Genomic DNA, 115,343 nt, shown 5'->3' with positions numbered 1-115,343 from the left:
TTGAGGGTGAAATTGTCATTGGTAAAACAATTTCCACGGGTTTATGGCTTCAGCGCTTAGGTTCACTTGAAGTGCTGACCCTATAAGTGAACAATCAGGCAAATAGACTAAAATCGAGAATACCTCTAAAAATTGGCCGCCAATTTAGTGCAAAAGGGCACTGAGATTGGCGGGTTTTTTTAGGAAAAGTAATGAGTAAGTTATATTTTACTTACTAATATGATATACTAAACTATCTACCTATAGGGGGTAGAGGTAACTGCATTGTCAAGAGGTGACTTATTTTGATAGAGTTTAAAGACCAAACAACTGTTGCAGGGGAACCGATTAAACATTCTGAAGGTTGCCTGATTTGTGGCAAGGAACTTATCTATGCTGAAACTGGTACCCTGCAAAAATGTACGTACTGCGGTAAAGAGCAACATAGCAGTATCATCTGCCCGGACGGTCATTTTATTTGTGATGAATGCCATCGAGCTGACGCCTCACAAATGATCGAAATTGTCGTAGAGAAAACCACTCAGACTAACCCAATTGAATTGGCTAGGGAAATTATGGGGACACCGGCTTTTCATATGCACGGTCCTGAACACCATCAATTAATACCGGCCACCCTTCTGGCAACCCTGCGCAATTTAGGGATAGCCATCGAACCTGCCCAAATTCAGGATGCCATCGTTCGTTCCAGGCAATTACCGGGCGGCATCTGCGGCAGTTGGGGTAGCTGCGGGGTGGCTATCGGAGCAGGTATAGGGCTAAGTGTCTTGCGGCGGTTAACAGCACTCACTAAAGAAGGTTGGGGTGAAACCAATCGAGATACTGCAGATATTCTACAACGGGTCGGAGCTTACGGAGGTCCGCGTTGTTGTAAACGAAGCACCTATTCGGCACTTCTTGCAGCCATTGATATTTTGGAACGCGAAGAGGTTGCCATATTCCCCCAAGAGGCTCATGCCACTCCGATATGTAAAGATTTTTGGCGTAATCAACAATGTCTTAAAGCGGAGTGCCCTTATTATCCCCAAAAGAAGCTATAATTTTAGATTAGACATCCTCTAGCCTTGTCGCAACGAAGTTATGCCCTACATCCTGAATAAAAAAAGACCCTGAGGATAGAATGTAAAAATTGGCAAGGGGGGAGTTTAGTGGAAAGCGTCTCAGTTTTATTTGCTTTTACGGCAGGGATTTTATCGTTTTTGTCACCGTGTATCTTTCCGTTAATTCCTGCTTATGTTGCCAATCTTACTGGTTCAACACCTGGAACCAATAGGATAGAGGTTTCCAAACGTTTGTTGCTGGCTCGTTCTCTCAGCTTTATTATGGGTTTTAGCATAATCTTTGGGATTTCTATCCTTAATTAACGGCTGGATTCTGATTGGAATGGGTCTATTGTTATTTACAGGTCATTTGCAGAAGATTAGCGCCTGGTTAGCTTCTTTTACTTTTTAGCCATTAGAAAGGAAGATGAAAATGAAAAAGTATTTCGCGCTTGCTGTTCTAATCGGACTGGTGATTTGGGGGATATATGATGTGAGTTCGAAGTCTGATTCAGTCGGGCTGCCAACGACGATGGAGCAAGGCCAGAAGTCGATTATCGGTCTGGAAAAAGGGAATTTGGCACCGGATTTCGAATTGAAGAGCTTCGATGGGAAAACTATGAAACTTTCCAATCTGAGAGGAAAAAAGGTGATAGTCAACCTGTGGGCAACCTGGTGTCCACCCTGTCGCCAAGAGATGCCAGAAATGGAAAAGTATTATACTGACAATAAAAACCAAGGGATTGAAATCCTAGCCGTTAATCTGACCACAGCGGAAAAGAGTCGAGAGGATCTTCCGACCTTTATGAAAACGTTTGGCATTACCTTTCCTGTGCTGATGGATGAAAACGGTGATATAGCCCGGTTGTACAATGTATCATCGATTCCTGCCAGTTTCATTATTGATACCCAAGGTGTGATCCGAGAAAAAATCGTGGGACCTATGACTTATGCTTCAATGGGAAAAATGCTGGGCGCTATAAAATAGAGAGAGCTTTACCAACAATCAAGGGGCACCGCAAGCATGCGGTGTCCCTTGATTGAGTGATTTATTCGTAGTTCACGTTACCGTCTTTGTCAATTGTAAGCATATTATCGGGTAGTTAAAACACGGTGGAACCTTCATACGTGCGGTCACTTGTTGTCGGTACCTTCTTATCATTCAAAGTTATTGGGTTATCTGGTTAATTGGATCTTTCGTAGTCTCGATGCTATTGGGCGGAACCATTTTCCGTAATTATGAAATGGCTAAATGACTTTAGCAGAGTAAGGAAGATCAACATGAATACAGCTCAGCCAATATCAAGAAAGGGTCAGATTTTATTAACAGCTCACAGAAGCCTATGGCTTACAATCCACAACCAGAGACTGCCACTACCACAAAGCGACGTTAGGCGGTAGCCTGAAGAAAGCCAGGTTCCGTATCGAGTTGGTAGAGGACTTCTTGGTAAAAGATCCGAGGGCTCATCCGGGATTCGGATAAATAAACAAAGCGGTAACGACTTGGGTCCATAGAGCTTGCCAAAGTACGAATCGCGGTCGATTTACCCGAACCAATATCTCCGGTCACCAGAGAAAATAAGACGACGAAGAAATGGAGAGGTACTAAAGCCTTAATGCCTAAATTGCCAAGCGAAAAGACGAACGACTTTTTACGCTGAAAAGAAAGGGGTAAGCAATGGACAATGTATCGAGGCTTGATTGGGAGGCCAGGCGAAATGTTGATATACGTACGGTTGATCCGGCTACGCTGGTGGATATCTGCGCTGTGAAAATAGACAAAAATCTGCCCCAGTCCGAAAGGATCAGGGACTTTATCCGCCAAATTAAAAATCCTTACTGTTACAAATGCGGCAAAGCGATTGTCAAGGTAAGCTTTTCGGATACCACCGACGTTGGAAGACCGACTGGAGCATTATTTAAAATCATTGTAGGAGCCTGAAAAATTTACAATTTGATGGCACTTTTCAACTCTAAAATGGACCATGACAGGATGGTTGCTCTATCTTTTGCTGCCAGTCGCAGTCCTTTGCCTAACCTTGTTTGGATCTGTGTCTTTAAAAGCAGTGTCCAATGGAATCTTAATGATCTTCATTTGCATTCTTGGTAATGTTGGTGGAATGGTCGAGATGATTGGGCAGTACGTGAATAACAACTCAGTCATTGGTACTGGAATTTTTATTAGCTTGGTTTCCCCTTTCCAAACGATTTATAGCACGATGGAACGCGTCATGGTTCCAAATTCTGAGCTGGCAGCAAGTGCAATGTCTGCCGCCAGTTTATCAGGCAGTGGCAAACCAGCAAGTCTATGGATGTTTGTCTATATTGCCATCTACATGCTCGGGTTTGTAGCGCTGGCGATACGAAAATTTTCTAGTAAAGATATCACTTAAAACAGGTTTTTAAAAAATTGAACAATAGGAAGCCAGATAGAAGAGCTAATTATCTCTTTAAGTCTGCTAAAATCTAACTCTTTGCTTTATTGATAAAAGCAAAGAGTTAGATTACTATTAGGTGTAAAACAGAACGATAGAAGGGATAATTATGTTCACAAAACAGTTTTTAGTCATTGCATCAATTGTTGTGTCGTTGTTAATGGTTGTTGTCGTCAATTTGGTACGATTGAGAAACACAAAAAAACCGGCAGTAGCGAAAAAAATTATTTTACCGCCACTTTTCATGGCAACTGGTGCGAGTATGTTTATCCTACCCATGTTTAGACCAACGTTACCTGAACTCTTAAGTTCCATTGTGATGGGAATGCTTTTCTCGATCATCTTAATAAAAACTTCTAAATTTGAAATTCGGGACAACCAAATCTATCTCCAAAGATCAAAGTTGTTTTTAGTAGCCTTGATAGGCTTAGTCGCTTTGCGTATGATCGGGAAAATTATCCTTGCTGAGGCCATTCAAATCGATCCTGCCCAAATGAGCGGCATTTTCTTCATCTTGGCCTTTAGCATGATCCTACCATGGCGAATTAGTATGTATATTGGGTTCGGAAAATTAAAAAGACAACTCGACAACGCATGATTCTCAATGAACTTACTCAAAGTGAAAGAGTAGTACTCTTTTCAGTAGGCGTACAACAATCAAGCGCAGTTGTTCTAAATCAAATGGCTTAGGTAATAAGTAATCTTTTCCGCATTCTATTTCGGTAATCTCTTGATTATCTGTATACGCAGATATAAAAATGAATCGGATATTTTTGTCTAAAAGTAGTAATTTGTCCCGAAGTACTAAGCCATTCATACCCGGCATTTTAATGTCAGTCAGAACTAGATCAGGTAGCTTCTTTTGAGCTGATGTTATTGCTTCAAGTCCCGAAGCAGCCGTAACTACAGTGTAACCTTTAGCGGAAAAAAACTCTTCCAAAAGTCTTCGAATTCCAAATTGTCATCAACAACTAGCAAAGAACCTCTTTTCAAACAAATCAATCTCCCTTTCGCTTAAGAATCCTCATCATTCATGTATCAGGTCGTCAAGATTAAAGCTTCATATGTTCGGTTTCAGGAATAGAGTTCTTGCTCTTGGAGTATATATTTGTCATTATTTTCCTTTTCTTTAGACTCCTGATATTGATGAATGTCATCATCAATATGTACCAAAACCATTAGACTATCTTATAACTATATACGTAAAGCAGTTGTTTTTATGGGGGTAGTGCGTAAGCAATTGTATAAAGACCAGTCAAGTTTATATGCCAAATGAACTGCACCACACAGACATTCGTTGCTGCAGTCAATGCGAGTGAAGGAAACTTAAGGCTGTATGGGTTCGATATTCAATCGGCTCATGCTTGTTTATACATATAAACGCATAACTATAGAAATCGATGTGTTGATGAGATTGGGTTCAGAAAGTTCATCACTGATATCTGGCCCAATGAAAAAGCCTAGGATTTAACCTAGGCAAACCATTAAGCTGTTACTGGTGCAACGATTCTTGTTAAGAACCATGGAGAAATCAATAGCCATAATGCAACTAAAAAAGCTAATAATCCTAATAGCCCAACAAGCATCATGTTCACCTCCTCATTTAGAATCCCATAAGACTGAGAAGGTTCTTGATTATACTATTCATCATGTTCATTGAATGCTGTAGATAATGCCTCACATTGTCGCTCAGCGTGGAGTTTTCACTGTGTTCCCCCATGATAAGGAGATTCAATTGCAGAATCTCTTCCCGGACGCATCAAACTATCTCATCGAGATTTGTGTCGCTGCAGCAAGCATTCCCTTAATTTCAGAACAGTTAAAACGCTACGGAGTTACACGGTTTACACTCTACCCCGATATTACCGAAGTTAGAAATCAAATTACACTTAAGGGTCAAGAGGAAGGTCAGCTGCCTACTGCTATCCCCAGTTCCATTCAGAAAATCTCAAAGCAAGATGTTAAAATTTGAACAGGAAAGACCCTGCCTCAATGAAGTGCATTCAGTGAGGCAGGGTCTTTAGCTTCCCAGTATCCATAAATTGAAATAGTATTGAGACTGAATTTTTAAATGGAACGCTAGATACATTCCCGCTTTTAGTGTTGAGCTTCGTCTCTTTTTTCCGCTATGAAATAGTCAATACTTTCTTTGCGTCGATCATTTTTAGCTTCAATAGCCTGCTTCTCATCAGCTTTAATCTCATCTGCATGCTCATCAAGGTAATCCTCAGCATCATGCAATTTATCTAGAGTGTGGTTAATATGTTCTTGCAGGTGCACCTCATTATCCGCCCGATTATCCGGTTTAGCCAATGTAATCCCTCCTATTCAAATACGACTGCCTTTGTATGATGACCTAATTCGCATGATGCTATGCAAGTGGATATCCTGTTGAGATTAATGTAGACAAGACCAACTTCTATAATTTTATAATTTACGCTAATTACTTGTAACCTTTTAATCACTTTTATACTCTATATATCAGACAGTAGTAAGGGGAAATTAATTGGATTTATCCACCTTCTTTGGGCTGATTTGGTGTATTATAAGAGTATCCCCCACACAGAATCAACCAAAGGATGGAGTAGGGCTGAAGAAGTTAAGTGATTTTTTGGGGGAACACTTGAAATACTTAGAACGGACACTGTGCCACGTTCAGCAATCATTATAGCTACAGCTGTAGAATTTACATAAACAAGGGAGGAGGTAGCTTGATTATTGATACCATGACGAGCCTATTCAATGTATGTTTACTAACGGGGTTTGTTGTACCTATACTAAGTCTGTTAACAGGTGTATTTGGGTCAATATTCGATGTGGATTTTGACTTGGATACAGACCATGATTTTCATGGTCTCGTGCCATTCAATTTAATGTGTACATGTTTTGCATTGATTGTTTTTGGGTCGCTTGGAAGATTGTTTGCGCCATACATGATGAATACGCTATTCACAGTAGTAATTATTGCGTTGTTAGTGTTAGTATCATTCGTAGCTTATTTGATGTTATACAAATATGTAATAGTTAAGTTAAAACGTAATAATCCTTTAGCAATAACGAGTGCTGAGATAGTGGGGTCTGTAGGGAAATTAACGTTGAGGGTGACACAGGATAGTGATGGTATTGTATCAGTGTTGGATAGTACTGGGGCAGCCATATCCTACAGGGCTAGAGTATGTGAGTTCTATAAACTTGACGATACTGGTAGGATAGACCAAGGGACAGAAGTTCTAATCACAGGGGTTGATACTGCTGCAAATATTTATTATGTGCACCCGTTATACGAGTAGACAAATGAAGTGGAGGTAGATTTAATGTTTAGTTCGGTCTTTGGGGTTGTAGGGATAATCTTGTTAGGTCTTATTGTGATCATCGGGGCGGTATTGAGTACTTGGAAAAAAATACCGTCAGACAAAGCGGCTGTAATTGTAGGGTTAGGCAAGCCTAAGGTAGTAACTGGTGGTGGTACTATGGTAATCCCGATTATACAGAGAATGGATGTAATTACACTTGAGAACATTATGTTTCCTGTAGAAATCAGACAAACTAAGACGGCTTTAGGGGTACCACTTAATGCAGAGGGCATTGTTGTAATTAAGGTCAAGAATGATCAAAATAGCATTTTAGCAGCTGTGCAACAGTTTAACTCTGCACGAGAAGAGCAAACATTAACTACAATCAGAACCCAAGCATCTGAAATATGTAAAGGTAAGCTTCGTGAAATTGTATCATCCATGAGCGTCGAGGATATCTACAATGATAGGGAAAGTTTTTCAGCCAAAGTACAACAAGTAGCAGGGACCGAACTGGGTGAAATGGGTCTTGAGCTCAAATCATTCACGATCAATGACATCTCGGATGATGAAGGATACATTGAGGCTCTAGGTAAAGAACAAATCGCAAAGGTTAAATCATCTGCGGCTATTGCGGAAGCTGAAGCGGCTAAAGAACGTGAAATTCGTACTGCAGACGCTCTTAGAGAACAGCAAATTAAAACGGCAGAGGCTCGTAAACTTGGTAAACAGGCAGAGTTGGGGGCTGAGGCTCAAATTGCTGAGGCAGAAAAAGATAAAGAGTTAAAAATACTCGCGTACAAGAGAGACCAAGAAACACAGAAAGCCGTAGCGGATGCGGCCTATCAAATTCAGAAAAACATTACATCTAAAGAAGTTAAGAATACTGAAATGGATGCACTTGTGCTTGAAAAACAACGTGATAAGGAAGTAGCTGAAGCGCAAGTACAGGTTCTAATCATCACTGAAGAGAAGAACATCGAGCTTGCTAAGAAGAGGGCTGAAAGAAAAGAAGCTGAGCTATCAGAGACAGTTGTGAAACCTGCTGAAGCGGCAAGACAAAAACAACTATTAGAGGCAGAAGGAAGAAAGTTTGAGCAAGTTAAAGCGGCTGAAGCCGAGGCGGAAAAACTCCGCTTAGAGGGTGAGGCTCAGGCTAGTGTCATTGAGGCTGTGGGTAAAGCGGAAGCTGGCGCCATAAGGGCGAAGGGGTTAGCTGAGGCTGATGCACTTGCGGAGAAAGCTGAAGCACTTGCAAAAATGAACGAGGCTGGTAAACTCCAGATGGTTATTGAGAAACTTCCTGAAATCGCTAGAGCAGTTGCTGAGCCTCTATCTCGAATTGATAAAATCACAATCATTGGTGGCGGCGGTTCGGAGGGAACATCTGAAGTAGCGAGATACACAGTGGGGGGACTTAAGGCAGTAACGGAGGCACTAAAGGAAACGATTGGGTTTGACCTTATGGATGTAATGAAGGCAAACACATTCGACGCCAAGACAACCAAGAACATCAACATTGACGTAAAGGGTCTGCCAGAGGGTCAAGGATTAAGCAACGAGACGATAAGTGCTGCTGTAGATTCAGTATTGGACGATACTAAGAAAAAAACTAAAGCTTAACAAAAAGTATTAAAAAGTAGTGCGCCTAGAGTTCTTAGGCGCACTACTTTTATTAATGCTGTATGCCATAATTCGTTATACACTGAAAAAATACTGCTATGATAATGGTGGAGGCGCATTTTTCATTCCGTACTTATTTGCACTTTTAACTGCCGGTATTCCACTTCTTATTCTGGAATTTACAATGGGTCATAAATATCGTGGTTCTGCACCGTTATCTTACGCACGCATGCATAAGAAAACAGAGTGGATTGGTTGGTGGCAAGTAGCCATTGCCTTTGTAATTTCTACGTACTATTCAGTTATTATCGCTTGGATAAAACGAATGGTGAACTTGAACAAAAAATATTGAAGAGAACAGCTCGACTTGAAGTGACTAATGCTAAATTAGAAGAAAGGAATGCAAAGTTTGCAGAAGAACTTGAAGAACGTAAAAGAATTGAAGATGAAATTAATAAGTTTAATAATAAACTTGAAAATAAGGTGATGGAGCGCACAATACGGACGATCATCTCTGGCCGGAAATGCCAGGTATAATGCTCGTTCGCGGATTGGCCAGGGTGGGCGGCAACCAGAAACTTTATAAGAAGCTTCTCCTCCAATTTCGCGCTAGTAATGTCGACACTCTGGATAACATTAACACTGCTTTATCAAAAGGCGATTACACGACGGCGGGCAGACTGGCACACACTGTAAAAGGGGTGGCTGCCAATATTGGGGCAGATCAGTTGGCAGCTGTCAGTTCCGAATTAGAGACGGCGCTGAAACAAGGAAGTATTGCTGGTAATAATGTTCTGCTCGCAAAATTTAGAGCGTACCTTACCATTGTAACTGACAGGATAAGAGCATTTGAAGAAGCGTTTGCTTCCGTACCGAAGACAAAAGTGCAGGAAAAAATGATTACGGGTGTCGATGCTGCTATTGTACGGCCGCTCTTGATTAATCTGGCACAAATGCTCATGGCTCTATCGCGCTATTGAAGCATAGGGGAATTGTCACTACTTTCTAAACAATAAGTCATAAAAGCAGGATTTTCGAATTAAAAAATAGAAAGTATTTCTTAAATCAAACGTTAAAAATGGGGTGATGTTTATGACTATAAGCTCAGAAGTTATCGTTGCCTCGACAGCTAGTTGTTGAGGCAGTGAAAGTGATGCTGGTCAGCATCAAAAAGAGAGCAATACGGAGAACTGCCAAGTATGTGGTAGTAAATTAGAATATTTCAATGAGAGTAAGGAACTCACATGTTCCCGTTGTTGTAAAATTGAGCTTGCTAACATTTCATGTACTAATGGTCATTATATTTGTGATGACTGTCATGGCAAAGATGTCTTTGAGACTATCAAAAACTATGTTTTAACCACAAAATCCGAGAACCCATTAGAAATTGCAGAAACGCTGATGTCTCTCAAAGACCAAGCACCTATGCTAGGTTGCGAAAATGCTTGGATTGCTTGCGGTGCTTTGATGGCATCCTTAAAGAATGAAGGTACAATTGAAATTTCTAACAAACACATTATTGAAGCACTCCACAGAACCAAAAAACAGGCAATAGGGGGATACTGTGGTCTAACTGGTGTTTGTGGCGTTGCGCCCGCAATCGGGGCGTGTTTTAGTATTATTATGGGTGCATCATGTCCCAAAGACCAAGAAACAGCAGTAACAATGAAGGTTGTAGGCAAGATAGTTAATGCTATCGCTGACCAAACTGGTCCATGCTGTTGTAAGAATTTTGTCTGGACTGCACTTAGCCAGGGCATTAAATCAGCTAAAGAGTATCTTAGTGTATCCTTGTCTTCGCCTAGTGAAGCAATTATTTGTACTCACAGTTCACGTCACCCTCATGGATGCAGAGAGTCTAAATGCCCCTACTTCAAAATGAACGAGACACCTCAGAGATAAATATGTGTTGTTGCTATTTAGGCGCTAAGAAAAAGCCCTAAACCCTAGACTGATGAGTTATGAAGTTGAATTGTCCTTAGGTAAGATCTTTATCTTGTCCCCTGTCAGTCCACCAGCGCTGCTCTTTTCATAAGCCACTGAGATTATTGCCAGATCGTATTGTGCGGTCTGGTTTTCTATTTCTCAAGGATTACTTGTGTATATGGAAGGAAAAGAAGAAAACATGGCGAATATTGTATACTTAGTATAGAATCTGTAGGTATAGCTCGAATTATCAGTCATTGGGTTTTACAGATTAACTCAAGCTGACATTGTTTTAAATTATTTTTAATGAAGAGGCAGGAGAGTTCTGCCTACGATTGATAAAAGGGAGATAGATGCATGAACAAGGAAGATATTGCCGGCATCCGCAGAGAACTAAAAATAAACAACTCAAAATTGAAAATGCAAGAAATTTGCAGTTATTATATCAAACATGAAAGCAAGGACATCCTTTGTTCAGAGGAATTATACTTTGATATGATGGACGAGGAAAGAAAAGAATTGTATTTAAAAAACTTTAAAAAGGTATTGTCAGGGAAGATTGATTCTAAAATTTTTGAATTAGAGTTCAAAGACAATAAACTGGGGGAAAATATAACTCAAAAGCATATGTTTCATACTTTGCGTACAAAGAATTTTAGAGAAGCGACATTAACTATTGTGCATAAAATTATTGAAGAAACGTGTGAAATCTATGAGAAGGATTTTATGATCAGCTTTGTACGGGGAGAGACCTATAAACCAGTTGCGAATAAAAATAACGAACTTGAAGATGGTGCCGAAGCTTATACTATGGAATTTTTCATAGGTAGTATCTGTCCTATTATTATTCCTAAAAAGTTGCTTAAATTTGATTTTGAAGATAGAGAGTTCAAAACTAACCTTCCTATGAACGTTACTATTAATACAGAGGCTCCTATTGAGGGCTTTATGTTCCCTTCGTTTAGCGACAATGCAGCAGAAACTGATAAGGTTGTTTATTTTACCAAAAATGATAATAAGCCCAATCCGTTGTTTGTTGAAAACGTTCTAGATTGTGAATTTAAATCAACAGCGAAGGCTGACAAAGAGCGTTTTCTAGAAGTTGTTCGAGAGATTGTAGGAACGGAAATTGAACCTGAAGTTGTTTCGAGCATTTATGAGGAACTTGGTCGTCGGCTTGACGTAGAGGCTGAAAGTGGAGAAGTTGCTATGATAGGTTTGAAAGATATGGAGAGGATTTTAGAAAATAGCGGAATTAATACCGAAGATAAGTTTAGATCCTCGTTTCTGGGAATTATGGGTGGGGAGAACTACGAGTTTAAAGCATCGAGTATTACCCCAAATTATGCAACGAAGTCGATTAAAATTGACAATAACACAGCGGTGATTTCGATCGGTCCACAAGATCTAAAAAACGTCAAGCAAGTAACCAAGGATGGTATACGATATTTGATGATTCGAATCGATGATACGGCCACGCTTGAAGGCTTTGATTTAGTAACTGAGAAATTGTAACGGCCAAGACAACTTTTTTCACCTATAAACGATCATAGTAGAGGCTCAGCTATAATTTGGCTGAGCCTAATTAAATACCCGGACATGGGCAAGTATTCCAAATACATATCACTGCAACGTTTTTTCCACTCCTAGTGGCCGCGTTCAATGATTGAAAGATTTTATTAGAATACAAGGCCCAAAGCAATAAGCATAAGAATAGCCACAACTACGATAGCAATACCACAACCAAATATTAACATCTGCACATCCTCCTTTTCCATTATATTGCATAATATTCTAGACCTTTCGGTCTGCCACAAATGGATATCTTAATTTTCGACCCATACTTCAATCGCGTAAGATTTAAGATACTCAATTAACTAAACAAATAGGAAACCAAATAAGAAACCAAATAAGAAACCAAATAAGAAACCAAGAAGGGTTACATATCCGGTTGTACCGGTTGTAACCCTTCCTCGACGGTCTGGTGCCTTTGCTTTTGATTATTTTTGCAACAGTGGGAGGATATGAGTTCGGAAACGGACAAAGTACAGGGGACCAAGTTTTTAACGTCACGGAAGTCAACATAAAGGAATCACTAGAAGAGAGATTCTGGAGGGCGTTCGGGGTTAGAGAACTTACATGTATGGAGGCATAAATGGAAAGAGTACCCGTCGGCCTGACATTAGCAGCAACGAGTACTCTTTTTTGGTGTTATTTACTACTTATTATAAGCTTGAGTAAGCATAGTTTCAAGACAAGTTTGCTGAATATACAGAATACTTAGCAAAATGCCATAATACGCAGCTCAGGGAGCCCAAGCTTGGCGTTTGTGTTTCGCCATGATGCTCTCCACTCGTATTAAAGATTGGAATACACACGTAATTTGTTGTATTCTGTATAGTAGAACGTTTTAAAAATCTTATGGGAGGGTAATTGGAATGAGAGTATTAGTCAGAGAACCGGTCAATCAGCCTTTACAGTTGAAGGAGATTGAAGGCACTCTTGAGGACTTACAAGAGTTAGTTGGAGAGTTTATTGAGATTGTACCGATAACAGATGATATAGTATGCATATGTAACGAAAAGGGTGTATCGCAAGGATTAGAAAACAATTTTTATGATGATCGAACAGGTTGGATTGTGGGGACCTGTGTATTCACATCAACTAAAAACACTGAGTTTACTTCACTGTCAGATAAGCAAATAGGATACATATCAGAGTATATAGGATTCCCAGTTGTCTTAGGTAAGTAACCCGATATAGATTCTATTCGATGGAACTGTCGTTCCGCGTGCCTAATCTGTTTAATTTATAATGTAAACGAGTTTCGTTAAGGAGGTAGCATGGATAAGCAGGACATCATCAATATGGCTACATATTTTATGGAAAACTCCCTGTATAATCTTATACCTCAGGAAATTGCGCTTTCAGAGACGGTTGTTGGTATGGAAATCTTTGAGGCTCCAATTGTTGCTTTTGGTAGGGCAGATGATAAGTATTTCGAATTATTGAAAGAACCATCGGCTATAGGAAAACACTTTTTGGTTCCCTGAGAATAGTTACCTCAGCCTAAAACCGTTATCTCCTTTTTTTACCGTTTACCAAGGCAGAAAAAAAGGGCAACAGAAGGGATATGTCATGGCCTTCAGAAGAATGGTTGCATGGACGAATTGAAGGTCAAGCTTTGGTAATAAAGCTTTGCCAATATTTGAGTTCTGAAATGAGACATTGTTATATGTTGAGAAGACAATTAATTTAAGGTTCGCCGTGATAGGTTTACAGGGGGAAGCTATATGAACGAGGATGTTGCTATTATTGAGGGAGTCTACGACTGCGTTTTACCTGAAGTGCCAGCATCTCTCCACAGATTGGGAAGAAAGGTCTGGCTTAGAGATATTGAAATTGGGGCTAAGGGGAAACTATTATTTTATGAAGATGGAGTTTGCAAAATTACTAACCTTAGTCGAATTACTAATATCATTCAAACTTCAAGCCGTTTAGAAATATATACTCAAATGAGTATCTATAAACTCAGGCTTTTGCCTAGAGAACCCTAAATCGATGGAAAGATTTATTGAAGTAATAGTTGTCCCATACGTTTGCGTTATAATAAGAAGCTTGATGAGAGAGAACACTAGACTGTGTATAATTAAACTTTACTATTAGGAATGGGTGTAGTGTAGAATGTATCATATTCTAGAAGAATGTATTCTCGATTTGGAAAAAGCCGGTCAATTGGTGCGGATACGTGAAGAAGTCGACCCTAATCTTGAGATGGCAGCTATACACATGAGAGTCAATGCCGCTGGTGGCCCTACACTGTTATTCGAAAATGTAAAAGGTTCGAATTTTCGTGCGGTATCTAATTTATTCGGTAACCTAGAGAGAAGTAAGTTTATTTTTCGTAATACATTAGGGGCGACACAGGACGTGATTGCATTACGCAATGATCCGATGAACGCATTGAAAAATCCGTTTAAACATTTTAGTACAGGATTGGCTGCCTCAAAGGCCCTGCCTTGGAAAAAAGCAAATAAGAATTTGACAGGTTTCAAGGAAATACAAATTTCTGACCTTCCACTTATTCACCATTGGCCAGATGATGGAGGGGCGTTTATAACTTTGCCTCAAGTTTATACAGAAGACCCCGAAAAGCCTGGGATTATGAACAGCAATTTGGGCATGTACCGTGTTCAGCTTAGCGGTAACGAGTATGAAATAAATAAAGAAATTGGTTTGCATTATCAAATTCACCGTGGGATTGGAATTCACCAAGAGAAGGCAAAAAAGCTTGGTGTTCCGTTAAAGGTGAGTATATTTATTGGAGGTCCCCCTGCTCATACCCTGGCAGCGATCATGCCATTACCAGAGGGTCTAAGTGAAATGACGTTTGCTGGTTTGATTGCTGGACGTCGTTTTCGTTATAGCTATGTTGACGGTTATTGCATTAGTCTTGATGCTGATTTTGTGATTACTGGCGAAGTGCATCCAGGTGAAACAAAGCCAGAGGGTCCTTTTGGTGATCACCTAGGCTACTATAGTCTTATTCATCCTTTTCCTTTGATGAAGGTCCATAAAGTATTTGCCAAGCCCAACGGGATCTGGCCGTTTACAGTTGTTGGTCGTCCCCCTCAAGAAGATACTGCTTTCGGCGATCTCATCCATGAGTTAACAGGTGATGCGATAAAACAGGAAATTCCTGGTGTGAAAGAAGTCCATGCTCTAGATGTTGCGGGTGTTCACCCCTTGCTATTCGCGATCGGAAGCGAACGCTACACGCCGTATCAAAACGTCAAACAACCGGCCGAGCTTCTCACCATCGCTAACCGCATCTTAGGAACAGGACATGTAAGTCTCGCTAAATATTTATTTATCACGGCCGAAGAGAATCAACCATTAGATACCCATCGAGAAGTAGAATTCTTAACCTATATACTCGAACGAATCGATCTTCATCGTGACATTCATTTTCAAACGAATACAACCATCGATACCCTGGATTATTCGGGAACGGGGTTAAATACAGGTAGCAAAGTGGTTATTGCCGCCTACGGTGACCAAAAAAGAGACTTATGTAGAGCAGTCCCAGACCCGTTGAAGGATTTAAGAGCCTTTAAAAATCCGCGTTTAGTGATGCCTGGGATTGTCGCGATCGAGGGACCTGAATTTTCAAGTTATCAGCAAGCACAAAAGGAATTAGACGAGTTAAGCTCGACTATTCAGACAAAAGGGGATATGCCTACTTGTCCAATGCTAATCCTTTGTGATGACAGTTCGTTTATAAGTGGTTCTCTTCATAACTTTTTATGGGCGACGTTTACGCGAAGTAATCCTTCACATGATATTTATGGGGTTAATAGTTATTATGAAAACAAGCACTGGGCCTGTGACAATATGATGATCGATGCCCGAACCAAACCGCACCATGCACCGCCACTAATTCCTGATCCGTCAATTGAAAAGAACATCGAGCGTTTATTTGCAAAGGGAGCGAGCTTAGGTGAAGTAAAAGTAGACTAACAAGACACTCGCACGCTCGACCTTCACTACCCCTCAAGTGAGGGGATTTTTTACATTTCCCCAACTCAAGGGTGGGAAGGCTATGTTATGCGAGAATTCGAGCTAGGTCAAGGCGGTTATACTCCTCGCCACACTCACCCTTGGCCACACATAATTTACATTCTCGAAGGGGAGGGGACTTTGCATTTGGACGGACAGGATTATCTGCTGGAAGCTACGGTTTTTTGGGCTGCTTTGGCTTCTTCTTAGGATTTTTATCCCCCATCTGATTCACTCCTTATACATGAGATATATTTCTACATAGCAAAAAAGATTCCTGTTGAAACAGTGACAGTTTTAAATCAGTCAGGTTTTTTTCTTGGATATTTAGAGAGTCTTAGCAGGAATCAAGGGAAAATGCGGGAGCTTCTTTCATTGTAACAAAGTGTGAAATTTTTCGTTGATATTCATACAGAAGTTTTGATTCTGAGATAATGTTTCGGTATTCGTTTAAATGGGACACTTTTGTTAATTATAAGTAAGTAAATATGATGCTCCTTCCGACATGCTTCACTTCTTCAACATGAGATAATTATCCAGTTACCACATTGAAGGAGTGTATTGTTAGATGAATAGAAAGATAATTGCCTTAATCTTAATCTCATGTAACTGCATATCTGTAGGAACACCAGCCTTTGCTGCTACTAATAATCCAAGTTCAGCTACTAACTCACCGCAAATTGTTAGCATTAATAGGCTTTCCGGACCTACAAGATATGGGACTGCCAGGGTTATTTCTGAGTATTATTGCAACGAAAAGGTTAAAAACGTAATCCTTCAACAGGAAATGAATTTGCAGATGCTTTATCGGCAAGTGTCCTAGCCCATGAAAAGGAAGCCCCTTTACTATTAGTTGATTCTTCAATTGAAAGTTCTAAAGATGCGTTTGAATATGTCGTTCAACATCTTGATTCAACTGGAACGGTTTATATCATTGGCGGAGCTGGAATAATTGGCGCTGAATTCGAGACTAAATTAAATGACCTCGGATTTACAAATGTTGATAGAATTGCAGGCCTGGACAGGTATAATACGTCTTATAAGATAGCCACTTCACTCAAGGATACTACTACTTTTTCCACAGTTGTGATATCCGCTGGAGAACAATATCCTGATGCTTTAAGTATCTCAAGTATTGCTGCAAATAAAGGCTGGCCGATACTGTTAACCCCTCACGATGCACTCCCTCAAGAAATTAAGAATTTTTTAGGGGAAAGAAAACCTGCGAAAGTATATATAACGGGGGGAGTAGGCGCGATTACAGATAATGTGAAATCCGAAATAAGTAGTTTGTTACCACAGAGTAGTGTCGAACGGTTGACTGGAGAATCTCGGTTTGATACGAATGTTATGATTGCAGAAACCTTCGCACCGAATCCATCAACAGTATATCTAACCACAGGTTACGATTTTGCTGATGCTTTGGCAGGTAGTGCTGTGGCTGCCAGAAATGGAGATCCCATTATCTTTATAGACCCTACAGTGCCAACGTTACCAAAATCAGTAGCCAGTTATTTTGGAAAACTTTATGCGCATAATTTGTGTCCAAACTTAGTGTCGTTTGGGGGCAGTGGGATTGTATCAGATGAGATAATAAAAAGTTCAAGAAGCTTGATCTTGGGAACAGTGAAAGAAACTAGTATTTATTCTATAGCTGATATAACTGCAACAGTTATTCAAAGTGAAGACTATTCTTTTCCTACAACAGTTCAAGCTAAGCTTTACAATAGTGATACTATTGATGTGCCTGTTGAGTGGAAATCCAAGTTAGTCGATACCAGCAACATAGGGTCAAGTGTTTATGATGGAGTTGTAGAGGGATATGGCAAAGCAATCAAACTGAACCTTACTGTCAGAGAACCCATCATTGACACCGTGACGAGCTCCGGGCTAATCGCTCAATACTCTACTCACTTTGACTCTACCCTGGTCAAACGCACGGGGAACATTCGCCTTGCTGCAAAGGCTCTCGATGGAAAACTATTAGCACCTGGAGAACGGTTCTCCTTCAATGAAAGTGTCGGAGAACGAACTGCGAAAGCAGGTTATCAAGAGGCTCTGATCATCGTAGGAAACAAGTTCACCCCGGGGCTGGGCGGCGGAGTCTGCCAAGTTTCTTCCAATCTTTACAATGTAGTTATTCTTGCCAATTTAGAAATTTTAGAAAGACATCGTCATTCCTTGCCCGTTGATTATGTGCCTCCCGGGCAGGATGCAACTGTAAGCTTTCCCATTCTCGATTTTAGATTCAGAAATAGTACAGACGCTTATCTCCTAATCCGTTGTAATGTAGAGGGGAATACCTTAACCTTTCAGTTGTATAGAAAGGCAGAGAAATGATCGTTAGATGTTCATTTACCATTTACATATTTTTCATGGAAAAACTAGTTGAGACATTTTAATTGGAGGATGTTTATGACGATTTCAGTTATTTTAGGCCATCCTCAAAAGGGAAGCTTTAATCATGCAATTGCCGATAAAGTAGTTCAGACGTTACTTGGCAATGGATACGAGGTCACGTGAACAAAATGTCTTTGGTGATCCATTGGAGGTTTTATGGAAGACGTGCATTTTTGACCTATGTGGCGTTCGAAACTTTTATAGAAAAATGTACGGGGTTGTCGTCACTAGCAGCATAGAACAAAGGGAAGATTGGCTAGAGGATGTAAAAAAAGTCGTAAATACTTACTTTCCAGGTATTTAATACGAGATGACAAGATAAGATCGGAACTGAGACGGTGTAAATATGATCCTCTTCGAGGCAAATTTCCGAACCAATTATTTGGTTCTCTTTTTTTGACTTACCAAGCAAGTGTCCGGAAGTTTCTTTTCCTGTAAGATAGTTTTCTGAATATTAATTGACTACTCAGAAAATTAAGACTTTGTGATATATGGTACTAAGTGCTTAATTTGGTGATATACTATAGTAAAGAAACTAAAATGTAAGAAAGGAAGGGGATTTATATGGCGTACTGTTGTCCTCACTGTGGGGTAATTCATGAAGCGGATGTGTGGAGTGCTTTTACTGACAATATGTTTCCAATTATGAGCGGTTTGTCAGTATACTTCTGCCCAACTTGCCAGAATCCTACATCCTATCCAACACTTATAACAACAAAAATCGGAGCCTAAAGACAAGGGTAAACAAAATTATATCTATACCATAGAAGAGCGAGCCCGCACTACAATGCGGGTTCGCTCTTCTATGGGCTCCCGTCCGAAGCAAGCAGGTTACAGCCGGGAGAGGTTATGGTAGCGCCATCCACTGATCCGGGTTGGACGCCGACATGATCATGGCAAAACCAAATTGGAAATCTCTTCGAAGCTCATGTTTTACCGCATTAAACAATACTGAAGTTTTTAACCCCTGCGCCCTCTAATTTCAAAGTAAGTACGAGCAGATTATTCCTTACAATGGTTACTACTTGGCAAAAGCGAGTTTTCAAATTGTGTAATACAGGATATAATACGGTTAATGAATGGAAGGGGTATTGACCTATGAAAAAATTCACATTCACTGAAGCGATTAGTATTGCAAAGCAGCTTGGGATTGATTTTGACAGCGTGGGATTTACTGCAGAAGAATACTTAGAAGGGATAAATATTGAATTAGAACATGGCACAGTCGATCCTTATACCAATGTATCTAATGATGATCCGTTAGTTACTGGCAAAATTGCCCAAGCGCATTTGAAAGAAACGCATCTTTACTATAACGAGGATATCGGTTTGGAAGCTTGGGAACATGCTCTTGAAGAGTTTAAAGGGGATCCCAGAGGTAAAAAGATTCAAATAGTATAATTGTTGGACTATATAAGAACAGCATTGAGATTTTTTATCTCGGTGCTGTCATTTTTTCGCCATATTTCGCCATCAATTTGGAATATAGTTGTCTAAAAGGGTAGCCTTCATCGTTGTTAGATGGAACAGTAGGCTTTAAAGAAGTTGAATTCGATAAACGGATTCCTGCCGACAATTTCAAAAGAAGTAATATGTCCACATTCTAAAGAAAGGGTGATATGCAAAAATGATAATCTCACTGAATGGAAAAACTCCTCAGATTCATCAAGAAGCTTTTATTGCGCCAAATGCAACTATAATTGGCAATGTGGAGGTGGAAGCAGGGGCAAGCATTTGGTTTGGGGCTCAAGTGCGTGGTGATGATGGTCGGATTATTATTGGTGCCCGTACTAATATCCAAGATAATGTGGTAATTCATTCCTCGCCGGGTGGCCAAACGATCATCGAATCTGATGTAACCATAGGGCACGGGGCAGTACTGCACAATTGTATTCTTAAAAAGGGTTGTTTCATCGGAATAAATTCGGTAATTCTGGACAATGCAGTCGTTGGCGAAGACGCCATGGTTGCTGCGCTGAGTTTGGTAACCAACAACTGCGAAATACCGGCTCGTCATTTAGCCGTCGGGGCACCAGCTCAAATCAAAAAGGAAATTTCCGGCGAGTCTTTAAGAATAAAAGAATTAGGGACTAAATTATATTTAGAGAATGTCCAAATGTACTTGAAGAATGGAATTGGTTCCCCGGGCAAGTAGGGAAAGTAATCGTTTGCCAATAACTTAGCAATAATACGGTTCGGGGAAGTGGTCATTCGAAAATAGGAGGTATGTATTTTGACCAGGTCAGCAATCAAGGAATTTTTAAATCAGAAGACTTTGGCTATTGCTGGTATGTCAAGGTCGGAAAAGAAGTTCTCATCTATGTTATACAAAAATCTCAAGGCCAAAGGTTACCGTTTATTGGCAGTTAATCCCAACTCAATTAACAATCAAAGAGAAGCTTGTTTTGACAGTATACTGTCATTGCCAGAACCAGTCGATGGAGTTGTAATCGTCACTCCCCCTAATCAAACGGAAAAAGTAGTTAAGGATGCAATTGCTGCAGGAATTAAACATATATGGATACAACAAGGAGCCGAATCACAGAAAGCAATCGAACTTTGTGAAAAGTACGGAATAAACGTTATACATAAGCAATGTATATTGATGTTCGCTGAACCAACTGGCTTTCCACACAAATTACATCGCCAAGTGTGGGGGTTACTTGGAAAACTGCCTAAATAACTTGCAATCTCCACAGCGGGAGAATTATAGGTAGAAGGGAAATCTGTCCTTGATGGCGCCAAACAAATGGTTTCCGTTGTACATGAAATAGATAAGGTCGGTAGAAATTCTTCCAGTCAAGTACAGAATCGGCTGTGGAAGAACAATCAGCTTCGATGGAAAAAATCCCTTCGAGTGGTCATGGCCTTTCTCAAATGGCCCTAGAGCTAGGTCATGTTGTTAGCAAATTTAGAGTTTAGGATTCGGTCAGAGATAGTTCCTTAGATTGTTTTCTTAAAGTTGGTTAAGAGACCTCGATGATTTTAAAAACATTTGAGGTCTCTTAAGTGTCAATAAAAATATTATATAAATAATTCAAAAAATATAATTTGTTTTGCAGGGAATTGAATTATTTATCGAGAATAATTATTAAAAACCGAAATGAGGTGGAGCCTTGCCAGAAACCTCAGAACCGACTTACCCTTTAAATCCTTTATGGACGAAGAAGTTCCTGCTTTTAATAGCTGCAAACTTTTCCGTCTATATTAGTTTCTATATGCTGATTCCCTCACTGCCCATCTATATTAAAGAGATAACTGGAAAGGAAGCCTTATCCGGTTCGGCGATGGGAATATTCTTCCTAGCCGCTGTGCTTTTTCGTCCCTTTGCTGGACGTAATACTGATAATCTGCAACGCAAAGGCGTTTTTTTATTTGGTTTAGCCATCTTCTTTGTTAGCGCTTTGGCTCTCATCAGGACACCCACTCTATTAACCCTCTTGTTGGCTCGCTTTGTTCAAGGTTTTGGCTGGGCCTATTGCAACACTGCAGCTGGCACGTTGGCCAGCGATATTATTCCTAAACCTCGCTTTGCAGAGGGGATGGGTTATTACGGTTTTTCTTTAAGCGTAGCCATGGGGATTGGCCCAGCATTGGGCCTGTATCTAATGCAAGGTTACAATTTCCAACTGATGTTTTATGTTTGTGCCGGGTTCGTGTTATTATCTTTTTTATTAGCAATTTTCATAAAACATAATAATAGTCGGTCGCCAGAAAAAAACCAGAACAAGCCCCAGAACAGGCCTATTGCAGTAAAAACAGTGCTCTTAGAAAAGAAGGCCTTGCGTCCTTCCCTAGTGATATTCTTCCTTTCAATAAACTACGCCGCCATTATCTCCTTCTTGGCTGTATACGGCCAATTTCGCCAAGTGCCTGATATTGGGATTTTTTTCTTAGTGTACGCCATTAGTATCACCATTTCACGACCTCTATTCGGACGTTTAGCCGATCGTAAGGGATACGACATCGTTATAGTACCCGGGTTAATACTTTGTACACTCACGCTGGTGATTCTTTATGTAGCTCAAACCCTGCCGGTCTTTATTTTAGCAGGTATAATTTATGGAATAGGCTTCGGTGCAGTCCAGCCAACGACACATGCCCTTTCTGTTTTGTATGTGCCGCTGGAGCGACGTGGAGCCGCTACGGCCACCTATTTCATGTTTTTAGATTTGGGTCTAGCTCTTGGCTCCATCTTATGGGGTGTTGTGGCCAAAGCAGTCGGATACGATGTCATGTACCTATTAGTAATCCTACCGACATTGGTTTCTCTACTAGTGTACTTGCTTTTTGCCCGCAAAACCAAAATGCAGCACGATAATTTTGGGAGTTTAATTGAAAAAAATAAATCTACCTAAGGTGTAATCTGGGTTAATTACATTTAATTGCTAGCCTTGTGGGTTATTCTATAACCATGCACAAATGAGATAACTTTCCTGACTGTTTGGCATCTACAAATATTGAGACTAATTTGACCGATGAAACCTGAAATTCATCCGAACTAAATCGATCAGAGGACTGGCATATTGCGGTCAAGGCTTATAATTATCTAGGCAAGGAATTTGAATAATAATTGTACGACGCTGCCAAATTAATAATATGGAATCATACACCATATTGTAATATAATCATCTTATATTGTTAAAAACAAAATGTTCAAGTGGGGGAGATTATGGCTTATAAACTCTAAAATCAGGGCAATGGCCAAAGATAACATAGGTGATTAGAACTCAAGTCTGAAATGAAGTAGCCCGGAGGTATGGAAATACCTTTTCTCTTATAATGTTCGACATAGACCATTTCAAGCAATTTAACGACAATAATGGGCATAGTTTTGGAGATAAGATTCTTAAAGAAATAGCCAATCTTGTCAAAGAATCGGTTAGAGAAGTGGATGTCTTTGCTCGTTGGGGTGGGGAGGAGTTTGTGATTCTTTTACCACAGACTCATTGTAGAGAAGCTTCTGCCCTTGCGGAAAGATTAAGAGACTCGATTTATAAAGCGTCATTAAACAAGGAAACGAATCTAACTTGCAGCTTTTGCGTCACTGCCTTCTTCAGCCAGGATGATCAGGAGTTGCTCATGGAGCGGGTTGATAGGGCTTTATACAAAGCTAAGGAGAGCGGTAGGAATGTAGTGGTTACGGAATGTAATCTTCAATTGTTTCCGCCTGAGCGGTGAATATGAAATGAGAGTTATGTACTTTGTCAAATTATGATGAGCGCTAAATAGGGTATGATATAATACTAATATAGAGTACAATACTTGAAGTTCGGTGTACCACTTCCAATAACTATGTGAGAAGGTCCGTTTTGGCTCCGCGATTTGCGGGGCTAAACTTAATGAAAAGAGGATTTGGATGAGTAAAAAATCCATTTATGGATTGACATTTGACCATCTAGAAGAATGGTTTTTAGAACATGGACATAAAAAGTTTCGGGCCTTACAAGTCTGGGATTGGCTTTACAAGAAGCAAGTGAGGCACTTTTCAGAAATGCTAGACGTTAATAATGAGTGTCTGCAATTATTAGCAGATCATTTTATCCTCGAATCTTTATATGAACACTCTAAGCAAGAATCCGCAGATGGAACAATAAAGTTTTTGTTCAAGTTAAAGGACGACCATCTGATTGAAACGGTATTGATGAGACATAAATTTGGTTTGTCGGCTTGTGTTACAACCCAAGTAGGCTGTAACATGGGGTGTAGCTTTTGTGCCAGTGGGTTATTAGCGAAAAATCGTGATTTATCTTGTGGCGAAATTGTGGAACAAATTTTGAAAGTTCAACATTATTTGGATCTAGAGAAACAAGATAAAAAAGTGAGCCATGTTGTAGTAATGGGAATTGGCGAACCTTTTGATAATTTTCATAACGTTGTTGACTCATTGCAGATTATAATAGATCATAAGGGACTAGCCATTGGGGCTAGACATATAACCGTCTCGACCAGCGGCCTTGTCGATAAGATCTATGATTTCGCAAATCTCAATTTGAGGGTTAACTTAGCGATCTCATTACATGCCCCTACTGACGAACTTCGTACACAAATCATGAAAATTAACCGTGTCTTTCCATTAGAAAGGTTAATGAAAGCCGTCGATTATTATCTAAACAAAACAAATCAAAGGATTACATTGGAATATCTGCTTCTCAAGGAGCTGAATGACAGTAGAGAACAGGCTCTACAACTTGCTGACCTGATTGGCGATAAACGACCTCTCGTGATTGTGAATATAATTCCCTATAATCCAGTTGAAGAGCATCATCAGTATCAAAGAAGTGAGAGGGAATCCATGCTGGCGTTTTATGATGTGTTGAAAAAGCAGAGAATTAATTGTAGTATCCGTCTTGAACATGGGACAGATATTGAGGCCGCTTGTGGACAATTGAGAAGCAAACAAATCAAAAAATCCAGAGAAAATATTCTCGACTAACAAGAATCTGGTTGCAGTTCCGAAGAGGAATCATGGAAGAATACATTCTTATATGATATGATTTCGCAGTAATTATTTCTAGGAAAGACGCATTTATGTGGGAAGTGGGATTCAGGTGTAACGCTTTCTGTAAGGAGAATTTTATGAGGTACAAGGTGATGAAAAAACAACAGAATAGTAAAAAGTGTATAGTTTGTGGACTGGAAAATGATTTAGGATTGAAAGCCTCTTTTTATGAATTGGAAAATGGTGAGCTTGTTGCTATCTTTAAACCTCTTGAGGAACACCAAAGCTATCCCCAGAGGTTGCATGGTGGTATCGCTGGAACTATTTTGGATGAAACTATTGGTAGGGCAATTATGGTGAAAGAAGAGGATATTTGGGGAGTAACCGTAGAGTTAAATATAAAGTACAGAAAACCTATACCCTTAACGGAAGAGTTAAGGGTTGTTGGCAGAATTACGAAAAATTCGAGTAGGTTATTTGAAGGGACCGGGGAAATAGTTTTAAATAATGGCGATGTCGCGGTGAGTGCTTGGGGGAAATATTTGAAGATGCCAATCGATAAAATCGCTAATTTTAATGAAGATGATCAAGAATGGCAAGTTATCTTGTCAGAGGGCGAACCTAATGAAATAGATATCTAAGTTTATGGAAGTGAAAAGATTAATTTGAGTGTTGACGAATGAATAACATGCAACTATAATAAGTTTATAATAATTATAAACATTCAAGAAAATATGCTTCTTGGTCAAATCTAAAATTTTTCTATTGTACTTATCACAAGAACATGCTCGGTTTTAGTGGTTCCACAAATGCCTAAGTGTAACGATTAGCATAAGGAATAGGAAGAGGAATAAGGAGGACTATATCATGAATAGTTTAAAAGGGACTGAAACTGCTAAAAATCTATTAAAAGCTTTCGCAGGAGAATCACAAGCTCGCAACCGCTACACCTATTATGCATCAGTCGCAGATAAAGAAGGTTACAAACAAATTAAGAATATCTTTATCGAAACTGCGGATAACGAAAAGGAACACGCAAAAAGGTTTTACAAATTTCTACTAGCAGGTTTTGAGGGTGAGCTTCCTGCTAATATAGAGATTAGTGCTGCTTTTCCAGTAGCTCAGGGGACGACACTTGATAATTTATTAGCCGCCGCTGGTGGAGAAAACGAAGAATGGTCTGAGTTATACCCGGCCTTTGCTAAGGTGGCAGAGGAAGAAGGTTTTCCGGAAATTGCAGCAGCATTTACCATGATTGCTTCTGCGGAAAAAAGACACGAAACAAGATATAACAAGCTGGCAGAAAATATTAAGCAAGATCAAGTCTTTAAAAAAGATGAGAATAAGCTCTGGAAGTGTGGAAACTGCGGTTATATTCATGAAGGAACAAGTGCTCCAGAGGAATGTCCAGCTTGTATTCATCCTACGGCGTATTTCGAAGTCTTTGAGGAGACTTATTAAAGATCTCACACCCAAAATATTAAAGGACGGTTCATCTTGCAAATGTACAGGCAAAGATGAACCGTCCATTATTAATTCGAGAATTAGCGGAAACAATAGAGTGCAGAGTAGAAAGATATATAAACCTATTATTAAGTTGCAAAGGTTAACTCATACGGACAATTAGGTTCGTAATTCCCACTATTAGAATGGATAAGATAATTGTACCAGCAATAATAATCCGATTTTGCCTCTTTGTGTTAATTTTGTGCCAAACCAAGGGGATCCCTCCATAAACATTAATCTCTACCAATTGTATCATTGACAGAGATGCAAAAGTATAGACCTAAAGTCTTGGTGTTATAGGCCAGAAGCCCTATCTGTCAAAGATGGTGTAAATGCTATGAGTAAACTTGTCAGGGGTTGATATTATGGGAAAACCAGAAGATCTACTGCGAGAGTATCAGCGTGCTCGCATTAATGAAGAAGCCGTTAATGTGGAGAGAGTTCATTTTTATAAGACGGACAAAAGAGTCAATCCCAAACAAGAGGATCCGTTCTGGTTCTCAATAGGTAACTTACCCGTGTTGGTGTCCGCTCCTCATGCTGTAAGACATTTTAGACATAAGAAGATCAAAATGTCTGATCAATATACAGGTTCAATCGTATATCTTTTGAACCAATTAACGGGTTGCCATGCCATTGCAGCAACGAAACTATACGGTGGAGATCCGAATATAGATTCACCTTGTATCTTTAAGGAAAAAATCTCAGAGATTGTACGTCAAGAAAAGATTAAACTCGTACTTGATATCCATGGCGCCGCTCGAGAGAGAGAATTTGATATTGATTTTGGCACAGATGATGGAAGAACTCTATTAGGCAAGGATTCATTACTCGAAACGCTGAAGAGAAATATTCAAGCCTTTGGATTTAACAAAATTTCCTATAATCACTTTTCCGCTTCAGGAAAGAACACGATCGCTAACTTTGTAGCTAGTGAACTAAAAATCCCTGCTGTGCAGGTGGAAATTAACAAGCAATACAGAGTACCAGCCCAAAACCCCCAGGGGTTTCACCGTATCATAGGGGCATTTGTAGAAACAATTCATGAATTAGCCCGTTAAGGGAAGAGGATAGTGATCTAATGTTTACAAATCTTATTTTCATTAATGCTAAAACTTGGAATATGGGCTATAATTATAAGAATACATAAATAGGAGGAATGGAATATGCTTTTAACAACAACTCCGTCTATTGAGGGCCGAAAAATTACAGCTTATTTAGGTATTATTACGGGAGAAGCAATCATGGGCGCCAATATTATGCGAGATCTTTTTGCAAGTATAACGGATGTCATCGGTGGGCGTTCCGGGGCCTATGAAGAAAAATTGCAGGATGCTCGTCATATTGCTTTAAAGGAATTAGAGGAACGTGCAGCACGATTAGGTGCTGATGCTGTGGTAGGCATTGATTTAGATTATGAAGTGATCGGTCAAAGTGGTAGTATGCTAATGGTAAGTGCGTCGGGTACAGCCGTCAGACTAGATTAGACTAGTCCCGCCTTAGTGGATAACGATGGTGGAGGATATCTCCGGGCTAACCTAAAAAGGGAACTAAACCTAACCCCCCTAGACTTTGGTAGTAAACTTGCAACCAAAATCTTAGGGGGTTTCTGATATTAATATAGGCTCTTAGTCGGTGTCTGATTAAGAAAAATCCCTCGTTTGATTTGACAAGCAACCATAATTCAAGTAAACTAATATTGTTGAGAGGGAGTAGTTGAATTACAAAGGCAACATACCCGGTGGGGAAACTCACCTGACTTTGTAAACCGTAGAGGTAACGAGACTTTTGACATGGCCTTATTAGGCTATGTCAAAAGTCTTTTTTGTTTATACTCTTCAGAAAGTATGCCATAAATGTTTTATACTTCTGGAAGCATAAGTGCATCTAGGACTCCCGCCGGCGCCTGAAGGCTGACAGAATGACTAATACGTGCGAAGACAGTGTCTTCGGGCTCAAGCCAGGTTTTCTTTATCAACAGGGTATATCAAAAGGTTCAAAACAAAAAGTAAGGAGTGGTTATTTCGTTTATACTACCTCGTAAATACTGTAAGCTCGATTAAATAAAAGGAGGATATAAAACGTGGATTATTTCCAAAAAGAAGTTGAAGACGTCATCTTGGAACTTAAAAGTAATGAAGAGATGGGGTTAACTGTTGCAGAGGCTGAAGCGAGAATCCTGCGGTATGGTAAAAATACTTTTTCCCCCAAAGAGAAGGAGAGTATTTTTGCTAAGATCTTGGACAACCTTAAGGAACCCTTAATCGTAATTCTGTTGATTTCTGGATTAATATCTTTGGCAATGGGTCACATTGCGGACGGGATCGGGATTTTTGTCGCAGTCTTAATCGCCACATCAATTGCCGTGATTCAAGAGGGGAAGTCAGATAAAGCCTTTGAAGCCTTATCGAAGCTCAGTGAAGATGTGCATGTAAAAGTGGTAAGAGAAAGTAAAATTGTCTATCTTTCTCAAAGTGATCTTACCATAGGGGATATTATCCACTTAGAAACAGGAGATAAAGTTCCCGCTGATGCTAGGGTGATTCATTCTTCGAGTCTGGGTATTGATGAATCGATGCTTACTGGCGAAGCTGAATCAGCCTCTAAGAAGTCGGATAAAATTGACCGGGAAAATTGTCCCCTAGCAGAACGCAAAAATATGCTATACTCTGGGACGATGGTGACCGAAGGACGAGTAGTAGCCATTGTAACCTCTATTGGGGACCAAACTGAGATGGGAAAAATTGCCAATGAACTTAAAGAGGAGATTTCTTCAGATACTCCCCTTCAACAAAAGCTAGCGGACCTTGGTAAGAGAATTTCCATTATTGGGTCCATTGCAGCTGCGGGTATTTTTCTTTTTGAAGTATTTAATATGTATAGACATGGCATCCTCGTCTTGGATAATATTGGGGCCGCTCTTCCAGGTATTAAAGACGCCTTTGTTACCTCTGTAGCGCTCATTGTTGCAGCTGTGCCGGAAGGTTTACCAACCATGGTGGCCATTACTCTGGCCTTCAACATGCAGAAAATGGCTAAGAACAATGCTTTGGTCCGGAAGTTAATTGCCTGTGAAACGATTGGCTCTGTCAATGTCGTCTGTTCGGATAAAACAGGAACATTGACAGAAAACAAGATGACTGTAGTTGAAGTTTGGTGTGATGGGAAAAGCGTCCCTGTCGATAAACTACACTGTGATGAAATGATTCAAAACTTCTGTGTCAACTCGACCGCAGATATTACCAAAAATGATGATAAATACGAATTCTTGGGAAATCCAACGGAATGTTCACTACTGGTCTGTGCGGATAAGAATAATATAAACTATTTGCATTATCGCAAAGAGTTTGGTGAGCCAGTATCTGAATACAATTTTACGTCGGCAAGAAAAATGATGTCCACTGCTTATCAGAGAGAAAAGGGCTTCAGGCTTTATACAAAGGGTTCGCCTGAAAAGGTCCTAAATATTTGTAACAGGATTCTGTATAATGGCTCTATTGTTCCGATGACCGAGGAGCATATCAAAGAAATAGAAGCAAATATACGTACTCTTCAGGATAATGCTCGACGAGTCCTTGCATTTGCCTTTAATGACTTCGCACAGGAGCCACAGTGGGAAGATATCTACAACGTTGAAAAAGATCTCGTGTATACTGGCTTTATCGGGATTGAAGATCCTCTGCGTTCTGATGTCAAAGACGCGATTGATCAGTGTCGACGTGCCGGGATTACAGTTAAAATTTTAACCGGAGATAATATCAATACGGCCAGAGCCATCGCTAATCAACTTGGAATTATCAAGAATGACTCTTTAGTACTTGAAGTGACAGAAATTGATAACATGAGTGATCAAGAGTTAAAAAGCAAGTTGCCGAAAATCGTGGTTATTGCCCGCTCAAATCCGACCGCAAAAATGAGAGTTGTTAAACTCTTAAAGGAAAGTAACGATTCAGTCGTAGTAACGGGTGATGGTATTAACGATGCGCCTGCCTTAAAAGCGGCGGATGTCGGAGTTGCTATGGGGATCGCCGGAACGGAAGTCTCTAAAGAAGCGGCAGATATCGTTTTGTTAGATGACTCTTTCTCTACGATCGTCAGTGCGATCAAATGGGGAAGAGGGATATATGAAAACTTCCAACGTTTTATTCAGTTCCAACTTACCGTGAATGTCGTAGCGTTTGTCACTGTGATTTTGGCAGAGCTGATGGGGTATAAGATGCCCTTTACGACTTTACAGTTGTTATGGGTCAATATTATCATGGACGGGCCTCCAGCCTTAACCTTAGGTTTAGAACCGCCAAGAGAACATTTACTTGAAAAACAACCTATTAAGAGAAATGCCTCTATTGTTACCAAAGATATGTTGTTTAAAATTCTTTCCAATGGTTTGTTTATAGTGACCGCCTTACTCATGCTTATGGAAACACAAATGCTTGGTGGAACAGAAGCACAGCAATCGACCATTGTGTTTACATCGTTTGTCTTGTTCCAGCTTTGGAATGCCTTTAATAGTAGAGAGTTTGGGGTAACAAGTATTTTCCTCAATATTCATAGAAATAAATTAATGGTAGGGGTTGTCTTCCTGACATTCCTAGTTCAGATTCTTGTCACACAGTTTGGTGGGCAAGTCTTTAAAACAGTACCACTGGAAGCTGCTCTATGGTTTAAGATCATAGCATTCACATTTAGCATTATTCTCTTTAGTGAATTCTTAAAACTGTTGATTAGAGGCTTTCGAGGAATTTTCTCTAATCCTCAAAAGGATTAAACGTTTTCAATGACAAAAACAAGGGCAGAGTTCATAATTATTAAGATCTTCTGCTAGATTGTTTTAGGTGCGCTGTATGGAATATTAAGATTCCGTATAGCGCATCTTCAATTAATTAGACTAGCATCCGTGGGATACAGTATACATAAGATTATTTCAAAAGCCTTTATAGTAATATGATATAATAAGGTCATCAAAGAAACCTATAAAGGGTTAAAATACAAAAAGGTGGATTTAGAAGAGTAATGAAACTTTCAATCAGACATTAAACACGTCTTGACATCATGGAGGGAATTATGAATAAGGATAAAGTTTATAATCTGTCAAAGATTAAGTTCCTTTCTGAGTTATCCTCCCAGGAATTGACGGAAATTGCTACTGAATTTCAATGGGAGAATTATAATGCGGGCTCTGAAATTATTAAGCAGGGTCAGGCGAAAAACTCCTTCTATATATTGGTTGAGGGAAAAGCAGATGTTATGGTTCAAAAAGAAGGACAGCGTTTGTGGCGTGTCAATACCTTTGGTCCGGGTGACACTTTTGGTGCATTCTCTTTGCTAAACGGTAAGGCCTCTAAAATAACAATCCTTTGCCAAGAAAATTGTCAGGTTTTAGCGATGGATGCCGAAAGTTTTGCACGTATGCTTCTTCGATGGCCGAAACTTTATCAAACGTTTATCGGTCAATTAACTGAAGATTTGAATGAAGCAAACCTTACACTATCCGAAGCTAAATATAAGGAAGTTTTACGTTCGACGTTGCAACTTACCCAATATAAGGAGAAATTTTACGGACTTTGGGGAGGGGTCCGAACGACAAGTGAGGTCGAACGGAAACTCGAGGAACTTGCTCACCCCAAGGGAAATCTACTTTTAAGAGGAGAACGGGGAACAGGTCGTCAAATGATGGCTTGGTATGTTCATCAACGGCAATCAGGAAAATCGGCTCCTTTTGTTGTTGTGGAAGGACGGCGTTTCGACCAGCGGTGGAGGGAAATAATCATAGAGCCCGCCGATAACGATTCCTCGGCTTTCCCTAACTCTAATCTCTTTGATATCGCAGAAGGTGGAACGCTGTTCATACGGGAAATAAACCTTATTTCTCCGCATTCCCAGCTTAAGCTGGCCCAAGCCCTAAATCTACAGAAAAATAAATGCTTCGTTATCGGATGTTTAAATACGGAACCTGACGATATGGGACGAATTATTATTCCCGAACTTCGGGAATGCTTTGCCCATACTTATGAAATCACGCCCTTACGTATGCGTAAACGAGATATTCCTATCTTGGCACAAGGCTTTCTGGAGAAGCTGGCCCAGAAGAACCAGCGAAATGTCCCCACTATAAATCAAGAAGCTACCAAACTGTTACTTTCTCATCATTACCATCAAGGAAATGTATCAGAATTAATTCAAGTTATCGAGAGAGCTTTTTATATTGCAGACCAGGATGTAATAGGGTTAGAACAGATTTTTATTGGCCCAACATCTAAACAAAACGGCAAAACGCTCAACCTTTTAGCTTGGCCCAAACTTGAGAAACTGCTTAAAAGCGGAATACTAATTGGGTGGTTACGACGTGCTACGGTTGTAGGGTTTAGCGCACTCATCATATTATTGCTCGTTTCTCCAGAAATTGCGGTGAGTACTAAAATATTCGCCTTAGTTTGGGGGTTATGGTGGCCAGCACTTGCTATTATTTCCCCTTTCCTAGGAAGACTGTGGTGCACCGTCTGCCCGTTTTCTGCGATCATGGATTTCGTGCAAAAAAGGTTTCACAAGAGTCGACCGATTCCAGAGTTTTTAATTAAATTTGATTTTTTACTAGTCAGTTTTTTGTTTCTCTTTATCTTCTGGACCGAAGTGATTACCGGGATGCGTTATAATCCTAGTTATACTGCCATTTTGTTAATTTCTATCCAAGTTACTGCCATTCTTATTTCGATCCTCTTTCCACGCCATACTTGGTGTCGGCACTTGTGTCCTTTGGGAGGCTTTATCGGGACGGCTTCTATCGGTTCTATGTTGGAGGTTCGTGCTGATGCCACAGTTTGCTTGAATAAGTGCACTACCTTTGAGTGCTATGTTGGCAAAGGAAGTGTTCCTGGTTGTCCAATGTCTCAACATCTTCCCTTCTTAGACAATAATCTAGACTGCAAATTATGTTTTAACTGTGTGCGAAATTGTCCGAATGGTTCCGTGCAAGTTAATTTAAGGTTGGCAGGCCGAGAGGTATGGCATTTAGTCCGAGTAAATCAGGGATATGTTTTCTTTATCGGGGTAATGTTAGCAATATTAATTCCTCTTAACTACTTTGAACTCATCCGAACGATATGGCCCACACATTGGACTGTATGGTTTAGTCTATTATTTTGGGGTTCAGGAATCGCTGGAGGAATCCTTGCTTGGCTGATCGCTAAACCCTTTAAAACAAAAGCGGCTTCCTTGCGTGTCAAGCTAGTTTTTGGCCTAACTCCCATAGTCCTCGCAGGACATATTATGTATCAAGTCGATTTTATCCCTGGTATCCGTTCCCTTTTACTAGGTGGAGGATATATTACTTCTGCAGGTCTGCAAACGTTTTATCTTCCTGCAACAGGTCTGGCTCAAGGGATCGCCGCCTCATTCGGGTTAGTGTTAACAGGCGTAACCGTGGCTATCCTTTTGATGCGTACTAAGAAAAAACGTCGAATTTAAGATGAAGCAAAATATGAACACCCACTTAGGAAGTGGGTATCTTAAGGTGGGAAATGAATTTCTAAAGTTCGGGAGAAAGTATCTAGTAGCTTCAAAAAGGAGTGGTATTATGAGTTTTATTAAGGGATTTAAGGAATTTGCTACTAAAGGAAATGTGATGGACCTGGCTGTAGGTATCATTATCGGAAGCGCTTTCGGAAAAATTGTATCATCACTTGTAGCAGATATCATTATGCCCCCGATTGGTCTTATTGTAGGGGGAATTAAGTTTACCGATCTTAAGCTAGGGCTTAAAGATGCTGTAGTAGATGGTTCAGGAAAGGTGATTAAGGAGGCTGTCACTTTAAATATTGGAAACTTTATTCAGACGGCGTTTGATTTTTTGATTATTGCAGGTGCCATTTTCTTATTAGTCAAAGCAATGAACAAGCTTAATAGGAAAGCGCCTAAGGAACCACCCACGCCACCAGTCCCTAGTAAGGAAGTGCAGCTACTTACGGAAATTAGGGACCTTCTTCAGAAAAAGTCAATCTGATCTAGCAATGCGCTGACAGAGAATTTTACCTTCTCCATCAGCGCTTTTTTAATTCCAGTTAGACCCATACCGCTATGGGCACCACAGATGAATGAAAAGGCTTTATTTCAGGGTAGACCCTCATGTCGCTTCGTAGTACCATCAGATGATGAAAAGTAAGGCTACCGCCAGCGCTGGAGCCTTGGAGGATCTGGTGATTTTGATGAGGTGCTTAGTGACTTAGAGGCCCTTTAACGTTTTTACTAAGTCCCTCAAGTCTTTAGGAAAGGGAGCTCGAATTAAGATGGGAAGCCCAGTCGCAGGATGTAGAAAGGCATACACTAAGGAGTGTAGTGCTTGGCGAGTAATCAAAGTCAGTTCTCCGCCATAAAGATCATCCCCCAACAAGGGATGTCCAAACCCCTCACAGTGGGCACGAATCTGATGGGTGCGTCCAGTTTCTAAAATAAATTCAAGCAACGTGACATTCGGATAACGATAGAGGACACGGAAATGTGTTCGAGCAGGCATACCCTGGGATCCGGCTTGGCGCTTGATAAAACTTTCAGGGGCAAATCCGAGGGGAGCGTCTATCGTTCCGTTCGTTGTTAAGACGACTCCCTGAACAAAGCCTATGTAACGTTTATGGATATGCCCGCGTTCTAGTTGCCAACCAAGTTGCTGATGAGCGAATTGATTTTTAGCAATAACAACTACGCCAGAGGTGTTGCGATCAATCCGGTGAATTGGCCGATAAAGGCGATTTTCTCCTTTACGCTCCCAATAGCCGATGACTGCATTTCCTAAGGTGCTCGTCGGATAACGATGGTTGGGATGAACTACTTGTCCGACCGGCTTATTGACGGCTAAAAGGTATTCGTCTTCGAAGAGAACTTCGAGTGGAAGATCCTCGCCAGGAATGTTGGCTTCCTCGTCAGAAAAGAGTTGGATGGCTAACGTTTCTCCTTCTTTCCCTCGTGCAGTTAAATGGGTGAAACGTCCATCGACCCAAACGCGTTCCCCTTGCTTTAAACGTTGTAATAATTTCAGCGAAAAATGGAATTTATAGCGCAAGATGCTAAGGTATTTTTGACCGGAGTCCTCTGCTCGTAGACGATATTCCCATAGTGAAGGTTGTATGTTCATGCTACCTCCTATTGATGCTCTGCTTAAAAAACTTTGGCCTAAAGCCGGCTTGAGTAACATACTTTCCTAAGATAAATGTGATAATAAAAGGAAATTCAAGAAATATGGAGAATATCTCTCCATAGTAAACAGCTTTGTTAGACTGAAATATTAGGAGGCCTACCATGAAAGATGCTCGTATCGAAAAACTAGCCGATTCTTTAATCAATTACTCGATTGCACTTCAACCTGGCGAGAAAATCCTGATTGAGGTGTTTGGACCAGATATTCCACTCGCTCAAGCGCTTGTGAGATATGCCTATCAAGCGGGTGGTGTACCATTTCTGTCTATGGTTAATCATACCTTACTCCGTGAACTATTAAAAGAATTTACGGTTGAGCAGGCTGAGGCTATGACGCGCTGGGATCTTGCCCGCATGAAAGAGATGCAGGCCTATTTAGGAATTCGGGGTGGAGAAAATGCGAACGAATGGGCTGATATCCCTAGCGAGGCAATGAAGATATATGCTTCCCATTACCAAAAACCTGTGCATTCGGAGCAACGTGTGGGGCATACCCGTTGGTGTATTTTAAGATACCCTAACGCTTCAATGGCTCAGTTAGGAAACATGAGTATCGAAGGATTTGAAGATTTTTATTTTGACGTGTGTAACTTGGATTATTCCAAGATGTCTCGTGCTATGGATCCGTTAAAAGAGCTTTTGGAGAAAACCGATCAGGTACGCATCGTCGGACCAGGAACTGATTTGACCTTCTCCATTAAAGGAATGTCAGCCATTAAGTGTGATGGACATGTAAATATTCCAGATGGGGAGATTTTTACGGCACCACTCAAAGATTCGGTTAATGGCCGAATCAGTTATAATACACCGTCTGTTTACCAAGGATTTACTTATGAAACTATTGTCTTGGAATTTGAAAATGGAAAAATCGTTAAAGCCACTGCGAACGATACTAAACGGATAGAATCCTTGTTTGATACAGATGAAGGTGCGCGTTACGTTGGAGAGTTTGCGATCGGAGTGAATCCATACATAAGTACTCCGATGAAAGACACCTTATTTGATGAAAAGATTGATGGGAGCTTTCATTTTACCCCTGGCTCCTGTTATGATGATTGTAGCAATGGGAATAAATCTGCCATACACTGGGATTTAGTATGCATTCAAAGACCGGATTATGGTGGTGGGGAAATTTACTTTGATGAGATTTTGGTTCGGAAAGATGGACGCTTTGTCTTGCCAGAACTTGAGAGTTTGAACCCTGAGAACCTAAAGTCCTGAGGGATGATTAGTGAGTATAAATCTAAATAAGGAGTTGATAATCAACTGTCATGAAGGGTAAACGATTACGTTTGGTCTATAATCCCTACGCAGGTCGGCGAAAATTAACCGGACAACTCGATACAGTGATCCGAATTTTTCAAGAAAGCGGCTACGAGGTTTGTGTACATAGAGCATGTTCTCCTGAGGATATGGAACAAGTCGCGTCTCAAAGTAATGATGTAGACCGTTTTGTAATTGCTGGAGGAGATGGGAGTATTCATCAGGCGGTCAACGGGTTGCTGCAGATTCCGGAGGATCGACGCCCTGTGCTGGGTATTTTGCCCGTGGGGACTGCAAATGATTTAGCCTTCGCATTGCGGTTACCTAAAAGTATTCCTGAAGCATGTAAAGTTATTGCCAAAGGAAATATCTTCCGCATGGATACTGGTCAGGTTAATGACCGATATTTTGTGAACGTGGCAAGTGCGGGGCTATTGACGGATGTTTCTCAAAAAGTAGATACCCGCGTCAAGAATACTCTTGGACAACTAGCGTATTTTCTCAAAGGAATTGAAACACTTCCTTCGTTTCGTCCATTCCATGTTGAGTTTGAGAAGGACGGCCAACAACATTCGGAAGAAGTTGTCTTGTTCTTGGCTGTAAATGGCCACTCGGTTGGGGGACTTAGGCAATTAGTACCTAGAGCTTCTCTGGCCGACGGCAAGCTGGACATATTAATTGTTCTGGCATCTGGCTGGCCTGAAACGATCCGTCTTCTCCTCAACGTTTTACGCAAAGAAAAAGTAGAGTCCGAAAAAATTATGGAATTTCAAACCACTGAGTTGACTGTTTACACAGATCGGGTCATTAAATCAGATCTTGACGGAGAATGTGGACCAGAAAGTGCATGGAAGGTTAAAACTGGGCCGAAAATTTCGGTACTTTGTTAAAGCAAGAGGGCTTAAATAAGAGCGAGTAGAAAAGGGTGCCGTTGGAGAAAATATCCTTGATGAAGCTTACAGGGTTCTCAAGTTGTATGCTTGAAAGCTAACAGTAATGGAATGGAGGGATTTCATGACAGGCATATCCTTTCAACAGGAAATCTTAATTAAGCTCAGTGAGTTTAGCCCAGTCTACATGGTTGGTGGAGCAGTTCGTGATGCACAATGGGGAATTCCCTCCAAAGATGTGGATGCGGTTATGGCACTTTCCCTTCAAGAAATTCATGATTTAGTGTCTAATTGGGGGTACAACCCTCATCTATTGGGTGCTAAACAGGAGACGGTCAGTTTGTTCCAAGGGACAGAACGAGTGGACATTGTGTCGTTTGATGGAGAAATAGAATTAGATGCCCTCCGGAGGGATTTTACCTTAAATGCTGTTTACCAAGATGTAAGGACGGGAGAGATTAAAGATCCTTTAAATGGCCTCGAAGATTTGAGAATTCGACGGCTTAAGGCATGTGGAACTGCAGCGGACCGTTTTAGTGATGATCCGCTTAGGATACTACGTCTCGTTCGCCTAGCAGTCCGGAACAACTTGGAGATTGAGCCGGAGACTTGGCAGGCAGCGCTAGAACATGTCCCACAACTCGAAAATGTCGCGGTGGAGCGAGTCACCGAGGAATTGGGGGGAATCCTTATCTTGGATGAGATTGATAAGGCCTTAGGGCTTCTCGATGACTTAGGGTACTTTCAAACGTATATTCCGGAACTAGCACGACTTAAAGGATTGGTACAAAATCGCTATCATACCAAGGATGCTTGGGAACATACCCGCCAGGTTGTAAAAAATGCGCCTTCCGACGTCTTACTACGCTTAGCGGCTTTATTTCATGATCTGGGAAAATGGGAAACAGCCAGTCGAGAGTGTTTTGTTTGGGGAACTCTTAAGCAGACAAAACAAGGATATTCTGTGGATGATTTTAAATTGATAGGGAAAAACCTAGAGCATTGGAAGAACAAAATGGTAGAAGTCCATGGGGGAAGGCTAGATAACTACCCTGATACCATTGTCATAAAACGAATAAAACCAATGCAATCCAAACTCAAAAAAACCTTTGAATGGGTTCCAGAAGGGAAGCGCCATTTTCTTCAACATGAAAAGGAAAGTGCTCGTTTAGTGAACCAAATCTTACCACGCTTTCGTTGGTCGATGGTTCTTCCTGGAGGAAGTCGTGGAGAACAAGAACTTCATTTTTTAGTTGGCCATCATATGTCGGGCACACTGGCCTTTATGAGTGATTTAAAGGAAGACGTTCCAGATGCGAAGGTAATTACAAAAAAGGCTCGCCGCTTTGCCTGGGAGATCGGTTGGGATGGGCAAAATTATAATACCCAAAGAGTCGAGAATCTGCTTAATTTATGGAGAGCAGATTTTCTCGGTGGGAAGCAGGACGCCGGAAAACATCGAGAACAGTTAGATCGGATTCAGGGTGAAATTAGAAATTCGTGTGCAGTCCTAAAAGAACGCGTCTACTCCCTGAATTGGGGATTTTTTAAAGAATTTGTGCATGGGAAAGGGCTAGAAGGGGTACGGTTTGGCCGCTTCAAAGAACAGGTCCGTTGGAAGATTATGATGGATACAAATCTTAGTCTGACAGACTTACAATTTCTTGAAAAGGAATTCCGACTCTTTTGGCATAATAGTTAAGCAGTAGTTTTTATAAAATAAAATTAATTAGCAAAAAATAAATCTTGACTTAAATGAATTATAAAGTTATAATTATTACAATGAAGGAGGATGATACTAATGGAAAAACGTTGGCGTTGTACCGTATGTGGGTATATACATACTGGCGATAATCCGCCGGATATTTGTCCAGTCTGTGGTGTCGATGCAAGTTTCTTTGAACTTGTTACTGAAGAGGAAGCACCAAAAGCTTCATCAGAAATTAAACCTGCCACTAAGCCTGTTCTGTTGCAGCCAGACAAGGCAACTGCAATTCGCCAAGCACTCTATCGGATTTCGTACGGCCTTTTTATTATTACCGCTCAAGCTGAGGGCAAGGATAATGGTCAATGTGCAAACACTTGCTTTCAAATTACGTCAGAGCCTGCGAAAATCGCGATTGGGATCAATAAACAAAACTATACCCATGAGCTTATCCAGAAGAGCGGTAAGTTTGGTGTTTCTGTGTTAAGCCAAACAGGTCAGGACTATGCGCGAGGATTTGGATATCGATCGGGTCGGGATGTCAATAAGTTTGAGGGTTTGGCTGTACACCGTGGAGAATCGGGAGTCTTATTACTAGACGATGTGCTTGTGACTATGGAAGCTACTGTGACAGGGCAATTGGATGCAGGAACTCACACGTTATTTCTAGGGGACGTGACTGCAGGGGAGATCCTTCAAGAAGGAGATCCAATGACTTATGCCTTTTTTAGAGCATCCAAATAGTCAAATACTGCCGAAACATGAAGGGGGATAAAAAAGATGAAAAAATGGGAATGCAGTGTATGTGGATATATTCATGAAGGAGATGAGGCTCCTGATCGTTGTCCGATGTGCGGAGCGTCTAAGGAGAAATTTGTGTTAATGTCGGCGGACCAAAGCAAGACGGCTGGTAATTTATCGGGAAATTGGGACGGGGAAACTGAAGAAGTCGGTATGTACTATGCTTTCGCTAAGAAAGCAGAAGAAGAGGGCTATCCAGAAGTTGCTCAGGCGTTTATTAAAATTGGGTTGGAAGAAGCAATGCATGCCTGTGAAATTTATGCTATTCAAGGGAAGGTCAAATCAACTAAGGAAAATTTGGCTTGGCGTGTAGAAGCTGAACTTGGAGCTCAAAGAGGAAAGGCTGAAGCAGCTGAGATGGCCCGCAAAGAGGGAAACATGGCAGCCGTAGAATTTTTTGAGAGAGCATCTAAAGACGAAGCCCGTCATGCGGCAGCTTTTAAAGGACTCTTGGACCGCTTATTCTAGTTAAAAAATACAGTACATTTACCCCTCGCAAAGATTGTGGGGGGCTATTTTTCATACTCTCAGGTTGTAAAATTTCGGGTAAGTACAAGTTGCCATGAAGCCTTGATTTATCCGAGGAGGAAAGCGTAAAATTGGATACACAACTGTTGTGGAAGAAAAATATAAAAAAATGGGGGTCTGAATTAGGGTTTATCTCAATTGGGTTTACCAAAGCAGACACGATGGATGATTTAGCTCCTATGGTAAAAGCTCGAATTGATCAAGGGCTGGCGACACCTTTTGAAGATACGGAAATCCAGCGGCGGCTTGATCCTCGAGCAGTTTGGCCACTTTGCCAGACGGTCGTTGTCCTAGCCTATCCGCTCCCTTCTTCGCTTCCACCCCAAAAAGGAGAGGGTGTATTGGCACGCTCAGCAGTAGGGGTGGACTATCATCATGTCCTCAATCAGAAGATTAAGGCTTTAATGGATACGATGATTAGGAACAACTGGCAAGGAAACTTCGATTTCCAAGTGGATACTGGACCTTTGATTGAGCGTGGGTTTGCGGTACGAGCAGGGAGTGGCTGGATTGGCCGAAATCAACAGTTGATTATCCCCAATTATGGTTCTTTTGTGATGCTGGCCATACTTCTTTTAGACCAAACGATTCCTCCAGATGCCGCGCTTAAAGCAGGTCAATGCGGATCCTGTCAAAAATGTCTTCATGCCTGTCCCGCGCAGATCATTGGTCAAGAACCTTTTGCCGCCAAACGTTGCATCTCTTACCTTACCCAAAGCAAGGAGATGCTTACGGCAGAGGAACGAGGACAGCTGGGAACGCAAATATTCGGCTGCGATGCTTGTCAGGAAGTTTGTCCGCACAACCAAAAAAGAATGATGGAGGAGCAGGTGTTCCCAACCTCACTCCGGCGTGGTGTTGATTTACTGGAAACCCTTAATCTAACTAAAGAAGTGTTTCAACAACGCTTTAGAGCAACAGCGGCGGGATGGCGCGGTAAGGGAGTCCTGCAGAGAAATGCCTTTGTAGCCATGCATAATATCAAAGATGACCGTCGTCAACAATGGTTGAGAGAACGCGAAAAGGATAAATCTGTGCCACCGATCATTATTCCATATACGAGGTGCGATGCACAAAGCACGAGGCAAGATGAAAGAGGTAATGTTTGAGACAATGAACTCATAAATGAACGTGACGCGAAACGAAATAAAGCGAACAGGCACAGCGGTCGGTAAACCAGTGTGCCTGTTCGCTTATTCGTCCATTTTAGTTGTCGGGTTCGTGATAGTTTCTTTTATAGATTTGCTAATCTTTGTTCGACAAAACGCGTAATTCGTTTAAGGGCCTCCAGTAGTTGCTCAGTGGAATAGGCATAGGAACACCGAATATGTCCTTCTCCGGACGGTCCAAACGCCGTCCCAGGAACTACCGCGACCTTTTCGCTTTTGAGGAGTTGTTCTGCAAACTCCTCAGAGGATAATTTGGTCTTGGAAATATCGGGGAATACGTAAAAGGCTCCTAGGGGTTCGAAACAGTCAAGCCCCATTTGCCGGAAGCCGTGAACCATCAGGCGGCGTCTTCGATCGTATTCAGTGACCATGTCGTTTTTAGCATCAGTGGCGGAACGCAAGGCCTCTAAGGCAGAGATTTGGCCCATGATCGGGGCACAGAGCATAGTGTATTGATGAATCTTTGTCATGCCACCAATGAGATGGGCGTTGCCTGCGACATAGCCGATTCTCCAGCCCGTCATGGCGTAGGATTTTGAGAATCCGCTGACAAAGAGTGTACGGTCGCGCATACCGGGTAAGCTGGCAAATGAGACATGGGTTCCGTCATAAGTAAGATCAGAATAAATATCATCCGCTAGGACGAGAAGATCATGCTTTTCTACAAACTCTGCGATTGGGAGAAGGTCCTCTCGAGTCATGATCGCACCAGTCGGGTTATTCGGGAAGGATAGAACGAGAAGCTTCGCTTTGGGGGTATATACTTTGTCTAATTCTTCCACCCTTAAACGAAAATCGTCTTTAGCAAGGGTTGGTACGAAGCAAACACTGGCCCCAGCCAATATTGCGCAAGGGGCATAGGATACATAGGATGGATCAGGAACTAAGACGACATCTCCAGCATCGAGGACAGCTCTCATCACTAGGTCAACAGCCTCGCTGGCTCCAGTGGTGATGAGAATTTCATCAAGTGGAGCATAGGAAAGCCCCATAGTTCTCGATAAATGGTGGGAAAGTTCCTCACGCAATTCAAAGAGGCCAGCATTACTAGTATACATTGTCTGACCCTGTTCTAAGGAAAAGATGCCACTTTCCCGTATGGTCCAAGGGGTTACAAAGTCGGGTTCACCCACCCCTAACGAAATTACGTCTTTCATAGTTGCAACGAGATCAAAAAACTTCCGGATTCCCGAAGGGGGGAGAGTAGCAACATGGGAGGCAAGATACTTTTTCATGGCGAGACCACGAGACGTTGAATTGTCTCTTCCTCTCCCATAAGCTCGACACCGTCTTGCTTATAGCGGCGAAGTAAAAAATGGGTTGCTGTACTTTGAACGTGCTCATGAGGAGCTAACTTTTCAGCAACAAACAGGGCGACGTCTTGCATTGTTTTGCCTTCAACGAGCAAAGCAAGGTCAAATCCACCGGACATTAGAAACAAAGAGGTTATCTCTGGGTATTTTTGTAACCGTTTAGCAATTTTGTCAAAACCATAACCCCTTTGGGGTAATACTCTAACTTCAATCAGAGCGGTAACCTTCTCCTCGCCAGTGCGAGCCCAGTTAATCATTGGTTGATAGCCAACGATTACTTTTTCCTTTTCCCATTCACTGATTCTACTTCTGACGTAGTCAGGCGATAATCCCGTTTGGATGGAAAGCTCCTCAGGTTTTAAACGACAATCTTGCGCGATGAGTTTCAGCAGTCTGCGATCTTGGTCAGTGAGCATCTGATCCCCCTCTTTAATTGATATTTAATAATGTAAATTATCATAACACGTTTTTCTGTGGAATTCAGTGGGTATTATCAATAGTTCCGTAAAATCTCTAAAAATTTGAAGAACATACTTCAGATGGAGTAAAAAACTTCACCTGTAGTAAGTTTTCTATAGTCTGTATCAGACAGAAGCGCTCGTTGAATTAAGAAGTCCCCCGGCCAAAAGGATTGTAGCTTGTCGTTCGGTGAGATCATGTTTAACTAAGACCGGGACTGGGTCATTATCTATGGTAATGGCAAAAGGCTCAGACGAGTAAATGGCCTGATGAAGGCCTGATAGGTGTAAAATCGTCCCAGTCTGAAAACGATCCAAATCTTTTTCTTGAACGAAGGTAAGGGGTAGAATGCCAAAATTAATCAGGTTTGCACGGTGAATACGGGCAAAACTTTGGACTAAAACGACACGCAGTCCTAAGGACATGGGAGCAAGAGCAGCATGTTCACGGCTAGAGCCTTGACCATAATTGTGGCCTGCGACAATGACACTTTGCTTGAAGGCTTTTGCTTTTGCAGCAAACTGTTTATCGATCTTATGAAAGGTGAATTCAGAGATGGCTGGGATGTTGGAGCGGAGTGGGAGGATTTTAGAACCGGCGGGCATGATATCATCCGTCGTAATGTTGTTGCCTAGTTTTAAAATAACGGGCAAGTCAAGAACATCGTCCAATGCAGGGGCTAGAGGTAGAGGTTGAATATTCGGGCCGCGTCGAACTGGGGTATCTGGATCACCGGGTGGCAAAATCATGCTGTCATCAATTCTAAACCGCTCTGGAAACTCCACAACGGGTGAGATTTCCAAGGTGCGGGGATCGGTTATGAAGCCTGTCAAAGCACAAGCTGCTGCCACTTCCGGGCTTGCCAAAAAGACGGAAGCATCTTGAGTGCCACTTCGACCCTCGAAATTTCGGTTAAAGGTTCGGACGGAGACCGCTTTAGAGATGGGAGACTGTCCCATGCCAATGCACGGACCACAGGTTGATTCAAGCAGTCGTGCTCCACTATCGAGAAGATTCGTCAAAGCACCATTACTGGAGAGCATGCTTAAGACTTGACGTGATCCAGGGGAAATGACTAAGCTTACGTCCGGATGAACGTGTTTTCCTTTTAAGATTTGACTGACGCGCATCAGATCTTGATAGGAGGAGTTCGTGCAACTTCCTATAGCAACTTGCTGAACAGGTGTGTTGGAGTGTTCGCTGACAGGGACCACATTATCTGGGCTATGCGGCTGGGCGACGAGTGGAACCAGCATGGAAAGATCGATTGCCAATTCTTCATCATAGGAGGCATCGTCATCGGCAAAGAGAGGAACATAGTCCTCCGCTCTTCCTTGGGCTTCTAAAAATTTGAGAGTTTGTTCGTCACTGGGGAATATTGAAGAAGACGCACCTAATTCAGCGCCCATATTTGTAATAGTAGAGCGTTCGGGAACTGTCAGGGTTTTCACACCCGGTCCAGCGTACTCAATAATTTTCCCCACGCCCCCTTTTACGGTGAGGGTACGGAGAATTTCCAAGATGATATCTTTGGCTGAGACCCAATCCGAAAGTTGACCAGTCAGCCAGACCCGAAGCACCTTAGGGTTGGGAAGATAAAAAGCTCCGCCACCCATGGCTACGGCAACGTCTAACCCCCCGGCACCCATAGCGAGCATCCCCATACCACCGGCAGTAGGGGTATGGCTATCCGAGCCTAGCAGAGTTTTGCCAGGTTTGGCGAAGCGTTCTAGATGAACTTGGTGACAAATTCCGTTTCCAGGTCGAGAAAAATACGCACCAAAGCGGGCGGCGGTACTTTGCAGAAACGCGTGGTCATCTGCATTTTCAAACCCTGTCTGGAGAGTATTATGATCTATATAACTGACCGAGCACTCGGTTTGTACTCTAGAAAGGTTCATGGCCTCAAATTGTAAGTAGGCCATCGTTCCTGTGGCGTCTTGGGTTAGGGTTTGATCAATACGGAGCGCGATCTCATTTCCTTTTTGCAAGTCTCCGGATACCAAGTGGGATGAAAGTATTTTCTGCGTCAGATTTTGGCCCATGCTAATTCCTCCTTTGAAGATGTTATTAACTTTACCAAAAATGACTAGGAACATCTAGAGGTTTCGGTAAAGTATACAGAATATCTGCTTAAATAATCTAATCTTTCTCCCCAATCTTGGTCTTTTATAAGATGTTCTCCAAGATTGCAGGATGCAAAGGGCTCTAATAAATGAATTAAGGTTATGATATAAACAACTGGACTTAACTTTTTGTGATAAGTACTTATTAATTTAAGTCTCGATAAAGGAGCAAGAGTTGCTGCCTTAGGAAGGCTATAATAGTAGTAGGCATAAGCTTGGGATTAGTGGAAGTGCTCTGAAAGTGGATGTCTACTCGGCAAGGAAATGGTGGGAAACAGTAGGTATTTGTAAAGATAAGTGACAAGTTTCCATATTATTAGTTTGGGTTTGTCAGAATTTCAGGTTATAATAGTTTGGATAGTCGTTGAGACTTCGCTTAATTCTAAGAAGACACTGGGAGGAATTATGCTATGCCAATGTATGAATTCGGATGTCCGAGCTGTGGGGTTGTGACCACCGAATTGTGTAGAATGGGAGAAAACGGTGAGTGCCTAACTTGTAGCGAGTGTGGGAACACGGGGCTCATGAAACACATCTCTGGATTTGCAAGTTTAGGAGTTCCGGGAGGATTTGGGGGCGGACGTTGTTCGCAAGGGTGTCACGGAAATTGTACAGGGTGTCAGTGAAAGGGGTACCAGATTTTTGAACAAGCGACTTAATATTGTCTTAGTTGAGCCGGAAATCCCACCCAATACAGGGAACGTCGCTCGACTTTGCGCTGCGACTGGAGCTACATTACATTTAGTAAAACCATTAGGTTTTAGCATTGATGACAAGCAACTAAAACGTGCTGGATTAGACTACTGGCACCTTCTAGATATCATTATCTACGAAAATTTTGTCGAGTTTGAGGAAAAGAATCCTGTGGGTACTCGCTACTTAGCGACCACAAAAGGTGGAAAGTCCTATACCGAACTCTTATATGATGATGGAGGATACTTGCTTTTTGGCAAGGAAACAAAAGGGTTGGATCCTGAAATCCTTGCGCGTTACCCGGAAACGGCCATTCGCCTGCCAATGCGTGCAGACGCCCGCTCTCTAAATTTATCAAATTCAGTTGCGGTTATTGTTTATGAAGTATTGCGTCAATGGGATTTCCCAGATCTCGTCTAGAATCAAGGATCAACTTGCTGTTAATGGGTAGAGAAACTAGAAGTCTTTTTACATACGAAAGGGGAAAGCATAATGGTGACAAATTCTAAAGTAGCAATTATAGATCGTGCAAAGGCAAATGACAATTCTTTCCCTGCGGATTGTCCAGTAAAGGCGGTTGAAAAACAATCATGACATATGGGCTGACCTTTCTTATGGGCTTAGTAATTGCCGTGTTTGCAACTCCGATTACCATAAAACTAGCGAAAAGGTGGGGCGCAATAGCTCATCCAGGTGGACGACACGTCCACAGTCGACCTATTCCCCGGCTTGGTGGATTGGCAATCTATGCTGCGTTTTGGATCGCAGCCATCGTGACGCAGGTCTGGGATGAACTAATTTGGGGGTTGTTCATAGGTAGCACCATAATTTTGGTAGTGGGTATTTGGGATGATATTCGTGAAATCCGCCCTTTGCATAAGCTCTATTGGCAAATCGCGGCTGCGGGGGTGCTTCTCCCCTTTGGGTTTTCCATGAAGGTCATTTCCCTCCCGTTCCTTGACAAATCTGTTAATTTTGGAGAGCTTGGACTAAGCGCCATCGGATTAATTTTAATGATCTTTTGGGTGGTTGGGCTGGTAAACACTGTTAATGTCTCGGATGGTCTAGATGGGCTTGCCGCTGGAATATGTTTTATAGTGACTTTGCTTTTGTTTTGGTCTGCTAATAGGATTCATGAATTACCCGCAGCCAATCTTATGCTTGCGTTAGCGGGTGCCCTGCTTGGTTTTCTGTTCTTTAATTTCCCCCCCGCACGAGTTTTCATGGGAGATTCAGGGAGTATGTTCCTCGGGTATATCATCGGCGGAATTTCCATCATGGGGCTACTCAAAACGGCTACGATTTTAGGATTAGTATTTCCACTTCTTGTCTTAGGCATGCCGGTTACAGATTTGACCTTTGCCATTATTCGGCGAAAATTGCGAGGGCAATCCATTGCCAAGGCTGATCGCGGGCACTTGCACCATCGTTTACTGGATGCAGGGTTTACTCACCGCCAGGCTGTGGTATTAATGTATGGGATCAGTGCTTGCTTCGGCCTGGCTGCGGTGTTAGGAGCTAAGGGACAATGGATTTGGGCTTTAGTGGTACTTTGCGTAGTATTTGCCTTGCTGATCACGATTCTCATGCGTCGAGCCGCAAGGCTTACAGTGTTTAGCCGACGGCATTCCAAGTAAAAACCCATTCATCCACTTACACTTCTTTTTCTAACCATGCATATGATGGTCAGAAAGGGGGTATAAGTATGCCATTAAATGTATTTGCCTTTTATAATGGCTTAACCGAACAAACTAAGGGTTATCCTTATCTTAAACGCTATGGGAATATCATCAAAGAATTAGCACTTTTTGAGGTAGCAATTCAGAATGATGGGACGCTTCGTGGGCGTCCAAGTCGGAGACTCATTAATGAAGTGCATGCAATGGGAATTAAAGTCTCCTTAGTGGTGAGCAATCTTACTAGGCAAGGTCAGTTTTCGACCACTTTAATGAGTCGTTTGGTGCGAGACCAAGATTTTGCCACCCTTGTTTGGCGGAACATAAGAGATGTTTTGGTTGATTATCAATTTGATGGGGTTAATCTTGATTTAGAAAAAGCAGACCCAGCAGACCGTCGTCTTTTTAGCCAACTGATTCAATCGTGGTCAAGGCTGTTTCAAAGAGCAAACTTTATAGTTTCGATCGATGTTCCGGCGAAGACTGAAAGTGACCCGCTGAGCGCTTGGAGGGGGTCCTTTGAATATAAGCCAATTGGTCAGTCCGTTGATGAAGTGATACTTATGACTTACGAAGAACATTGGGGAGGAAGCCCTCCCGGATCGGTTGCTTCCCTTCCCTGGGTAACTAAGGTTTTAAACTACGCCATAGCCAACATTCCCCGTGAAAAAATCTTTATGGGTATTCCCATGTATGGCTATGATTGGCCAGAGCGGGGAACTGGAAAAGTGATTAGCTATCAAAGCGCTATTGAGCTTGCACAGCGACAGGGTGCACCCCTACAATGGGATGCAACTCAACATAGTACTTTTTTCCGGTATGAGACAGGGGGAGTTCGACATACAGTCTATTTCGAAGACCCTCGAAGCCTCAGAGAAAAATTAGAGCTTGCAGAACGTAAGGGTATTCGTGGTGTCGCACTGTGGGAAATGAACCTTAGTTATCCTCGTTTCTGGGAGGTACTTCAAATGTATGTAAAACGTTAAAGTGATAGGAGGTTCTTAAGAATGCGTATCCACTTCCATGGACATGCCTGCTTTGAAATAGTAGGGGAAGCAGGAAGAATCCTTATTGATCCCTTTTTAACGGGTAACCCAAGGGCAACGGCTAAGCCGGGAGACTTTCTTCAGCTTGATGCTATCTTGGTTACTCATGGACATAATGACCATTTAGGGGATGCCATATATTTGTCTAAGCAGACAGGAGCCCCCATTATTGCAGTTTATGAATTGGCTATGTACTGTCAGAATCAAGGCGCTAAGACGCATGCTATGCACATAGGAGGTAAGCACCAGTTTCCGTTTGGATGGGTTAAACTTACCCAAGCCTTACATGGATCCGGGATAGAGAGTCCAGACGGAAAGACGATGATCTATGGTGGTCCACCCTGTGGATTTTTACTCCAGATGGATGGAAAATGGCTATATCATGCAGGAGATACTGGATTATTCGGGGATATGGAACTTATCGGTCGCCGCTATCCGATTGAAGTTGCTATGCTACCGATCGGAGATAATTATGTGATGGGGGTGGAGGAGGCAGTCCATGCTTCGCAATTATTACGTCCTAAAGTGGTTATTCCGATGCATTATGATACGTTCCCTGTCATTGTCCAAGATGTAGGAGAGTTTTTGCGTCTCCTGCAGCGCAGGGTTCCAGAGAGCCAGGGAAAGGCGCTCAGACCTGGAGAAACCTTTGAAGTTTAAAGAATAATTATATTGACCATCCCGCTTGAGATCAAGCGGGATATTTTTATCTAGAAATGGTCAAACTTAAAACGAGGAGTGAATTATTATTAAAGTTTAGGAGATGACTTTGATGACCAGAAAATTGTGCTCGCTTCGTTGTCTTTATGGAATTGATGGTCGCTGTCGTTTGGAACACCTGATCGGAGAACGGGGCCCGAACTGTCCTCATTATGAGGAAGATTTCAACATCATGAGTAGGGGGAGGATTTAAGTGAAACAGACGAAACCGAGAGTTAAGCGAATAGATCCTCTTGAACCATTAAAAATGGAAATAGCGGCTGAATTGGGTTTGCTTGATCAGATTCACAGTAATGGTTGGCATTCTTTGAGCGCTAAGGAGGCTGGACGAATCGGGGGTCTCATGACTCAGAGACGACGAAAAGATAGTTAATGTTCGACATGTAATAACACATAACATAGTTGAATAATGAATCTTGTGATATAATTATAGACTGTATAGTAATAAGTAGGGAGAGTTTTTTAAGTTGACAAAGCATCAACAAATTTTAACCTTTATTGAACGTCTGGCAATTGGCTGTAAAGTTTCTGTTCGTTTTATTGCTAAAGAATTGGATGTCAGTGAAGGAACAGCGTATCGGGCTATTAAAGAGGCTGAGGCCAAGGGATTTGTACGTTCGATTCCAAAAGTGGGTACGATTCGAATTGAAGGGGTCAAAGAGCGACAAATAGAAGACTTAACATTGCGTGAAGTTTCACAGATAGCCGAAGGCGTGGTTATCTGCGGCTTTGATTATCTTGATCGCTCTCCAAATAAGTTTCTTATTGCAGCAATGGAAATAGATTCCATGGATCGTTTCCTTGAAGATGGAGCGCTATGCATTGTTGGAAATCGTCAAGATGTCCAAATGTATGTCTTGAAACATAATGCTTCACTCTTAATCACAGGGGGATTAGAACCGGACGAAGAAGTAGTCGCTTTAGCACGACAAAAGGAATTAGTCATTATTCAATCTCCCTACGATACCTTTTCAGTCACTACGATGATTAATCGTGCTCTTTATGATCGATTAATCCAGAAAGAACTTATTTTAGTCGAGGACATCATGGTGAAAGATGTCAGTTATTTGACAGTAGATGCCACGGTAGATGATTGGCGAAAACTATCACAAACCACGGATCATAGCCGGTTCCCAGTGGTGGATAAGGACATGATGTTGACCGGAATCGTATCTGCTTTAGATGTGGCAGGGGCAGATGTTAAAACAAGGATTGTTGACGTTATGAGTACTAACCCTTTTCTAGTAGGGCGAGACGATCCTGTCACCCATATTTCTCGAATTATGGTTTGGGAAGGCTGGGAAATTGCGGTCGTTGCAGATCAGGGTAAACTTATTGGAATCTTAAGCTTACAAGACGTCATTGAGGCCTACCAGCAAGTCCAAAAACAGCCTCAGTTTGGCGAAACGGTAGATAACTTGGTATTAAGTGGGTTCCGGTACGTGGATGATGCGGAGCATCTCACGATTGAAGGGGAAATTACAAATGCAATGGTCAATGACTATGGCTCGGCAAGTTGCGGAGTAATCGTCACAGTGATGAATATGGCTGGCTATATTGGGTTACGCAAGAAGTATCGACTGGATGCCATCACAGAAAACTTCACGCTCTATCAACTTCAACCGATTGCGGTGGGGACGGAAATCAAGGTCACGGCTAAGCTATTATTAGTAGCCAAGAGACATTGCAATATAGAAGTGGAAGTCACAGTTAAGGATGCTGTGGTGGCCAAAGGTCTGATGACGGCTAGAATCGGAGATAAGAAGCTCGTCGGCTAAACCGTAATACACAAACTAGTACAAAAGGGTTGTAACATAACTTGTTTTTCCAGTTTGTTACAACCTCATTTATAGAATTAGGGTGAATGCTTTTTACAGGGATGTGAAGTGGACATGGCAGATAAAGAAATCTTAAGCGGGGAAGTTGGGTTTGTTCACTTACATAATCATACTGAATTTAGCTTACTCGACGGAGCAGCTCGGATCAAGAACTTGGTCAAGCGTGCGGTCGAGTTAAATATGTCGGCGTTAGCCATTACAGATCACGGGGTCATGTATGGGGTCATCGACTTTTACAAAGCCTGCCACGAAGCAGGGATCAAACCGATTATCGGCTGCGAAGTTTATGTCGCTCCTCATAAACGGTCGGATCGAACGCCTGGGAAAGACGATACTAATTGTCACTTGGTTTTACTTGCCGAGAATGAAGAAGGGTATCGCAACCTGATTCGGCTGGTTTCTATGGCTCATACGGAAGGGTTTTACTATAAACCTCGCGTAGATAAAGAAATTCTTCGCGAGCATGCTAAGGGAATCATTGCCCTAAGTGCTTGTTTGGCTGGGGAAGTCGCGGATTACCTAGTGCATGATCAACTGGAGACGGCTGTTCAAAGTTCTCTAGACTATGAGAGTATTTTTGGCAAGGGGAATTTCTTTCTTGAAATTCAGGATCATGGTTTAGAGGAACAGCGTAAAGTTATCTTGGGAATGTGGAAGGTACATGAACTCACGGGGATTCCGATGGTGGCTACGAATGATGTACATTATGTGAGGCGCGAAGACGCGTTTGTTCAGGACGCGTTGCTTTGTATCCAAACGGGAAAAACATTAGCGGATACTTCCCGGATGCGTTTTTCCAGTCAGGAATTCTTTCTTAAATCCGAACAGGAAATGGCCTTGCTATTCGGTGAACACCCAGAATTATTGACGAATACTTCGAAAATCGCTAAACGGTGTCAGGTGGATTTTCAGTTTGGAGACAACCATTTACCAGACTTTGAGGTTCCACCAGGGATTACTCTTGATGGTTTTCTAGAAGCAGAATGCCGTAAAGCGTTTCCTCGTTTTTATCCCCAAATGACTGAACGAGAACGAGAACGTTTAGATTATGAACTACAAGTCATTTTTCAGACGGGTTTCTCAGGATATTTCTTGATTGTAGCGGATTTTTGCCGTTTTGCTAAAGAAAATGGTGTGGCTGTCGGGCCGGGGCGAGGGTCTGCGGCCGCGAGTATGGTTGCTTATTTGCTAGGGATAACGTCGGTTGAACCGCTCCGCCATGACCTCCTCTTTGAACGGTTTTTAAATCCGGATCGTATTTCAATGCCGGATATTGACATAGATTTTGACCCGGACGGCCGAGAACGCGTGATCCGTTATGTCACGGAAAAATACGGCGTGGATAAAGTATGTCAAATCATCACTTTTGGAACGATGGGGGCTAAAGCAGCTATCCGAGATGGAGGGCGAGTTTTGGGGATCCCTTTATTTCGGGTCGATAAAGTGGCCAAAGCAATTCCTTCGGACTTAGGGATGACTTTAGAGAAGGCCTTAAGTGTATCTCCTGATTTGGCCAGGATGGTCGAAGAAGATGAAGAGATTAAACGACTTTACACGTTAGCAAGATCTCTCGAAGGAATGACCCGACACGCTTCCACGCATGCCGCAGGGATTGTAATTGCTAAGGAACCTCTTATGAATTATCTTCCGTTGCAAAGAACTTCAGAGGACTTTGTCATGACTCAATTTCCAATGAAAGCTGTTGAGGAGATTGGGCTTCTAAAAATGGATTTTCTGGGTTTGCGAAACTTAACGATATTGCAAGAAGCTGTGCGACGGATCGAGGAAACTAAAGGAATCAAGCTTGATCTGGAAACCTTGCCCTTGGATGATACGAAGACATATACGCTTTTGGCGTCGGGTAATAGCACGGGCATCTTTCAGCTGGAAAGCGGTGGTATGCGGGCGATCCTTAAGGACCTTAAGCCCTCCTGTTTTGAAGATATTATTGCTGTCGTAGCTCTATATCGGCCTGGCCCGATGGAACAGATCCCGGAATTTATCCGCCGCAAACAAGGTGGAAACATTACTTATCTGCACCCTAAGTTAGAACCTATTCTTAAATCAACCTACGGGGTTATTGTCTATCAGGAACAAGTCATGCAAATTGCCCGTGATCTTGGCGGTTATTCACTGGGTCGAGCGGATCTTCTCCGTCGGGCGATGGGGAAAAAGAAAAAAGAAATCATGGCAGAGGAACGTCAGAACTTTATTCATGGGTTACAAGCTGAAGACGGACGTTGGATTATCTCAGGGGCACTGCGGATCGGATTGACTCTTAAAGATGCGGAAGAAATCTTCGATCTAATGGCCAAGTTTGCCGAATATGGCTTTAATAAAGGACATGCCACTGCTTATGCTGTGATTTCGTATCATACGGCCTATTTAAAAGCAAACTATCCCTTAGAGTTCATGGCGGCGCTTATCAGCACTGTCATGGGATCGTCGGATAAGGTATCCTACTATATTCAGGATGCTCGGGTGAGTGGCATTCAAGTGCTCCCTCCGGATGTTCAGTATAGTCAAGTTGGGTTTTCCATAGAAGAGCAAGCGATTCGTTTTGGATTGGGTGCTATTCGCAATGTAGGAGTCAATGTCGTGGAGAAGATTTTAGAAGCACGAAAAGAAGGGCTTTTTAAATCCCTCGATGATTTCTGTATGCGCGTTGACCATAAAGTTTTAAATCGTCGCGTTCTAGAAAGTTTGGTCCGTTCTGGATCATTTAACTCATTCTGTTCACGGGCTCAGGCGATGGCTGTTTTGGACCAAGTGTTAGACAAGGCTTCACGTCGCCAAAAAGATCGGCTTTCAGGCCAGTTTTCACTGTTCGATTTAGATGAAGATATGAATAACGGGATAAGCTTACCTGAAGTCACAGATTTCTTAGATCGCGAGATCCTCGATATGGAGAAGGAATACCTAGGCCTCTATTTAAGCGGGCATCCGCTGTCTTCGGTTTTGCCACAAATTCAGCCGTATATGTCTTCGGATATTCTCACGTGCTTAGAAGGTGAAGAGGAGAAGAAAGTGGCTCTCGGAGGTTTAGTGTCGGGATTTCGGCAGAATGTGACTAAAAAAGGTGAGATGATGGCTAGTTTTGTTCTGGAAGACTTAACTGGAGGGATCGAGGTTTTGGTTTTTCCACGGGTCTATGCGCAAACTGGCTTATTCCGTAATGACCAAGTAGTGGTCGTAGTAGGCAGGTATAATATTCGAGATGAAGAGAAAAAAATCTTTGCCGAAAAAATTACGAGGCTTGAGGACTTAGGACCAGCACAATCCTCTCAACCACCAAGTAGAAATAAATTAAATTTAAGCGTAGAACCTCATGCAAATGGTCACGGTAAGACGTGTAAGACAGTAGGAAAGCGTCTTTTTCTAAGATTTACAAACGAGCAAAGTGAGCTTATGCCAGTGGTGTTGGGGCTATTAAAGCGTTTTCCGGGTAATCAACCGGTGTATTTTTACTTTGAGGAGACACAAAAAGTCCTGGAAGTAAAGCGAGAGTTTTGGGTTAATGATGGGGATGAGCTGAAGAACGCACTCCAAGAAGTGATTGATCTAAGGAATGTGGTCTGGAAACCTGCTAAAAATTATGCCTAAAGAATAGTTTGCTTGCAGGAATCTTGGCTTTTAAGGCGAACCCATGAGAATATCCCTAATTGAAAAGGAGAGACAACGTGCGTATTGCGATTTATCCGGGAACCTTCGATCCGGTAACCAATGGTCATCTCGATATATTAGTTCGGGCCAAAGAATTGTTTGATGAGGTTTGTATTGCGGTTGCTACTGATAGTAAAAAGACTCCCTTGTTTACTCAACAAGAGAGAATGGCACTTCTTATAGAAGCTACAAAAGACATGCCGAATGTTAGTGTCCGTGTTTTTGAGGGACTAACGGTCGAATTTGCTCGACAATGTGGTGCAATAGCTATTCTTCGAGGGCTGCGCGCCTTATCTGATTTTGAATACGAATTCCAACTCGCTTTAATGAACAAAAAGATTGCACCGGATATTGAAACGATTTTCCTGATGACTCAGAGCGAATTCTCCTTTATAAGCTCAAGTGCGATCAAGTGGGCTTCCAGTTTGCATGCTAGTGTCTCAGATTTTGTACCTGAGCATGTAGAAAAGGCTTTGATAGCCAAGAATCCCAGATCACGATCTACCCTGAATGGTGCGGAATAGAGTGCGTTTCTTGCACAATTAATTGGGCTATGGTATCATAAATCGATTTAATAAGGGGGATTTTCAAATGTGGACCGTGATTTATATTGCTCCCAATAAGTTAATAGCCGAAAAGTATAAAAAAATCCTCACGGATGAAGGGATGCTTGTTCAGCTTCGCCCAATTGGTTCTGCACATCTCGGTGAACATGCTTCAGTGGAAATTCTGGTACCAGAATCGGAAGCCGAAGAAGCGCACGAAATAATAACTAGCGCCATGGGGAGCTAATTATGTTTAAGGATATTTTTAGAAAAACAAAGTACGTTACCATACGATCAACATCGCCGGAACAACGAAGACCTTCTGACGTTTCTCCAGCTGAAGAAGCCATACAAGTGAGCAAAAAAGAAGTACCCGATGGTCTATGGGTTAAATGCCCGGAGTGCGGGGAAGTTCTCTTTAATAAAAATCTCGAGGAAAACGCGCGAGTGTGTACGACCTGTGAGTACCATTTTCGGATTTCAGGTAGAGATCGCTTAGCCTTACTGGTGGATGAAAACAGTTTCGAAGAGTGGGATGCGGGATTACTCACCCAAGATTCTTTGGAATTTCCCGGTTATCAAGAAAAGCTCCTTGAGGCTCAGGAAAAATCCGGTATGACGGAAGGGGTACTTACAGGTCGCGCTAAAATTGAAGGGGTTCCTTTTGTCATCGCTTTTAATGAAGCAAGTTTTATGATGGGCAGTATGGGTTCTGTCGTAGGGGAAAAAATTACCCGTGCAATTGAACGAGCGATCGAATTGCGCTTGCCAGTCGTTATATTTTCCACGTCGGGTGGTGCTCGGATGCAAGAGGGAATTCTGTCACTGTATCAGATGGCCAAGACGAGTGCAGCTTTGGGAAAATTAGCGGAGAGCCACTTGCTGTATATTTCTGTGCTCACAGATCCTACCTTTGGTGGGGTGACGGCCAGCTACGCTTCGCTGGGGGATATTTTGATTGCTGAACCTAATGCCTTGATAGGATTTACGGGACCTCGTGTCATCAAACAGACCATGAGGCAAGAACTTCCGGCAGGAGCACAGACGGCTGAGTTTAACCAAGCCCATGGTCTAATCGATCTGATTGTGGCGCGTACTCAGATGCGGACTGTTTTAGCACGCTTACTGCGGTACCATCAGGAGGGGGCTCAGTATGGCGCAACTGTTTGAATTTGAAAAACCGATTGCGGAACTAGAACAGAAAATCTCGGAACTCCAGAAGTTTTCCGCGGACAAGGGAATTGACCTTTCTCAAGAAGTGGTTACCCTTGAAAAGAAAGCAGCTCTTCTGAAGAAGGAGATTTACGGAAGCCTAGAACCCTGGCAAAAAGTCCAAATTGCCAGACATTCCGAGCGTCCGAACTTTTATGATTATGCTCCCCTGTTGTTTGAGGATTTCATAGAACTAAAAGGGGATCGACTTTTTGCAGATGATCTCTCGATTGCTGGCGGGATCGCTCTTTTCCACGGAATTGCGGTGACCGCGATCGCTCAGGTTAAGGGTAAAGATACAAAGGAGAATATTAAGCGCAATTTCGGCATGCCTCATCCCGAAGGATATCGCAAAGCGGTGCGCTTGATGGATCAGGCTGAAAAGTTCGGGCGTCCGATTTTGACGTTTATTGACACACCTGGTGCCGCCTGTGACTTAGGGGCCGAGGAACGAGGGCAGGGTGAGGCTATTGCCCGATGCCTACTCGCCATGTCAGGTTATCACGTCCCCGTGATCAGTACCGTCATCGGTGAAGGTGGAAGTGGCGGGGCTCTTGCGCTTGGGGTGGGCAACGTCGTCTTGATGCTTGAGAATTCCTTTTACTCCGTGATTGCCCCAGAAAGCTGTGCCTCGATTCTCTGGAAGGACACGTCTAAGGCTAAGGAAGCAGCCGCCGCTCTTAAGTTTACAGCACAAGATTTGTTGAGACTTGGAGTAGCGGATGAATTAGTACGTGAGCCACAGGGTGGGGCTCATAATAACCTAAATCAAACCGCAGAAGAGTTATCTCAGGTCATTTCCAAGTATCTCGTGCGTCTGCGCTTGGAAAGTCCCGAAGCACTACGGGAAAAGCGATATCAGAAATTGCGGGCCATTGGAGTTTTCCAAGAAACGGCGGATATTAATTTGGCGAAAAAGCTTGACTAAGACTTGAGTTTAGTGTTATTATAACTAGGCCGTCATGATTCATCTGACGGAATTATATCTGGGCGAGTGGCGGAATGGCAGACGCGTCGGTCTCAAAATCCGATATATGTGAGTATGTGGGGGTTCAAGTCCCCCCTCGCCCACCACAATGAACTTGTAGAAGAGCCTGTGAAGGCTCTTTTTTGATATATCAGAAATTTAAATTTTTGGGGTACCAGAGGGTACCCTCTTTACTTGTGGTATGAAATCCCATTTAAGCTATACAGGTGCTTTCCAGGGTAAAATAGGGACTAAGTTTATAAAAACGGCAGTACTCGGAGCACCAATACGTTGAATGGCAATTGACTGGAAAAGGTAGCCTGACAGTAATTTGTAAAACAATTAGAAAAGACGAATGGCTCATAAACATAACCCAAGAAGCACCTCGAACGTTTGTTAGAAATTAGCAGATATGATATAGTTAACGGTGAAAGATTGGGGGTTTTCAGGATGCCACGGATGGTGATATTAGACGGAAACAGCCTTGCAAATCGCGCATTTTATGCTCTCCCGCCGCTAACCACGGCCGATGGGCGACCAACGAATGTTTTGCATGGTTTTCTAACTATGCTCTTTAGATTGGAACATGAGCAACATCCAGATTACTGGGTGGTAGCTTTCGATAAAACAAAGGCAACGGTTCGGATTGAACAGTATGCGGGGTATAAAGCGCAACGCAAAGAAACCCCGGAGGGACTGCGCCCTCAATTTGATTACCTCAAAGAAATATTAACGGAAATGGAAGTCCCTATGCTTGAGCTAGCGGGCTATGAAGCAGATGACCTGATTGCCGCTATAACCAAACAAGCGGAAGCACAGGGAATGGAAATTCAGATTTATACAGGGGATAAAGATGCCCTGCAACTCATTTCACCCAGGACGAATATTTTCCTGACCAAAAAAGGAATCAGTGAAGTCGAACGTTACGATGAAACGACCTTATGGGAACGTTACCAACTACGTCCCCCTCAAATCATTGATCTTAAGGGTCTAATGGGTGACACCTCCGATAATATCCCTGGGGTTCCAGGAATCGGAGAGAAAACCGCGCTAAAATTACTCTGGGAATTTGAAACGGTTGAGGGTGTTTTAGCGAATGTTGATAAAGTATCCGGTAAAAAAGTACAGAGTAATTTGAGGGACTATACAGATCAGGCAATCCTGAGCAAAAAGCTAGCGACGATGCTGACAGAGGTTCCGATGGCGTTTTCTAGCGACGATTTTATTTATCGCCGCTCAAAAGCTGCTAAAGTGCTTCCCGTCTTGCAAAAATATGATCTGAAGAATGTGACTCGTTTGTGGCATGAACGTCATAAAGACGACGAAGGTCCTCTAAGTGAAAGCCCAGAAGCATTGTTAGAAAATTGGCCAGAACGCACCTTGACAGAAGAGGGCTGGCTTGCTCAGATCGGAGAGTGGCAGTCCAAGAATATTCCACTCACGTTAGCCTGTCGTTATGAGGGAACAGGTTTACAAGGGGGTCGCTGGTTAGAATGGGGAGTGGCTACCCAAGGTGAGACATTTACACTGACTCGTAAGGATGCGTCTCCGAGAGTTTTTGAAGCGTGGCTGAAATTGATGGGAAGTAACCAAGTTCCTAAGACTTTGGCGGACAGTAAAACCGTTGCTTTATTACTTGCTAACGAAGGTGTGACCATGAAGGGATTAGCCCTAGATCTAAGCTTAGCTTCCTATCTTATTCAATCCTCGCGACCGAAATTCGCGCCCCTTGATTTAGTTAAAGAATATGTTCCGAATCAAGCAGTTTTCGAAACTATTGCAGAAGAAGCGGCAGCCTTAGCTCAAGTCGCTCTTAAGTTTGAAGAAGATATTCAATCACTTGGCCTTTCAGAACTACTGCATAACATCGAAGAACCGTTAAGCTTGGTGCTCGCGCAAGTGGAACGACACGGAATCGCCGTGGACTCCGAGCAATTGACGACCTTTGGCGAAGGGATAAGTCTGACCTTAAGACAGTTAGAACAGGACATTTATGCCCTAGCTGAGGAAACCTTTAACATTAATTCCCCGAAACAGTTGGGAACCATTCTTTTTGAAAAACTTGGCTTACCGACTGCAAAGAAAACGAAAACAGGTTATTCCACCGATGCGGAGACCTTAGAGGAATTGCGCTTAGCCCATCCCGTTGTTGCGAAGATTCTCGACTATCGGCAGTTGAATAAATTGATGTCTACCTATGTAAATGGTTTACTCGCTCAAGCCAAGGATGGCCGGATTCATACCACCTTCCAACAAACCGTAACGACAACCGGTCGTTTATCGAGTACGGAACCGAATTTGCAGAACATCCCAATTCGACTGGAGCAGGGGCGCTTGCTTAGAAAAGTCTTTCATCCCACGGAACCTGGATGGGTACTTCTATCCGCGGATTATTCTCAAATAGAGCTGCGGATTTTAGCTCACTATTCTCAAGATCCTCTTCTTTGTGAATCATTTGCCCTGGGACAGGATGTCCACACTCGAACCGCAGCCGAAGTTTTTGGAATCTCGCTCGATGCGGTGACCTCGAACATGCGCAGAAGTGCTAAGGCAGTCAATTTTGGTTTAGTCTATGGTTTAACTGAGTTTGGTCTATCAAGGGACTTAGGGATTCCACGCAAAGAATCAAAGTTCTATATCGAGCAGTATTTTAAACGTTATGGTGGAGTAAAACGGTATCTGGAAGAGGTCGTGACACAGGCTAAAAAAGAGGGACAAGTTCGCACCCTGTTAAATCGTCTAAGGCGCATTCCAGAGCTACTTCATTCCAATCGAGTTCAACGCCAGTTTGGAGAACGGATTGCTATGAACACCCCTGTGCAGGGTACAGCCGCGGATATCATGAAATTAGCCATGCTTAAAGTAGCGGAAGGATTGAAACCCTTTCGGGCGGACATGCTTCTTCAAGTACATGATGAGCTATTGCTTCAAGTTGCCCCAGAAGATTTAGAAGGTGTCGCCCATATGCTGAAAGATAAAATGGAACACGCCTATCCGTTATCTGTTCCTATGACAGTGGAATGTAAAGTTGGCCCGAATTGGTATGAAATGCAGCCGCTTAAGCCGAAGGATTAGGAATGAGGAAAGAACATGCCAGAACTCCCTGAAGTTGAAACGATTCGAAGAACTTTAGCCCAGCATGTAACGGATCTAAAAATTGAAGAAATCAAGCTTATTTGGTCCTCAGCTGTCTGCAGTTGGGAGGATCAGTCGTTTGAGGAGTTAGTGACCGGTCGAAGAATTCAAACGATTGACCGCCGGGGTAAATACCTTTTAATACGATTGGATGAAGATTTAACGCTAATTGCGCATATGAGAATGACCGGGCGCTTGAATTATTTTCCGGAGAATCAAGAACCGGAAAAGCATACTCACGTGGTTTTTCGCTTGGAAAAAGGGGAAGTGCATTTTTCAGATGTACGGAAATTCGGGCGTATTCAGGCCATACCCACCCCGCTGTGCTTCAGCGGATCATCCCTATGTAAGTTAGGACCTGAGCCCTTGGAGGCAGAATTCACACCCCAAGTCTTGAAGGAGCGTTTTGGGAAGAAAAAACTCTCTGTCAAAGCAGCCCTACTCGATCAGCATGTCCTAGCAGGTTTAGGTAATATCTATGTGGATGAATCACTTTTTCGGGCAGGAATATCTCCCGAACGTAGGGTAGATACCCTAGCTGCAGAGGAAATATTAAAGCTCCATCACGCCATCCAAACCGTTCTTCAAGCAGGAATCGATGCCCAGGGTACGTCCTTTCGAGATTACCGGGATGCTAATGGGGAAAAAGGTTCCTTTGAGCAGGAACTACAAGTGTACGGACGGGGTGGAGAACCCTGTAAAGTCTGTGGGCAGACGTTAGAACGAATTCGTCTCGCTGGACGGGCAACGGTTTATTGTTCGAGGTGTCAGAGGTAAGCCTTGAAATGGGTTGCTACAAAACAACGTTCTATTACTTTCTTAAACTACAAAGAAATAATAATTTTGGCTAGGGGTAACCCTGGTCTTTTTTTGCACTATCAGATCCCCATGCCGCTGTGCGGCATCACTGATGAATTAAAATTTGTTCATACTACTAGTATGGCTGGCGAAGGTAGGTCGAAAGTATAATTGCAACTGCAACTGCAACTAAGGCTTCAGCCGGTGCCTGAAGGTTTGGCACAAGACAAGGTTTCTTTACCTATCAGACCTCCATGCCACGATACCGTACCACTGATGAAATGCAAATGGGCTATTTCCACAAAAAAAAAATTCTGTAATAGTGTTAATTAATTACAGTTCATAAGGAGGTATTTAACTACTGACGACGAAGTTTGTCCTAAATACATTCTGGCTGTATAGATAATAACGACGTAACAAAACTTGTGAATTATACAGCTAGAGACTCAGGAGTGTGTTATGACGTTTATGTAAATAAGGGAAGTAACCATAACCTTATTATTACGTTTGATTACAGCCCTGAACGAGTAAAGAAAATCAAACAAATAACAAATCGATGGAATCCGGTAGAGAAGTACTGGGAAATAGCTGATACTGAGCAAAGTATCAGACGTTTTCTTAATGCAATTCATGATGAAGAGGTCATTTTTGATCCAAGAATAAAGAAGTATTCGGATTTTCATCACCAACAGATGTACAGTATATTCCCGATGATAAGATGTTGAACAGTGAATATATGAAAATGACGTTTTGAAGATAGTGGAGACCTTTAAAAAAATAAATTAGTACTTGTGGGATGTCAGACTTCGTCTAACACGGGATTCCCGACACTTAGCAATGATGAATGTAGTTTGGCGCGTCGGGAATTCCTGGACGTTATGTGAAATGTCCCTATCGGTGATGGTTTAATGAGCAATAAAAGACCTTTTGAATCAGAGCCATCATTTGAGGCCTTCCCAAAAGGTAGTTTCACTTATTTGAAGTTGCTTTTGTCGAATTCTATCCCATAAATTCTTAGGAATTTCTTTTCTGACAGCATGGCTTATTTTCGTTCTTAGGACAGTCCCATTACTCAGTACTTTTTCATAATACCAGTGGTCAGTATTACGAAGCATCACCCAACCATTTTTATCGCAATAGCGTTTCAAATCTCCAAATTTAGGTGCCATATTTATAGTCCTAAGAGTGCAAGAATCTCTTTGTCATTTTCACAAAGCAGGACTTTTAAAACATATGGGAAGTGGGATTTACGGTTAGGTGCTTGAAGGAAAAGCTGGGAGCGATCCATATAATCTTGGGCATATACTTTAAGGTCTTCAATTAAATCATTAGCGGCTAAATCTAATGTCGAATTATTTGCGTAGATTTCCAGAGAATCTAGAGCAAGTGTAATCGAACCATCATCTTCCTTAATGATTTCAGGGTTAAGTTTGTAATCTACTAAGACCATCTTTAGTAGATCAACTCTGAGCAATGCAACTTGCTCTGTCTGTTTTCTTTTGACAATAGTAGGGTTAAAAGAGTTAAAGACAGAATCATAAAGAGTAGAAAATTGGTTTCTAGCTTCAGTAAACTGTAGTTCAGATAACATTGTCATTCCTCCCTCACCTCCAATTTATCATATGATGTACACTGTGTATAGTATGACCATTATGTACATTATGTAAAAATTTGAGGAGGGGACACTTCACATAACAGCGTATTCCCAAAATCTGAGAGAATATGGATGTAGTAACCAGACTTCGGGAATACGCGGGACGTTACCCGAAATGTCCTAACCAAGTATTCTTATACTGCTCCATTATAAATAAATCGAATGTGGATATGAATGTCTTGGGGAAACGAAAAAAGACCCCGAAGTGGAGGTCATAAAACTTATCGAAAGATAGATTACTCGGGTAGGTTGGCAACCCTACATCTCTTGAAAGACCACAATTTCTTGTGGCGTGGCAGCTGCCCGTTCTGCCCTCAAGTAACCTATCTGTTCTTACTCTACTTAAAATATATCAACTATATTCATTGATGTCAAGAATTTCCGAATTTCCAAGCAGTATTAGATTCCATATATGCTTTGAGCTGATCTTCACTAATTGGATAAGATGAACGGATACTTAAACTTCCTTGATTTTTAATTCTGACACCAACAAGCATCAAGGCATCAATTCTTTTTAAAAATTGTATGCTATTATCTTTTGGATGCAGACCTAAATAGTCAGATTTTCGATAATATTAGGGATCTCTTGAATGTGTTTATAATACTCTTCCTCAGATCGGAAATCATATTTGTGTTTTTCAATGTATTTATATCTATCATCCCATAGCGCTATACTACCAGGATTTCTTGAAAGGTTAAGGAATTTGATCATTTCATCGGTCAATTTCCCGACTTCAACACATTTTACTCCACTATTAAATATATTTAGATCTAATTTATTAGCCAAGACTCTTTCCTCCATCCTATTTTTTTCTTCGACAGAAAGGAGGAAATACCTTCACAAAATGGGAATATATATAATTAATAAATGACCTTTTGCAAGCAATCCTTCGAAGCAGGACACTTCGGGTAACACGGGATTCCCGACACTCAACCAAGATGAAGGTAGTATGACGAGTCGGGAATCCCTGGACGTTATACGATATACGCTTGTAGATAAGCTATTGGGCAAAAAAATTGCGTGTTCCTTATTGATACAGATTGAATTAATTAATTATGCTTGTATGCATGGAGGATGGATATGAAAAAGGGGTTGGTTTTCGGGGTAATCAGTTGTCTACTAGTTTTCATTTTCATAACGAACAGATCAGATATTCCCTCTGAAGTACCTAAATCTGTTGTCATAATTGTTGATCAAAATATCGAGACAGCCCTTGGATATTACAATTGGTTTGATAAGGATCAAGGAGGCAATACCCATTTTGGAGACAGTCCTGAAAACCTCGTTAAAGAACTACACACGGTTATAGCGAAAAAGGGTGAAAGGGTTTACTTTAATTTTAAGACATCCCGACCACCTATACGTAACACTGTTTACTTAATCGTTCCAAATGAAAAAGAACCTCTTAATTTTGGAATGATTGAACAACCATCGGAAGGGAATTCATTTATTGTTCCTGAAGAAAGTGGTCCATACATTTTTGTAATTACGGGTTATTGGGATGATTCCCATGCTGTTGACTATGCTTTTAAAATCACAGTTGACAAAATCTGATTTACGTAAGACGTAATATATTAGTTAAGAAGAAAAGGCGGATTTTAGCTGGCCTTCGAAGTAGCGTACATCGTATAACAGTGGGTTTGCGACATCGGAGAGAATATGAATGTACTAACCCGACGTCGCAAACCCTCGGGACGTTATATGAAATCCCCTTATCGGAGTAGTTTTATAGGTTGAAGGAGTCGTATATGGAGATCCAAATAATCGTGGTTATTATACTGAACTTCATAATATCGTTAATAGGAACATTAGCTTACTCAGTAAGACTAGTAGGCGTTAGGACTGGAAAAATTGCTGTGTCTTTTGCACTTTTCAACATTTTGATGTTGGTTTCAAGGGTTGCAGTTACCTTTCAGGTTCCAATACTGACCAAATATGTTGAAAGAAACCCGGGTGCGGGTGATCTGTTAACAATTTTCAATGCAATCATTGTTATTTCCGGAGTAGCAACTGTTTTTGGGGCTCTTCTAATTCCAACATTTCAAAGAATTCTATATAAGGGAGTTAAGTCATTTGCCATTGACAGGTCTTTATCAAAGTTGATTTTACACAGCTTTTCTAAGTCTGGAATTCGATACATGAAAGAATGTGTTTCAGTACCGTCAAAAGAAAATGTTAGACAGTTAACTCAAGAAAAGTTACCAAAGAGAATTTTCGTATATAATCTTGTTACTGTTGCTTTAATTACTGTAGGTTCACTAGCTCCTATATATGCGGGCATTTTAGAACCGGACTTAAGAGCAACATGCATTACACTTTCTTCAATCGTTAATGGAATTGCAACAATATTAATGACAGTTTTGATTGATCCTCAATTATCAATAATGACGGATGATGTAATCGATGGGAAGTGGAGTTGTCAAATTTGGTTTAGTCCCTAAACTCGTAATTTTAGTACCAATTTATGGTTATAATATAACTGGCTCTTATCTACAGGCAGGATAGTGAAATGCTGGAGAGCAACACGAGCGGCCGGTAGAGTTCTGCTAAGGATAGCCAGGGGATATATTTAATCACCCTGGTATCTTTATTTCTATCCTTAGGAGAACCAAAAAGCGATAAACTCAAGAGGCGAAGCCTCTTAACTGTTACACCGCTTGGGGTAAACGCTCTCGATAATACTGTGAACGCATTACTAGGGGCGGATAACCTCCGTTTGGAGTGTAAATTCGTTTCCGATTGTAATAGGTTTCTATAAATCTAAACACTATGCTTTTAATCTTTTCCATACTCATTGTTTCGGTTCTGAATTTATAGATGCTTTCTTTCTTTAATGTGGCAAAAAAGGACTCCATTCTGGCATTGTCATAACATTTACCAGTACTGCTCATACTCTGTTTCGCACCATGCTGGGCGAGTGCTTGACGGTAGATCCCGCTTGTGTATTGACTACCCCTGTCCGAATGAAAGACCATCCCATAGGCTTGATACCTCTTAACACCCGAGGTAAAGGCTTCGACACATAGCTCGGCTCTCATGTGATTTGCCATTTTAAATCCCACGATACTTCCATCGAAACAATCCAATACGGCGGCTAAATAAAGCTTTCCGTCAGCCGTTGGGATTTCTGTGACATCTCCAAGCCATTTTTGATTGGGTGATACTGCAGAAAAGTCTTGTTTGATGAGATTGGCACTGGCTTGAGCGGCTAGATCTGCTTTGGTTATTCCTCTACAGTGATGTTTCTTCTTGAGCATAAGATGGTTGATTTTACAGAGCTTAAGGATTACATAATAGCTACCGGTATAGCCTTGATAAAGTTTTAAATGGAGATAAATCCTGTATGCTCCATAGTCCGGGTTGTCCGCACGAATTTGAAGGATCTTAGCCAAAAGTTCTTCGTATTTGTAAGGCTTGGACTGCCTTTTTAACCACTTATAATATCCGGCTTCACTAACCAGTAATACTCTGCACATGGTTTTTATGCTGTGCTTGGTTTTCTCTTTAGTTTTGTGAAACCACATCCAATGAAAAAGCTCTCGTGCAGCTATTTCTTTTGGCTCTCTGCGAAAAAACCTAAGGCCCTTTTTAGAATATCATTGGCGGCTTCAAGGTCTTTAATCTTCTTTTCCATTGCTTTGGTTTCAGCTGTTTTTGGGTCAATACGTTTATGTCCGCTGCCAACAAAACTTACTTCTCCATACCGTTTTGATTGATTTTTCCATGAGTATAGCGTTGTTACTGGAATCCCCAGTTTCTCTGAGGCAGCCGTCGTCCCTAATTCGTAAGACAACTTGATGGCCTCTTGTTTGAAGTCTTTGTCGTATTCTCGCATCTGGATTTACCTTCTTTCGTTTTTCCTATTCTTACCAGAATTACGAGTTTTCTGACTTAACTAAAATGATACTACTCCAAAGTGTACTGAGGAGGAATTCAGGCTTTGTGTAGTAGGATTGGTTGGGAGTAAAACAATGGGCACATTTGCATCTTTGTTGTTACTCTTACCTAGCTCATATCTAATTGTATTTGTAGCCAGAGTCATATGATCGCCTGATAAAGATGGGCTTTGCAGCAGGGGACTTCATACAACAGAGGGTTTGCAACATCGGGGATAACATTTTTGGTAGTAACCTGAAGTCGCAAACCCTCGGAACGTTAGCTGAAATGTTCCTTGCATGTAAATGTTAAGGGTCAGAAAAATAAAAACAGATCCTGAAAACAAGATCTGAGTTAAAGGAGTAGGATATTTATCATAACCGAAATGAGGATATTGTTGATCAAGGATGCTTTTAATTTTAGACTTAGTATCCCTGTAAAAATCGAAGCTTCCACCGAAAATTTCAATAGCCTCATTGTGAATCTCAAGGATATCGTTTAAAGATAAAAATTCGATGTTATCCATAATTACTCAGCTAGTTTCTTAAGGAGCTTTGAATGTTGAGATGTAACTTCCTTAATAGCTTTAGAAACTTTTTGATTATGATCATTTGAAGTATTTAGTTGAACACCGTTCTTTGGCTCCTTGGCAATAGCCATATTAACATCCCTTTCAATATCTGTACTCTCTTTATCCATATTGTACCACCCTTCATAAGTTCGAACAATTGTTTAGTAGTATTATTATTCAATCTGAAGGGATATAGTCTTAAATCATAAATTGAGAACTGGAACACTTCAGCTAACACGGTATTTCCGACACTTAGCATACATGAAAGTGGTTGGGACGCGTCGGGAATACCAAGAACGTTAGGCGAAATATCCGTATCCGCGTATTCCTTTTCAGTCTCTAAAATCCGTATTAATGCTAGTCTTAGTAGTTTCATATTTGAATGCTAGATGAATGTTTCGTAAAGGAACGAACGGGGGAATAAGAAAAGGCCCCCAAATCGAAGGTCTTAACAAAGGTTAAAGGGAGCCCACCCGTGACTCCCATTTTTGAATAAGAGTATAATCTGCCCACCCGTGACAAATCTTTTTGTAATTAATATATATCATGTCTATGACTATATGTCAATTTGGAAGTGTTGGCTCGGGAAATACCAAGTTGTTTAATCAAAAGGCTGGGGTTGATTTTGCTTTAGAATGGATAATCCGCCCGATCGTATACAGTGCATTAATGAAACTTGCCACGTCAATGTGGTTGGGAATGCTTCGTGAATGCCCAGAGCGTTATGAGACATCATCTAGGTCGTTAAATAATGTTTGGGGAGGCTTATATGGAAATAATGAATGTTATGATTTTTGGTGGGACAGGTTTTGTCGGAAGAAACCTTACAGAGGAATTACTTGTGAATGGGTATCAGGTATATGTTGTAACGAGAAATCCTCAAAAAACCGCCAATCGATTGGGAAATAAAATTAAGGTGATAGAATGGGACAATATTTCCCCTCTATCTTCGATTTATAAGCTGCAAATTGACGTAGTAATTAACTTAGCGGGTGAGTCAATCGGTAATCGTCGATGGACCAATTCAGTAAAAGAAGAGATTATATCAAGTAGGATTAGAATAACGGGTACAATTGTTGATGCCATTAATAATGGTACTATTCAGCCAAAAGTTCTAATTAACGCTTCAGCAGTCGGATATTATGGACTCCGTGAGGACGAAGAGATAACTGAGTCTGAAGAAGAAGGACAGGATTTCCTAGCACAAGTTTGCCGAGATTGGGAAAATGAAGCATACAAGGTTCAAAATGGATTAACAAGAGTAATAACTATTCGAATTGGCGTAGTTTTAGGGAATGAAGGTGCACTAAACAGAATGGCTTTGCCATTTAAATTCTACCTAGGGGGCCCATTGGGTAAGGGAAATCAATGGCTCTCCTGGATACATATCCAAGATTTAACGAGTATGATAAGGTTTATAATCGAACATCAGGAGCTAGCTGGTTCAATAAATGCTGTTGCTCCAAATCCAGTAAGAATGAGAGATTTCAGCAAGATACTAGGCAAAGTCCTAAATAGACCATCATGGTTACCAGTTCCAGAGATTGTATTGAAAATAGCATTAGGTCAAATGGCGGAAATGTTATTACATGGACAACGAGCTGTGCCGAAAATAATTCTTAGTACTGATTTTATATATAGGTTTCCAAGGTTAAAGGAAGCTTTAGATAATGCTCTGGGTGAAGAGGATTTTAGTTTGAAACAGTAAGTGGAGGTATGGCAAATGAATATTATGATTAGGCCAGCTGATGCTGTAGATAGAGATATCCTTACGTCAATTTCATTTGCAGCAAAACGATATTGGAAATATCCCGAAGAATATATCGACGTGTGGAAGGACGAATTGACGATCACTCTTGATTACATAAATAAGAATGAAGTTCATTTGGCAATGGTTGAAGGTAAGGTAGTTGGATTTATTTCAATAGTCGAAGTTAAAGATGATTTTCAAACGGGAGAATTACTGATTAGAAAGGGTTTTTGGTTAGATCATATTTTTATCAATCCAGATTTTATTGGGAAAAGAGTGGGCTCTAAACTTATATCATTCGCTAAGGAATCATGTAGAAGAAAAAATATTACTAGCTTACAAATTCTTTCAGACCCCTATGCAAAGGGGTTTTACGACAAAGTAGGTGCGCAATTTATTGAAGAAGTTCCTTCAAATATCAGAGGGAGATTTGTATCGTTATACAAGTTCCTAATATAAGCATTTGAATGTATTCCTATGCAGAAGCGCTAAGTCGCTGTTTCTAACTTGTATCCACGTTTAACCAAAAGAAAGTGTTTGGGATGCGTCGCAAAGCCTCGGGACGTTATACGAAACCGTACCTGAAAAGCCGCACGTTCATGTACGAATTTTCTTTGTAGTTATAAGTTGCGCAGTTTTATTAGGCTACTTCCATTGGTTGTTGCAGTGTAGCACCAGGGCAAGGAGTTTTCCCTGAGATATAACCATCCGGCCCTTTCAGAATTTGAAGATGGTCGAATTGTTATGCTAGTAGATATTTCCCGTCTGTCTATGGTATAGTAAATTCGAAAGAAATGGTTGGTCACAATGTTACATTTGTAATAGTTTACACCCGAGAATAATAAAGGGGCTATCTAGAAAAATGAGTGTTTTATTTTGCCGTGATTGCGGCGTCGATATATCAGGTGAACCGCTTTTTCGGCGGATTAGTTTTGCTTTGGAAAATGGAGAAAAGGCTGCCTTGGTTGGACCTAATGGAGCAGGTAAAACAACCCTGATTCGGGCTTGTTTAGGGGATGTGCGTTTAGAAGAGGGAGAAGTTCAAATTCTCGGATCTTACGGGTACTTACCCCAAACTCCTATTGTGGAGGATGAGGGGAACGTCTTTGAGTGTGTGATCCAAGAACGAGTAGATTTGTTGCAAATGCAGGAGCAACTGCGTGAATTAGAAGAAAAGATGGCTTCGACGCCCACTGAGAAAGTCATGGAGCAATATGCAACTTTGACCGAATCGTTTGAACGCCAGGGAGGCTATGCTTTAGAAGCCTTAGTCAGGAGAATCCTGGCTGGTCTAGGACTTGAAGCGGAGATGAACTCTCAAGTTGCTAGGTTAAGTGGAGGCCAGAAAACAAGGTTGGCTTTATGTAAGCTTTTGCTTCGAGCGCCCGAAATCCTAATTTTGGATGAGCCAACAAACCACTTGGATATCGCTGCCATGGAGTGGCTCGAAGGGTACTTGCGAGATTATGCTGGGGCCCTGCTGATTGTTTCTCACGACCGCTACTTCTTAGATCGCATCGTGACGCGAGTGTTCTGTTTAGAAAATGGCGGGTTAAAAGGGTATACTGGGAACTATTCGGAATACGAATTATTGAAAGTTTTAGAAGCTAAAACTCTTGGCCGGGAAGCTGAGCGCTTAGCGAATAAAATAGCTAAACTAGAGGAGTATGTCCGCAGAAATAAGGCGGGAGTCAATTCCAAGCAGGCGCGAGGGCGAGAAAGCCAGCTCCAGAAACTCAAGCCGATTCAGGTTGCTAAGATAGATCATGGTCTTTCTATTTCACTGGGAAGTGGAGGTCGAAGTGGGGATCGAGTCCTTTTAATAGAAAATCTTTCGATTGCCTTCGGAACTCGAACTCTTTTTTCAAACGTACAAGTAGATTTGCGCCGTGGAGACAGAGTAGCCTTACTGGGTAAAAATGGCGTTGGAAAAACTACGATCCTTAAGGCGATTCTCGATCAGGCTCCTTATAAGGGAACCATCCGTTTGGGAGCCAATGTAAAGATTGCTTATTACTCTCAGGAACATGAGAATCTGGGTACTGCGGGGACGGTGATGGATGAGATCCGGAACGCTTCAAAATTAAGGGACCCGGAGATCCGAAATCTACTGGCTAGATATGGTTTTAGAAAAGATGATGTCTTTAAACTGATATCTGTGCTGAGCGGGGGAGAAAAGAGCCGGTTAGCTTTATGTAAACTTTTTTTAGAGCAAGGAAACTTGCTCTTGCTCGATGAACCAACGAATCACTTAGATGCTGAAACCCGTGGAGTTCTGGAAGAAGCCCTTCAAGAGTATGAAGGAACCGTACTCGTAGTTTCCCATGATCGCTATTTTTTGGATAAAGTGGTCAATAAGATTGCAGAACTCACAACTCAGGGTCTGTCGCTTTTTGATGGAGATTACACTGGGTTCAAGGAATATAAACAACAAGAAGAAATAGTCGTTGCCCCCATCGAGCGAGGTTCAAAGCTGCAATCTAATGCTCAGGATCTACAGGAAAGCCGAAATTTAGCTCGAGAAAAAAAGCGGATGAAGCAACTCGAAACAGAAATCGAAGAGTTGGAAGAAACCCTCCTACGCTTAGAATCAGAACTGACCTTAGTAGATACAAATTATGAATTGGCTATGAGACTTCATGAAGAGTGCGAACAGGTTAGGCAACGCCGAGATCGTGCTTTAGAAGAATGGATTGCTGGAAATGATTGATTTCACCAAATAGCCTTTGAACCCATATATTATCCTGAAGTCGCAAGGTGGAGGGATACATATGGGAATAGCTATGCTTATGGCATTAGCTTTAAGTTTGGATGGGTTTGGGGTTGGATTAGCGTATGGGTTACGTCGTATTCGCATACCCGTCAATTCTCTTATTGCTATTGCAATGTGTACAGTATTGGCTATGGGGATATCCATGCTCTTTGGAGGTTGGGTATCGCTATGGCTTAGGTTAATTCCGGTACGTTTATTAGGGGCTTCTATTTTACTATCTTTGGGCATTTTTCAATTAGGTAAAGCGATCTGGAACCGTAAAGAGGAGGTCTTTCCAGAAGCGGTACCGGCGTTGGCTGTAGTCCACCCCAATCCCGTTTTGGAGCCCGTTTTCCGATTCCAATTACAATTTTTTGGCTTAGTGATTCAGGTGCTTAAAACGCCGGATATTGCGGATGTCGATCGTTCTGGGGTGATAAGTCTGCGAGAGAGTGTCTTACTGGGATGCGCCTTGGCAGTAGACGCTTTTGCCAGTGGAATTGGCGCAGCAATGGCGGGTATGACCTTCTGGATCATTGGAATCGCGGCCTTAACCCTCATCGTGATGTTGCGTATAGGGCAACTAATGGCGGGCAAGGTTCCGGAAAACTGGACAAACAAGGCAGAGTACTTACCGGGTGTTGTATTAATCTTGGTCGGACTCATTAAATTAATTTAAAGTGAGGTAACTAATGTTTACTATCGGTTTAACGGGTGGGATCGGAAGTGGTAAATCAACGGTAGCCCAGTGGTTTGAAAAACGGGGAGTCCCCGTGCTCGACGCTGATAAAACCGTACATAGCCTGTTACAGTCTGATTTGTTGGTGATTTCAAAAATAGTTCATGATTTCGGGACGGAAATCCTCGATGAAAAGGGGCAAATCATTCGTTCCAAACTGGGTCTGCGGATTTTTAATGATGAAGATGCACGAAAGCGCCTTGAGCGCATCGTGCATCCTCGCGTGGTTGAATGCCTGAAGGAGGAAGAAGCCGTCCTTCTGAATAGCGGAGCAAAAGTTTGTGTGTGGGATGTACCTTTACTCTTTGAGGCAGGGTTTGAAAAGTTTGTGGATGAGGTATGGGTAGTGTGGATACCTCGGGATCTTCAGATTTTTCGTGTTCTTGCGCGGGACAAGCTAAACCTTAGTGAGGTCGAGGCCCGAATTGCTGCGCAAGGGTCGTTAGATGATAAGCGACAGCGAGCAGACGTGGTGATTGATAACTCTGGTAATCAATTGCAAACAGTTAATCGACTTGAAGAAGCATGGAAAAGAATAATTAAACATCTGGCTCGATGAATCATAATCATTGACCCCCTGCTAATAGATTAAATAGCACAGTGCGTAATGAGAGAGGGGATGGGACGGATAAAAGGAAATATAAGTTTTAAGCGATCGTATAAAAACCTAGGCATATTCTTATTTCTTACCGTCCTTGTGGGTTATTGTATAACTCAGATTCCCAGCTTGGAGAAAATCATCTATCCTTATCCTCATCGAGCTGTAATTGAAAACTATGCCGCACTATACGGAGTAGACCCTTTACTGGTTGTCGCTGTAATTCGGGAAGAAAGCAAGTTTTTGCCACAATCTGAATCTCAAAAAGGGGCTATTGGCTTGATGCAATTAATGCCCAGCACAGCACAATCGATCGCTGTAACCATAGGAGATAAATCATTTTCTAGTAAGGATTTACTCGAACCGGAGAAGAATATAAAATATGGAACTTGGTACCTCTCTAGCTTGCAAAAGGAATTTTCTAATGACAGAGGGTTGGTAATCGCAGCTTATAACGGTGGAAGAGGACATGTCAAAGAATGGATTAGCTCCGGTCAAATTGAACCCAAAAATATGAAAATCCAAGATATTCCTTTTCAGGAAACAAGGGATTATGTCGGACGTGTCTTGAATAGTTACCAAAAATATATTAAACTTTACCGTAACTAAACTGCCCTAGAGCAGCAGCCCATTGATTAAGCCAATTCTTGAGAACTGGAGTAATCACCATGGGTAAGCGGGATAGTATGAATCATAATGAGATGGGAGATAGCTCTTTTGAAAGAGGTTGACGCGGAAGAGGTCAAACGGATTTTGACTCGACTTAAAACGGTTCGTGGTCACATTGCAGGAGTAGAACGCATGATAGAGGAAGAGAAAAGTTGTGAGGAAATCTTATTACAACTCGTTGCTATCCGTTCCGCTGTGCATAAAACTTCAGTCATTGTAGCACAACGTTATGCTAGTTCTTGTCTTCTAGAGGCGATTGACTCTGGCGAGGACCGCCAGGAAGTTCTGAATAACGCGATTGAAACCCTCATGAAACTTAATCAATAACTAGGCTTGCAATCCAAACACAATCAGATCATCAAATGGGTAATCATTTAAGCATGAAGTTGTGGCCAGTTAAGTGTACTTTATGCGCAAAACAAAGTAAAACAAAAAAGAAAAAAGTAGAACATAACAAAACATAACATAACAAGCTAAACAAAACCGAACTAAAACAAAGTAGGAGCCCTTACCGAACTTTCAAGTTTGATAAGGGCTTTTTGCTATATCCAGTTCCGGGTGACAAATAGTGTTGTTTTTACTTCAGTGAACTTATAATCGCATGATAGTCATATCCTGGGACTACGTTTCCGATATCCTTCATATAGGTGTTGGAAGGTATGTTTTCAGGTAGCTTAAAAATCCGATAAAACTCTTCGATATCAAGCTTTACAGTTTTTGCCGCAGCACTTATCGTCATAGAGCCTTTTATACCTTCTAAATCGACCATAGTCTGAGGTTCGCTCAATATAAGGTCAGCTTGATTCGTTGTCAAAGTTAGGGATTCTTTAACTTTATCGAAATCATAGCCTACAGCGACTTTAGATATTTCTTTCATCTTTGTTTCTGCAGGAACGTTTTCCGGAATCTCAAAATTAGTGTAAAACTCCTTAAGGTCAGTTTGGGTTGATTCCGCTGCTTCCTTGATGCTCATATACCCTTTGACTTCATCATAATTAATGAATTCTCCAACTTTGAGTGGGGCTGCGGTTAGTTCAAAGATTCCAGTAGCCTGTGCAGCAAATATTGAGCCAAAGAACAGCACCATCACCAGAATGATCACAGTAAATGGTTTAATAACCTTATTGGAGAACCGGTTATCAAGAGCGCCTGCGGTAGGGCAGCTTAAGACACAGGTCTGACAATTCATGCACTCAGGGGACGTCACGTTCAAACTGTGCTGGACATCAATGTTCATCGGACAGACTTTATTGCAGATTCCGCAATCAATACATACACTTTCGTTTCTAACCACTTTAAAGGGGCTTGTTTTACCTACCATTCCGTAAAGTAACCCTACGGGACATAGATATTTGCAAAAAAACCTGTCATAGATCAGGGAACCAAGAACAGTAACAACCAGAATAATCAAGCCTACTGCCGATTCAGCCCACACACTTTCCAATCCCTCCGGAAGATGAGCATATGCCGACCAAGGATCGTAGGGAGCCATCCAAAGTCCAGCAGTTTTCCAAGCATAAAATACTGTAATAGCTAACACAACGTATTTCAAATATCTCAGAGCTTGATCAAGCCTAGCAGGAACAATCAGCTTGCGCTTGAAAATTTTCTGACCAAGTTTTGCAAAGAATTCTTGAATCGCTCCAAATGGACAAAGCAACCCGCAAAACGAACGTCTGAAAAGAATCGCAACAACTAGAGTGATTACAAACAAGGTCATTGTCCCTGTAAATATTTTACTGACAAAGCTCCCAGTTGTGAATACTTGGTAAAGGCTCTCAAGTCCTCCGAAAGGACATAGTGCATGGATTGAAGGTGCCTTTGTTGCTCCTAAGACTTGATGGAGATATGCCGATGTGCTAATAAGCACAACGAATAATGCCAATAGACCCCATCTCAGATACTTGATCTGCTTATTATTATTCAATTTATGCCACTCCTTTTCTGTATTTACTGTAGTTTAAATAAAGAAATGATGCTAAGTTCGTCTAGCCTTAATCATGTTACGCATTTTTATAAACTCAAGTGAACTTATGTTTCCTAAGGCATATCTCTCCTTGAGTAAGATAATCGCTGAACTATTGGAATCTTCGTCTTCTAAAAGGGACATAACTTCATTGTATTTATCGTCATCTATTTCGTTTTTTGCGTATCTTTCATTTAAAATATCGGAGACTCGGTTTTGTTCAGATTTATTTTTTCTTGGTTCCATAAATACCAAGAAAAAAATAGTAATAGCTAGAAGAAGGACTCCTATCGTAAAGAACTGTGAATAAAGAAGATTGGTGCCAATATTGTGACCATACCTCATCCATATGCCTCCTAACAACTAAAGACTGCATAGGTACTCTGCACTCCTAAATTTCCAATGATGTGGCAACTGCAATGGGTTTTTTGAAGTTTTTCATAGAATACACGCTCCTCTTTATTTTGTTTGTTTTATCCTTACGGTTTATTATGTAGAGAAATTATGGCATAAGTTTGACAAAAGTCCGAACCAACTATGTCATTTTTTTGTGTCGACAGTTCATTCAACATCATAAGGGCGATAGAAGGCGTAGATATTCACTGAATATAATGATTAATCAACAAAGGATTCCCTCTATTTAGCTCTATTTGTTCGTAGGATAAGGCTTTATAAATAATTATTTAAGTAAAATTGTTAGTAACTAGGGTAGTTTCCAATTGATTTATTTCGATAAGAGGACTATAATCAAATTGGGCATATGCTCAAAAGGGGTTGATACGATGTCAAGACGGCGTTGTTGTGGCCAAATCGATGAAGGAATAGTATGTCAAACATTTATTCCTCAGGGCCAATCACGTTGGCCGGAAGTCATAGTCCAGCTTGAAGAATTAGAGGCCATCCGTCTTAAAGACAAAGTGGGTTTAGATCAGGTTGAGTGTGCTGCATCCATGGGGGTTTCAAGAGCTACCTTTCAGCGAATCTTAGGAGGAGCTAGGGCGAAAATTGCCACGGCTTTAGTAGAAGGACGACCGATAATTATTCGGGGAGGAAACTACATGGTCAAAAACCGAGTGTTTGAATGTCTCGCTTGTGGACAAGTCTGGGAGGTTGAACCGTGCACTGCAGGGGGAAAACACGGCTATGAAATTGCATGTCCCAAGTGTGGGAGTATGAAAAAAATGAAGCTTGACAACGGGAGTAAGCAGACATGTAGTGGTGGGCATCAAGTTGCGCAAGGTAAAGGTGGTTGTTGTGGAGGAAATTCCTAAAATAGTTTGATCAATGTTTAGGAAAAGGGGGATTATATTGCGTATAGCAATTCCTGCTCAGGGGTGTGATCTAGATAAGGTGATGTGTACGCGATTTGGATATAGCCCATATTTCCTTTTTTGCGACTCAGATGATCCACAAGGTACCGCAGAGTATAGAAAAAATCCATCCTTAATTGGGACCGATGGTGCTGGTATTGTCGTTGCAGAATATATGGCTAGCGAACACGTCGAACTAATCATAGCCTGTAAATTAGGTCAAAATGCTTTGAAGATAATTCGAGCTGTTAATATTCCGACCTATTCAGCCCCCCAAACCATGACCCCTAGGGAGGCTATCATGGCCTGGAAAGAGGGTAATTAGTTGAGTTTACTTTAGCTTAAGCTTAAGCATTGAAAACCGACTTTTGAAACTGAGGTCAAGCGTTCATCTTGGTCAGCTTAAACTGCCAAAGAGACGTTAATTTTTATAATTTAGGAGGTTCCATAATGTCAAAAAAGATTGCAATTCCTACAAACGGTGAAGTTCTCGATCTCCATTTTGGAAGAGCTTCAGGATTTACTGTGTTTGAAATCGAAGGTAATGAAGCGCGTTTTGTCGAAGCCCTTAGTGCTACGGGTCTTCAACATCAGCATGCAGGACTTGCCAATATGTTCAAGAGTAAAGGCGTAGAGGTGCTTGTTTGTGGCGGTATTGGCGGCGGCATGATTAATGGTCTTAATGCGGTTGGTCTTGAGGTTGTATCGGGCGCCTCAGGAAACGTGACTGAAGTCGCAAATTCGTATGCTCAAGGAAAAATAGTGAGCACTGGCTCTATTTGTCAACATGATCACGGTGATGGGCATCACGAACATCATCATTGAGCCAAACTTGACAAAGAAAGAATCTGAGGAGTAAGATGAATTTGGATTATTAGTCCTTAGATGGTAAAAGATGTTAAAATTGAATGGGAGGAACCATTGTGAGCGAGTCGTGCAATAGCTGTGCAGCAGCAGGGTCGTGTAATACTGAGAGTTGTTCTAGTGAACCCCAATTGACTAAGGCCCAAAAAGTAAGCCATGTTAAGAAAGTCATTGCTGTCATGAGTGGTAAAGGGGGAGTTGGTAAATCCTCTGTAACGGGCATGTTAGCAGTTAGCCTTATGCGCCAAGGCTATAAAGTTGGAATTTTAGACTCGGACATAACTGGCCCAAGTATTCCGAAAATTTTCGGAATCAAGGAAAGGGCAGGAGCGAGCCAAGGTGGCATCATTGCGCCGACGAGTCGTGGCGGTATTAAAGTCATGTCTCTCAATCTTATGATTGAAAACGAAGATGATCCCGTGATCTTACGTGGACCGCTGATCACTCAAGTCGTCAATCAATTTTGGAAGGACGTAATTTGGGGAGAGCTGGATTATCTATTAATCGATATGCCTCCTGGTACAGGGGATGTCGCTATCACGATATTCCAATCGTTGCCGATCAATGGGGTAGTGATGGTGACAAGTCCGCAAGCCTTAGCGAATATGGTAGTGCGCAAAGCGATCAAAATGGTCAGGAATTATGAACCACCAATTTATGGATTGATAGAAAATATGGCTTATGTGCAGTGTCCTGATTGTAGTAAGCAGATAGAAGTCTTTGGAAAACCACAAGGTGAGGAAGAAGCAAAGCGTAATGCTATTCCTTTCTTGGGAGCACTGCCGCTTGATCCAGCTTTGGCTACGTTATCTGATGCAGGCAAGATTGAAGATTATCAATCGCCAGACTTTGATCAGATCGCAAATAAGTTAGCTGAACAGATAAAAACGAATAGTAACAAAAATCTAGCCTAAGTTAAACCTTTTGGGGTTAGTATAGTTATTCTAAAGGCCCTTGCTTAAATGAAGCAAGGGCCTTATTTTTTATTATTTGCGACGCTCAATTTCCGCTTGTAACTCTGTTATGGATTCCTTTAATACCTGTATTTGGGATTCATAGCGTTTAACAGTGTGACCGGGGAGGTGAAGTCCAGTCTGCTTAAGCACAAAACTTTGTTCCTCTTCTAACTCTTCCAGTTCCTCAGACAAGGTTAGTAAGCGTCTAGTTAAATCTTCATTACGTAATATCGACAAATCTTCCATCAACTTATCTCCCTTCATTAGTTATTGATTGATTATTATATTAAGAAGCCATTGAATGGCATTCTTTTTCTAAGGTTACCTTACTTGACCTATATATTGTTAAGTTGTATGCTTAAGGAAATATCCACCCCCCTGGAGAGGGTATTTCAATTATAACCCTGTTAAAATAGTTTATCAATATCCTTGCCAAGTGAAGATCTTATCAAAGTTATTAAAGTACTATGAAGTGTACTCAAAATATTATTGATACCCTTCGATCAGATAGAAACTATAATTCGAATATGAAAGGAAGAGAGAACTTGTCAAAAAATGTAGACCCAGAAGAAACAAAAAGTATTATTACTCGACTTAAAACAGTGCGTGGTCATATTTCGGCCGTAGAACGAATGATGGAGGAAGAAAAGAAATGTGAGGAGATATTCTTACAACTTGTCGCTATCCGTTCAGCCGTGCATAAGGTATCGGTAATTGTTGCGCAACGCTACGCGAAAACGTGTATGGCCGATGCGATTGAAGAGGGGGAGGACCTCGAGACTGTGCTAAATAGAGCCATAGCTACATTAATGAAACTCAATCAGTGAAAATAATAGTTTTCAATAAGCGTAATTCTATTCGATTAATAAACTATCAGAAACTGCACTCTCATGCCGTTATCCTTTCAATAAGGATGACGGCATTTTGTCTAACATACATTGTCGAAATAAGTTGAGAAAGTAAAATTATTATCATTTTACTTATTGGAGGAATTGATGCCTGACTTGCTGCCCAAGACCATGGATTCCTTAATATCGTTCAATGTTCGGAAGTCCAAAAGCTAGTATTAGTTTTTGGACTTTTCGAACTCGAAATTGACATGATTCTTGCTAGTAAGCATGTTATACGGATAATGTATTTCTTAGAGAGCCTTTCACTCGTATAAATGAACTCTTAACCGGGAAGACCGCACAGCATACCCAAATGTTTACGCAAAACAATCGTTGGTTATTAGAAGTCTTTCCTGAAAATCGGGCGTGGTTGCATACTTCGGTCGCTGTCATAAATGCCATGATCGCACGGCTGAAAAGCCATAAAACATTTCTAACTTTCTTGGACACAATAAGCTAGGAATGTTTTATTTGGTAGCTTTTATTCCCTAATTCTGCATCATCTGCGCTGATCCACGGCTGCTTCATTGAGTGCATAAATACTTTGAAACGAGGAAAATATGTTTTAAAAGTGGTTGACAAATTAGTTAGAGATGAATATATTTAGCATATAATACCCTTCCGGGGTATATCGGGATTAAATTCATCTGCTCCAAGTTTATTAATAGAGGGGGTAATCTCAATGCCAAGTTACGATTTAGTGTGTCAATCGTGTGAAAATAGGTTTTCTGTTTTTTGTACAATCAGTCAAAAAGATCAGCAGAGTTGCCCAAAGTGTGGGAGTGACCAAATTAAGCAGCGGTTTACAACGGTTAATGTCATGGGTGCAAATGGAGATAGAGGATCCTCAGGGACAGCCAAATCATCTCCGCGAGGCTTTGGCTGAGCAGGCTGCTAAGCGAGAAACCGTGTGTTTCTCTTGATGAGGGGAGTTGGAGTACATGTCTGCGTTGATCTTAGAAAAGCTATGTCGGGGGTGCAAACGCTGTGTTAATGCATGCCCTGTGCAAGCAATTTCAATGCTTTCACATCTGGCAATCGTGGATTCTAAGCTTTGTACTGAATGCGAAACCTGTATGGAAGCGTGTATGCATGGCGCTATAACATTTACCATGTCAGAGGAGAGGAAAGAGAATGGATGAGAAAGAACAACGGATCGAAAAAGAACAAGCTATAGAACAGACCACAGATAAGCAGGAGCTTATGCTCCAGCTTAACGATGTGGAAAAAAAGTTAGCTGACATAAAAGCACGCTGGCCCTTTCATTCTGTGCAACCAAAGATGGTCGCCGAACGAGAAGATTTGGAAGAGGAAAGAGAGCGGTTAGTAGGCTTACTTAATCCAGCATGATTCTGAAGGGTGCATTTCACCTTGGCGTGCTATTTTGGAAATAAATTCCTCAAATATTAGTCGAACACTCTTCTTCTGATTTAGGAATAGACGGGGCAATGGGACAGGCGAAACTGTTTAGCGGTTAAAAATATAGTTATTAACCAAATCTGATTAATCGGGGAGGGCCACTGTGAGTAAAAAGGTGTTGATTATTGGTGGTGTGGCTGGTGGGGCATCCGCTGCCGCCAGACTGAGAAGACTGGATGAAACAGTCGAGATTATCATGTTTGAAAGGGATGAGTACATCTCCTTTGCCAATTGCGGTTTGCCTTACTACATTGGGGGGACCATCAAAGAAAGAGAGAGGCTTATAGTCCAGACTCCAGAAAGTATGAAGAGTCGATTTGACATTGATGTAAGAATTAACAGCGAAGTGATTGGTTTAGATACCCGTAAAAAAGTAGCGACGATCAAGCATAAGAAGAACGAAATCTATGAAGAAACGTATGATTATCTTGTTTTATCTCCTGGAGCAAAAGCGATTAAACCACGGATCGAGGGTATCGATAGTCAGAGAATCTTAACTTTAAGAAATATTCCAGACACAGATAAAATCAAGGCTTATGTAGATAAAGCGGGAACCAAAAGTGCTGCCATCATTGGCGGTGGCTTTGTTGGGGTGGAAATGGCAGAAAATCTAAAACATCGTGGGCTTGACGTGACTATAGTCGAAGCAGCACCGCATGTCTTAGCACCTTTCGACTCGGATGTTGTCGGAGCCGTGGAAAAAGAACTTGCGGACCATGAAGTGAAGCTCATCTTAAATGATGGGGTTAAGTCATTTAAGGATCAGGAAAACGGTGTAGAAATAACCCTCAATAGTGGCAAAACATTGACTGCTGATCTCGTGATTTTAGCCATAGGGGTCATCCCGGATACTGGCTTTTTGAAGGATAGTGGAACTAAGCTCGGGTCCAAAGGGCATATCTTAGTCAATGAATACTTATTGACCAATGCAGAAAATGTCTATGCCGTCGGGGATGCCATCGAAGTCGTTGATTTTGTTAACAAGCAAGCTACTGCCATTCCTCTTGCAGGGCCTGCCAATAAACAAGGCCGAATAGCAGCAAATAATATAGTAGGTCTGAGGAGTACTTATAAGGGAACTCAAGGCACTTCGATTCTCAAGGTTTTCGGGCTAACGGCGGCTAGTACGGGCAATAATGAGAGGACCTTAAAACGACTCAATATCCCTTATAAAACAATTACCGTACATCCGGCGTCACATGCTTCGTATTATCCGGGAGGCTTCATGATGACCTTGAAACTCATCTTTAACGAAGAGGGCAAAATCTTAGGAGCGCAGGGTGTTGGGAATGATGGCGTAGATAAGAGAATTGATGTCATTGCAACGGTCATAAGGCTGGGGGGAAGCGTTACAGATTTGACCGAGTTGGAGCTTTGTTACGCGCCACCTTATTCATCAGCCAAAGATCCCGTCAATATGGCTGGTTTTGTAGCGGAGAATGTCCTAGCTGGCAGAGTAGATGACATATCGATCGAGCAGTTTATGGAGCATGATCGGGAAAACACCATCTTATTAGATGTCCGCACAGAAAGGGAATATAAGGGTGGTCATCTTGAGGGAGCGCTCAACATCCCAGTCGATAGCCTGAGAGCAAGATTAGGTGAACTTGATAAAAGTAAAGAGATCTTGGAGTATTGCCAAATTGGACTGAGAGGATATGTAGCGTCTAGGATCTTAAGCCAAAAAGGATATAATGTTAAAAACCTTACCGGCGGCTATAAATCTTGTCTCATGTCTCCTTTGAAACCTGCATGTGTTGCTCCTGTGGAGACGCTAGAAAAACAAATAGTCGATCCCGATACCCAGGTTGTGAAGGGTGATGCGGGAAAAGAGATCAGTGACTATCAGAAGAGTCATAGTGATTGTGGAATTTGTTCTGAGTAATCGGCTCACTATTAAATAGCATTCATGGCTTTAAGGGCCTCCAGCATGGAGGCTCTTTTATACTATCAGGAAGTGCAAATTTCTGGTAAGCATCGTGCAACTAGGGATGCCGCCTTCACCATGTCTTGGCACCAGCCAAGCATTCTTTATCCGATGAAAAATCATTACGGATAAGGTCAAGGGGTTAATAACTGGAATCATATGAAGGATATGTAATTTGAATGTCGAATTTAGTTCACAATACGGAATTTAGAGGATGTACCATAAATACTGAATAGTCTTATTGTCGGTGGCATAAAGGAACAAATTAAAAAGATCCATACCCAGGTTTGACTGGTTATGAACCTCTAAAAAGTACAGCATATTTCCCGGTGCGTCCTGGCGGGTGTGCGTACTAGCACTGGAGGATCTGCCGGGGAAGATTGGATTACTTTTCCCAAAAGATTGGGCTTCTTTTTCGAGTTTTGTCAACCTTGATGTTGATGATTAAAAACTACTTCACTAAGACCTTGAAAATAATGTTTATGAATCACGTTCATATAACCACCTCATATTACTATATTTAAAGGTGGGAAAATAGTTTGCAAATAATTTAAATTCTTGAAATTATGGTACTAAAGTTCTTATTCGCTTTATCCTATTGGAAATCGGCGTGATACCATTACTCATGCAAGTTTGTAAACTTCCTTTAATACTGCTTGCTACATTGGTGTAAAAAAATGCCGTAGCGAATGGAATTTAAAATTGGGTTATGAAATAAAGGAGGATTTTTATTGAACTATGAATGGCTTGACGAGTACTGTCTGTCTAAAAAAGGGACACAAAAGGATTTCAAGGTAGAATGGGACGCAACAAGATACCTTATAGGTGGAAAAATGTTCGCCATGCCCTTATGATAATGAGCCAGAGAGTTTTTCAATCATGGAAGATTATTGTGCACAGAACAATTTGAGGCGGATAACAAAGCTTCACAGAGAGATTTATCTTTCAGATGCTCGTAAAACTCAACCTGATAAGCTTAAAACCGTGTTGCGTTTTAAAGTAGAGTATCATAACTAAGTAAAGTAATCGGTTTGGTTTACACATCCTGGGATGTCTTGGATTATTATGAATTCTGCTGAGATACCAAGGATTAGTTGATTTACGAAGACTAGCAGTCTTTAGGGGGTAGAACATGAAACTTAAAGGATTTATCTTTGACCTAGATGGTACGTTAATTAATTCATTGCCGGTAGTTTATGCTAGTTTTAGCAGTACCTTAGTAAAATTTTTGGGGCGTGAATATTCTTCCCGAGAGTTAACCTCCCTATTTGGACCTTCAGAGGAAGGAGTCTTTAAGAGACTGTTTCCTGATTCATGGGAAGAAAGTTTGCAGTTTTATCTTGAGGAGTATGATCGAATTCATGCTCAATATGCGGAGCCTTTTCCAGGTGTCCGTGAGGCCCTGTCTATATTGCAAGAACGAGAAATAAGGTTGGCTATTGTGTCAGGAAAAGGCCCTGGAAGTATGAAGATATCCTTAAAACACTCAGGATTACAACCTTTTTTCGAGGTAATTTTGACGGGCTCAGAGCATGGTGCAAGTAAACCTGAACGTATTCAAGAAGTCTTGAAACTATGGAATTACTCGCCGGAAGATGTGGCTTATGTAGGTGACATTGCCTATGACGTGAAAGCTGCTAAAGAAGTCGGTGTTTTACCGATTAGTGCGATATGGGCTAAAACCGCCCAGGTTCAAAAAGTGTTAGATATGAACCCGGCATTTGCTTTTGATAATGTAGAATCCTTTATTGAATGGATTAAGCAACTTTAGGATCAGCTTTTGTTCTTAATTCTTTTTATACGTAGGGAAATCAACTAATAAGAGGGCCCTGTGATTTGTAAATTGTTCCAGTAATATTTCTGGTAACCTATCCATAAATCATAGATGCACACGAACAAGAAAAGGACCCTGATCAAGAATGTCTGAATGACTGAAAGCATGAAATGGCAAGGCGCAACACTATATAATTGAGTTGTTTTGTGTGGGGGTGAATCAGCATGAAAAGATTAGTTAAGGCCAGTATGGCGATGATTGCTATACTGGGATTAGCCGTGCTAGTATTGATTTTGACTAAGACAGAATTTAAGAAGTCATACTTTGCTGAGTTTAAGCCTTTTGTTAAGTCGGTTCAGGTTGAAAGGATTTCTTGCCCAGTTGACAAAGATGGCGATGGACTTGATGATCTAAGAGATATTGTGGCTGGAGCCAAAGAAGAAGTGCTCAGGAAACCCCTATATCGCAGTGCTTATTATCAAGGGGGGAATCCACCAGAGACCGAGGGAGTTTGTACTGATGTGGTGTGGAGGGCAATGCGAGATGCGGGTTATAATCTTAAGGCATTAGTCGATAAGGACATCAGAGATAACTTATCGCAGTATCTTCGAGTTGGAGGAAAGCCAGATCCAAATATTGATTATAGGCGGGTTCCTAACCTCTTAGTTTATTTTCGAAGGCATGGATTGGAACTATCAAAAGAGATAAAACCAGGTGATGTGGACAATCTGTATTTATGGCAGGCAGGAGATATTGTCACATTTGATCATCCCCATGAACACATAGCGATTATATCAGACAAGCGTCGCCCAGATGGTGTACCTTATCTACTTCATAATTCGGGGCCAATTGCCAGTGAGTCGGACCATTTGCTAAGTTGGCCATCTCCGATTACTGGCCATTTCCGCTTTCCAAGGTTTTAGCATAATGTTATAATTTTCTACCATTTCTCTTTATATTGCCTCGAATTAATTGAATCTTTGGCCATAGTTAACAATGCTAAGCATAAAAGAAAGCAAGAAAGAAGGAAACACTCCTTGAATGTTCCCTTCTTTCTTGCTCTATTTGGCTTATTGCGATATTTGTGTTAATTTAATAATTAAATACCTTTATCCTATAATACTTAACCGCCATTTAATTTTAGGGAAAAGGGTATTTTGGTTTTGGCGAACTATTTTTGAAAGGAGTATTTCCTATGAATTTTGAGTACGAACTGAATAAACAAGATATAATTGATTTCAATTTGTTTCATATCACGTATGCTAAAGCGACTAGGCGGTCGTTATTTATTCGACGATATGTTCTCTCGTTATCCTTTTTAGCCTTACCCTTCTTATTTAAGCGGTTTTCGAGTATCCCATTTGAGTATTGGTTAGCAGTTTTTGTAATTTTGTACTTGTATTGGGTTGCGTTTTACCCGAAACGTCTAAAGAGGATAGTTTCAAACAGAATCTTAAAGATGCTTAAGCAAGGGAAAAACAATAGTGTGCTAGGAAAGCATAACTTGACGATATCTGAAGTTGGAATTGTGGATAGAAGTGAACAAAGTGAAGCAAAGACTCAGTTTAGTGCTATAAAAAATATTCTGGAAGAAAAAGAGCATATTTATATTTATGTAAGTGCAGATTCTGCACATATTATCCCTAACAGAATATTTGTGAATGAAGCTCAAAAGAATGAATTTTTGACCATTTTGCGTCAGAGGGTTGATCTAACAAATTAAGCGTCTATAGGAGAAGAGTATATGAGATTATTTATAGGGGTTGATTTGCCTACTAAGATTAAACAAGCTCTACTCGAATTTCAGTCCGAACTAAGACATCTTGGAGTTAATGGTTCCTGGAAATCACAAGACAGTCTTCATATAACCTTAGAATTTTTAGGGGAACTAGACAGCACTATGATCCCTGTACTTACCGAAACACTTACCAAAGTAGCAAGTAACTATAGCTCTTTTGAGTTAAACCTCGGTGGAGTAGGTGGATTTCCCTCTCTTAAACGGCCTCATACCCTGTGGACCGCATTAAATGGTGGTTTAACGGAACTAAATCGACTAAGGGATGATCTGCATCTTGAACTCAAAAAAAAGGGTTTTGAGTTGGAGGAACGCCAATTTAAGCCTCATATAACTCTGGTCTCTCGTCCCAAACTCGATAATATCGATCTTTCAGTTGTTCATATTAAGAAACTAGGCGAGTTTAGGGTTGCAGAGGTTGTTTTATTTGAGAGCAGGGCTATAGGTGGAAAAAGAGTCTACATTGATCTATATAGAGCTGACTTGGAAACATCAGGATTCTTAAATTGAACCATACCTCAGGGCTACAATTCCCTACCACTTCTCGCTAATAATTGCCCCGCATTTATTTCTTTGATCGTTCCATCATCTAGGACTACTTTGCCATTAACAATTGTATACTTTACCCCTCTGGTCATTGTAAAGGGGTTTCTATAATCGATTTCCTCATTGGAGGGATAGGTATAATTGTCTAGATCAAGGATCGTGATGTCGGCGGCCTTCCCCTTGGCAAGCATACCCCGATCACCCAACCTAAACTGTTGTGCCGGTAAAGAAGTTATCCTGCGCACAATCTCTTCTAATCTCACCCTGTTTTGTCTGCATAAGCTAAAATATATCGGAAATGCGCCTTTTCGAAATAATTCATACTGAGCATAGGGGTCGTCGACGTCCCCAGATACCCTGTCCGATCCAACCATGACAAGTGGATTATGAGCGATATTATCCGCGTAAGGTGATCCCGGGAAATCATGCCTGTTGAGTCCGCCCTGACAGAAAGTTAAGTTAGGACGATCATTTTCTAATAGATTGAGGATTAGATCGTCGACATTCAGCTTTCTCTCAAAAGCGATTTCTTTTAAGGTCCGATTTTCCAGGAGAGGATCATCCGCATTGATAACCATGAGCTTTTCTTTGAAGCGGATCTTTTTTAATAGTTTTCTTCGTCCCTCAGGAGTTAGTGTGCCCTCTTGAGAAAGCACATACTGAAATAAGCGGTCCTTTCTCCTATAGTGCCCACTGCTCTTAGGGATAGTATCGATTGCAATTTCTAAGCCACGTTCCCGGGCAGACAGTATTTCATCAAAAGCCTCTGGACAATTCGGCGTCAGATGGGACACCTGAACTCTAATGTCGGCAGCTTCGCCAATGTTTATAGCTTCCTGAACCGCTTCGAGAATACCTAGATAGCTTCTAATGTGGGTGGTATATAGCCCATCGTAGGTTTGGACTACCTTAGCAAGTTTAATGATTTCATCAGTATCGGCATATTTGCTAGGGCTATAGGTTAAGCCTGTTGATAGGCCTAAGGCCCCTTGTTCCATGCCTTCTTCAATCAGACGGACTAGTGTGCTTTGTTCTTTAACATTCGGTTTTCTATTTTTTGCGTCTTCCATTACACTCCATCTTAAAGTGCCATGTCCTAAGAGAAATCCCATGTTGATATTTGTACCTTTGTTTTTGATTACGTCAAAATACTCTGAGAAATTTGTCCAGACAGGTACGTTTCGTTGATTTCGCTCTTTTATCTTAACTGAAATAAGTCCTTTTTTAGCCATATACTCATAGATATTATCCGAAGAATAGGGAGTTATGGAATGTCCACAGTTCCCGTTCACCATCGTTGTAACCCCTTGACGTAAAAATTCCTCAAACTTACCACTTGTTAAAACGGTCAGCTCTTCATGTACATGGGGATCAATAAACCCTGGACAAACTGTCAATCCGAGAGCATCTATGATTCGATCCGCTTGGCATTCAATTCTTGCGGAGATTTCTAGGATCTTTCCTTGGGTTACAGCGAGATCAGCATAGAATCCCGGTTTCCCTGTACCATCAATGATGAAACCATTCCTTATTAAGAGATCACAATACATAAATCTTGCCGCCTTTATAAGGGAAACAGAGGGACAGGTGCACTGTTTCAGACCTGTGTTAATCACGGACTGACCTGTTCTCCCGTTACTGTTCCGAATTTCTTTTTACAATTCACGAGATACATGAATCGAGACCCGCTAAAGGTCTCGATTAGTTTTATTCTGAAACAGGGACCAGCGAAACAGGGTGCCCGTCCCCTTGTTTCGCTAGAAAATTATGAGGGAGAGCAGTGCTCCGGCGATGATAATCCAGAGGGTATCTATTTTAGTGAATCGCTGTACTCCAAAAGCTGCTAGGGCGATGCCGAAAGTTGGTAGATCAAGGATTGAACTTCTCGTCAATTTGAAAATCACGGCCCAGAGCGTGCCGATAAAAGCGGCTACAATTCCATTGATGACCATCTTGATGATATCGATCTTACCCGCCCGGTTATAAAGGTCAGAAATGAGATTGACTACGGCAAAAGCAGGCAAATACATATTTGCCATAGCTAGGGCTGCCCCGAATAATCCTGCCACTTTGTAGCCGATAAAGGCGGAAATTACGGTGACTGGACCGGGGGTTAGTAAGCTCAAGGCTAAGGCAATTCCGAATTCTTGATCGGTCAAAAAGTGGTATTGATTGACCATTGCATCCTGGATAAACGGGAGCATAGCGTAGCCGCTCCCAAAGGTCAGTCCACCGATACTAAATAAGGTATTACCCAATTGTCGAAAGGTGGGATTGCTAAAATTAATCCCTAAATTAATGATAAGCAGCACTGCCAGCATGATTAGCATGATGAGGTATTTTTTCTTACTGAATTCAAACTTGACTGCGGAAACAGGCTTATGTAAGGTCTTGTTCGTAACCCAAAATCGTCGATTCATGATAGCTTGCCAACTGGAAAACTTTGTTGTTAAGAAGGTAAACACTAGGCTGACTCCTCCAGCAAAAAGAAGAAGAGACAGGATATTAACCTTTAAGAAGAAAATCATCAGAAAACCACCGACCGCTAAGATGTTTAGCTGTGGGGAGTTTACCCCTCTTTTCCAGAGATCAATAATGGTATTGAAGACTAGGCCTACGACTAAAGCCCCTACTCCCTTAAATAACGAGGTTACAGCGGGGATATCGTTATAATTCAGATAGAGGTGGGTAAGCACGACCATAAGTACAAAACAAGGAATTACGAAAAAAATACTGGCCACTAAGGCCCCAGGAAAACCCCTCAGGAAATAGCCTATGTAGGTGTTTAGATTTACAGCGGGTGCGCCCGGCAAAAGTTGAGATAGAGCGACTCCGTTTAGATATTCTTCATCCGTCATCCAGTGTTTCTTGTCTACCAAGGATTTTTTGGCTTCTCCTAAAGCAGCTAAACTGAAAGACACGAGTCCGATATGAAATACGGTTTTAGCAATTTCCCAAAGGCTCACCTGCCTAGGTGGTTTTGTCTCTAGAGGTTTGCTTTCTGTTTTGAGTTCCATAACCTATCCCCCTATTAATAGTCTTGTTTTAGGGCTTTTCAACATTACAAAGTGGGGAAAACTCATAGCAATACGAATTTACTCAGCAGGGGATTAAGCCACATTCCTCTAGAATCGAATCTCCCTCCGGACCTGTGAGCAGATCAATAAACGATTGAGCGTGTTCGGATAAGGGGCTGTTTCTGGATTTGCCGATTGCGAATTCTATAGGTTTACCATGAATGATGATGTTTTTGCCTGGAATTTTACTTTCTACGGATACTGCTGCTTGGTCATAATAATTGGCATACGCCGGGTTGGAGAGATTAATTTTTGAGGGTAGGGTTATGCAGGGCAACTCTAATTGTTTGGCTTGTGAGGAATACAGAAAAGCGTAATCAACCTTACCTTTCAATAAATCACTGGCCAGATTTAATGATTTCGGGTATGTCTCGTAAGGAAAACAGGCTGCTTCCATCTCTGTTGAGAGACCTGGCCGCTGATAGAATGTTTCGGCCAATTGCCAAACCATAAGGGCTCGATAACCGCAGGGATCCAGATGATGGTTAGAATGAGAGAACCGAACTTGTGATTGAAGTAACATATCAATCCAGTTGTCGGGAGTGATTTCGTTGCTTCCTTTAGAAAGTCCGGTATAACCGATGACGATCTGATCGGCCGCAAAAACAAAGTAGTTTTCGACTAAATCCGGGACCAACAGTTCTGCAAAGAGTGCTTGGTCAGCGAGAGCAATGACGTCATAGTGTTCTCCAGATAACAACCGTTTGGCACCTTCCCTCGAACCTACCCCTTTTAGCTCGGATTTGAGATTCGGGTTCATCTTAGTATAGAGGTCAAGGCAGGTTTCCATCACGCGCTGTAAAGCGCCGGCATGGATAAGTCTGAGAGCATTCGACGAAGTATTCAAGTTTTGTTCACCTCGTTTTCCCTTTTAGATAAAGAATCTTCATACTGCTTGTAGGCTTGTAAGAATTTTTGGAGCTTAGTTTTTTGAAGGGTTAGAAATTGGGACCATAAATCTAGAGACTGTTTTCCTAAGGGGGTTAATTCATAGAGTCTCCTACCTGGGCCTGCTTCACCGATCTCCCAATGGGATTGGATCAACCCGTCCTTATCCATACGCCTTAGATTACGATAAACTGTGGCAGTATCTGCTTCTCCACTTTTAAAATCTGCGTCATTGAGGCGTTGGATTAACTCGTAGCCGTGAGACGGTTTTTGTCCTAGTAGAAGAAGTAGCTCCGCTTGAATAGAACGCTCCATAGAAATCATGGGATCGAATTTACTTAAAAGATCTTCACTCATAGTGTACACCTCAGCTATTATCAATGTGCATATAGGTTTGCTTAGCATTTATTCTACTCCTGAAACCATGATCCGTCAATGGATTCAGACTACGTAAGTATTTTCAAGTTATTCTGGGAACACTTTTATTTGTAAAGGATTTATCGTTAGAGGAGAGATGCCCATAATGTCTGAAGATCTGAAAACACTTAAAGAACACTACGAACTGGCAATTGTTGGCTGTGGACCGGCAGGAATGGCTGCAGCGCTGAATGCTAAAATTCGAAAACGTGATTTCATACTTCTTGGCACGGAATTCTGTAGCCCCAAGCTCTCGAAAGCTCCGCGAATCGATAATTGGCTGGGATTTCCCCAAATAAGTGGGGAAGAATTGCGGCAACGGTTTTTAGATCATCTTAAGGAAATGGAAATTAAGATAGTTCCGATTAAAGTAACTAATATTTACCCAGGGCCTCCTTATACGCTACTTGGCAAAGACCAATCCTTCGAAGCGGATGCGATAGTTCTAGCTACGGGTGTTTCCGTGGATAAACTATTTCCAGGAGAAACCGAATTATTGGGTCGTGGAGTAGGATATTGTGCAACGTGCGACGGACCTTTATTTAAGAATAAACAAGTCGCATTCATTTCCTATAGTCAAGAAGGGGAAGATGAAGCCAATTTCATGGCGGATATCTGTGCTAAAGTGTATTACATACCCTATTACAGCAATATTTCGCGGCTTGATCCACGAATTGAAGTCAAAAAAGGTAAAGTAAAGGAAATAATCGGAGACAGCAGCGTAAAACAAATCCTTCTTGAAGAGGAACAAATCCCTGTAGACGGTGTGTTTATCCTGAGAGAAACGCTACCAGCTGAGCAGCTTGTATCTGGCTTGGAAATGGATGAGGGGGCTATCAAGGTTAACCATAAATTAGAGACGAGTTTGACGGGACTTTTTGCGGCAGGAGATTGTACAGGTCAACCTTATCAATTAATTAAAGCGGCAGGAGAAGGTGGAACAGCAGCCTTACAGGCTGTAAAGTATCTGGATAACCTAAAGTGAACTCGTTTCAGCTAAAACTGAACATCGAGGTTTTAATGGGGAATCCACCCTCTCCTGAAGCTTACGAAGAACCACCCCGACTTTATTAACAGGGGGTCGGAAAACCGTTTAAAGGACTCCTATTTCCCAAATAAAAGCCTGTAATTACTAATAACAGTAAAATGCAGGCTTCTACATTAGAATGCACGTGTTGCTTCATGTCGTTGTCGCATTAAAGCACCAAGTTGTATACCATCACAGAGCTTGGACAGCAACTAAATAGAAACAACTTGCAATCACTTGTTGAGTTCAGAAAATAGATGCTTGCTTTTACCCAGTACTTCCTTAACTCTTCGGGCTGCCTTTTGGAAACTGTCAAGGAGGTCGGATGCATTGGTTTTTGGAGATAATTCTGAGGTTTGATGGGTGAAATCAAGCGTATTAATAATGATGTCGCTTGAAGACTGTTTTAAGTCGGACAGTTGTTCCGTAGTACTCGAATCATTATCCGTCCGATTTTTGTTAAATAGTAGAGAAGCCAATTGTTTCTTTATCATAGGATTTCGTCCTCCTTTATTAAATCAAAACAAAAATTTGTTTAAAAATGTTATCTCTATTAGAATATGTAGAAAACTGGAAAATGCTTATAGCGATGGCTAGTCTGTTCATTGGTTATGCTTAAATTAGAAGGGAATAAAAAAACAAGGGTAGGAAAAAAATCCTGCCCTTGTTTAAGATAATTTGGGACACGAACTAATCTGACTATCGGGATTGGTAACTACAGGGTGTAATCAACTTGTGTTCCATCTGAATCGATCCCTAAGGCAAATGCCTGAGCACGAACTTCATGCTTTTTAAAAACTTGAAGTGCTTTCTGAGCAATAGCTTGTTCAAATTCCGGTTCTGTCAGTGCTAATAGCGTTGGTCCTGAACCACTAAGCGCTGCTCCAAAGGCACCTGCTTGCAGGGTTACTTCTAAAGTTTCGAGTAAGCCTGGAATGAGTGCGGCGCGTTGATTTTGGTGAAGCGTGTCACGCATTCCTTCTTTTAAGAGGGAATAATCTTGACGAATAAAGGCCTCGGTAAGTAGCGCAACATGAGAAATATTAAAGACGGCATCCTTGCGAGGAACTTCAGGGGATAATATAGCTCGAGCTTTATTCGTACTGAGGTGGGTATCAGGAATAATCACAACCGCTCTTAAATTTGGGGATTGGGCTAGGACTCTTGGAAGAACGCCACTTTCCGTGGGGACAGATAGTGTCACGCCACCATATAAGGCAGGAGTAACATTATCAGGGTGCCCTTCTAGGGCATTAGCGACTTGTAGCAATTCGTACTGGGAGTATGGGGATCCAGCTATGGTGTTGGCAGCAACAAGTCCTCCGACAATGGCAGCAGAACTGCTTCCTAAGCCCCGCGCAGGGGGAATGTGATTTTCAAAGGTTAGAGCGACTGTGGGAGTGGGGAAGTGGACAAGGTCCCAAAAATGACGCATGGTTCGCCAGACCAGATTGCTTTCATCGGCAGGGATCCCATCTCTATAAGACCCAGTCAAAGTAATCTGAAACGGTCGGTTTGGTTCTACTGTCATTGTATTATATAGTCGAAGAGCCAGACCCAAACAGTCAAATCCAGGTCCGAGATTGGCGGAGGTGGCCGGTATCTTTACACGAAACATTCTTTTCCTCCCTAATTTAGTAAGAATTTGATTTAGGTCGTTGACCCATGATCCCCATTTTCAAAGCGAATAACATTGTGAATATTAAGGACCTTGCTATACGCTTTGACAGAATCTAAGGCTTCTTGAAGGGCCCCTTCACGACAGGGATGGGTCACGAGGACAATTTCAGCCTGATGTTCATCGCGTGGTTTTTGAATGATCGAGGCGAAGCTGATATTTGCTTCAGCAAAAAGAAGGGCCAGAGTAGCCAGAACTCGAGGCTCGTCTTTAACAAGTAGACGAATGTAGAAGGCCGTATAGAAATCGGAGACGGCTTTGAGTTCGAGGTCCAGATAGCAAGTACAATTAATGGCTGAAGTGGAGTTGGATTCAATATTGCGCGCTATACGCATAATGTCAGAGACAATCGCACTTCCTGTGGGAAGAGAACCAGCACCTCGACCATAAAACATCGTTTCTCCGACGGCATCTCCTACTACGTAAATAGCGTTGAAAACACCGCCAACTGAGGCAAGAGGATGGGTAAGTGGCAAGATCGCTGGATGGACACGAACTTCGATTCCCTCAGTTTGGTGTTTGGCTATGGCTAAAAGTTTGATGGTACAACCGAGTTCAGCGGCATAAGCCAGATCTTCACGGGTGATTTTGGAGATCCCTTCCACAAAGACGTCTTTAAGGGCAACCCGTGAATTAAAAGCGATTGATGAAAGGATGGCAAGCTTTCGCGCAGCATCTAGGCCATCAACATCGGAGGTCGGATCGGATTCAGCATACCCCAATTGCTGGGCTTCTGCTAGGACTTCAGCATACTCACGGCCCTGTTCAGCCATAGCTGTAAGAATGTAATTTGTCGTTCCATTAATAATCCCCAGGACATGGGTTATGCGATTAGCAGCAAGGGATTCTTTCATAGCTGCGATAATCGGAATTCCGCCTCCGACACTTGCTTCGAAATAGAGGTCTTTTCCGGCTGCATTAGCAGCGTCAAGAAGTTCATGCCCATGAAGCGCGATTAAGTCTTTATTCGCGGTGACGACATTTTTCCCGTTGCGTAAAGCTTCTAATATAAAAGTACGCGCTGGTTCGATGCCTCCCATTACTTCGACAATGATATCAATTTCAGGGTCCTGTAGAATTTCTTCAGGTTGATCTGTGAGTAGAAAGTCACCGCTAATCTCGCGTGCTCGATCAGGATCACGCTCAAGGATGCCTTTGATTTTTACCTCGCAATGGGTTCGAGTCTGAATATCCGTAGCATTTTGCTGTAATATGCGCACGACTCCAGTCCCTACAGTACCCAAGCCCAAAATTCCTATTTGAATTGGCAAGTCAAGACAACTCCTCTCAAAAAAACATATGTATCTGCATAGTGGACATTATACGCGTTCGATCTAGCTTTGACAAGGAAATTCTTAAGGAAATTCGTAACATTTATTGTAAATAGGGTTGACACTGAGGAAGGTATTCTGTATCATATACACAACGTTCTCAATATAAATGTGATATAACAGAAAAGGAAGTGTACCTAGGGTTCCGGGGGGACAACCTGTCTGGTCCGAGCGGTACAGAATCCAGATTGGATTTACACCGTGGGTAGAAAAAACCCAAGCGGAAAGTTCCACGTTTCTAGGGGGGACTTAGCTTAGGGTTTTTATTTGTTCGCGATTTTAAGGAGGGTTAATTAATGGGACTGCTTATTTACTTGAATGGTTCATTTGTTCCTGAAGAAGATGCAAAAGTATCGGTGTTTGATCATGGGTTTTTGTATGGAGACGGTATTTTTGAAGGGATTCGCGCGTACCATGGCCGAGTGTTTAAATTAGAAGAACACTTGAAACGCCTCTATGAATCTGCTAAGTCCATTCAATTGACGATTGGCATTAGTAAGGAAGAAATGCAAGAGGTTGTCTTGGAATCGCTGCGCAGGAATGGTTTGAAAGATGCCTATATTCGCTTGGTGGTATCACGAGGTAAGGGGGACCTAGGACTTGACCCCAATAAATGTCCAAAGGCTTCTATTATTTGCATTGCTGCGCAAATTAAGCTCTTTGAGCAAAGCATGTATGAGCAAGGATTAGAAGTAAAAACTGTGGCTATTCGTCGAAACAATCCAGATTCCTTGAACCCGAGGATTAAATCCCTCAATTATCTTAACAATATTCTGGCTAAACTCGAGAGCATACAGGCTGGTGTGATTGAAGCGATTATGCTCACTCAAGACGGTTATGTAGCTGAGGGAACGGCTGACAACATTTTTATCTATCGTAATAACGTCTTAATGACTCCTCCTCTTTCGGCAGGAATACTCGAAGGCATCACCCGCAACTCTGTGATGGAGCTTGCTCGTGAACTGGGTATTAATGTGAAGGAAGAATTATTCACTCGACATGACTTGTATACTGCTGACGAATGTTTTCTTACCGGTACCGCAGCCGAATTAATCCCAGTGATCAAAGTAGACGGGCGTGAGATCGGGGATGGGGTTCCTGGTCCAGAGTTTAAACAGCTTCTGGAGGCCTTTAGGGCTCTTACCCACATCAATGGTCCTGAAATTTACAGCAAGTAGAAGCAGAAGCTAAGGGAGGGAAAGAGTATGAGTGAAGTTAAAACAGGCTTAAAAGGGGCAACCATCTTATTGAATGCTTTGCAGCAAGAAGGGGTTGACGTTATTTTTGGTTATCCGGGCGGGGTATTACTTCCATTATATGATGCCCTTTTGGATAGTCCCATACGACATGTGCTAGCGCGGCATGAACAAGGGGTCGTGTATGCAGCGGATGGTTATTCGCGTGTTAGTGGGAAAGTTGGAGTTTGCTTAGCCACATCTGGACCTGGAGCGACGAATGTAGTTACGGGTATTGCCAATGCCTACTCGGACTCCATTCCCTTGGTGGTTTTGACGGGGCAGGTTTCTACGAGTTCAATTGGCTCGGATTCCTTTCAAGAGGTGGATATCATCGGGATTACCATGCCCATTACTAAGCATTCTTATTTAGTGAAGGATCCACGGGATTTACCGAGAATTGTCAAAGAGGCCTTTTATATTGCCCGAACTGGTCGACCGGGACCCGTGCTCATCGATCTTCCCAAGGACGTTTTAGCTCAAGAAAACGTGGTTCCTTTTTCTAATGAGATGAAGTTGAGAGGATACAAAATCTTTGGTCAAGCCAACAACGGTAAGATAGAAGAAGTGGCTAAGGCCCTGTCTGAATCTTGCAAGCCTGTGCTTTATGCAGGGGGCGGTGTTGTCACTGCGGGAGCGGAAGACGTCTTAAGGCAACTCGCTGAAAAAACGGCCGCGCCAGTGGTTACGACCTTGATGGGGATTGGTAGCATTCCTTTAGGACATCCTAATTTATTGGGAATGGTCGGAATGCACGGAACAGTGACCGCGAACTATGCTGTGGATGATTGTGACTTGCTGATTGCGGTGGGCGTACGCTTTGATGACCGCGTAACAAGTGGTATGGGTCATCGTTTTGCGACCAAAGCTAAGGTTATTCATATTGACATTGATCCGGTAGAAATCAGTAAAGTCGTAAAAACGGATATCAAAATCGTTGGCGATGCGCGTCAAGTTCTGGAAGAGATTTTAGAAGCAGTGCCTGGGTTCGCTGCCCCCGAGGTTGCTGATTGGTGGACCCAGCTGCGTAACTGGAAAGTCAATCATACCCTAAGCTATGACAAGGACAGTCTTAATCCACAGATGGTCATGGAGTGCCTGGGGGAACTGGCCGGAGAAAACGCTATTGTTACGACGGATGTAGGACAGCATCAAATGTGGGTCGCCCAATATTATCCCACTGTACACCCCCGCAATTATGCGACCAGTTGCGGATTAGGCGCGATGGGCTATGGTTTACCTGCTGCCGTCGGGGCTCAATTTGCCCGTCCGGAAGATAGGGTCATCCTGATCACGGGAGACGGGTCATTACAGATGTCAATCCAGGAGTTAGGAACGGTTGTTCAAAATAAACTTCCTATTAAAATTATCCTTCTGAACAATGGGGTTCTTGGCATGGTTCGCCAATGGCAGAAGATGTTTTATGCAGAGCGCTATAGTCAAATCCAGCTTGAAGGAAATCCGGACTTCGTTAAATTGGCGGAAGCCTATGGTATTCTCGGCATCCATGTTAATTCCGCGGAAGAAGTTCGCAGTGCCATTGAGGAGGCGTTCAATCATCTTGGACCAGTTCTGATCGATATTAAGATTTCAATGGATGAGAATGTTTTGCCCCTCGTTCCTCCTGGTAAAGACATTACTGAAATGATTGTGAGGTAATAGTATGCTGCATACACTGGCGGTTGTTGTTGAGAATCATCCAGGTGTTTTAATAAGAGTGGCTGGATTGTTCGCGCGTCGGGGTTATAACATTGATAGTCTTACGGTTTGTCAGACGGAGGATCCTGAACTTTCCAGGATGACGATCGTGGTCAATGGTGATGACCAAATCATTGAGCAAGTGAGAAATCAGCTCAGTAAACTGGTGGTTGTACACTCCGTAACGGACTTGACCGGGGAAAGCGTGGTTGATCGAGAGTTGGCATTAATCCGCGTGGAAGTTAGCGCAGAAACTCGATCTGAGGTTCTTCAGACGGTCGATATTTTCAGAGGACGGGTTGTAGATATGGGTAGAACCAATTTAACAGTGGAGTTAACGGGAGATATTCCTAAGATAGATGCCTTTGTTCATGCGGTTCGACCCCATGGATTACTAGAATTGGTACGCACCGGCAAGATTGCAATTTTGCGTTCGGATGCCTAGACAAAAATTGTACAAGTTGTAGTATAATATAGTGGGTTTTTGATAAAAAGGTTTATAGTTGAAAGGAAGTTTAGAAAAATGGCAAAAATGTATTATGAGGTTGACGCAAATTTGGAGTTACTAAAAGGTAAGGTTATTGCAGTAATGGGTTATGGGAGCCAAGGGCATGCTCAAGCTCAAAACCTTAAAGATTCAGGTCTTAACGTTGTGATTGGTCTTCGTCCAGGCAGTGCTCGTACTGAGCGTGCCCAAGCCGCAGGCTTTGAGGTTATGACGGTAGAAGAAGCAGCTAAACGCGCGGATGTCATTCAAATCTTACTACCGGATGAGACACAAAGTAAGGTTTATTATGCAGAAATCAAGCAACATTTGTCATCAGGAAAAGCACTCGTCTTTTCCCATGGCTTTAATATTCATTTCGGACAAATCATTCCTCCTAGCGATGTTGATGTCTTCATGGTGGCTCCGAAAAGCCCAGGACATTTGGTACGCCGCACCTATACTGAAGGTGCAGGAGTTCCAGCCTTGATTGCAGTGCATCAAGATGCTACAGGGAAAGCTAAAGAATTAGCCCTCGCGTATGCTAAAGGAATTGGCTCGACAAAGGCTGGAGTACTGGAAACGACCTTCGGCGAGGAAACCGAAACCGACTTATTCGGAGAGCAGGCAGTTCTTTGCGGAGGGGCCTCAGAACTCGTTAAAGCAGGGTTTGACACCTTGGTGGAGGCCGGTTATCAACCGGAAATTGCTTATTTTGAATGTTTACACGAGCTAAAACTCATCGTCGACTTAATGTATGAGGGCGGCATGGGTTGGATGAGATATTCTGTGTCCGATACCGCTCAGTATGGAGATATGACCGTCGGTAAACGAATCGTTAACCAAGAAACTCGTAAAGAAATGAAACGTGTACTCGAAGAAATTCAAGACGGTCGATTTGCTAAAGCCTGGTTACTGGAAAACCAAGCAAATCGTCCAGCCTTTAACGCTATGACTCGTAATGAAGCCAACCATCCGATTGAAAAGGTTGGGGAACAGCTTAGAGGAATGATGAGCTGGTTGAAAAAGCACGAATAGGAAAAAGCATTTACAATAATGCTTTTTCAGGATAGTTAATTATAGTTTTAGTTATAGTTCGGAAGGAAGTTAAAGTAATGCGCCGGATCGAGATCTTTGATACTACGCTTAGAGATGGTGAACAATCCCCTGGAGTGGCTCTTAACGCAGATGAAAAGTTGCAAATTGCTCATCAGTTAGCTAAGCTGGGCGTTAATGTTCTTGAAGCGGGATTTCCTATAGCCTCCCCCGGTGATTTTGAGGGAGTACGTCGAATCGCCCAAGAAGTCAGAAACGTGAGTGTGGCAGCGCTTGCCCGAGCTAATGCTAAAGATATTGAATGTGCCTGGCAAGCGCTTTCGGGTGGGGCGTCCCCACGAATTCACACCTTTATCGCCACTTCACCAATTCATATGCTTTATAAGCTGCAAAAGTCCCCTGACGAAGTATTAGAACAAGCCATCGAAGCTGTTCGATTGGCTAAATCGAAAGTCAATGATATCGAGTTCAGTGCGGAAGATGCCTCGCGCAGTGAGGTGGATTTTTTGGCAAAGGTCTTCTCGGGGGTCATCAAAGCCGGAGCCACCGTGCTGAATATACCAGATACCGTGGGTTATGCCACACCTGAAGAATATGCCGCATTTATCCGTGCCGTCATGGAGCGTACGATTGGAATAGAGAAGGTCAAAGTCAGTGTTCATTGTCATAATGATTTAGGTCTAGCAGTGGCGAATTCCTTAGCCGCAGTTGGGGCGGGCGTGCATCAGCTGGAGTGTACTGTGAATGGAATTGGAGAACGGGCTGGAAACGCAGCCTTAGAAGAACTTGTCATGGCTCTGCGCACTCGCAGGGACCAGTATAGTGTTGAAACATCTATTGTGACGACAGAGATCGCTAGAACGAGTCAAATGGTGAGTCGTTTAACTGGTATGATAATTCAACATAATAAAGCCATTGTGGGTAAAAACGCTTTTGCCCATGAATCAGGAATTCATCAAGATGGTGTCCTTAAAGAACGATCCACCTATGAAATTATGTCTCCGAGCGTCATCGGTATCGATGTGGAGTCCATTGTTCTAGGGAAACATTCGGGAAGACATGCCGTTCATCAACGGTTGACAGATCTTGGACTGGATTTAGAGGAAGATCAATTTGAAGACGTTTTTGCTCGGTTCAAACAATTGGCAGATCGAAAGCGTGATGTAACAACTGCTGACTTATTTTCTCTTGCGGAAGTGCAAAAAGAGAAGGCCGATCAAATCACTCTGGAATATTTACAGGTCTCCAGTGGAACGCATTTAGTCCCCACTGCTACGATCGGACTCATGTACAATGGGGAACGCTTAGAAGACGCCGCGTGTGGAGATGGACCCGTCGATGCAGCCTTTAAGGCTATTGATAAGGTTTTGGGAACCCGGGGAACTCTGAGTCATTATTCCTTGCAAGCCCTTGATGGTGGTGAAGATGCGCAAGGAGAGGTAGCAGTGACCGTCAAGTTTGGAGAAAATCTGGTGGGCGGCCGTGGGGTAAGTACGGATATTATTGAAGCCAGTGTGCGCGGCTATCTTCAAGCCGTAAACCGTGCGTTCGTTCGAGGCTGGATTACAATTCGTGAGAAAAACGCAAATTAAGGGAGGGAGTAAGAGCCATGTCTATGACAATTACGGAAAAGATTCTAGCCCAACATGCTGGGCTGGAAGAAGTAATTCCGGGTCAACTGATCACCGCGAAACTGGATCTTGTCTTAGCAAATGATGTGACTGGTCCAGTGGCCATTCAAGAGTTTCAAAAGTTTGGTACTGATAAGGTGTTTGATACTAAAAAAGTAGCTCTTGTTCCAGATCACTTTGCGCCCAATAAGGACATTTTATCAGCTGAGCAATGCAAAGTAATGCGCGATTTTGCTCAGAGTCACCAGATTGAGCACTATTTTGAAGTGGGACAAATGGGAATTGAACATTGCCTGCTTCCTGAACAGGGTCTTACCCTCCCAGGGGATCTGATCATTGGCGCGGACTCGCATACCTGCACCTACGGTGCTGTGGGAGCCTTTGCCACTGGGGTTGGCAGTACTGACTTAGCAGCAGGATTAGCAACCGGTGAAGCATGGTTTCGTGTTCCAGAATCTATGAAGTTTATCTTCCGCGGAACGCGTTTTCAAAAGTGGGTCGGAGGCAAGGATCTCATTCTATATCTGATAGGAAAACTAGGTGTAGATGGGGCTCGCTATCGCGCCATGGAGTTTACTGGAGAGGGTATCTCGGCTTTATCGATGGATCATCGTTTTACAATCTGCAATATGGCGATTGAGGCCGGTGCAAAAAATGGGATTATTGCTCCTGATGAAACAACCTTTGCTTATCTCGAAGGACGAGCTCGTCGCTCATATCCGCTACTCAATAGTGATAAAGACGCCCATTACCTGGATATCCAAGAGTTTGACGTAGCGGAAATCCCGCTCCAAGTTTCCTTCCCGCACTCTCCTGAAAATGCCAAAGCTGTTCAGGAAGCAAGCGGAATTAAAATTGACCAAGTTGTAATCGGCTCCTGTACGAACGGTCGACTGGAAGATTTACGTCTTGCTGCAGAAATCCTGCGTGGCAAGAAGGTACACCCTGAAATACGGCTCTTGGTATTCCCCGGAACTCAAACCATCATGCGTGATGCTATGCGTGAAGGGATTATCGATACGTTGATTGAAGCTGGAGCTGCGGTTAGTACGCCGACTTGTGGTCCTTGCCTAGGTGGACACATGGGTATTTTGGCAAAAGGAGAGAGGGCAGTCTCTACCACGAATCGGAATTTTGTGGGACGTATGGGACACGTTGAGAGTGAAATCTACTTATCTAATCCAGCGGTCGCTGCAGCATCGGCGATAAAAGGGCAAATTGCTCATCCGGAGGAGGTATCTTAAATTGGGAAAAGCGTGGAAGTTTGGGCATGACATTGATACAGATGTCATTTTGCCTGCCCGTTATTTAAATAAATCGACTCCTGAGCATCTGGCAGCACACTGCATGGAAGACGCTGGGACACAATTTGCACAGGAAGTTCAATCTGGAGATATCATGGTTGGTGGAAAAAACTTTGGCTGCGGTTCCTCACGTGAACATGCTCCAATCGCCATTAAGGCTTGTGGTATCAAAGTCGTGATTGCAGAGTCGTTTGCGCGGATTTTCTACCGTAATGCCTTAAATATCGGTCTGCCCATTATGGAATGCCCGGAAGCTGTGGCAGGGATTACTCCAGGAGATGAGATCGAAGTGGATCTGGCCACGGGTATCATTGAGAACCGGACGACTGCGAAGCAGTTTCAAGCTCGTTCTTTTCCGCCTTTCATGCAGGAATTGATTCAAGCAGGTGGACTTATTCCTTATGTAAAAGGGAGGAGTAAAAATGCCTAATGTTTTAGTTCTGCCGGGAGACGGTATTGGTTTAGAGATTACCCCAGAAGCCGTTAAGGTTTTAGAAGCGGTCTTAAAAGGTCGATCAACTCAGCTGAATTTTGAATATGGATTAATCGGTGGAGCTGGAATTGATGCAGTAGGCAAGGCTTTGCCCGACGAGACTCTAGCTGCTGCCAAGGCAGCGGACGCGATTTTAATGGGTTCCGTTGGAGGACCTAAGTGGGATACCCTGCCCGCTCCACAACGACCGGAATTGGGAGGGCTACTGCCGATCCGTAAGGCTCTAGGTCTTTTTGCCAATATTCGTCCTGTCAAAATGCTTCCTATGTTAACGGATGCATCAACACTTCGCACTGAGGTGGTCGAGAACGTAGACTTGGTAGTTTTGCGCGAATTGACCGGCGGCCTCTACTTCGGTGAAAAAGGAAGAGGTACAAATCCTAGGAGTGCTTTTGACACCTTGGTTTATACGGAGGAGGAAATCCGACGTATTGTAGAACTTGGCTTCCAAATGGCTACTAAGCGGCGTGGAAGGCTTTGTTCTGTAGACAAAGCGAATGTCTTAGAGTCCTCCCGCTTTTGGCGTGAGATAACCGTTGAGGTTGCTAAAGATTTCCCAGAGGTGGAATTAAGTCATATGTATGTGGATAACGCAGCGATGCAATTGGTTCGCTGGCCCGCACAATTTGATGTGATCGTCACTGAAAATATGTTCGGAGATATCCTGACCGATTTAGCATCAATGTTACTGGGTTCGATCGGAATGATCCCGTCGGCGAGCATGAATGGATCTAAAGGGCTCTATGAGCCAGCCCATGGTTCGGCACCGGATATTGCTGGACAGAACATTGCTAACCCCTTAGCCACGATTCTTTCGGGAGCTTTAATGCTGCGCTACTCGTTTGGCTTAGAGGATGAGGCTCTAATGATCGAGCAAGCGATTGAACGTGTTTTACAAGAGGGGTATAGAACAGCTGACTTAGCAAAGCCGGGAGATAAAGTTCTGGGAACTATAGAAATGGGAAATGCTGTAGTAGAGGCACTTAAGTAGAGGATTTCGCCGAGGCTACTGGGATATTATTGAAATTGCACTTGATATTTCTGAACTAGTGAGATAGAGTATAGTTAATTGGATAATGAATAAAGCATAAGATCGACCTAGTATGGTAGACGGTGGTGTCCAGAGAGAGAAACATTTGCTGAGAGTTTTTCCGCCCATGGTATCAGAACCCCAGTCGTGATGCACTGATGATGAATCGGTCGGTTTCCACCGTTATGAGGAATGTTGTGAGTTTGAGATTGCAACTTAAGTTGGCATTGGCAATAAAGGTGGTACCGCGGAAGGCTTCTTTCGTCCTTGATATAAGGATGGGAGGGGCCTTTTTTTATCGCATTTGGGGTCTTTGCAAGTAAGTGCATTGGGGTCTTTGAAAGTAAGGGGACATTGCACGCTCACACACGTTGCGTTCACTGGCTCGTTTGGATGCTGAAGCTATTACGCCAACCTCTGGGTAGCGCAAGATGTGAACCTAGGCGTAATAATGCTTCAGCATCGGCACTCGCTTTATCGTGAACTCCACTAAAGTGTTCACTTAGCAATGGCCCCTTAATTTCTGGTCAGATTGGGCTAGGACGAGGGGGAATGGGGGGACCGTGAAAGTTTGCGTGCAAGTTGGTGCAAGTTGTGCAAGTTGGTGCAAGTTGTGCAAGTTGGGGACGGTTCCTGACTTGCATAAGTCGTAGACAAATCTCGTTAGGGTTTCTAGCTTCAATCCTTTGAGCTCAGTGATGAGTAATTCCTCTCACATGCTTCAGAGTTTCAGAAACCGCCTGCGGCTTGGGTAATTTGGGTGGGTCAAATAGGATGGGGACGTTAACCACGAATTTATGTTTCGAGATGGCCATGATTTATATTGCAAGATGCTTCATTAAATTAGAAAAGTTATAGATTAATTAATACGTTCGTTATAATTAGGAGTTCTTATTAGATTTTGTTGAGCGTGGCATGCTACTAAAATTAGGCAAAGGGCATCTAATGGTTAAATGAAGCTCAATACAACTTAAACGGATATGAAAGGGTGTAGAGGATGACTCAGTCAATTGGTTTTATTGGTGGGGGAAATATTGCGGAGGCTATGATCAGTGGTCTTAAGAAAACGAACAAGGAGATTGAGATTCGAGTGACGAATCTTTCCAATCAGGGGCGTCTGCAGGGATTGGTGGATCGGTATGGTGTTGTTGCAGCTTCGTTGAAGGAGCTTGTGGAAACGTCGCAAGTCATGATTATTGCGGTGAAGCCGAAGGATGTTCAAGCAGTGGTTAAAGATCTTGCGAATTATTCGTTGCAGAGTAAGTTAATTATTAGTGTGGCGGCTGGTGTTCCTCTAAAGGTTTTTTATAAATACCTCCCAGGGGTTGCGATGATTCGAGCGATGCCGAATACTTCGACTACGGTGCTTCATTCGATGACTGGATTGGTGCGAGGAGATAATGTCACGGAGGAACAGGCCGGGGTGGGCGAGAAGATCTTTTCGGCTACGGGGCGGATTATGTGGGTCCCAGAAGAAAATATCAATGCCCTGACAGCAATTAGTGGAAGTGGTCCTGCTTATTTTTATCTCTTTGCAGAGAGTTTAATAAAATCCGGGGTTGAACTAGGGCTTAGTGAAGAGGATGCTGAGGTTTTAGTGCTTGAAACGTTGATTGGGGCAGGAAAAATGATTGCTGAGAGTGATAAGTCACCAGGGAAACTGCGTGAGGAAGTAACCTCTCCCAATGGAACAACTTATGCTGCTATTAACGTTTTTACAGATGACGGATTGGCACAAACTGTACTGAAAGCTGTAAAAGCCTGTGCTCGGCGTGCAGAAGACTTGGAAAGGGAGTATTCAGAGTGACATTAAATGAAGTTCGTCGGGTAGTTTTGAAAATAGGGAGTAGCAGTTTGAATCATCCGCAAGGCGGTTTAGATGATCAAGCGATCGCTGAAATCGTCTCAGTCATCGCTGCTCTCAAGCAAAAGAACGTGGAGTGCATTATAGTCACTTCCGGTGCTGTAGCTGCTGGCATGGGACAATTAGGGCTACATTCTCGCCCTCGAGATTTAGCAGGTAAACAAGCGGTTTCGGCTGTAGGTCAAGGGGTACTCATTGAGAGGTATGCCCATAATCTTCAACGGCATGGTATCGTGGGGGCGCAAGTTCTTTTATCTCGCATCGATTTAGCTCAAGCGTCACACTATCGCAATGCTCAAAACACACTAGAGAAATTATTGCGCTTACAAGTGATTCCGATCATTAATGAAAATGACACCGTAGCGGTGGATGAACTCTGTTTTGGCGACAATGATACTCTTTCAGCATTGGTGGCAGGGCTTGTCGGAGCGGATCTATTGGTGATTCTGACGGATGTGGATGGCTTGTACACAGGCAATCCCAAAAAGGATCAGTCGGCTCAATTGATTAAGGAAGTGACAGAGGTTTCGGCGGTGGAAAGTATGGCTAGTGGGGCGGGAAGTCTATTCGGCACCGGGGGGATGGTCACAAAAATAAGGGCAGCCAAGATCGCCACCCGTTTTGGAATCGGAATGCTTTTGTTGAATTTTACACGGCTCCGAGAACTCATCGACTTAACCGAGGGTCAAGCTCCTGAAGGAACCTATTTTCAACCCGCAAAACATCGTCTGGCAGGACGGAAACGCTGGATAGCATACGCTGGGTTATCTGAAGGGAGTATTCAGGTCGATAATGGTGCAGCAAAGGCACTGATCGAAGAAGGAAAGAGTTTACTGGCTAAAGGAATAACGACGACTGAGGGGACCTGGGAACGTAAAGAAATCGTTCGGATTCTCAACCTGCAGGGAGAGGAGATTGCCAGAGGGGTCGTCGAACTTAGCCAAGATGAAGTACAAACGGTGAAGGGGCTGCATTCTGAGAAACTGCACCAACTCATTCCAGATTTTGACGGCGGAGAGGTGGTTCATAGGGATAATATGACCCTCATGGTGGATGCTTAAATGGGATTACGGCATAAGGTTCCCTAATGAGTGAGAAATTAGATATAATATTGAGGTATATATTAATTGGACACTGTTTATACCTTACGGCGGGTGCTTAAGGAGATGTAATTACTAGATCTGCCCAATACCACATAATTGATGCGCACAACTATTAATATGTTCTCTTGGACGAGGCACGTGGAGACGATAATAGTGCTATATCGCGGTTGAGCTGAAAGCCTTGGTATAAGCAGGTTTGAGAAGTGTATGTTCTTTTTATGGTAACATGGGGTGTGCGTGAATATATTGAGCCAGATCGTTTTTATTAGCGGTCTGGATTTTTTGTTTTTTATTGGATTATTTTCTCGATCTTGGGAGGTAATAAGGGAAAGACGTAGAAGATTTAAACATGAAATACTGGTGTCTTTAAAGCCCTACATACACTAAGAATAAACCGGACAACAAATATTTGTCGTTTCAGTATGCTAACATAGTATGGAAGGTAGTATATTATAAAAGTGTTAATCTTGCGAAATTTTACGTTGACTATGCTAGAGTGAAAAAAGAGATTAGGAAATAACGGGGAGATTGGGACATGCAAAATATTGATGACAAAATTGAGTACTGGAAAAAACGCTTACTAGATTTAGGTAAACGAAACAGATTAATAAACTTCAAAGAGACTAAAAGATCTAATGTAAAAATTACTTCTCCGAACTATGATGAGTTATATAAAAGGCTTGTTCGGGATGAGAATGAGCTTAGTTTTCCATTTCCTTTGAAGACTACATACGATGAAAATGGCGAAGAACATAATATTTCTGTTCAAGATGGTGACTTACAAACAAATAAAACGTTAAATGAACAGCAAAAGACTTTAAAAGTTTTACGTGGTCGAGCAAAGACATCGATGGAAGAACAAGGTATTAATTCTCTGTACTTAACTTTTGGCTTAATAAGATGGAAAGAAAGTGATACTTCAGAGGTTGTAATTTCTGCCCCACTTGTTCTTGTGCCAGTAATATTAAAGGTTGAAGCTATAACAGACCCATACATTTTACAAATTCATGAAGACGAAATAGTCGTCAACCCAAGTTTAGCCTTTAAATTTGAGAATGATTTTGGCATTATATTACCAGAATTTGATGGCCACGAAGATGATATTACTGATTATTTATCACAAATCACAAAAATCGCAAAGAAGAATGATTGGGAGGTCGTAATTGATGTTCACCTCACTTTATTGTCATTCCTAAAAATCAATATGTATAAAGACCTGGATAATAGTAAAGACAAAATTGTTTCTAATCCTACTATAAAAGCACTTTGTGGTGATAAAAGTGAGATTGCTCAAATACCAAGTGAACTCAATAATTTTGACCATGATAAGAATGTTAGACCTATTGATACCTATCAAGTAGTAGATGCAGACTCGAGTCAACAAGATGCGATCTTATTGTCCAAGAAAGGTATTAGCTTTGTCATGCAGGGGCCTCCTGGAACAGGAAAAAGTCAAACGATAACAAATATTATTGCGGAGGTTATTGCTGAAGGTAAAAAGGTGTTGTTTGTATCTGAAAAAATGGCAGCACTTGAGGTGGTCAAAAAGCGTCTTGCAGAAGCTGGACTTGAGGATTTCTGCCTCACTTTACACAGCTATAAGGCTAACAAGAAAGAAATTTTAAACCAACTTGCTAAAACGCTAGGTGTTCAAAGAATAAGTATCCGTGAGGATGCCATTTATAAACTATCCGTATTAGAGGAAAGAAGAAATAAGCTTAATGAATATCAAGAACAACTTCACAATAAAATTGCACCTCTTAATGTTTCTATATATGAGGTAAATGGCCGACTTGCAAAATTATCTGCAACGCAGGATATAATCTTTGGAATAAATGATATCGAGAATACTGATACGGAATTAATCAATAAATATAGATATTTGTTAGGGGAATTCTCAAAAACCATTGGTAAATTAAGCAAAGATTACTCGGAAAATCCTTGGTATGGCTGTAATGTTCCAGTTGTAACCCATGAATTAAGACACGATATAGAAGTGAATCTTAAGAGTTTATTAATAAAATTGAAATCCTTATCTCAAATCTATGAGCACATTCTTGATAAGACAACTGCTAAAATAGCACCAACAATTAATAATATTTCTTCATTGATTAATTTGTTAGAAGTTTCATCAGAATCACCCATTCTCCCTGTAAAGTGGTTATCTAAAGATATTGGGATTTTAGAAAGTATTGCACAGGAATATTTGATGATTTTTAATGAGCATAAAGAAAAGACTGCTAATTTGCTTGACCGATATAATCAAGAAGTTTTGGAGATGAATGCAAAGGAAATAATTTTAATCCTTGAATCTAATATGACAGATGTAAAAGAATATTTGAATAATGAAAATTTCTCAACAAATAAGGATATAGTTAGAAAAGCTAATTTTATAATCACTGAGTGTATTGAACATACAAACGTTATTAAAAGTATTTATAGTAAAAGTCAAGACTTATCTTCTATTTTTGGGATTGAACAATATAGAACTTTCAGTTCAATACTCGAATTAGAAAAATTGCTTGGATTAATTCTTGAAAATCCGCAGCCATTAGGTAAGTGGTTTAATAACGGTGAAATTCAAAATCTCACAGAGTTATTAGATGCTGCAGAAGCTGAACAAAACATATTGAAAAATAATATTACCGAAATTCGATCAAACTTTACCGATGATGTATTTAATGTTAATTATGAAGAATTACTAGAAAAGTTTAAAACGACTTATTCTGAAACGTTTAAAATCATAAGTGATTTTAATGGTTTGTCTAATAACTTTGAACTTACCAAACAAACATTATTAACATTTGTGGCCAATCAATCAGAAAAACTCAACATGTATCATTTGCTTATTACAAACGGATATGCGACATCAAAACAATTAGTCGAAGATATTGGGCTCGAAGTTAACACCCTTAAAGATCTGACTTCAATAGGAGAGCTTTTATCAGTAATTATTCAAAACCCAAAACCTACATTAGCATGGTTCGATGACAATAAAGAGATGGCCATTGATACTATAATTTCAGATATTAGGAATACCCAAAAAGAAATTAAGGATGTAAAAGAAGCCCTTCTATCAAAATTCAATCAGGAAATTTTGAATATCGATTGTAAAAGTATGCTTATTCGATTTAATACTCTATATGGAAATTTCACTAAGTTTTTTAAGGGTAGCTATCGTTCTGATAAGAAAACAATACGTAGTTTTAGCAAAGAGCCTAATCTTAAAATAACTGATATTGAGATTATAACTTTGCTAAATAAAATCACTCTTATAAAAGAAAAAGAGCAATGGCTAACTAATATTGAATCCTTGGCAGCTGAAATGTTGGGTGGCTTATATATTGGCAATTACACAAATTGGGAGAATATTGAAAAGAGTAGAGCTAATTTTAAAATTGTTAAGGGTTATTTCAGGGGAAATAAAATACCGGAGCAACTTAAAAAGTTATTAATAGAAGGTGGTATAGAGAAATTTACAAAATTAAATACTAATATACTTAAGATATTGGAAAATGATGTAGTCGAGTATGTTTCTAGCATTTTTGGCGCAAATATAATCGAACAATCAGTCGCAGATTTGCTAAAGAAAATAGATGATACTAATTCTACAGCATTTAATATAAAAGATGACTATGAAAATATATGTAAATATCTTACTAATGATAGATTATTTGATGATACAAAATTGACTGATATAATTTCTTTGCTTTCTACCATAAAGGAGATAAATCAAAAAAGAAAATGGTTTAATGATAATACACAGAACTTATTAAATTGTTTTGGTGTCCATTATCAAGGGGAAGATACTAATTGGAATAGTGTAAGAAATCGGCTCGAGATAACTGCCCGAATAATTAGATTTTTTGATAAGAAACAAGTGCCTAGTAAGTTGATTGTTTACCTAACATCCTTTGGTAATTCAGACAATAGCCTTAAAATTTTTAAAAAAGATATCGAAGATATAAAAGATAAAGAACTAATTAATAAATTGAATTATTTATTAATTTCGGAAGATAATCAAAATCTTGATTTTGATAAACTCATTAGCATACTTGATCTTATTAAAGATAATGTTAACGTTTCTCATGATAAATACGTTGAATTTTCAAGTTGTGCAAAAAGCACCTTATTATATGAAACTATTATGGATGATATTACCGTACTTGATAAGATTCAAGAAATAGAGCAACAAGTACAAGAAGACTTATCACAATTTGAAAATGATTTTGAATATATGTTCGACGGAATGAATACTGATTGGGGTAAGGTTATATTTTCTCTAAATTATGCAGCCAGGTTTAAGGATTTATGTAAAACATATTTATTATCAAGTGAATATATTAACAGCGTTTGTAACGACAAAAACATAGCTTTATGGGCTAGGACATATAGTAATGAATTGTCAACATTGCATTCAGATCTTAAAGCAGATTTCGACTGGTTTTCCAACTTATTTGACAATGGTGAAGAAATGTATAATACACGTATCTACACCTTCTTGGATAATACCGAGAAATGCTTTGATAATCTTACCCTATTAGAAGAATGGATAGATTTTAGAAGTGTTAGGCAACAGTGTAGAGAAGTAGGACTGACTGAATTTGTTGAAAAGGTTGAGCAGTTGGAAATTCAGCCTAGTATAATTGTTGATACATTCTTCAAGCGATTTTATAGGCTGTGGCTTGATGTGATGATACCTCGTCATCCTGCGGTTTATACTTTTAGAAGTCGTTCTCATCAATCCATAATTAATGAGTTTAATTCATACGATGGTGAGCAACTTAAAATTGCCCGGTTGAGGATTTTAGAAAGATTAATTGAAAGATTGCCCAATACAAATATTGCTACATCAGCGGTTGATGAGGTAGGGATTCTAAAACGTGAGCTTACAAAACAGCGAAAAATTATGCCACTGAGAATATTGTTTAAGAAAATCCCTAATCTATTAACGGCATTAAAACCTTGTCTAATGATGTCGCCACTTTCTGTCAGCTTGTTCTTGCAGGCTGATGGGTATGATTTTGATACAGTTATTTTTGATGAAGCCTCACAGGTATGCACAGAGGATGCCATAGGTGCAATAATGAGGGGAAAACAATTAATTATTGCTGGCGATAGCAAACAGCTGCCGCCTACAAGCTTTTTTGCTGCTTCACTTTCAGATGGTGATTTTGATGATGCTACTGAAGATGATGATGATTTCGATGACACCGGTGCGTATGATTCAATTCTTGAAGAGGCTGTTAATGCGATTCCTGAGCGTACGCTTAAGTGGCATTATAGAAGTCGTCATGAGCATTTAATTGCTTTTTCAAATGCCAAGATATACAACCATGAATTAATAACGTTTCCGTCAAATATAGATAGGATCCCAGATAATGGAGTTGAATATATTTTTGTCGAAAATGGCGTATATGATCGTGGGGGTAAGAAAAATAATTTGAACGAGGCCAAGCGCGTAGCTGGGCTTGTATTTGAGCATATCAAAAAATATCCAAGTCGTTCCTTAGGTGTGGTTACCTTTAGCGAAGCACAACAACAGGCTGTTGACGGAGCCATAAGACAATTGCGACTACAAAATGGGCAATATGAAAACTTTTTTGCTGAGGATGCTGAACATGCTTTTTTTGTAAAAAATCTTGAAAATGTCCAGGGAGATGAAAGGGATACGATTATTTTCAGCATCGGCTATGCCAAAGACGCCAATGGTGTTATGTATATGAATTTTGGTCCGCTTAGTCGTAATGGTGGGCATAGAAGACTAAATGTTGCTATTACTCGTGCCAGATACAATGTCAAGTTAGTTGGATCTATTCATCCAACAGATATTAAAGTAGAAAATACCAATTCAGAGGGTGTAAAAATGTTGCGGCAATATATTGAATTTGCGATAAATGGAGCTTCAGTTTTGCAAAATGAATTGCAGTATAAAAGTACCGTTGATGTGGATTCTCCTTTTGAGGAAGCGGTACATGACTTTCTTATCAAAAATGGTTATAACGTAGCTACACAAGTGGGCTGCTCAGGGTATCGCATTGATATGGCGGTAAAACATCCAACATTAAGTGGTATATTTGTCCTAGGAATTGAGTGTGATGGAGCAACATACCACAGTGCCAGGACTGCGAGAGAACGAGATAGATTACGCCAAACTGTGCTAGAAGATATTGGTTGGAAGATTTATAGGATCTGGTCAACTGATTGGATTAAAGACCCAAAAACTGAGGGGAACAAATTGCTTGAGTCAGTCAAAGTGGCAATAGCTAATTACAAAATGAGCAATATGGATACTGGAAGTGTTGGCTGCCATGAAACAGTTAAAGAAGACACGATTTTCCCTGATGATAATTATGTAATAGTTGAAACTGACAAGGATAACAATACTACAAAAAATAATAATCCATATAATTTTAGTTATTACAAAGTAACTGAAGTATATAAGAATACGAGAAATTCCGATGATACACAGTATCTCGCAGATGTAATAGACTACGTGGTTGAGCTTGAATGCCCTATTCACTATGAATTATTATGCAAAAGGGTTGCGACTTTATTTGGGAATCTAAAAGCCACCGTTAAAGTGCGAAATGCGGTTGATTGGGTATTGGCAAAAAAACTAAAAGGTGTAGTGATTAAAAAAGGAGAGTTTTGTTGGCACAAAAATGCAAAAGAAATAGAAGTGAGAATACCTTCATCTCATGGCGAAAGTAGAGCGATTAATTATATAAGCACTGAAGAATTAGCGGAGGCTATGTTTGTTATTGCTAAAAAAAGCTTTGGAATAACAAAAAGTGACTTATATGTTGTAACAGCTCGTGTTTTTGGATTTAATCGTACAGGTGGTAACATTACACAATCAATGGAGAAAACTTGCTTATATTTGCTTGAAAGTGGCAGGGTTAAGGAAGTTGACGGTAAGATTGTTTTGTAGGAATTTAGGCAAATATATCTACAAATAATCTCCTACAATGATGAAAATTCAATAGCAGATTACTTTGTCAGCAATAATGTTC

109 protein-coding genes, 1 tRNA gene and 5 pseudogenes (1 of these 115 running past the window's edge) are annotated in these 115,343 nt (G+C 41.6%); 92 read left to right on the top strand and 23 right to left on the bottom strand.

Going from position 1 to position 115,343, the window contains the following annotated elements:
• The 4 genes from ACYQ3Q_RS03600 to ACYQ3Q_RS03585 form a co-directional block, all read left to right on the top strand.
• Positions 1 to 86 carry the end of a DsrE family protein gene (locus ACYQ3Q_RS03600; RefSeq protein WP_459927295.1) on the top strand. It extends 259 nt beyond the left edge of the window, so the window shows 86 of its 345 coding nt (coding positions 260-345); the start codon falls outside the window, past its left edge; the stop codon is at positions 84 to 86.
• A 198-nt stretch (positions 87 to 284) separates the two neighbouring features.
• Entirely contained in the window at positions 285 to 1,037 is a 753-nt protein-coding gene (locus ACYQ3Q_RS03595) for a DUF5714 domain-containing protein (RefSeq protein WP_459927294.1), read from the top strand.
• A gap of 108 nt (positions 1,038 to 1,145) precedes the next feature.
• Positions 1,146 to 1,361, top strand: a complete 216-nt coding sequence (locus ACYQ3Q_RS03590; protein ID WP_459927293.1) for a cytochrome c biogenesis CcdA family protein — start codon at positions 1,146 to 1,148, stop codon at positions 1,359 to 1,361.
• A gap of 109 nt (positions 1,362 to 1,470) precedes the next feature.
• A complete protein-coding gene (locus ACYQ3Q_RS03585; RefSeq protein WP_459927292.1) occupies positions 1,471 to 2,025 on the top strand; it encodes a peroxiredoxin family protein in 555 nt (184 codons plus the stop codon).
• 402 nt (positions 2,026 to 2,427) lie between these two features.
• Here the strand turns inward: ACYQ3Q_RS03585 and ACYQ3Q_RS03580 are convergent, their stop codons facing one another.
• Complete coding sequence (locus ACYQ3Q_RS03580; protein ID WP_459927291.1) at positions 2,428 to 2,607, bottom strand: AAA family ATPase; 180 nt, start codon at positions 2,605 to 2,607, stop codon at positions 2,428 to 2,430.
• 108 nt (positions 2,608 to 2,715) lie between these two features.
• Between ACYQ3Q_RS03580 and ACYQ3Q_RS03575 the strand changes: the two genes are divergently transcribed.
• From ACYQ3Q_RS03575 to ACYQ3Q_RS03565, 3 genes are all read left to right on the top strand, one after another.
• Entirely contained in the window at positions 2,716 to 2,979 is a 264-nt protein-coding gene (locus ACYQ3Q_RS03575; protein ID WP_459927290.1) for a DUF6870 family protein, read from the top strand.
• Between the two features lie 43 nt (positions 2,980 to 3,022).
• Entirely contained in the window at positions 3,023 to 3,430 is a 408-nt protein-coding gene (locus tag ACYQ3Q_RS03570) for a hypothetical protein (protein WP_459927289.1), read from the top strand.
• Positions 3,431 to 3,581: 151 nt separating this feature from the next.
• Positions 3,582 to 4,070 (top strand): CcdC family protein, encoded by a 489-nt coding sequence (locus tag ACYQ3Q_RS03565; RefSeq protein ID WP_459927288.1) that lies wholly within the window; start codon positions 3,582 to 3,584, stop codon positions 4,068 to 4,070.
• 12 nt (positions 4,071 to 4,082) lie between these two features.
• Here ACYQ3Q_RS03565 and ACYQ3Q_RS03560 read toward each other — a convergent pair whose 3' ends face one another.
• Entirely contained in the window at positions 4,083 to 4,412 is a 330-nt protein-coding gene (locus ACYQ3Q_RS03560; protein ID WP_459927287.1) for a response regulator, read from the bottom strand.
• A 795-nt stretch (positions 4,413 to 5,207) separates the two neighbouring features.
• Here ACYQ3Q_RS03560 and ACYQ3Q_RS03555 point away from each other — a divergent pair.
• Complete coding sequence (locus tag ACYQ3Q_RS03555; RefSeq protein WP_459927286.1) at positions 5,208 to 5,444, top strand: hypothetical protein; 237 nt, start codon at positions 5,208 to 5,210, stop codon at positions 5,442 to 5,444.
• A 125-nt stretch (positions 5,445 to 5,569) separates the two neighbouring features.
• On the opposite strand, the gene ACYQ3Q_RS03550 is transcribed toward ACYQ3Q_RS03555, so the two are convergent.
• Positions 5,570 to 5,785: a small acid-soluble spore protein Tlp gene (locus tag ACYQ3Q_RS03550; RefSeq protein WP_459927285.1), complete on the bottom strand. Its 216-nt coding sequence runs from the start codon at positions 5,783 to 5,785 to the stop codon at positions 5,570 to 5,572.
• A gap of 398 nt (positions 5,786 to 6,183) precedes the next feature.
• Here ACYQ3Q_RS03550 and ACYQ3Q_RS03545 point away from each other — a divergent pair, with 398 nt between their 5' ends.
• The 26 genes and pseudogenes from ACYQ3Q_RS03545 (at position 6,184) to mscL (ending at position 34,220) form a co-directional block, all read left to right on the top strand.
• Positions 6,184 to 6,762, top strand: a complete 579-nt coding sequence (locus ACYQ3Q_RS03545) for a hypothetical protein (protein WP_459927284.1) — start codon at positions 6,184 to 6,186, stop codon at positions 6,760 to 6,762.
• A 24-nt stretch (positions 6,763 to 6,786) separates the two neighbouring features.
• Positions 6,787 to 8,388, top strand: coding sequence for a flotillin family protein (locus tag ACYQ3Q_RS03540; protein WP_459927283.1), 1,602 nt, complete (start codon positions 6,787 to 6,789; stop codon positions 8,386 to 8,388).
• 97 nt (positions 8,389 to 8,485) lie between these two features.
• Positions 8,486 to 8,704 (top strand): annotated as a pseudogene (locus ACYQ3Q_RS03535) (sodium-dependent transporter); the annotation flags it as partial.
• A gap of 32 nt (positions 8,705 to 8,736) precedes the next feature.
• A complete protein-coding gene (locus ACYQ3Q_RS03530; protein ID WP_459927282.1) occupies positions 8,737 to 8,925 on the top strand; it encodes a hypothetical protein in 189 nt (62 codons plus the stop codon).
• A complete protein-coding gene (locus ACYQ3Q_RS03525; RefSeq protein ID WP_459927281.1) occupies positions 8,913 to 9,368 on the top strand; it encodes an Hpt domain-containing protein in 456 nt (151 codons plus the stop codon). The genes ACYQ3Q_RS03530 and ACYQ3Q_RS03525 overlap by 13 nt, the downstream gene beginning before the upstream one ends.
• A gap of 112 nt (positions 9,369 to 9,480) precedes the next feature.
• A complete protein-coding gene (locus ACYQ3Q_RS03520) occupies positions 9,481 to 10,290 on the top strand; it encodes a DUF5714 domain-containing protein (protein WP_459927280.1) in 810 nt (269 codons plus the stop codon).
• Between the two features lie 381 nt (positions 10,291 to 10,671).
• The gene (locus tag ACYQ3Q_RS03515; protein WP_459927279.1) at positions 10,672 to 11,829 is read left to right on the top strand and encodes a DUF4317 family protein; all 1,158 of its coding nucleotides are present in this window, start codon (positions 10,672 to 10,674) and stop codon (positions 11,827 to 11,829) included.
• Between the two features lie 923 nt (positions 11,830 to 12,752).
• Positions 12,753 to 13,067 (top strand): DUF3846 domain-containing protein, encoded by a 315-nt coding sequence (locus tag ACYQ3Q_RS03510; RefSeq protein WP_459927278.1) that lies wholly within the window; start codon positions 12,753 to 12,755, stop codon positions 13,065 to 13,067.
• A 90-nt stretch (positions 13,068 to 13,157) separates the two neighbouring features.
• Positions 13,158 to 13,367: a hypothetical protein gene (locus tag ACYQ3Q_RS03505; protein WP_459927277.1), complete on the top strand. Its 210-nt coding sequence runs from the start codon at positions 13,158 to 13,160 to the stop codon at positions 13,365 to 13,367.
• A 240-nt stretch (positions 13,368 to 13,607) separates the two neighbouring features.
• Complete coding sequence (locus tag ACYQ3Q_RS03500) at positions 13,608 to 13,871, top strand: hypothetical protein (RefSeq protein WP_459927276.1); 264 nt, start codon at positions 13,608 to 13,610, stop codon at positions 13,869 to 13,871.
• A 127-nt stretch (positions 13,872 to 13,998) separates the two neighbouring features.
• Positions 13,999 to 15,834, top strand: coding sequence for a UbiD family decarboxylase (locus tag ACYQ3Q_RS03495; protein ID WP_459927275.1), 1,836 nt, complete (start codon positions 13,999 to 14,001; stop codon positions 15,832 to 15,834).
• 87 nt (positions 15,835 to 15,921) lie between these two features.
• The gene (locus ACYQ3Q_RS03490) at positions 15,922 to 16,083 is read left to right on the top strand and encodes a cupin domain-containing protein (protein ID WP_459927274.1); all 162 of its coding nucleotides are present in this window, start codon (positions 15,922 to 15,924) and stop codon (positions 16,081 to 16,083) included.
• A gap of 358 nt (positions 16,084 to 16,441) precedes the next feature.
• Positions 16,442 to 18,213 (top strand): annotated as a pseudogene (locus ACYQ3Q_RS03485) (cell wall-binding repeat-containing protein).
• 1,158 nt (positions 18,214 to 19,371) lie between these two features.
• A complete protein-coding gene (locus ACYQ3Q_RS03480; protein WP_459927273.1) occupies positions 19,372 to 19,674 on the top strand; it encodes a DUF5661 family protein in 303 nt (100 codons plus the stop codon).
• Positions 19,675 to 19,900: 226 nt separating this feature from the next.
• The gene (locus ACYQ3Q_RS03475) at positions 19,901 to 20,428 is read left to right on the top strand and encodes a gamma carbonic anhydrase family protein (protein WP_459927272.1); all 528 of its coding nucleotides are present in this window, start codon (positions 19,901 to 19,903) and stop codon (positions 20,426 to 20,428) included.
• A gap of 78 nt (positions 20,429 to 20,506) precedes the next feature.
• The gene (locus ACYQ3Q_RS03470) at positions 20,507 to 20,956 is read left to right on the top strand and encodes a CoA-binding protein (RefSeq protein ID WP_459927271.1); all 450 of its coding nucleotides are present in this window, start codon (positions 20,507 to 20,509) and stop codon (positions 20,954 to 20,956) included.
• 433 nt (positions 20,957 to 21,389) lie between these two features.
• Positions 21,390 to 22,631 carry an MFS transporter gene (locus ACYQ3Q_RS03465; RefSeq protein ID WP_459927270.1) on the top strand — a complete coding sequence of 414 codons (1,242 nt, stop codon included), beginning with the start codon at positions 21,390 to 21,392 and terminating at the stop codon, positions 22,629 to 22,631.
• A 400-nt stretch (positions 22,632 to 23,031) separates the two neighbouring features.
• Positions 23,032 to 23,454 (top strand): annotated as a pseudogene (locus tag ACYQ3Q_RS03460) (GGDEF domain-containing protein); the annotation flags it as partial.
• Between the two features lie 178 nt (positions 23,455 to 23,632).
• Positions 23,633 to 24,709: a dual-specificity RNA methyltransferase RlmN gene (gene rlmN / locus ACYQ3Q_RS03455; RefSeq protein WP_459927269.1), complete on the top strand. Its 1,077-nt coding sequence runs from the start codon at positions 23,633 to 23,635 to the stop codon at positions 24,707 to 24,709.
• Positions 24,710 to 24,867: 158 nt separating this feature from the next.
• A complete protein-coding gene (locus ACYQ3Q_RS03450) occupies positions 24,868 to 25,356 on the top strand; it encodes a PaaI family thioesterase (protein WP_459927268.1) in 489 nt (162 codons plus the stop codon).
• A 226-nt stretch (positions 25,357 to 25,582) separates the two neighbouring features.
• Positions 25,583 to 26,176 carry a rubrerythrin gene (gene rbr, locus ACYQ3Q_RS03445; protein WP_459927267.1) on the top strand — a complete coding sequence of 198 codons (594 nt, stop codon included), beginning with the start codon at positions 25,583 to 25,585 and terminating at the stop codon, positions 26,174 to 26,176.
• A 410-nt stretch (positions 26,177 to 26,586) separates the two neighbouring features.
• Positions 26,587 to 27,282, top strand: a complete 696-nt coding sequence (locus ACYQ3Q_RS03440) for a hypothetical protein (RefSeq protein ID WP_459927266.1) — start codon at positions 26,587 to 26,589, stop codon at positions 27,280 to 27,282.
• Positions 27,283 to 27,387: 105 nt separating this feature from the next.
• Positions 27,388 to 27,708, top strand: a complete 321-nt coding sequence (locus tag ACYQ3Q_RS03435; protein WP_034145515.1) for a heavy metal-binding domain-containing protein — start codon at positions 27,388 to 27,390, stop codon at positions 27,706 to 27,708.
• Positions 27,709 to 28,304: 596 nt separating this feature from the next.
• Positions 28,305 to 30,989 carry a calcium-translocating P-type ATPase, PMCA-type gene (locus ACYQ3Q_RS03430; protein WP_459927265.1) on the top strand — a complete coding sequence of 895 codons (2,685 nt, stop codon included), beginning with the start codon at positions 28,305 to 28,307 and terminating at the stop codon, positions 30,987 to 30,989.
• Between the two features lie 296 nt (positions 30,990 to 31,285).
• Entirely contained in the window at positions 31,286 to 33,685 is a 2,400-nt protein-coding gene (locus ACYQ3Q_RS03425; RefSeq protein WP_459927264.1) for a cyclic nucleotide-binding domain-containing protein, read from the top strand.
• Positions 33,686 to 33,794: 109 nt separating this feature from the next.
• Positions 33,795 to 34,220: a large-conductance mechanosensitive channel protein MscL gene (gene mscL / locus ACYQ3Q_RS03420; protein WP_459927263.1), complete on the top strand. Its 426-nt coding sequence runs from the start codon at positions 33,795 to 33,797 to the stop codon at positions 34,218 to 34,220.
• A gap of 219 nt (positions 34,221 to 34,439) precedes the next feature.
• On the opposite strand, the gene ACYQ3Q_RS03415 is transcribed toward mscL, so the two are convergent.
• Positions 34,440 to 35,345, bottom strand: a complete 906-nt coding sequence (locus ACYQ3Q_RS03415; protein WP_459927262.1) for an RluA family pseudouridine synthase — start codon at positions 35,343 to 35,345, stop codon at positions 34,440 to 34,442.
• A 164-nt stretch (positions 35,346 to 35,509) separates the two neighbouring features.
• Between ACYQ3Q_RS03415 and ACYQ3Q_RS03410 the strand changes: the two genes are divergently transcribed.
• From ACYQ3Q_RS03410 to queG, 6 genes are all read left to right on the top strand, one after another.
• Entirely contained in the window at positions 35,510 to 36,628 is a 1,119-nt protein-coding gene (locus tag ACYQ3Q_RS03410) for an aminopeptidase (protein ID WP_459927261.1), read from the top strand.
• Between the two features lie 50 nt (positions 36,629 to 36,678).
• Complete coding sequence (locus ACYQ3Q_RS03405) at positions 36,679 to 37,560, top strand: diacylglycerol/lipid kinase family protein (RefSeq protein ID WP_459927260.1); 882 nt, start codon at positions 36,679 to 36,681, stop codon at positions 37,558 to 37,560.
• Between the two features lie 124 nt (positions 37,561 to 37,684).
• On the top strand, positions 37,685 to 39,262 hold the full coding sequence (locus ACYQ3Q_RS03400; RefSeq protein ID WP_459927259.1) for a tRNA nucleotidyltransferase/poly(A) polymerase-related protein: 1,578 nt from the start codon (positions 37,685 to 37,687) through the stop codon (positions 39,260 to 39,262).
• A gap of 99 nt (positions 39,263 to 39,361) precedes the next feature.
• A complete protein-coding gene (locus tag ACYQ3Q_RS03395) occupies positions 39,362 to 40,009 on the top strand; it encodes a flavin reductase family protein (protein ID WP_459927258.1) in 648 nt (215 codons plus the stop codon).
• 36 nt (positions 40,010 to 40,045) lie between these two features.
• Positions 40,046 to 40,534 carry an NADH peroxidase gene (locus ACYQ3Q_RS03390; RefSeq protein ID WP_459927257.1) on the top strand — a complete coding sequence of 163 codons (489 nt, stop codon included), beginning with the start codon at positions 40,046 to 40,048 and terminating at the stop codon, positions 40,532 to 40,534.
• Positions 40,535 to 40,665: 131 nt separating this feature from the next.
• On the top strand, positions 40,666 to 41,703 hold the full coding sequence (gene queG, locus ACYQ3Q_RS03385; RefSeq protein WP_459927256.1) for a tRNA epoxyqueuosine(34) reductase QueG: 1,038 nt from the start codon (positions 40,666 to 40,668) through the stop codon (positions 41,701 to 41,703).
• Positions 41,704 to 41,828: 125 nt separating this feature from the next.
• On the opposite strand, the gene ACYQ3Q_RS03380 is transcribed toward queG, so the two are convergent.
• The 3 genes from ACYQ3Q_RS03380 to ACYQ3Q_RS03370 all read right to left on the bottom strand — a co-directional run bounded on the left by ACYQ3Q_RS03380 (position 41,829) and on the right by ACYQ3Q_RS03370 (position 45,580).
• Entirely contained in the window at positions 41,829 to 42,998 is a 1,170-nt protein-coding gene (locus ACYQ3Q_RS03380; protein ID WP_459927255.1) for an aminotransferase class I/II-fold pyridoxal phosphate-dependent enzyme, read from the bottom strand.
• A complete protein-coding gene (locus ACYQ3Q_RS03375; protein ID WP_459927254.1) occupies positions 42,995 to 43,492 on the bottom strand; it encodes an Lrp/AsnC family transcriptional regulator in 498 nt (165 codons plus the stop codon). Before ACYQ3Q_RS03375 ends, ACYQ3Q_RS03380 begins: the two co-directional genes overlap by 4 nt.
• 168 nt (positions 43,493 to 43,660) lie before the next feature.
• On the bottom strand, positions 43,661 to 45,580 hold the full coding sequence (locus ACYQ3Q_RS03370) for an aconitate hydratase (protein WP_459927253.1): 1,920 nt from the start codon (positions 45,578 to 45,580) through the stop codon (positions 43,661 to 43,663).
• A gap of 491 nt (positions 45,581 to 46,071) precedes the next feature.
• On the opposite strand from ACYQ3Q_RS03370, the gene ACYQ3Q_RS03365 reads away from it, so the two are divergent.
• From ACYQ3Q_RS03365 to mutM, 16 genes are all read left to right on the top strand, one after another.
• Positions 46,072 to 46,287 (top strand): FmdB family zinc ribbon protein, encoded by a 216-nt coding sequence (locus ACYQ3Q_RS03365; RefSeq protein ID WP_291300761.1) that lies wholly within the window; start codon positions 46,072 to 46,074, stop codon positions 46,285 to 46,287.
• Between the two features lie 16 nt (positions 46,288 to 46,303).
• Positions 46,304 to 46,774: a tRNA (cytidine(34)-2'-O)-methyltransferase gene (locus tag ACYQ3Q_RS03360; RefSeq protein WP_459927252.1), complete on the top strand. Its 471-nt coding sequence runs from the start codon at positions 46,304 to 46,306 to the stop codon at positions 46,772 to 46,774.
• 170 nt (positions 46,775 to 46,944) lie between these two features.
• A complete protein-coding gene (locus ACYQ3Q_RS03355; RefSeq protein WP_459927251.1) occupies positions 46,945 to 47,991 on the top strand; it encodes a glycosyltransferase family 4 protein in 1,047 nt (348 codons plus the stop codon).
• 68 nt (positions 47,992 to 48,059) lie between these two features.
• Entirely contained in the window at positions 48,060 to 49,016 is a 957-nt protein-coding gene (locus ACYQ3Q_RS03350; RefSeq protein ID WP_459927250.1) for a glycosyl hydrolase family 18 protein, read from the top strand.
• A 21-nt stretch (positions 49,017 to 49,037) separates the two neighbouring features.
• Positions 49,038 to 49,736 carry a metal-dependent hydrolase gene (locus tag ACYQ3Q_RS03345; protein WP_459927249.1) on the top strand — a complete coding sequence of 233 codons (699 nt, stop codon included), beginning with the start codon at positions 49,038 to 49,040 and terminating at the stop codon, positions 49,734 to 49,736.
• A 112-nt stretch (positions 49,737 to 49,848) separates the two neighbouring features.
• Positions 49,849 to 49,989 (top strand): hypothetical protein, encoded by a 141-nt coding sequence (locus tag ACYQ3Q_RS03340; RefSeq protein WP_045574965.1) that lies wholly within the window; start codon positions 49,849 to 49,851, stop codon positions 49,987 to 49,989.
• Positions 49,990 to 50,169, top strand: a complete 180-nt coding sequence (locus tag ACYQ3Q_RS03335) for an alpha/beta-type small acid-soluble spore protein (protein WP_034145493.1) — start codon at positions 49,990 to 49,992, stop codon at positions 50,167 to 50,169. It abuts the gene before it with no gap.
• A gap of 94 nt (positions 50,170 to 50,263) precedes the next feature.
• A complete protein-coding gene (locus ACYQ3Q_RS03330; RefSeq protein ID WP_459927248.1) occupies positions 50,264 to 51,574 on the top strand; it encodes a DRTGG domain-containing protein in 1,311 nt (436 codons plus the stop codon).
• Between the two features lie 114 nt (positions 51,575 to 51,688).
• On the top strand, positions 51,689 to 55,237 hold the full coding sequence (locus ACYQ3Q_RS03325; RefSeq protein WP_459927247.1) for a DNA polymerase III subunit alpha: 3,549 nt from the start codon (positions 51,689 to 51,691) through the stop codon (positions 55,235 to 55,237).
• A 77-nt stretch (positions 55,238 to 55,314) separates the two neighbouring features.
• Positions 55,315 to 55,821, top strand: coding sequence for a pantetheine-phosphate adenylyltransferase (gene coaD, locus ACYQ3Q_RS03320; protein WP_459927246.1), 507 nt, complete (start codon positions 55,315 to 55,317; stop codon positions 55,819 to 55,821).
• Positions 55,822 to 55,888: 67 nt separating this feature from the next.
• A complete protein-coding gene (locus ACYQ3Q_RS03315; protein WP_034145489.1) occupies positions 55,889 to 56,089 on the top strand; it encodes a putative signal transducing protein in 201 nt (66 codons plus the stop codon).
• A gap of 2 nt (positions 56,090 to 56,091) precedes the next feature.
• Positions 56,092 to 57,012 (top strand): acetyl-CoA carboxylase, carboxyltransferase subunit beta, encoded by a 921-nt coding sequence (gene accD, locus ACYQ3Q_RS03310; RefSeq protein ID WP_459927245.1) that lies wholly within the window; start codon positions 56,092 to 56,094, stop codon positions 57,010 to 57,012.
• The gene (locus ACYQ3Q_RS03305; RefSeq protein WP_459927244.1) at positions 56,996 to 57,982 is read left to right on the top strand and encodes an acetyl-CoA carboxylase carboxyltransferase subunit alpha; all 987 of its coding nucleotides are present in this window, start codon (positions 56,996 to 56,998) and stop codon (positions 57,980 to 57,982) included. Before accD ends, ACYQ3Q_RS03305 begins: the two co-directional genes overlap by 17 nt.
• Before the next feature lie 60 nt (positions 57,983 to 58,042).
• Positions 58,043 to 58,128 (top strand) — tRNA-Leu (locus tag ACYQ3Q_RS03300).
• A gap of 343 nt (positions 58,129 to 58,471) precedes the next feature.
• Positions 58,472 to 61,096, top strand: a complete 2,625-nt coding sequence (gene polA, locus ACYQ3Q_RS03295) for a DNA polymerase I (protein ID WP_459927243.1) — start codon at positions 58,472 to 58,474, stop codon at positions 61,094 to 61,096.
• A 15-nt stretch (positions 61,097 to 61,111) separates the two neighbouring features.
• Positions 61,112 to 61,933: a bifunctional DNA-formamidopyrimidine glycosylase/DNA-(apurinic or apyrimidinic site) lyase gene (gene mutM / locus ACYQ3Q_RS03290; protein WP_459927242.1), complete on the top strand. Its 822-nt coding sequence runs from the start codon at positions 61,112 to 61,114 to the stop codon at positions 61,931 to 61,933.
• Positions 61,934 to 62,895: 962 nt separating this feature from the next.
• Here the strand turns inward: mutM and ACYQ3Q_RS03285 are convergent.
• From ACYQ3Q_RS03285 to ACYQ3Q_RS03275, 3 genes are all read right to left on the bottom strand, one after another.
• The gene (locus tag ACYQ3Q_RS03285) at positions 62,896 to 63,123 is read right to left on the bottom strand and encodes a hypothetical protein (RefSeq protein WP_459927241.1); all 228 of its coding nucleotides are present in this window, start codon (positions 63,121 to 63,123) and stop codon (positions 62,896 to 62,898) included.
• A gap of 2 nt (positions 63,124 to 63,125) precedes the next feature.
• Positions 63,126 to 63,551, bottom strand: a complete 426-nt coding sequence (locus ACYQ3Q_RS03280) for an exoribonuclease R (protein ID WP_459927240.1) — start codon at positions 63,549 to 63,551, stop codon at positions 63,126 to 63,128.
• A 607-nt stretch (positions 63,552 to 64,158) separates the two neighbouring features.
• Positions 64,159 to 64,395, bottom strand: coding sequence for a hypothetical protein (locus ACYQ3Q_RS03275; protein WP_459927239.1), 237 nt, complete (start codon positions 64,393 to 64,395; stop codon positions 64,159 to 64,161).
• 294 nt (positions 64,396 to 64,689) lie between these two features.
• Between ACYQ3Q_RS03275 and ACYQ3Q_RS03270 the strand changes: the two genes are divergently transcribed.
• Positions 64,690 to 65,163: a hypothetical protein gene (locus tag ACYQ3Q_RS03270; protein ID WP_459927238.1), complete on the top strand. Its 474-nt coding sequence runs from the start codon at positions 64,690 to 64,692 to the stop codon at positions 65,161 to 65,163.
• 194 nt (positions 65,164 to 65,357) lie between these two features.
• A complete protein-coding gene (locus ACYQ3Q_RS03265) occupies positions 65,358 to 66,050 on the top strand; it encodes a lipid II flippase Amj family protein (protein ID WP_459927237.1) in 693 nt (230 codons plus the stop codon).
• A 207-nt stretch (positions 66,051 to 66,257) separates the two neighbouring features.
• Here ACYQ3Q_RS03265 and ACYQ3Q_RS03260 read toward each other — a convergent pair whose 3' ends face one another.
• The gene (locus ACYQ3Q_RS03260; protein WP_459927236.1) at positions 66,258 to 67,133 is read right to left on the bottom strand and encodes an IS3 family transposase; all 876 of its coding nucleotides are present in this window, start codon (positions 67,131 to 67,133) and stop codon (positions 66,258 to 66,260) included.
• A gap of 23 nt (positions 67,134 to 67,156) precedes the next feature.
• Entirely contained in the window at positions 67,157 to 67,444 is a 288-nt protein-coding gene (locus ACYQ3Q_RS03255) for a transposase (protein ID WP_459927235.1), read from the bottom strand.
• Between the two features lie 91 nt (positions 67,445 to 67,535).
• Here ACYQ3Q_RS03255 and ACYQ3Q_RS03250 point away from each other — a divergent pair.
• Positions 67,536 to 67,655 (top strand): annotated as a pseudogene (locus ACYQ3Q_RS03250) (DUF2837 domain-containing protein); the annotation flags it as partial.
• 358 nt (positions 67,656 to 68,013) lie between these two features.
• Here ACYQ3Q_RS03250 and ACYQ3Q_RS03245 read toward each other — a convergent pair.
• On the bottom strand, positions 68,014 to 68,184 hold the full coding sequence (locus tag ACYQ3Q_RS03245) for a hypothetical protein (RefSeq protein WP_459927234.1): 171 nt from the start codon (positions 68,182 to 68,184) through the stop codon (positions 68,014 to 68,016).
• A 650-nt stretch (positions 68,185 to 68,834) separates the two neighbouring features.
• On the opposite strand from ACYQ3Q_RS03245, the gene ACYQ3Q_RS03240 reads away from it, so the two are divergent.
• The 7 genes from ACYQ3Q_RS03240 (at position 68,835) to ACYQ3Q_RS03210 (ending at position 74,891) form a co-directional block, all read left to right on the top strand.
• Positions 68,835 to 69,764: a TIGR01777 family oxidoreductase gene (locus ACYQ3Q_RS03240; protein ID WP_459927570.1), complete on the top strand. Its 930-nt coding sequence runs from the start codon at positions 68,835 to 68,837 to the stop codon at positions 69,762 to 69,764.
• A gap of 15 nt (positions 69,765 to 69,779) precedes the next feature.
• Positions 69,780 to 70,265 carry a GNAT family N-acetyltransferase gene (locus ACYQ3Q_RS03235; protein ID WP_459927233.1) on the top strand — a complete coding sequence of 162 codons (486 nt, stop codon included), beginning with the start codon at positions 69,780 to 69,782 and terminating at the stop codon, positions 70,263 to 70,265.
• A 403-nt stretch (positions 70,266 to 70,668) separates the two neighbouring features.
• Complete coding sequence (locus ACYQ3Q_RS03230) at positions 70,669 to 72,516, top strand: ABC-F family ATP-binding cassette domain-containing protein (protein WP_459927232.1); 1,848 nt, start codon at positions 70,669 to 70,671, stop codon at positions 72,514 to 72,516.
• A gap of 61 nt (positions 72,517 to 72,577) precedes the next feature.
• Positions 72,578 to 73,237, top strand: a complete 660-nt coding sequence (gene ytaF / locus ACYQ3Q_RS03225) for a sporulation membrane protein YtaF (protein WP_459927231.1) — start codon at positions 72,578 to 72,580, stop codon at positions 73,235 to 73,237.
• A gap of 13 nt (positions 73,238 to 73,250) precedes the next feature.
• Positions 73,251 to 73,856 carry a dephospho-CoA kinase gene (gene coaE, locus ACYQ3Q_RS03220; protein ID WP_459927230.1) on the top strand — a complete coding sequence of 202 codons (606 nt, stop codon included), beginning with the start codon at positions 73,251 to 73,253 and terminating at the stop codon, positions 73,854 to 73,856.
• A 60-nt stretch (positions 73,857 to 73,916) separates the two neighbouring features.
• Positions 73,917 to 74,504 carry a lytic transglycosylase domain-containing protein gene (locus ACYQ3Q_RS03215; RefSeq protein WP_459927229.1) on the top strand — a complete coding sequence of 196 codons (588 nt, stop codon included), beginning with the start codon at positions 73,917 to 73,919 and terminating at the stop codon, positions 74,502 to 74,504.
• A gap of 108 nt (positions 74,505 to 74,612) precedes the next feature.
• Positions 74,613 to 74,891, top strand: a complete 279-nt coding sequence (locus ACYQ3Q_RS03210; protein WP_459927228.1) for a metal-sensitive transcriptional regulator — start codon at positions 74,613 to 74,615, stop codon at positions 74,889 to 74,891.
• A gap of 250 nt (positions 74,892 to 75,141) precedes the next feature.
• Here ACYQ3Q_RS03210 and ACYQ3Q_RS03205 read toward each other — a convergent pair whose 3' ends face one another.
• Both ACYQ3Q_RS03205 and ACYQ3Q_RS03200 read right to left on the bottom strand, forming a co-directional pair.
• Positions 75,142 to 76,491, bottom strand: a complete 1,350-nt coding sequence (locus ACYQ3Q_RS03205; protein ID WP_459927227.1) for a 4Fe-4S binding protein — start codon at positions 76,489 to 76,491, stop codon at positions 75,142 to 75,144.
• Between the two features lie 51 nt (positions 76,492 to 76,542).
• Positions 76,543 to 76,875, bottom strand: a complete 333-nt coding sequence (locus tag ACYQ3Q_RS03200) for an SHOCT domain-containing protein (RefSeq protein ID WP_459927226.1) — start codon at positions 76,873 to 76,875, stop codon at positions 76,543 to 76,545.
• A 437-nt stretch (positions 76,876 to 77,312) separates the two neighbouring features.
• Between ACYQ3Q_RS03200 and ACYQ3Q_RS03195 the strand changes: the two genes are divergently transcribed.
• The 4 genes from ACYQ3Q_RS03195 to ACYQ3Q_RS03180 all read left to right on the top strand — a co-directional run bounded on the left by ACYQ3Q_RS03195 (position 77,313) and on the right by ACYQ3Q_RS03180 (position 79,618).
• The gene (locus ACYQ3Q_RS03195; protein WP_459927225.1) at positions 77,313 to 77,801 is read left to right on the top strand and encodes a DUF134 domain-containing protein; all 489 of its coding nucleotides are present in this window, start codon (positions 77,313 to 77,315) and stop codon (positions 77,799 to 77,801) included.
• Positions 77,802 to 77,838: 37 nt separating this feature from the next.
• The gene (locus ACYQ3Q_RS03190) at positions 77,839 to 78,165 is read left to right on the top strand and encodes a NifB/NifX family molybdenum-iron cluster-binding protein (protein ID WP_459927224.1); all 327 of its coding nucleotides are present in this window, start codon (positions 77,839 to 77,841) and stop codon (positions 78,163 to 78,165) included.
• Between the two features lie 125 nt (positions 78,166 to 78,290).
• On the top strand, positions 78,291 to 78,665 hold the full coding sequence (locus tag ACYQ3Q_RS03185) for a NifB/NifX family molybdenum-iron cluster-binding protein (RefSeq protein ID WP_459927223.1): 375 nt from the start codon (positions 78,291 to 78,293) through the stop codon (positions 78,663 to 78,665).
• A 98-nt stretch (positions 78,666 to 78,763) separates the two neighbouring features.
• Positions 78,764 to 79,618, top strand: coding sequence for an Mrp/NBP35 family ATP-binding protein (locus tag ACYQ3Q_RS03180; RefSeq protein WP_459927222.1), 855 nt, complete (start codon positions 78,764 to 78,766; stop codon positions 79,616 to 79,618).
• 72 nt (positions 79,619 to 79,690) lie between these two features.
• Here ACYQ3Q_RS03180 and ACYQ3Q_RS03175 read toward each other — a convergent pair whose 3' ends face one another.
• Positions 79,691 to 79,906, bottom strand: a complete 216-nt coding sequence (locus ACYQ3Q_RS03175; protein WP_459927221.1) for a hypothetical protein — start codon at positions 79,904 to 79,906, stop codon at positions 79,691 to 79,693.
• A gap of 299 nt (positions 79,907 to 80,205) precedes the next feature.
• Here ACYQ3Q_RS03175 and ACYQ3Q_RS03170 point away from each other — a divergent pair, with 299 nt between their 5' ends.
• From ACYQ3Q_RS03170 to thpR, 10 genes and pseudogenes are all read left to right on the top strand, one after another.
• Complete coding sequence (locus ACYQ3Q_RS03170) at positions 80,206 to 80,487, top strand: metal-sensing transcriptional repressor (RefSeq protein WP_366557099.1); 282 nt, start codon at positions 80,206 to 80,208, stop codon at positions 80,485 to 80,487.
• Positions 80,488 to 81,232: 745 nt separating this feature from the next.
• The gene (locus ACYQ3Q_RS03165; protein WP_459927220.1) at positions 81,233 to 81,436 is read left to right on the top strand and encodes an FmdB family zinc ribbon protein; all 204 of its coding nucleotides are present in this window, start codon (positions 81,233 to 81,235) and stop codon (positions 81,434 to 81,436) included.
• A gap of 55 nt (positions 81,437 to 81,491) precedes the next feature.
• Positions 81,492 to 81,692, top strand: a complete 201-nt coding sequence (locus ACYQ3Q_RS03160) for a DUF362 domain-containing protein (RefSeq protein ID WP_459927219.1) — start codon at positions 81,492 to 81,494, stop codon at positions 81,690 to 81,692.
• Complete coding sequence (locus tag ACYQ3Q_RS03155) at positions 81,685 to 81,900, top strand: hypothetical protein (protein ID WP_459927218.1); 216 nt, start codon at positions 81,685 to 81,687, stop codon at positions 81,898 to 81,900. The genes ACYQ3Q_RS03160 and ACYQ3Q_RS03155 overlap by 8 nt, the downstream gene beginning before the upstream one ends.
• Positions 81,901 to 82,072: 172 nt before the next feature.
• A complete protein-coding gene (locus ACYQ3Q_RS03150; RefSeq protein ID WP_459927217.1) occupies positions 82,073 to 83,854 on the top strand; it encodes an FAD-dependent oxidoreductase in 1,782 nt (593 codons plus the stop codon).
• A gap of 773 nt (positions 83,855 to 84,627) precedes the next feature.
• Positions 84,628 to 84,741, top strand: a pseudogene (locus ACYQ3Q_RS03145) (MmcQ/YjbR family DNA-binding protein); the annotation flags it as partial.
• 287 nt (positions 84,742 to 85,028) lie between these two features.
• On the top strand, positions 85,029 to 85,667 hold the full coding sequence (locus ACYQ3Q_RS03140; RefSeq protein ID WP_459927216.1) for an HAD family hydrolase: 639 nt from the start codon (positions 85,029 to 85,031) through the stop codon (positions 85,665 to 85,667).
• A 227-nt stretch (positions 85,668 to 85,894) separates the two neighbouring features.
• Positions 85,895 to 86,593: a DUF1287 domain-containing protein gene (locus ACYQ3Q_RS03135; RefSeq protein WP_459927215.1), complete on the top strand. Its 699-nt coding sequence runs from the start codon at positions 85,895 to 85,897 to the stop codon at positions 86,591 to 86,593.
• A 536-nt stretch (positions 86,594 to 87,129) separates the two neighbouring features.
• Entirely contained in the window at positions 87,130 to 87,393 is a 264-nt protein-coding gene (locus ACYQ3Q_RS03130; RefSeq protein WP_459927214.1) for a YcxB family protein, read from the top strand.
• A 21-nt stretch (positions 87,394 to 87,414) separates the two neighbouring features.
• The gene (gene thpR / locus ACYQ3Q_RS03125) at positions 87,415 to 87,975 is read left to right on the top strand and encodes an RNA 2',3'-cyclic phosphodiesterase (RefSeq protein WP_459927213.1); all 561 of its coding nucleotides are present in this window, start codon (positions 87,415 to 87,417) and stop codon (positions 87,973 to 87,975) included.
• Positions 87,976 to 87,989: 14 nt separating this feature from the next.
• Here thpR and ACYQ3Q_RS03120 read toward each other — a convergent pair whose 3' ends face one another.
• The 4 genes from ACYQ3Q_RS03120 to ACYQ3Q_RS03105 form a co-directional block, all read right to left on the bottom strand.
• Positions 87,990 to 89,561, bottom strand: coding sequence for an N-acyl-D-amino-acid deacylase family protein (locus ACYQ3Q_RS03120; protein WP_459927212.1), 1,572 nt, complete (start codon positions 89,559 to 89,561; stop codon positions 87,990 to 87,992).
• Between the two features lie 207 nt (positions 89,562 to 89,768).
• The gene (gene chrA / locus ACYQ3Q_RS03115; protein WP_459927211.1) at positions 89,769 to 91,028 is read right to left on the bottom strand and encodes a chromate efflux transporter; all 1,260 of its coding nucleotides are present in this window, start codon (positions 91,026 to 91,028) and stop codon (positions 89,769 to 89,771) included.
• Between the two features lie 82 nt (positions 91,029 to 91,110).
• Positions 91,111 to 91,935: an extracellular solute-binding protein gene (locus ACYQ3Q_RS03110; protein WP_459927210.1), complete on the bottom strand. Its 825-nt coding sequence runs from the start codon at positions 91,933 to 91,935 to the stop codon at positions 91,111 to 91,113.
• Positions 91,932 to 92,381 (bottom strand): PadR family transcriptional regulator, encoded by a 450-nt coding sequence (locus tag ACYQ3Q_RS03105; protein WP_459927209.1) that lies wholly within the window; start codon positions 92,379 to 92,381, stop codon positions 91,932 to 91,934. The genes ACYQ3Q_RS03110 and ACYQ3Q_RS03105 overlap by 4 nt, the downstream gene beginning before the upstream one ends.
• 118 nt (positions 92,382 to 92,499) lie before the next feature.
• Here ACYQ3Q_RS03105 and ACYQ3Q_RS03100 point away from each other — a divergent pair, with 118 nt between their 5' ends.
• Positions 92,500 to 93,378, top strand: coding sequence for an NAD(P)/FAD-dependent oxidoreductase (locus tag ACYQ3Q_RS03100; RefSeq protein ID WP_459927208.1), 879 nt, complete (start codon positions 92,500 to 92,502; stop codon positions 93,376 to 93,378).
• A gap of 275 nt (positions 93,379 to 93,653) precedes the next feature.
• Here the strand turns inward: ACYQ3Q_RS03100 and ACYQ3Q_RS03095 are convergent, their stop codons facing one another.
• The 3 genes from ACYQ3Q_RS03095 to ACYQ3Q_RS03085 all read right to left on the bottom strand — a co-directional run bounded on the left by ACYQ3Q_RS03095 (position 93,654) and on the right by ACYQ3Q_RS03085 (position 96,369).
• Positions 93,654 to 93,914 (bottom strand): hypothetical protein, encoded by a 261-nt coding sequence (locus tag ACYQ3Q_RS03095; protein ID WP_459927207.1) that lies wholly within the window; start codon positions 93,912 to 93,914, stop codon positions 93,654 to 93,656.
• A 221-nt stretch (positions 93,915 to 94,135) separates the two neighbouring features.
• Positions 94,136 to 95,038 carry a homoserine kinase gene (gene thrB, locus ACYQ3Q_RS03090; RefSeq protein ID WP_459927206.1) on the bottom strand — a complete coding sequence of 301 codons (903 nt, stop codon included), beginning with the start codon at positions 95,036 to 95,038 and terminating at the stop codon, positions 94,136 to 94,138.
• 32 nt (positions 95,039 to 95,070) lie between these two features.
• The gene (locus tag ACYQ3Q_RS03085) at positions 95,071 to 96,369 is read right to left on the bottom strand and encodes a homoserine dehydrogenase (RefSeq protein WP_459927205.1); all 1,299 of its coding nucleotides are present in this window, start codon (positions 96,367 to 96,369) and stop codon (positions 95,071 to 95,073) included.
• 356 nt (positions 96,370 to 96,725) lie between these two features.
• Here ACYQ3Q_RS03085 and ilvE point away from each other — a divergent pair, with 356 nt between their 5' ends.
• The 11 genes from ilvE (at position 96,726) to ACYQ3Q_RS03030 (ending at position 115,261) form a co-directional block, all read left to right on the top strand.
• Positions 96,726 to 97,607 carry a branched-chain-amino-acid transaminase gene (gene ilvE, locus ACYQ3Q_RS03080; protein ID WP_459927204.1) on the top strand — a complete coding sequence of 294 codons (882 nt, stop codon included), beginning with the start codon at positions 96,726 to 96,728 and terminating at the stop codon, positions 97,605 to 97,607.
• A gap of 27 nt (positions 97,608 to 97,634) precedes the next feature.
• A complete protein-coding gene (gene ilvB / locus ACYQ3Q_RS03075) occupies positions 97,635 to 99,323 on the top strand; it encodes a biosynthetic-type acetolactate synthase large subunit (protein WP_459927203.1) in 1,689 nt (562 codons plus the stop codon).
• A gap of 4 nt (positions 99,324 to 99,327) precedes the next feature.
• A complete protein-coding gene (gene ilvN, locus ACYQ3Q_RS03070; protein WP_459927202.1) occupies positions 99,328 to 99,807 on the top strand; it encodes an acetolactate synthase small subunit in 480 nt (159 codons plus the stop codon).
• A 78-nt stretch (positions 99,808 to 99,885) separates the two neighbouring features.
• The gene (gene ilvC, locus ACYQ3Q_RS03065; protein WP_459927201.1) at positions 99,886 to 100,884 is read left to right on the top strand and encodes a ketol-acid reductoisomerase; all 999 of its coding nucleotides are present in this window, start codon (positions 99,886 to 99,888) and stop codon (positions 100,882 to 100,884) included.
• A gap of 53 nt (positions 100,885 to 100,937) precedes the next feature.
• Positions 100,938 to 102,494, top strand: coding sequence for a 2-isopropylmalate synthase (locus ACYQ3Q_RS03060; protein ID WP_459927569.1), 1,557 nt, complete (start codon positions 100,938 to 100,940; stop codon positions 102,492 to 102,494).
• 17 nt (positions 102,495 to 102,511) lie between these two features.
• Complete coding sequence (leuC, locus tag ACYQ3Q_RS03055; protein ID WP_459927200.1) at positions 102,512 to 103,777, top strand: 3-isopropylmalate dehydratase large subunit; 1,266 nt, start codon at positions 102,512 to 102,514, stop codon at positions 103,775 to 103,777.
• 1 nt (position 103,778) lies between these two features.
• Entirely contained in the window at positions 103,779 to 104,267 is a 489-nt protein-coding gene (locus ACYQ3Q_RS03050; RefSeq protein WP_459927199.1) for a 3-isopropylmalate dehydratase small subunit, read from the top strand.
• Positions 104,260 to 105,321 (top strand): 3-isopropylmalate dehydrogenase, encoded by a 1,062-nt coding sequence (gene leuB / locus ACYQ3Q_RS03045; RefSeq protein WP_459927198.1) that lies wholly within the window; start codon positions 104,260 to 104,262, stop codon positions 105,319 to 105,321. Before ACYQ3Q_RS03050 ends, leuB begins: the two co-directional genes overlap by 8 nt.
• Before the next feature lie 1,036 nt (positions 105,322 to 106,357).
• Positions 106,358 to 107,167 carry a pyrroline-5-carboxylate reductase gene (gene proC, locus ACYQ3Q_RS03040; RefSeq protein ID WP_459927197.1) on the top strand — a complete coding sequence of 270 codons (810 nt, stop codon included), beginning with the start codon at positions 106,358 to 106,360 and terminating at the stop codon, positions 107,165 to 107,167.
• Entirely contained in the window at positions 107,164 to 108,285 is a 1,122-nt protein-coding gene (gene proB, locus ACYQ3Q_RS03035; protein WP_459927196.1) for a glutamate 5-kinase, read from the top strand. The genes proC and proB overlap by 4 nt, the downstream gene beginning before the upstream one ends.
• Before the next feature lie 577 nt (positions 108,286 to 108,862).
• Positions 108,863 to 115,261 carry a DUF3320 domain-containing protein gene (locus tag ACYQ3Q_RS03030; RefSeq protein WP_459927195.1) on the top strand — a complete coding sequence of 2,133 codons (6,399 nt, stop codon included), beginning with the start codon at positions 108,863 to 108,865 and terminating at the stop codon, positions 115,259 to 115,261.
• Positions 115,262 to 115,343 lie beyond the last annotated feature (82 nt).

The sequence above is a fragment of the Desulfosporosinus burensis genome, from assembly GCF_054657535.1.
This window is presented reverse-complemented; position numbering and strand designations above follow the sequence as displayed.

Coding starts and splice junctions, on each gene's coding strand:
- ACYQ3Q_RS03585 (WP_459927292.1), top strand. CDS start 1,471: ATGAAAAAGTATTTCGCGCTTGCTGTTCTAATCGGACTGGTGATTTGG.
- ACYQ3Q_RS03575 (WP_459927290.1), top strand. CDS start 2,716: ATGGACAATGTATCGAGGCTTGATTGGGAGGCCAGGCGAAATGTTGAT.
- ACYQ3Q_RS03570 (WP_459927289.1), top strand. CDS start 3,023: ATGACAGGATGGTTGCTCTATCTTTTGCTGCCAGTCGCAGTCCTTTGC.
- ACYQ3Q_RS03565 (WP_459927288.1), top strand. CDS start 3,582: ATGTTCACAAAACAGTTTTTAGTCATTGCATCAATTGTTGTGTCGTTG.
- ACYQ3Q_RS03540 (WP_459927283.1), top strand. CDS start 6,787: ATGTTTAGTTCGGTCTTTGGGGTTGTAGGGATAATCTTGTTAGGTCTT.
- ACYQ3Q_RS03525 (WP_459927281.1), top strand. CDS start 8,913: ATGCCAGGTATAATGCTCGTTCGCGGATTGGCCAGGGTGGGCGGCAAC.
- ACYQ3Q_RS03515 (WP_459927279.1), top strand. CDS start 10,672: ATGAACAAGGAAGATATTGCCGGCATCCGCAGAGAACTAAAAATAAAC.
- ACYQ3Q_RS03510 (WP_459927278.1), top strand. CDS start 12,753: ATGAGAGTATTAGTCAGAGAACCGGTCAATCAGCCTTTACAGTTGAAG.
- ACYQ3Q_RS03505 (WP_459927277.1), top strand. CDS start 13,158: ATGGATAAGCAGGACATCATCAATATGGCTACATATTTTATGGAAAAC.
- ACYQ3Q_RS03500 (WP_459927276.1), top strand. CDS start 13,608: ATGAACGAGGATGTTGCTATTATTGAGGGAGTCTACGACTGCGTTTTA.
- ACYQ3Q_RS03495 (WP_459927275.1), top strand. CDS start 13,999: ATGTATCATATTCTAGAAGAATGTATTCTCGATTTGGAAAAAGCCGGT.
- ACYQ3Q_RS03490 (WP_459927274.1), top strand. CDS start 15,922: ATGCGAGAATTCGAGCTAGGTCAAGGCGGTTATACTCCTCGCCACACT.
- ACYQ3Q_RS03480 (WP_459927273.1), top strand. CDS start 19,372: ATGAAAAAATTCACATTCACTGAAGCGATTAGTATTGCAAAGCAGCTT.
- ACYQ3Q_RS03475 (WP_459927272.1), top strand. CDS start 19,901: ATGATAATCTCACTGAATGGAAAAACTCCTCAGATTCATCAAGAAGCT.
- rlmN (WP_459927269.1), top strand. CDS start 23,633: ATGAGTAAAAAATCCATTTATGGATTGACATTTGACCATCTAGAAGAA.
- ACYQ3Q_RS03450 (WP_459927268.1), top strand. CDS start 24,868: ATGAAAAAACAACAGAATAGTAAAAAGTGTATAGTTTGTGGACTGGAA.
- rbr (WP_459927267.1), top strand. CDS start 25,583: ATGAATAGTTTAAAAGGGACTGAAACTGCTAAAAATCTATTAAAAGCT.
- ACYQ3Q_RS03440 (WP_459927266.1), top strand. CDS start 26,587: ATGGGAAAACCAGAAGATCTACTGCGAGAGTATCAGCGTGCTCGCATT.
- ACYQ3Q_RS03435 (WP_034145515.1), top strand. CDS start 27,388: ATGCTTTTAACAACAACTCCGTCTATTGAGGGCCGAAAAATTACAGCT.
- ACYQ3Q_RS03425 (WP_459927264.1), top strand. CDS start 31,286: ATGAATAAGGATAAAGTTTATAATCTGTCAAAGATTAAGTTCCTTTCT.
- mscL (WP_459927263.1), top strand. CDS start 33,795: ATGAGTTTTATTAAGGGATTTAAGGAATTTGCTACTAAAGGAAATGTG.
- ACYQ3Q_RS03415 (WP_459927262.1), bottom strand. CDS start 35,345: ATGAACATACAACCTTCACTATGGGAATATCGTCTACGAGCAGAGGAC.
- ACYQ3Q_RS03410 (WP_459927261.1), top strand. CDS start 35,510: ATGAAAGATGCTCGTATCGAAAAACTAGCCGATTCTTTAATCAATTAC.
- ACYQ3Q_RS03405 (WP_459927260.1), top strand. CDS start 36,679: ATGAAGGGTAAACGATTACGTTTGGTCTATAATCCCTACGCAGGTCGG.
- ACYQ3Q_RS03400 (WP_459927259.1), top strand. CDS start 37,685: ATGACAGGCATATCCTTTCAACAGGAAATCTTAATTAAGCTCAGTGAG.
- ACYQ3Q_RS03395 (WP_459927258.1), top strand. CDS start 39,362: ATGGAAAAACGTTGGCGTTGTACCGTATGTGGGTATATACATACTGGC.
- ACYQ3Q_RS03390 (WP_459927257.1), top strand. CDS start 40,046: ATGAAAAAATGGGAATGCAGTGTATGTGGATATATTCATGAAGGAGAT.
- ACYQ3Q_RS03380 (WP_459927255.1), bottom strand. CDS start 42,998: ATGAAAAAGTATCTTGCCTCCCATGTTGCTACTCTCCCCCCTTCGGGA.
- ACYQ3Q_RS03375 (WP_459927254.1), bottom strand. CDS start 43,492: ATGCTCACTGACCAAGATCGCAGACTGCTGAAACTCATCGCGCAAGAT.
- ACYQ3Q_RS03370 (WP_459927253.1), bottom strand. CDS start 45,580: ATGGGCCAAAATCTGACGCAGAAAATACTTTCATCCCACTTGGTATCC.
- ACYQ3Q_RS03365 (WP_291300761.1), top strand. CDS start 46,072: ATGCCAATGTATGAATTCGGATGTCCGAGCTGTGGGGTTGTGACCACC.
- ACYQ3Q_RS03355 (WP_459927251.1), top strand. CDS start 46,945: ATGACATATGGGCTGACCTTTCTTATGGGCTTAGTAATTGCCGTGTTT.
- ACYQ3Q_RS03350 (WP_459927250.1), top strand. CDS start 48,060: ATGCCATTAAATGTATTTGCCTTTTATAATGGCTTAACCGAACAAACT.
- ACYQ3Q_RS03345 (WP_459927249.1), top strand. CDS start 49,038: ATGCGTATCCACTTCCATGGACATGCCTGCTTTGAAATAGTAGGGGAA.
- ACYQ3Q_RS03340 (WP_045574965.1), top strand. CDS start 49,849: ATGACCAGAAAATTGTGCTCGCTTCGTTGTCTTTATGGAATTGATGGT.
- ACYQ3Q_RS03325 (WP_459927247.1), top strand. CDS start 51,689: ATGGCAGATAAAGAAATCTTAAGCGGGGAAGTTGGGTTTGTTCACTTA.
- ACYQ3Q_RS03315 (WP_034145489.1), top strand. CDS start 55,889: ATGTGGACCGTGATTTATATTGCTCCCAATAAGTTAATAGCCGAAAAG.
- accD (WP_459927245.1), top strand. CDS start 56,092: ATGTTTAAGGATATTTTTAGAAAAACAAAGTACGTTACCATACGATCA.
- ACYQ3Q_RS03305 (WP_459927244.1), top strand. CDS start 56,996: ATGGCGCAACTGTTTGAATTTGAAAAACCGATTGCGGAACTAGAACAG.
- polA (WP_459927243.1), top strand. CDS start 58,472: ATGCCACGGATGGTGATATTAGACGGAAACAGCCTTGCAAATCGCGCA.
- mutM (WP_459927242.1), top strand. CDS start 61,112: ATGCCAGAACTCCCTGAAGTTGAAACGATTCGAAGAACTTTAGCCCAG.
- ACYQ3Q_RS03285 (WP_459927241.1), bottom strand. CDS start 63,123: ATGGCACCTAAATTTGGAGATTTGAAACGCTATTGCGATAAAAATGGT.
- ACYQ3Q_RS03280 (WP_459927240.1), bottom strand. CDS start 63,551: ATGACAATGTTATCTGAACTACAGTTTACTGAAGCTAGAAACCAATTT.
- ACYQ3Q_RS03270 (WP_459927238.1), top strand. CDS start 64,690: ATGAAAAAGGGGTTGGTTTTCGGGGTAATCAGTTGTCTACTAGTTTTC.
- ACYQ3Q_RS03265 (WP_459927237.1), top strand. CDS start 65,358: ATGGAGATCCAAATAATCGTGGTTATTATACTGAACTTCATAATATCG.
- ACYQ3Q_RS03260 (WP_459927236.1), bottom strand. CDS start 67,133: ATGTGGTTTCACAAAACTAAAGAGAAAACCAAGCACAGCATAAAAACC.
- ACYQ3Q_RS03255 (WP_459927235.1), bottom strand. CDS start 67,444: ATGCGAGAATACGACAAAGACTTCAAACAAGAGGCCATCAAGTTGTCT.
- ACYQ3Q_RS03245 (WP_459927234.1), bottom strand. CDS start 68,184: ATGGATAAAGAGAGTACAGATATTGAAAGGGATGTTAATATGGCTATT.
- ACYQ3Q_RS03240 (WP_459927570.1), top strand. CDS start 68,835: ATGAATGTTATGATTTTTGGTGGGACAGGTTTTGTCGGAAGAAACCTT.
- ACYQ3Q_RS03235 (WP_459927233.1), top strand. CDS start 69,780: ATGAATATTATGATTAGGCCAGCTGATGCTGTAGATAGAGATATCCTT.
- ACYQ3Q_RS03230 (WP_459927232.1), top strand. CDS start 70,669: ATGAGTGTTTTATTTTGCCGTGATTGCGGCGTCGATATATCAGGTGAA.
- ytaF (WP_459927231.1), top strand. CDS start 72,578: ATGGGAATAGCTATGCTTATGGCATTAGCTTTAAGTTTGGATGGGTTT.
- coaE (WP_459927230.1), top strand. CDS start 73,251: ATGTTTACTATCGGTTTAACGGGTGGGATCGGAAGTGGTAAATCAACG.
- ACYQ3Q_RS03215 (WP_459927229.1), top strand. CDS start 73,917: ATGGGACGGATAAAAGGAAATATAAGTTTTAAGCGATCGTATAAAAAC.
- ACYQ3Q_RS03200 (WP_459927226.1), bottom strand. CDS start 76,875: ATGAGGTATGGTCACAATATTGGCACCAATCTTCTTTATTCACAGTTC.
- ACYQ3Q_RS03195 (WP_459927225.1), top strand. CDS start 77,313: ATGTCAAGACGGCGTTGTTGTGGCCAAATCGATGAAGGAATAGTATGT.
- ACYQ3Q_RS03185 (WP_459927223.1), top strand. CDS start 78,291: ATGTCAAAAAAGATTGCAATTCCTACAAACGGTGAAGTTCTCGATCTC.
- ACYQ3Q_RS03175 (WP_459927221.1), bottom strand. CDS start 79,906: ATGGAAGATTTGTCGATATTACGTAATGAAGATTTAACTAGACGCTTA.
- ACYQ3Q_RS03165 (WP_459927220.1), top strand. CDS start 81,233: ATGCCAAGTTACGATTTAGTGTGTCAATCGTGTGAAAATAGGTTTTCT.
- ACYQ3Q_RS03160 (WP_459927219.1), top strand. CDS start 81,492: ATGTCTGCGTTGATCTTAGAAAAGCTATGTCGGGGGTGCAAACGCTGT.
- ACYQ3Q_RS03155 (WP_459927218.1), top strand. CDS start 81,685: ATGGATGAGAAAGAACAACGGATCGAAAAAGAACAAGCTATAGAACAG.
- ACYQ3Q_RS03140 (WP_459927216.1), top strand. CDS start 85,029: ATGAAACTTAAAGGATTTATCTTTGACCTAGATGGTACGTTAATTAAT.
- ACYQ3Q_RS03135 (WP_459927215.1), top strand. CDS start 85,895: ATGAAAAGATTAGTTAAGGCCAGTATGGCGATGATTGCTATACTGGGA.
- ACYQ3Q_RS03130 (WP_459927214.1), top strand. CDS start 87,130: ATGCTTAAGCAAGGGAAAAACAATAGTGTGCTAGGAAAGCATAACTTG.
- thpR (WP_459927213.1), top strand. CDS start 87,415: ATGAGATTATTTATAGGGGTTGATTTGCCTACTAAGATTAAACAAGCT.
- ACYQ3Q_RS03120 (WP_459927212.1), bottom strand. CDS start 89,561: ATGTATTGTGATCTCTTAATAAGGAATGGTTTCATCATTGATGGTACA.
- chrA (WP_459927211.1), bottom strand. CDS start 91,028: ATGGAACTCAAAACAGAAAGCAAACCTCTAGAGACAAAACCACCTAGG.
- ACYQ3Q_RS03105 (WP_459927209.1), bottom strand. CDS start 92,381: ATGCTAAGCAAACCTATATGCACATTGATAATAGCTGAGGTGTACACT.
- ACYQ3Q_RS03100 (WP_459927208.1), top strand. CDS start 92,500: ATGTCTGAAGATCTGAAAACACTTAAAGAACACTACGAACTGGCAATT.
- ACYQ3Q_RS03095 (WP_459927207.1), bottom strand. CDS start 93,914: ATGATAAAGAAACAATTGGCTTCTCTACTATTTAACAAAAATCGGACG.
- thrB (WP_459927206.1), bottom strand. CDS start 95,038: ATGTTTCGTGTAAAGATACCGGCCACCTCCGCCAATCTCGGACCTGGA.
- ilvE (WP_459927204.1), top strand. CDS start 96,726: ATGGGACTGCTTATTTACTTGAATGGTTCATTTGTTCCTGAAGAAGAT.
- ilvB (WP_459927203.1), top strand. CDS start 97,635: ATGAGTGAAGTTAAAACAGGCTTAAAAGGGGCAACCATCTTATTGAAT.
- ilvN (WP_459927202.1), top strand. CDS start 99,328: ATGCTGCATACACTGGCGGTTGTTGTTGAGAATCATCCAGGTGTTTTA.
- ilvC (WP_459927201.1), top strand. CDS start 99,886: ATGGCAAAAATGTATTATGAGGTTGACGCAAATTTGGAGTTACTAAAA.
- leuC (WP_459927200.1), top strand. CDS start 102,512: ATGTCTATGACAATTACGGAAAAGATTCTAGCCCAACATGCTGGGCTG.
- leuB (WP_459927198.1), top strand. CDS start 104,260: ATGCCTAATGTTTTAGTTCTGCCGGGAGACGGTATTGGTTTAGAGATT.
- proC (WP_459927197.1), top strand. CDS start 106,358: ATGACTCAGTCAATTGGTTTTATTGGTGGGGGAAATATTGCGGAGGCT.
- ACYQ3Q_RS03030 (WP_459927195.1), top strand. CDS start 108,863: ATGCAAAATATTGATGACAAAATTGAGTACTGGAAAAAACGCTTACTA.